Source organism: Streptomyces sp. XH2 (assembly GCF_049725035.1).
GTDB lineage: Bacteria > Actinomycetota > Actinomycetes > Streptomycetales > Streptomycetaceae > Streptomyces > Streptomyces roseoverticillatus.
Genome location: NZ_JBMMMZ010000006.1, coordinates 223109 through 338451, shown reverse-complemented (window position 1 = coordinate 338451; position 115343 = coordinate 223109). Strand labels below are relative to the sequence as shown.

The window sequence follows — 115343 nt, the reverse complement described above, 5'->3', positions numbered from 1 at the left end:
CCCGATCTTCGACTCGTGGCAGCGGAGCCGGTCGCTGGGGCTCTCCCCGGACGGCTGTGAGCTCCCCTACTTCCCGGACCTCGACCTCGACGGCCGCCTCATCCGCGCCGCCACCCCCGTCCTGGACCGCCTGCAGGCCCTGTTCACAGGCCGGAACATGAACGTGGCCCTGGCCGACGGGCGCGGGGCGGTGCTGCAGCGCCGCTTCGGCGATGCCGCCATGGTGCGGCGGCTGGCCCCGATCCAGAGCGTCCCCGGCTTCGTCTTCGCCGAGAAGTACGCCGGGACCAACGGCATCGGCCTGGCCCTCGCGGAGCGGCGGCTGGTCAACGTCTACGGCGCCGAGCACTTCGCCGAGCGCTCGCAGTCGAACGCCTGCGCGGCCATTCCGGTCCGGGACCTGCTCAACGGGCGCATCGAGGGGGTCCTGTGCTTCGGATTCCCCCGCACCGACGCGGACGCGTCGCTGGACATCGTCATCCGCAAGGCGGCCGGCGCCATCGAGCGACGGCTGCTGGGGCAGAGTTCGGCGCGCGAGCGCGCCCTTCTGCAGGCCTACCTCGACGCCAGGAGCCACGCGCCCGCCGGGGCCGCGGCCCTCAACGGGCAGCTGGGCGAGCCGCTCACGAGCGGCCTGGGCCGGCGGGACCGGATGATCCTGGAGGAGCGGGCCACCGAGCTGATCGCGTCGGCCCAGCGGGCCGCCGTCGAGGTGACGCTGCCCGGCGGCCGGCGGGTCACCCTCCTGAGCCGCCCGGTGACCACCGCCTCCGGAGTGGAGGGCGTGGTCGTCGAGGCGGTGCTCGACGCACGGGAGCCGCCCCTCACGGTGGCCCGCGAAGCCGGAACCGGGACGGCGACCGCGGCCACGGCCGCACCCGCCGCCGGAACCGCGGCCGCCGAGCCGCCCGGCCTCCTGGCCGAGCAGGCCCTCGCCCGCTTCGCCCCACCTCCCGCCGGGCCCGCTTCGGCGGCCCGCGCGCCGGGCCCGGCGGCACCCCGCGGCACCGGCGGCTCCCCCGCCGGCGCGGCCGGCGGCCTGCTGCTGGTCGGCGAGCCGGGCGTGGGCAGGCACGCCGTGGCGGCGCGGCGCCGCCTGGAGCTGCTGTCCGAGGCGAGCACCCGGATCGGCACCACCCTGGACGTGGGCCGCACCGCCCGCGAGCTCGCCGAGATGGCCGTCCCGCGCCTGGCCGACTTCGTCACCATCGACCTGCCCGAGGCGGTGCTGCGCGGCGACGAGCCGACGGACCCCGCCAAGAACCTCCACCGCACGGTCGTGCACGGCTTCCGCGGGGACTGCCCGTTCTACCCCGTCGGCGAGCGGGTCGACCTGCGCCCGACCACGCCCCAGCTCCGCTGCCTGACCAGCAGGCAGACCGTCCTGGAGCCCGACCTGCGGGACGCCCCGGGCTGGGTCTCCCAGGACCCCGTGGCCGCCCAGCGCATCCTCGCGCACAACGTCCACTCCCTGATCGCCGTCCCGCTGCTCGCGCGCGGCATCGCCCTGGGCATCGCGAGCTTCTACCGGGCGCGGGACCCCGCCCCCTTCGGGGACGACGACCGCTCGCTGGCGCAGGAGCTCGCCACGCGGGCCGCCATCTGCATCGACAACGCCCGCCGCTACACGCGCGAGCACGCGATGGTCCTCGCCCTGCAGCACAGCCTGCTGCCGCACGGCTTCCCCGAGCAGAACGCCGTGGAGGTCGCGCACCGCTACATGCCCGCCCAGTCCGGCGTAGGCGGCGACTGGTTCGACGTCATCCCCCTCTCCAGCGCCCGCGTCGCCCTCGTGGTCGGCGACGTGGTGGGCCACGGGCTGCACGCCGCCGCCACCATGGGCCGGCTGCGCACCGCCGCGCGCAACTTCGCCGAGCTGGACCTGCCCCCGGACGAGGTGCTCACCCACCTCGACAACCTCGTCGGGCGCCTCGACCGCGAGGAGGGCGGCGGCGACCCCGGCGCGGGCATCCCCGGCATCATCGGCGCCACCTGCCTGTACGTCATCTACGACCCCACCACGCAGGAGTGCACCATGGCCCGGGCCGGGCACCCGCCGCCCGCACTGGTGCGCCCCGACGGCATCGTCGGCTTCCTCGAGCTGCCCGCCGGCCCTCCGCTGGGGCTGGGCGGCCTCCCCTTCGAGACCGCGGAGTTCCTGCTGCCCGAGGGCAGCCAGCTGGTCCTCTACACCGACGGGCTGATCGAGGACCGCCGGCGCGACTTCGACACGGCCCTGGAGGACCTGCGCCGCGCGCTGTCGCACCCGAACCGCCCGCCCGAGGACACCTGCCGCGCCGTCCTGGACGCCATGGTGCCCGACCACCCCGACGACGACATCGCGCTGCTGGTCGCCCGCACCCACGCCCTGGACCCGCACCGCATCGCCGCCTGGGACCTGCCCGCCGACCCGGCGCTGGTCTCCTCCGTGCGCGCCGCCGTCACCCGCCGGCTGGCCGAGTGGGGGCTGGAGGAGACGGCCTTCGCCGCCGAGCTGCTGCTGAGCGAGCTGGTCACCAACGCGATCCGGTACGGCTCCGGCCCCATCCGGGTGCGCCTGCTCTACGACCGCGCCCTGACCTGCGAGGTCGCCGACACCAGCAGCACCTCCCCGCACCTGCGCCACGCGGCGGCCACCGACGAGGGCGGCCGCGGCCTGTTCCTCGTCGCCCAGCTCTCCCAGTCCTGGGGCACCCGCTACACACCGGAGGGCAAGGTCATCTGGGCGGAGTGCGCGCTGGAGGTGCCGGGAGGCAAGGCCGGCCCCGCCGCGCTGCACCTCGACCTCGACGACATCCCCGCCATCTGACGGTCCATCCGGGATCCGGGGCGGAAGTGGTCGTAGCATGACGAACGTGCCGAACCCTCAACCCCTCGTCCGCATCCGCGGGCTCGGCAAGCGGTTCGGCGGCACGCGCGCGCTCGACGCGGTCGACCTCGACATCAGCCGCGGCGGCGTCCTGGCCCTGCTCGGCCCCAACGGCGCGGGGAAGTCCACCCTCATCAAGGTGCTCGCGGGCGTCCACCGCGCGGATTCGGGCGAGGTGACCGTCGCCGGGCACCCGCTCGACACCGAGGCGGCCTCCCGCGCCATGTCGTTCATCCACCAGGACCTCGGGCTGGTCGGGTGGATGACCGTCGCCGAGAACATCGCGCTGGGCACCGGGTACGCCCGCCGCGCGGGGCTGGTGTCCTGGCGGCGCACCCGCCGGCAGTGCACCGAGGCCCTGGGCATCGTCGCGGCCCACCTCGACCCGGACGCCGTCGTCTCCGGCCTCACCCGCGCCGAACGCTCCCTGGTGGCCATCGCCCGCGCCCTGTGCACCCGGGCCGGGCTCATCGTCCTGGACGAGCCGACCGCCAGCCTCCCGGCCGCCGACTGCGCCCGGCTCTTCGACGTCCTGCACGCCCTGCGCGACCGCGGGCACGCCATCGTCTTCGTCACCCACCGGATCGACGAGGTGTTCAAGGTCGCCGACGCCTTCGCCGTCCTGCGCGACGGCCGCATCGTCAGCCACGGCCCGGTCGCCGACTACCCCCGGGCCCGCCTCGTGCACGACATCGTGGGCCACGAACCGCGCGGCTACGCGTTCACCGCCCCCGCCGCCGGACCGGCCGTCCTCCGCCTGGACGGCGTGCGGACAAAGAGCACCGGGCCGGTCAGCCTGGAGCTGCGCGCCGGCGAGATCCTCGGCATGGTCGGCCTCACCGGCGCCGGGCACATGGAACTGGGCTGCGCCCTCGCCGGCGCCCGCCCTCTGCTCGGCGGGAGCGCCCTGCTCGGCGGCCGGCCCTACCGGCCCGGCACGGTCACCGCAGCGGTGGACGCCGGCGTCGGCTTCGTGACGAGCAACCGGCTGGAGGAGGGCTGCGCGGCGGAGCTGACCGTACGGGAGAACTTCCTGGCCAACCCCCGGGCCGGCGGGCTGCGGAGCACCCACTGGATCAGCCCCCGGCGCGAGCGCGCCGAGGCCGCCGTCCTCATGGAGCGGTTCGCCGTGCGTCCCCCGGACAGCGAGGTGCCGATCGCCACCCTGTCCGGCGGGAACCAGCAGAAGGTCATGATCGGCCGGTGGCTCGGGCCGCACCGCAACCTCCTGATCCTGGAGGAGCCGACCGCCGGGGTGGACGTCGGCGCCAAGGCGGCGGTCTACCACCTGCTGCAGCACGCGCTGGCCGACGGCCTCGCCGTGCTGCTCATCTCCACCGACTTCGAAGAGGTCGCCGGCGTGTGCCATCGCGCCCTGGTGTTCGTCCGCGGGAAGGCGACCGCGGAACTGAGCGGCGAAGCCCTCACCGTCACCGCGCTCACCCACGCGGCCTCGGCCATGGCCCCCCTCACCGGGACGCCGTGACGATGACGCCCCCCACCCGGCACGCCCTCCGGCACCGGATCGGGCACCTCGTCGGCGCCTACGGCCTCCTCGCCCTCACCGTCCTGCTGTTCGCGGCCTTCTCCCTCGCCCTGCCGGACACCTTCCCCACCCTGGACAACATCTCCGCCGTCCTGTCCAACCACTCGATCCCCGCCCTGCTCGCGCTGGGCGCGACGATCCCCATCGCCACCGGCAAGTTCGACCTGTCCATCGGCTACGGCCTCGGGCTCGCGCACGTCGTGACGATGCAGCTCCTCGTGGCCGGCCACTGGCCGTGGCCCGCCGCCTGCCTGGTCGTGGTCCTCGGCGGGGCGGCCGTCGGCGCCGTCAACGGCGCCGTCGTGGAGTTCGCGCGGATCGACTCCTTCATCGCCACGCTCGGCACCGGCAGCATCATGTACGCCTTCACCGGCTGGATCACCGGCGGGGCCCGCGTCGTCCCCGGCCCGGGCGGCCTGCCGGCCGGCTTCACCGCGCTCTACGACTCCCGGTTCCTCGGGCTGCCGGTCTCCGCCTTCTACGTCCTCGCCCTCACCGCCGTGCTGTGGCTGCTCCTGGAGCGGCTGCCGCTGGGCCGGTACCTGTACGTCATCGGCTCCAACCCGCGCGCCGCCGAGCTGGTGGGCATCCCCTCGCGGCGCTACGTCACCGGCGCCTTCACCGCGTCCGGCCTGGTCGTCGGCGTCGCCGGGGTCCTGCTCGCCGCGCAGCAGCAGACCGGCAACCCCAGCGTCGGCATGGACTACCTGCTGCCCGCGTTCGTCGGCGCGCTGCTCGGCTCGACCGCGATCCGGCCCGGCCGCGCCAACGCCCCGGGCACGCTCGTCGCCGTCACGGTCCTCGCCATCGGTCTCGCCGGCATCGGCCAGCTCGGGGCCCGGTTCTGGGTCACGCCGATGTTCGACGGCGTCACCCTGCTCATCGCCGTCGGCCTGGCCGGCTACGCGGCGCGCCGGCAGCTGCGTCACGGAGCCGGCCCGTGAACCGCACGGCCGTGCCGGCGGGCGCGGCCGCCCTGGCCGTGGCCGTCGCCGTCCTCGCGGGCTGCGAGCGCGGTGCGTCGACCGGCCCCGCGCCGCCCCCGTCCACCCCGGCGCAAAGCGGCTGCCCCGCCGCCCTGGCCAGGGCCGGGGCGGCCGTCCGGCAGGCCGAGAAGACCGACGCGGCGTGGGACGGCCCCACCACCGGGCCCCGGGCCGTCCCCGGCAGGTCCCTCGTCCTCGTCGCGCAGTCCATGACCAACCCCGGCGTCGCGGGCGTCGCCGAGGGCGTGCAGGAGGCGGCGGGGGCCGTCGGCTGGAACGTCCGGGTGATCGACGGCCAGGGCACCCCCGCCGGGATCCAGGCGGCGTTCGGGCAGGCCGTCGCCCTGCGGCCCGCCGGCATCGTCATCGCCGGCTTCGACCCGCACCTGACGTCGCAGCAGGTCGCACAGGCCGGAGCGGAACACATCCCGCTCGTCGGCTGGCACGCGGTCGCCTCCCCCGGCCCCAGCAGGGACCCCGCGCTGTTCACCAACGTCACCACCCGGGTCGGTGACGTCGCGCGGATCAGCGCGGACTGGGTCATCGCGCACGCGCACGGCGTCGCCGGGGTCGTCGTGTTCACCGACGCCTCGATCCCGTTCGCCCGGAACAAGTCCGAGCTCATCACGAAGGAGCTCGCCACCTGCGCGGGCGTGCGGCTCCTGGCGGAGGAGAACATCCCGCTCGCGGACACGAGCAGCCGGACGCCCCAGGAGGTCTCCTCCCTCCTCTCCCGCTTCCCGGAACGCTGGACCCACTCCGTCGCCATCAACGACGTGTACTTCGCCGACGCCGCCCCCGCCCTGCGCGCGGCCCGCAGGAAGGGCGCGGGCGCGCCCTTCAACGTCGGCGCGGGCGACGGCGACCCGTCCGCCTTCCAGCGCATCAACAGCCGGCAGTTCCAGGCGGCCACCGTGCCCGAGGCGCTCTCCGAGCAGGGCTGGCAGATCGTCGACGAGTTCAACCGCGCCTTCGCGGGCGAGCCCGCCAGCGGGTACGTGGCCCCGGTGCACATCGCCACCGCCGCCAACAGCGGCGGGGCCACGTCCTGGGACCCGCCGGGCTACCGCGCGGCGTACCGGAGGATCTGGGGCGTGCCCGCGCCCGCGGGCTGACGGGCGGGCCGTCAGGGGCGCGGGATGTTGCGCAGGTTGGAGCGCGCCATCTGCACCATCCGGCCCACACCGCCCTCCAGGACCATCCGTCCCGCCGACAGGGCGAACCCGCCGACCATGTCCGCGGTGATCTTCGGCGGGATGGACAGGGCGTTGGGGTCGGTCACGATGTCCACCAGCGCCGGCCCCTTGTGCCGGAAGGCGTCCCGCAGGGCTCCCCGCACGTGCTTGGGCTTCTCCACCCGCACGCCGTACGCGCCGGCCGCGGTGGCGATGGCCGCGAAGTCGGGGTTGTGGTTGGTGGTGCCGTACGCGGGCAGGCCGCCCACCATCATCTCCAGCTCCACCATGCCCAGCGAGGAGTTGTCGAACAGCACCACCTTCACCGGCAGGCCGTACTGGACCAGCGTCAGGAAGTCGCCCATCAGCATGGCGAAACCCCCGTCGCCGGACATCGAGACGACCTGCCGGCCGCGGTCGAGGAACTGGGCCCCGATCGCCTGGGGCAGGGCGTTCGCCATCGAGCCGTGGGTGAAGGAGCCGATGACGCGGCGGCGGCCGTTGGGGGTGAGGTAGCGGGCCGCCCACACATTGTTCATGCCGGTGTCGACCGTGAAGACCGCGTCGTCGTCGGCCTCCTCGTCCAGCACCGAGGCCACGTACTCCGGATGGATCGGCGTGCGCTTCTCCACCTTCCGGGTGTACGCCTTGACGACGCCTTCGAGGGCGTCGGCGTGCTTCGCGAGCATCTTGTCGAGGAACTTCCGGCTGCTCTTGACCTGCACCCGCGGCGTCAGGCAGCGCAGCGTCTCGCGGACGTCGCCCCACACGGCGAGGTCGAGCGCGGCCCTGCGGCCCAGGTGCTCGGGCCGCACGTCCACCTGGACGGTCTTCACGTCGTCCGGCAGGAAGGCGTTGTACGGGAAGTCGGTGCCCAGCAGGATCAGCAGGTCGCACTCGTGAGTGGCCTCGTAGGCCGCGCCGTAGCCGAGCAGGCCGCTCATGCCGACGTCGTACGGGTTGTCGTACTGGATCCACTCCTTGCCGCGCAGTGCGTGCCCGACGGGGGCCTTCACCCGCTCGGCGAACCGCATCACCTCCTCGTGGGCGCCCGCCGTGCCGCTGCCGCAGAACAGCGTCACCTTGCCCGCCTCGTCGACCATCCGGGCGAGCGCGTCGATCTCGGCGTCCCCGGGCCGCACCGACGGGCGGGCGGTGACCAGGGCGTGCTCGCTCGCGCGTCCGGGGGCCGGCTCGCCCGCGACGTCGCCCGGCAGGACGACGACGCTGACGCCGCTGCGGCCGATCGCGTGCTGGATGCCCGTCCGCAGTACCCGCGGCATCTGCCGGGGGCTGGAGATCAGCTCGCAGTAGTGGCTGCACTCGCGGAAGAGCTGGTCCGGGTGGGTCTCCTGGAAGAAGCCGGTGCCGATCTCCCCGCTCGGGATGTGCGAGGCCAGCGCGAGCACGGGGGCCATGGAGCGGTGCGCGTCGTAGAGGCCGTTGATGAGGTGCAGGTTGCCCGGGCCGCAGGAGCCCGCGCAGGCGGCCAGCTTCCCCGTCAGCTGGGCCTCGGCGCCCGCGGCGAAGGCGGCGGCCTCCTCGTGGCGGACCTGCACCCAGTCGACGGCGGGGCTGCGGCGCACCGCGTCCACGACCGGGTTGAGGCTGTCCCCGACGACCCCGTAGAGCCGCCGCACCCCGGCGCGCGCCAGGATGCCGACGAACTGCTCCGCCACCGTCTCCTTCGGCATGGGACCTTCCTCCCGGATCGGCTGCCCGTGCGGACCGGCGTGCCGCCGGTCCCCCAGCCCCTTGCCCCCATCCATCCACGGAACACCCGGCGGCGCATCCCGGTGGCGGACGGCGCCGGCGCCGATGCGCCCCGGCGCTCGGGCCGGGGGCGCGGGCACGCCGGTCAGATGCGGTCGGCGGCGATGAGCAGGTAGTGGAAGCTGCCCTCCTTGTACGCGGTGAGGAACGGCTCCTCGACGCCCGTGGCCAGGGAGGACCGGGCGCGCAGCTCCCAGTACGGGATCGTGGCGGCCGTCAGGTCGACGACGTTGATGGGCACGAGGCCGTTGGCGGCCATGGCCTTGAAGTAGGCGCTGCGGGGGTGGATGTTGCAGGTGTAGTGCTCGTCGATGCGGCTGACCGCCTTGGAGCGCAGGCCCGTGACGTCGTTGGAGCAGCCGGTGATGGTGACGTAGCGGCCCCCGAAGGCCAGCTGGCGGGCGTGCTCGGCGAAGAGCTCGAACAGGTCCACGTACATGGTGGACTCGTTGTTCCAGATGCCCTGGAAGGCGCCGGTGGGCAGGCCGGTGTCCAGCATGTTGGCGAAGTGGTAGCGGACCTTGTCGTCCACGCCGCGCTTGCGGGCCTGCTCGTTGGCGAAGTCGACCTGGGACCGGGAGATGGAGACGCCGTCGGCGCGGCAGCCGAACCGGGCGTTGGCCATGATGCTGGTGCCCCCGCGGCCGCAGCCGGCGTCCAGCAGGCGGTGCTCGGGGGCGATGGGGCCCAGGTGGTCGAGGAGGACGTCGGCCTGGGCCGACTCCAGCCGGTGCAGCTCCTCGGTGATGCGCGCGTCGCGGCCGGCCTCGGGGCCCTCCAGGACGGACGGGTCGTAGTCGCCGAGCCCGTAGTGGTGGTGGTAGAGCCCGTCGACGTCGCCCAGCTGCAGGTTGACCGGGTCCTTCTCGTTGTTCCAGTACTCGGCGACGGCCTTCTGGTAGGCGGTGCGCAGCACGGGGGCGGGGGCGGTGGACATGGACGTGCTCCTTAGGACGTGCAAAAAAGGTGAGGCCGGTTCAGGCGTTGTTGTAGCGGGGGCTGCCGCTGTGCCACGCGCGGTTGCCGCCGAGCCAGGCCCACACCCCCGCGAGGAAGCGGCGCAGCTGCGGCGAGCCGGTGAGGGCGAGGGCGGCCGCCTCGGCCTCGTAGGTGCGCACCAGCTCGTCGTGGATCTCCGCACTGCGCTCGATCGCCTCGCGGGGCGAGCAGCGCTCCCGCTCGGCGATTACGGTCGGCAGGTTGAACTCCACGCCGGTGGCGTGGTGTTCCTTGGTCATGGAGTACAGGTCGTTGACGAGCGTGGCGGCGGTGGCGGCCATCGTCACGGCGCGGCGCACGCGCGGGTCGCCGTACTCGGCCGCGGGCAGCGCGTAGCCGCCCACCACGTCGGCCAGCGCGATGCAGGGCAGGAAGCTGTTGGTCTGCCGGTGCGCCAGGTACTCGGGGACGGTGGGCAGGTACTCCCGCGAGCGCCAGGAGCCCTCCTGGCCGTAGCCGACGAAGAGGACGGCGACCTCGTGGCGGAGCCGGGCCAGCTGCGACGGTTCCGCGTAGCGGGCCAGGTGCGCCAGGGCGGAGCGCAGGGCGACCCGGACGGGGTCGCCGCGCATCTCCCGCTCCCAGGCGGGCGCGTAACGGGCGGGCAGGTGGGCGGGGTCGAGGGCCGCGTAGGCGGGCCCGAGGTGCGAGCCCAGGAGTTCGGGCCCGGCCCCGTCGTCGCAGTAGTAGTCGTCGGTGGCCCACTCCGCGAGCGCGCACTTGCCCGCCGCGAGCAGCCGGTCCGGGTCGTCGGTGTCGGGGTGGGCCAGCATCATCAGGCGGCCGAAGTCGGCCGCGCGGACGCGGTCGAGCCGTCCGTCGTAGATGCCGGTCTCACCGGCCCAGGCCAGCAGGCGGTCGTTGACCTCCCGGGCGAGGGCCGGGTCGTCCCGGAGCGCGGGCGGGCAGTACAGCTCCGGGACGCCGGACGAGGAAGAGGAGGCGGCGGGCGCGGCCTCGCGCCGGGGCGCGAGGCGGGCCGCGGAGGTGCCGAGGCCGGTCGGCCCGGCGGGCGGGCGGAGCGTCCTGGGCGCGGCCGGGACGCCCTGGTGGGCGAGCAGCGCCGCCGCGAGCAGCGCCGCGTCGTGGCGGGCCGTGGGCGCGGTGATCCGGGACAGCAGTGACACGGTTCTTCTCTCTGTGCCGGGGGCGGTGCCCGTCAGGACGGGGTGTGGAAGACCTCGGCGTTCTCGAGGACGCCGAGCGCGTCGGGCACGAGGACGGCCGCCGAGTAGTAGGTGCTGACCAGGTAGGAGATGAGAGCCTGGTCGTTGATGCCCATGAACCGCACGTTCAGGCCGGGCTCGTACTCGTCGGGGATGCCGGTCTGCCGCAGGCCGACCACGCCCTCCTCGGCCTCGCCCAGGCGCACGGCGAGGATGGAGGAGGTGCCCTCTTCCGAGACGGGGATCTTGCCGCAGGGGAGGATGGGCACGCCGCGCCACGCGGGCACCGCGTGGCCGCCCACGTCGGCGCTGTCGAAGGACAGGCCCCGCTTGTTGCACTCGCGGGCGAAGGCGGAGATGGCCCGGGGGTGGGCGAAGAACGCCTTGGTCCCGCGCCGCATGCTCAGCAGCTCGTCCATGTCGTCGGGGGTGGGCGGGCCCGAGTGGGTGGAGATGCGCTGGCTGTGGTCGGCGTTGTGCAGCAGGCCGAACTCGGAGTTGTTGACGAGCTCGGACTCCTGGCGCTCGCGCAGGGCCTCGATCGTCAGCCGCAGCTGCTGCTCGATCTGGTCCATCGGCTCGTTGTAGAGGTCGGCGACCCGGCTGTGCACCCGCAGGACCGTCTGGGCCACGCTCAGCTCGTACTCGCGCGGGGAGAGCTCGTAGTCGACGAAGGTGCCGGGCAGCACGGGCGCGCCGGTGTGGCCGGAGGCGAGGGCGATGTCCGCCTCGCCCTTCTTGTTCTGCGGGCGGTGCTGCTCGGCCTCGCGCCGGCGGACGTGGGCGCGCAGCCGCTCGTTGCGGCCCGCCACCTCCTCGTACGCGGTGCGGGGCAGGGCCAGTACGGTGCACGCCGTCATCGCGCGCGCCGTGAACTCCCAGGTGCCGGGGGTCTCGGCCACGGCCCGGCCGCCGAAGAAGCCGCCGTCGGCCAGCACGCCGCGCCGATTCTCCTCGCCGTACTTGCCGGCGCCGGTCTTCTCGACCTTGCCGTGCGCGATGAGGTAGACGTGGTCGACGGTGCGGCCGCGTTCGGCGATCACCTGACCGGGCGCGTACTCCTCCTGCCGGCAGCGCTCGGCCAGCGCCCGCAGCGCCTCGGCGTCGTCGAACCCGCGCAGCAGCGGCAGTTCGCCCAGCTCGGCCGGGACGACCTTGACCGCGGCCCCTTCCTGGACGAAGGTGACCCGGCCGTCGCCGACCTCGTACACCAGGCGCCGGTTGACGCGGTACGTGCCGCCCTTCACCTCGACCCAGGGCAGGGTGCGCAGCAGCCACCGCGAGCTGACGCCCTGCATCTGCGGGGCGGTCTTGGTGGTGGTCGCGAGGTTCCGCGCAGCGGCGATCCCCAGGCTGAGCTGTGCCCGGCCCGCCTGCTGCTCGGGCTGCTCCGGCTGCTGCCGGTGCGCTGCGGTCGACATCCCGGTCCTTTCCGTCTGGGGCCGTCTGGGCGCGTGCGTCAAGAAGGAGCCCCTGGATGAACCCGTTCGGGCTATGGAGCTCCTGTGGCGCAAGTGAAGCAGCGCGTAATGATGTTGGTCGAGGCGGCCGGGACCGTACCGTCGCTTTTGCGCCACCGGGCGGCCGGGGCCTCGTACGGCCGGATCCGGTGTCATAGCAGGAAGAGGCAGAGATCGTGTCCGCTATGCCGCGGTGTGGGGCGATGGCCGAGGTGGCCGATAACGTACCGTCAGGCGGCTTTGCTCGGAGGGTTTTCTTCGGGAGGGGGGCCGGTTCAGGCGGCGCGGGAGCCGCGTCGGTAGCCGCCGGGGGCCTGGCCGTACTCGCGTTTGAACGCCTTGGCGAAGGCGTACTCGGAGCCGTACCCGGAGCGGGCCGCGACGGTCGTGAGCGGGGCGTCGGACTCGCGCAGCAGCTTGGCGGCCGTGGTCATGCGCCAGCGGGTCAGGTAAGCCATGGGCGGCTCGCCCACGAGCGCGGTGAAGCGGCGCGCGAAGGCCGCGCGGGACAGGCCCGCCCGCTCGGCCAGGGACTCGACCGTCCACGGCGCGGCCGGATCCTCGTGGACGGCGGCGAGGGCCGGCGCCACCGCGGGGTCGCCGAGCGCGGCGGCCCAGCCCCTGGCCTCCGTCGGCGGCTGGTCCTCGATCCAGGCGCGCAGGATGTAGAGGAGCAGCGAGTCGATCAGCGCGGGGACGATGCCCGCCGATCCGATGCGGGGGTTCTCCAGCTCCGAGCCGAGGAGCTGCACGGCGGCGCACAGTTCGGAGTGGCGGCCGTGCCGGGTGGACAGGTGGATGATCTCGGGGAGCTGGCGCACCAGGGGGTGCGGGCGTCCCTGGTCCAGGTGGTAGTGGCCGCACAGGAGGCTGGTGCGGGGGCCGTCGGCGCCGATGGTGACCGTGCCCAGGGGCGCGCCCGGACGGAACTCCGCGGGCTCCGCCTCCTGGGGCGGGGTGGAGGGGTGGTCGGCGAGGACGTGCCCCCGGCCGTCGCGCAGGAAGACCACGTCGCCCGGGCTGAGGGCGATCGGCTGCGGGTGCGGCGCGTCCCTCTCGGGGACGAGCCAGCAGGTGCCGTAGAGGACCACGTGGAAGCCGGCGCCGGCGACCGGGGAGAGGCGCAGGCCCCAGGGCGCGCGGCCGTGGGTGCGGACGGACCGGGGCTGGCCGGTCCGCATCGAGCTCAGCGCCTCGCTCAGGATGTCCAACGCCTCTCCTTCGTTCCTCGTCTCAGGGGCGCCCAGCCTACGACCGGCCGGTCCGGGCCGGCAGACGGTCAGTCGACGGTCAGGACGATCTTCCCCTGGGTCCGGCCCGACGCGACCTGCTCGTGGGCCTCGGGGGCCTCGGCGAGCGGGAAGGTCTCCGCGACGTGCGGGCGTATGCGGCCGGCGTCCACGAGTGCGGCGATCGCCTCCAGCGAGGCGTAGTCGGGCTCGACGCAGACGCCGGCGAAGCGGCGGCCGGCGGCCTCGATCCGTGCGGCGAGCTCCCGGTCCCCGTGCTCCATGATGCTGACGAGCGTGCCGCCGGGGCGCAGGACGGACAGGGCGCGCACGCCCTCGGACGAGGAGTCGAAGACGACGTCGGCGTCCTTGACGGCCTCGGTGTAGTCGGTGGTGCGGTAGTCGATGACCTCGTCGGCGCCCAGGCCGCGGACGAAGTCGTGCTTGGGGGCGCTCGCCAGGGCGGTCACGTGGGCGCCGCGGGCCTTGGCGATCTGGACGGCGAGGTGCCCGACGCCGCCGGCCGCGCGGTGGATCAACACCCGCTGCCCCTCACCGAGCCCGGCGGCGTCCACCAGGCCCTGCCAGGCCGTGAGCGCGGCGAGCGGGAGGGCGGCGGAGTGCACGTGGTCGAGGGTCGCGGGCTTGCGGGCCACCTGACGGGAGGGCACGGCGACGTACTCGGCGTAGGCCGTGGCGGCGCGCGGGAAGAACGGCATGCCGTACACCTCGTCCCCCGGCCGGAAACGGGCCCCGGCGCCGGCCTCCTCCACGACGCCGGAGATGTCCCAGCCGACCCCGAAGGGCGGCTCGCCGAGCAGCGGGTAGGCCCCGGACCGGACGGCCACGTCCACCGGGTTCACGGAGGCGGCGTGCACGCGCACGAGGACCTCCCCGAAGAGGGGCGTGGGACGGTCGATCTCGGCGACCTCCAGGACCTCGGGGCCTCCGAAGGACTTCTGGATGACAGCGCGCATGGTGGGTCTCTCCCTGGTGGGTTCCTGTTGTGCGCCCAACGTTAGGGAGATCGAATGAGCTGATGAATATCTCTGGATCTTCAGAAGATGTCCCAGCGTCTTCCTTGCCGGGAGGCTGGGCCATCGGTCATCGTTCGGGCCGTCGGTCCTCGCTCGTGCCGTCAGCCCTTCGCCAGGACGGCGTCGACCGTCTCCTCCAGGGTCATCCGGGAGGTGTCGAACCACGTGCCCCGGCCGCCGAGCTCGGTGCGCATCGCCTCGTCCAGGAACGACCAGTCGTCCGCCAGCACCTTGTCCCGCCCGGCCAGACGCCGGGCGACGACCTCCGCCGACGGCGCGAGGACGATCAGGCGCAGCGGGAGGTCCTTCAGGTGCTCCAGGTAGAAGTCGAGGTGCGCGCGCCGGACGACCACGTCGTCGATGACCGGGACGACGCCGGCGGCGTGGAAACTACGGGCCAGGACCGACGCGTTGCGGGCCCTCAGCAGCAGCTGGCGATCGGCTTCGAGGTCCTCCTCCGGCGAGGGCAGGCGGCCTCCCGCCACGATCAGTTCCTGGAGGTGGTCGCCCTCGATGTGCGCGCCGAGGGGGAACCGGCGGGCGAGCCCCGCCGACACCGAGCTCTTCCCCGACCCCGGAATGCCGATGACGAGATAGGCGGCGGAGGCGGGTCGTGCGGTGTCGACGGCCTGGCCCTGGAACGAGGTTTCCGGCATGCGTCCCCTACTCCTTGTCGCGTCGTGGGGCAGCGGTCCCGTCCCCGGGGCCGATCCTTCACCCGATCCGGCGGCCGGGCAAAGGAATTGCGCCTGCCGGGGCTGCCGGCGTCGCCGCTCCGGGTGCGTTCCGGCGGCCCGGCGACGACGATGGGCTCATGGCGCGGTCAGGAAAGGTGCGGATGCGGAGGGTCTACGATCCGCCCGAGGAGGCGGACGGCAGCCGGGTGCTCGTCGACCGCATCTGGCCGCGCGGGCTGACCAAGGAAGCGGCCGCGCTGGACGAGTGGTGCAAGGACGTCGCGCCCTCCACCGGGTTGCGCACCTGGTACGGGCACGACCCGGGCCGCTTCGAGGAGTTCTCCCGCCGCTACCGCACGGAACTGCGCGACGAGCCCCACGAGGCGGCCCTCCAGCACCTCAGGGAGCTGTCCCGGCGCGGCACGCTCACCCTGCTGACCGCGACCAAGGACCGCGACATCAGCGCGGCGGCCGTGCTCCGGGAAGTGCTGGCGGAGCACTGAGGCCCGCGGCCACCGTCAGGCCCGGGCCGCCGGGCCGGTCCGGGCCGCCGTCGGCAGGACGACCTCGAACCGGCAGCCGCCCCGGACGTTGCGGACCGTTGCCCGTCCCGCGTGGGCCTCGACGATGCCGCGCACGATCGCCAGGCCGAGCCCCGCGCCGGCGGGTGGCGTACGGGCCTCGGAGCCCCGCCAGCCCGTGTCGAAGACGCGGGGCAGGTCCTCCTCGGGGATGCCGCCGCAGCCGTCGGTGACGGACAGGACGACCGTGTCCGCCGCCTCCTCGTGCCGCGCGGCGATCGCGACGGTGCCGTCGGCGGGGGTGTGACGGATGGCGTTGACGAGGAGGTTGCCCAGCACCCGGGTCATCTCCCGGCCGTCGACCTCGACGGGCAGGGCCTCCGCCTCTTCGCCGATGTCCTCCCCGACCAGCCGGACGCCGTGTTCGCGGGCCAGCGGCTCGGCCCCGGCGAGTGCGTCTCCCACCAGGTCGTACACGGACATCCGGCTCGGGCTGAGGGTGAGCGTGCCCGCGTGGATGCGGGAGAGTTCGAAGAGGTCGCTCACCATCGCGTTGAGCCGGTCGGTCTCCGTACGGATCTGCCGGTGGTACCGCGCCGGGTCCTCGGCGACGCCGTCCTCCAGGGCCTCCGCCATGGCGCGCAGCCCCGCCAGCGGGGTGCGCAGGTCGTGCGAGATCCAGGCCACGAGTTCCCGGCGCGAGGCGTCGAGGGCGCGCTCCCGCTCCCGGGACCGCTCCAGCTTGGCGCCGGTGGCGGCCAGTTCCCGTCCGAGCGCGGCCAGTTCGGCGGTGGCGTTGCCGTCCGGGGCCGCGAAACTGCCGCTGCGGCCGAAGTCCCGCGCGGCCAGGGTCAGGGCGTTGCTGCGGGCGACGACCCAGCGGCCGAGCAGCAGCGCGGTGGCCAGGGAGACCACGGCGGCCATGGCGCACACCGTCGTCACGACGGTCAGGTCGTGCGAGGACAGGAACATCGCCCGCGCCACGCTCAGCGTTCCGGCCAGCATCGCCGTCACCGGCACGGCGGCCACGACCGTCAGGGACACGGCGACCGAGCGGTGCCGGAGCAGCCGCAGGGCGAGCGCGCCGAGCGCTCCGGCCGCGGTCGCTCCGGCGAGGGCGTAGAGGACGATCAGCACAATGTCACGCATCGGTCCCGGCCTCCCCGCCCCGCGCGCCGGCAGCGGCTTCGGAGCCGTCCTCGGCCGCGGCGCCGGCACCGGCACCGGCGTCGAAGCGGTAACCGACGCCCCACACCGTCCGGATGAAGCGCGGCCGGGCCGGGTCGTCCTCGATCTTGGCGCGCAGCCGGCGGACGTGCACGGTCACGGTGGACAGGTCCCCGAACTCCCAGCCCCACACCTTGTGCATCAGCTCCTCGCGCCCGCAGGCCCGCCCCGGGTGCCGCAGCAGGAAGGCGAGGAGGTCGAATTCACGGAGGGTCAGGGCGAGCGCCGCCCCGTCCTTGGTGGCCTGCCGCGCCACGGGGTCCAGCACGATCCCGGCGGCGCGCAGCGCCGGGGCGGGCGGCGGCACCTCGGCCCGGGACCGGGCGCGGCGCAGCACGGCTTCCGCGCGCAGCACCAGCTCCCGGGGGCTGAAGGGCTTGGTGACGTAGTCGTCGGCGCCGATCTCCAGCCCGAGGATGCGGTCCTCCTCGTCGCCCCGTGCCGTCAGCATGATCACGGGTACGGGTCCCTCGGCCCGCAGCCTGCGGCAGACTTCCAGGCCGTCCATGCCCGGCAGCATCAGGTCGAGCAGGACGAGGTCGGGGCGCACGGCGGCGGCGAGCTCCAGCGCCGCCGGGCCGTCGGCGGCCCGGTCGACGGCGAAGCCGGCCCTGCCGAGGTAGCCGGCCACGACCTCGGCGACGGTCGGGTCGTCGTCGACGACGAGGACGCGGGCGGGTGATTCGTTGTGCATGCCTCCAGCCTCGCACCGGCCGGGCGGTGGCGGCGCACCGGACCGGACGGCCGGGGGCGGGGGGCCGGGCCGGGGTGCCGTCCGCCGCCGCGCCGGAGGTCACGGCCGGGCTGAGGTCACGGCCGGGCTGAGGTCACAGCCGGGCGAGGTCCACGGCCTCGGCCACGGCCCGGTAGCCCGCGCTGTTGAGGTGGATGCCGTCGGTGAAGGCGAACTCCTTCCTGATCCCGGGGCCGTCGGCCACGGCACGGTCGGCGTCCACGACGCCGTCGTAGGCACCGCTGGTGCGTATCCACCGGTTGACCTCGTTGCGCACCCGCTCGCCGCGCTCGGTCCAGTGCCCGTAGCCCTGGTACGGCGGGATGGTCGCGCCGAGGACCCGGACGCCGCGTGCGCGGGCCTCGCGTATGAGCTGCCGGAGGCCTGCCGTGATGTCCTGGGCCGTGACCTGCGGGGCGGGAGCCGTGCAGCGGCCGGGATCGTCGGGCTGGACGATGTCGTTGGTGCCCTCCAGGAGGACGACCGTGCCCACGTCGGTCCGGTCGAGGGCGTCGCGCCGGAAGCGCGCCAGGGCGCTCTCGCCGAAGCAGTCGGAGCCGTTGAGGAGCTTGTTGCCGCCGATGCCCGCGTTGACGACGGTGCGCGGGCTGCCGGCCGCGGCGAGGCGCTCGGCCAGCACGTCCGGGTAGCGGTTGTCGGCGCCGAAGTCCGAGCCGTAGCCGTCGGTGAGGGAGTCCCCGAAGGCGACGACCGTGTTGCCCCGGCCGTGCGGGCGACTCGTCATGCCCCCCTTCACATCCACTCCGGCCAGGTAGTACCAGGACAGGCTCGGCGGTTCGGTGAACGCGCCCGCGGACACGTCCGCGCTGTGGTCACCGGCCGCCCGGTACGAGCCGGTCAGAGCGAGGTTGTGGAACGTGGCCGGACCGCTCGGAGCCCGGAAGTACAGGGTGACGGCGAGCTTCCCGAAGGCATCGACGGGGAGGGCGGCCGGATCGCTCACGAGCTCCCCGCCGGCCGGGACCACCGCCGTGCCCGCGCCCCCGAAGCGGAGCGTGCGCACCGTCCCGGGCCGTACGGCGGCGCCCCCGTCCGACAGGGCGACGGTGACCCCGGCCAGCCGCAGCGGGGTCTTGCCGTAGGCGTTGGAGAGCCGCACGCGCACCTCGCTTCCTGCTGCGCCTGCCCGGATCACCTGCCGCACGGTCTGGTTCTCGAAGCCCGCCTCCGACCAGTTGGGATACCAGTCGGTGTGCGCGGGGGCCTGGGGAGCAGCCGTCCAGGCGGCGGTCCACGGCCGCTGCCCGGACGGCTGCTCCCGGTCCGCGGACGGGGCGGCCGGGGCGGCCGGAGCAGCCGAGGGAGCCAGGGCGAGCAGGGCCGCCGTCAGAGGAACTGCGAGGCGTACGAGGGGCTTTCCGGTCATCGGGCGGTACCTTCCGTGTCTTCCGTCGAATGCTGTTACCTCTATGACTCGCGGCGCAGAGGAAATGTGACCGGCCTCCGCCACCGGCCTCCGCTACGGACTGCCACGGACCTCTGCACCGACCCCTGCCACCGACCACCGACCTCCGCCACCGACCTCTGCTGGGGAGAACCCCCGGCCCTGAAGTGGGGAAATCCCCCGACCGGAGGTGTCCTCAGCCGGGTTCTTCACCGCCGGTCCCGTCCGTAGCGTCGGGATCATGACCATCTCGACGAAGCCCTTACCGCTCGCGAGCCGCCGGCGCGGCGGCCTGTACGTCTACCTCGCAGTGGCCTACGCCGGCATGTGGGCGGCCATGTCCCCGCTCCTCGCCGGCGGCTTCCGGCGCGGCGACGCCCGCGAGGAGACCGGCGCGCTGGAGGAGGCGTGCATCGCGGCCGCGATGCTGGCCCCCGCCCTCGCCGCGATCCTCGTCGTCCGCGGCGTCGAGCGCAGCGGCCGGGTCCGGGACGCCCTCGCCCTGCGGTGGCCGCGGCCCCGGGGGCGCGCCGTACGGGCGTGCCTGGTCGCCTTCGCGGTCCCCGCCGGCCTCACCGCGGCCGCTCTCGCCCTCGGCGCCCTCGCGGGCAGCTACCCGTTCGGTGGCGTCCACTGGAGCGGGCTCGGCACGCGGGCGGCCGCGGCGGTGCTCTCGATGCTGGTGTCGCTTCCGCTGTTCTTCGGCGAGGAGCTGGGCTGGCAGGGCTATCTCTTCCCCCGCCTGCTGCGGGGCGGCGGCCGCGCGCGCCTGGTGCGGGCGTACGTGGGCACCGGCGCGGCCTTCGCCCTGTGGCACCTGCCCACGCTGCTGATGGGCGGGCAGTACCCGGGGCGGCCCTGGTACGTGTCCGTGCCCGCCATGGTCGTGAGCTGCCTCCTCGTGCTGCCCGTCTTCACCTGGCTGCGCCTGCGCTCCGGCTCGGTCGTGCCCGCCGTGATCGGCCACGCGTTCATCAGCTCGGTGAGTGTGACGATGGTCAAAGAGTTCGCCGACCCGGAGGCCGCGCTGGATCCCCTGCGGATGGGCATCAGCGGCTGGCCCGGCTGGGTGGTCATGGGTGCTTTTGTTGCGTTTCTGGGCCTCACCGGCAGGCTCCGCCCGACCCCCGGCGACACCACTTGAACGATCAAAACGGCATGGGGTTAGCATGTGAGCGCTGCCTAGCTCGAAAGAGAAAAGCCTGTGACTGTCAACGACGACTCGTTCACTGACTGGAAGAACCGCGAGGAGATCGCGGAGTCGATGATCCCGATCATCGGGAAGCTGCACCGCGAGCAGGACGTCACGGTCCTCCTCCACAGCCGCTCCCTGGTGAACAAGTCGGTGGTCAGCATCCTGAAGACCCACCGATTCGCCCGGCAGATAGCCGGCGAGGAGCTCTCGGTCACCGAGACGCTGCCGTTCCTGCAGGCGCTGACCACGCTCGACCTCGGCCCTTCCCAGATCGACATCGGCATGCTCGCCGCCACCTACAAGACCGACGACCGCGGTCTGACGGTGGAGGCCTTCACCGCCGAGGCCGTCGCCGGCGCCACGGGCGCCAACAAGATCGCGTGCCGCGAGGGGCGCGACGTCGTCCTCTACGGCTTCGGGCGCATCGGCCGCCTCGTGGCCCGGCTCCTCATCGAGAAGGCAGGCTCGGGCAACGGCCTGCGGCTGCGCGCCATCGTCGTCCGCCAGGGCGGCGACCAGGACATCGTCAAGCGCGCCTCGCTGCTGCGGCGCGACTCCATCCACGGCCAGTTCCAGGGCACGATCACCGTCGACGAGGCGGACAACACGATCGTCGCCAACGGCAACGCGATCAAGGTGATCTACGCCAACGACCCGTCCGAGGTCGACTACACGGCGTACGGCATCAAGGACGCCATCCTCATCGACAACACCGGCAAGTGGCGCGACCGCGAGGGCCTCTCCAAGCACCTGCGCCCCGGCATCGACAAGGTCGTCCTGACCGCGCCCGGCAAGGGCGACGTCCCCAACATCGTCCACGGCGTCAACCACGACACGATCAAGCCGGACGAGCAGATCCTGTCCTGCGCCTCCTGCACCACCAACGCGATCGTCCCGCCGCTGAAGGCGATGGACGACGAGTACGGCGTGCTGCGCGGCCACGTGGAGACCGTCCACTCGTTCACCAACGACCAGAACCTGCTGGACAACTACCACAAGGCCGACCGCCGCGGCCGCTCCGCGCCGCTCAACATGGTCATCACGGAGACCGGCGCCGCCTCGGCCGTCGCCAAGGCCCTGCCCGACCTCAAGGCGCCGATCACCGGCAGCTCGATCCGCGTCCCCGTGCCGGACGTCTCGATCGCGATCCTCAGCCTGCGGCTCGGGCGCGAGACCAGCCGCGAGGAGGTCCTCGAGTACCTCCGCGACGTCTCGCTGAACTCGCCGCTGAAGCGCCAGATCGACTTCACCACCGCCCCCGACGCCGTGTCCATGGACTTCGTCGGCTCGCGCCACGCCTCGATCGTCGACGCCGGCGCCACGAAGGTGGACGGCGACAACGCGATCCTCTACCTGTGGTACGACAACGAGTTCGGCTACTCGTGCCAGGTCATCCGCGTCGTCCAGCACGTGTCCGGCGTGGAGTACCCGACCTTCCCGGCGCCGGTGCTCTGATCCGGTCCAGGTGACCCTCGGCGCGGCCGGGCCCGGGCCGGCGCTCACGGGCGGAGTCGTGATGTGCGCGGCGGGCCGCGAACGGGTCCGCCACCCGCGGGCCGGTGCCGCCGTCAGTGCTGCGGGTGCGGGTGCCACCGGTGACCGCGGCCGCCCCGCCCTCCCCCGCCGCCCCGGTGCGCGCCGGGCGCGGAAAGCCTTCCGAGGCGCGTGCGCAACCGGATGCCGTGCCCGACCTCGATCAGTCCCATGACGATCAGCATGATGCCGACGACCATGGTGAGGACGGCGATCGACGCGAAGGGCGAGGTGATCACCACGATTCCGGCCAGGACGCTGACGATGCCGAGGAAGACCTGCCAGCCACGGGCGGGAAGCGTCGGGACGGACAAGGCCATGCCCGTCAGCATGACGCCGCGCAGCAGCCAGCCGAACCCGATCCACAGCGCGAGCAGGAGCACCGACTGCGCGGGACCGCGGAAGGCCACCAGCCCCAGCAGCACGCAGAGCCCTCCGCTGACGAATCCCAGGGCACGCATGTGCCCCGGAATGTGAGCGCCGAAGGCGCCCGCCAGCTGGAAGACGCCCAGGGCCAGCAGATAGATGCCGAACAGCACGCCGACCACCGTCAGACTCGCCTTCGGCCAGGCCAGCACGACGACACCGAGGGCGACCGAGGCGACGCCCGCGCACACCATCACCTGCCAGCCGGCGTTGGCCAGCACGGCCAGGCCGGTGGGGACTTGGGCGCGCGGTTCACCGGGCTCACCGGGCTCACCGGCGGCCGCGTAGGCCTCGTAGAACGCACGGGATTCGTCGGATCCGTTGGATCCCTTGGATTCGTTGGAGGGGTAACTCATGGCGCTTGCCTCTCGCCCCCGCGCATGGATCGCCCGACTGCTCCCCATATCAGGCTGGCACAGTTTCCGCCGGTGCGACAACGGAAGCACCTGCACGGCAAGGGAACCGACCGGTGAGCACTTGTGCGAGCTGCACCGGGCGGTACATCCGGCCCGGCGCCGCACGGCGGAATCCTCGCCATGGCCGAGGGCCACGTCCGCTGGTGAGGCGGCTGCCCGCCACGCACCGGGCGTCGCGGGCTGTCAGAGGGAGGCCTGTGCCTCCGGCTGCGAATCCGTGCAAGGCGTCGCCGAACCGGCGATCTCCGTCAGCAGCGTGGCCAGCTCCTCCGGTGCGGCGAGGAACGGCGAGTGCCCGCCGGGCAGATGGCGGACCGTCCCCGCCCGTTCGGCCATCCTCTCCTGGTCCGAGGGCGACAGGCTCCGGTCGTCGTCGCAGACGATGTAGGTGGAGGGCAGGGTGTGCCAGCCGGCCCGGGTCACCGGTTCGGTGAAGGACCGCGCGCTCTGGGGCACCAGCCTGGCCAGCGCCTCGTCCCGCACGGTCTGCGGCACGTCCCCGTAGAGCGTGTCCGAGCCGTTCTCGGGGGGCGGGTAGGCGCCCTCCACCGCGTCCGGGGCGTGCGGGATCCCGAGGACCGAAAACGTGCTCTCTCCGGCGTCGAGCTGAAACGCCGTCAAGTAGACGATGTGCACGACGTTCGTGGCACCGGCGGTCGCCTGCGTGACCGGAGTGCCACCGTAGGAATGGGCCACCACGACCACCGGGCCGTCGACGCCGTCGATCGCCTCACGGACCACGCGTGCGTCGTCGGACACGCCCGGCAGCCGCCCGCTCGCCCCCTCGGGCACGGCGCTGGGCAGATCGACGGCGCGTGTGCGCCAGCCCCGGGTCGCGAGAACGGCCTGCACCTTCTCCCAGCACCAGGACCTGTGCCAGGCCCCGTGGACCAGGAGCAGTTCGGGACGGCCGGACGCGGTGGGCTCAGAAGGCACGGAAGGCACGGAAGGCACGGAAGGCACGGAAGATATCGACATGACCATGAACCGTTTCATGCCCGGCCGTCGTTGGCCAGCAGATTTCGCCGTCACCGACGACAAGTGCCACGTTCGAGCCCGGTAGACGGGGCTGCCCGACGGGACGGTCCGGCCATGCGACCACCGAACGCGGCCCACGGCTGCGGGCCACCGCCGGGCCGGTCCCGTACGCGGATGCATATCCGCCGCGCGGCGCGGTCCTCGTCAACCGCGCGCGTGGCGCCCCGGCCGGCTGCGACGCCGGCTGCGACGCCCAACCGCTGTGCGGTTCGGGCCCGGTGGTGGAGACGCCGGAGCAGGCACGGCGGCCGGTCGCGCCGTCGCTCACCCGGGTGCGGGCCGCCGGGCCGTCCAGCCCTCTTCGAGCAGGCCGAAGATCACGTGCGCGGCCTCGTGCGGGTCGGCGTGCCGCTGGACCAGCCTGCCGGACTCCAGCGCGAACCGGGCCAGCGCGGCGCAGGCGAGGTCATCGGCCGGGGCGCCGCACTCCTCGGCGATGGCGTGCGCGAGGGCGGTCTCGTGGCGCACCCACATGCGGCGGGCGTACTCGCTCAGCGCCGGGGTCTCTTCGACCATCCGCCGCATCCCGGCCGCCCGTTCGTCCGCGACGATCTTGACCGCCCACTCCAGGACGTGGTCGCGCAGGGCGGCAGGGACCGACTGACCGGGTGCCCGGTCGCGCACCGCCGTCACCAGAGCCGCCTCAAGGTCGGCGTCGAGGTCGAAGACCAGCGCTTCCTTACTGGGGAAGTGCTTGAACAGGGTGGTGACCGCCACGTCGGCGGCGTTGGCGACGTCCTTGACGCTGACGGCGTCGTAGCCGCGTTCGAGGAAGAGCCGGAGCGCGGCGTCGGCCAGGGCCTGGCGGGTCCGGGCCTTCTTCCGCTCACGGCGTCCGATGGGTTCGTTCACCGGCCCAGCATAGGCCGATGCACATCCGCTTCAAAAGGCTAGTCATTACACTTTTGCATTGGATACGCTTTTCTGGTTCGGTTCTTCCCGTGCCACGAAAGGACCTCGTGCCATGACGTCTGCCCTCAGCCCCATCGCCGTCGTGGGAGCCGGTATCGGCGGCCTCGCCTGTGCCCGGACCCTCCAGCAGTACGGCCTCCCCGTCACCGTGTTCGAACGCGAGCCCTCCGCCCGCTCCCGCTGGCAGGGCGGCATGCTGGACCTGCACGACACCGGCCGGGCCGCCGTCCGCGCCGCGGGCCTGGCCGAGGAGTTCCGCGCCCTGGCCCGTCCCGAAGGCCAGGAACTCCGCGGTCTCGACCCCGTCACGGGCGAGCTGGTCCACCACGAGCTGCCCGCCGACGCCACGGTGGCCGCGCCCGAGATCGACCGCGGCCAACTGCGCGGTCTGCTCCTGGACTCCCTGGCTCCCGGCACCGTCCGCTGGGGGCGGCCGGCGGCCTCGGTGTCCCGGGCCGGCGACGGCACCGCCCGCCTGCACTTCGATGACGGCACGAGCGAGGCATTCGCCCTGGTCGTCGGCGCGGACGGCGCATGGTCGCGGATCCGTCCGGCGCTTTCCGAGGCGACACCCGCCTATACGGGCCGGACCCTGGTCGAGACCTCCCTCGACGACGTGGACACGCGCCACCCCGCACTGGCGCGCATGGTCGGCAACGGCACCCTGGCCGCGAAGTCCGCCCGCGCCATGCTGTCGGCCCAGCGCAACAGCGGTGGCCACGTCCGCGTCTACGCCGGCTTCGAGGCGCCGCGCGACTGGCACATCCGTGCCGGCCTGGACTTCGAGGACTCCGCAGCGGTCCGCGAACACCTGCTGGGGATGCTCGACGGCTGGCACGACGGCCTGCTCGACCTCATCCGCGACTCCGACGGCGGCTTCGTCAACAGGCCCCTGCACGTCCTGCCCGTCGGACACGCGTGGACCCATGTCCCCGGCATCACCTTGCTGGGCGACGCCGCCCACCTCATGCCGCCCTACGGCATCGGCGCGAACCTCGCCATGCTCGACGGCACCGACCTGGCCACGTCCATCGCCACCCACGACGACCTCGACCGGGCCGTCCGCGCCTACGAGAACCTGATGCTGCCCCGCGCCACAGCCGCCGCCGAGGCCTGCGGCGACCTGGCCACGGCCATGGAGTCGGACACTGTCATCAACGTGGACGCCGCACGCCGGCACCTCAACGAGAAGATGCAGCAGGCCCGGCCTGCTGGTGGAACGCCTGGCCCCGTCCTCGATGTGCGGATGCGGAGCTGACGGCCGGGCGGCCTCGGCGGTCAGGCCCTCGCGCACACGGCCATGTCGTTCGGGACGTCCACGGCGTGGTCCGCGACGGAGGAGACGACGTCCTCGCCGTCGCTGTCACCGAGTTCGAGCAGCAACGGCCACCGGACGGAGCGAGGTGGAGCTGGCCCCCGTGCCGATCGGGGGCATGCCCCAGTGATCCGGGAGCGGTCGCGCCCCTAGCGTCGACGCATGGCACACCTACGGCACCCTGAGCAGGGGCCCGCTCCCGGCGGTCCCCGGCCGACGCGGCGCACTGCGGCGTTGGCCCTCGTCTCGGCGGCCCTGGCGGTCGCCGCCGCCCCCGCCGCGGCCGCGGCCCCGCGCCCGGCACCGTCCCGGGCCCCTCTCCCCGGCGCGCCCTCCGGACCCGGCGCGGCGCGCTCCGCGCTCACCCGCGCCCTGGACACCCTCGTCACCCGGCACGGCATCCCGGGCGTGGCCGCCGAGGTGACCGATCCGCGCCACGGCCGGTGGAGCGCCGCCCGCGGCCTCGCCGACCTGACGTCCCGTCGGCCGATGCGCGCGGAGGACCGGTTCCGGATCGGCAGCGTGAGCAAGACGTTCACCGCCACCGTCGTCGTGCAGCTCGCCGCGGAGGGCCGGATCGGGCTGGACGCCCCCGTCGAGCGCTACCTGCCCGGACTGCTGCGCGGCGCCGGCCACGACGGCCGAACGGTCACCGTCCGGCAGCTCCTCCAGCACACCAGCGGGCTCCCCGACCACGTCGAGTCCGTCACCGGCCTGCCCGTCGGCGCCTGGCGGTACCGCCACTTCGAGCCCCGCGAACTGATCGCGACCGCGCTCGCGATGCCGCGGCCGGACAAGCCGTGGCACTACTCGACCACCAACGCGCTCGTCGCCGGGCTCGTCGTCGAGAAGGTCACCGGACGCGGCGTCGAGGAGGAGGTCACCCGGCGGATCATCCGGCCGCTCGGCCTGCGCGACACGTACTGGCCCGGCGACGCGACCCGCATCCGGGGCCCGCACTCGCGCAGCTACTTCACCGGCCCCGGCGCACCCGGGGGCGCGCCCCCGCGGACCGACGGCACCGAGTGGAACATGACCTTCGGCGGGGCGGGCGGGGCGCTGGTGTCCACGCCGTCCGACCTGAACCGGTTCCTCGGCGCACTGTCCGGCGGTGAACTGCTGCCCGCGCGCTTCGTCGCCGAGATGCGGCGCACCGTGCCCGCCGACCCCGAGCGGCTCTGGCCCGGCGCCCGGTACGGGCTCGGGCTGATCGCCTCCCCGCTGGAGTGCGGCGGCTGGTGGTGGGGGCACGCCGGGACGGTCCCCGGCGGACACCGGGCGCTGGTCGCCACGGGCCCCGGCGGCCGCGGCGTCGCCCTCGCCCTCACCGCCGTTCCCGCCACCGACCGGGCGGAGCAGGACTTCCGCGCAGCCGTCAGCGCTGCCCTGTGCACCGCGGACCACACCACCGGCCACCCCGAGGAGACCTCGTGAACCCCTTCGGCACCACCGCGCGCCGCGCCTCGGCCGCGGGCCTCGCCCTCACCGCCTGCCTCGCCGCCGCGGCCCCCGCCACGGCCGCGACCGCCCCGGGCGACGACGGCACCACGGCCGCCCCCGGCGCCGGGCTCGGCCGCTTCCACCACCAGCGCCTCGACTGGCGCAGCTGCGTCCTGGGCCCGGACGACGAGACGGGCCGCGCGCTGGAGAAGGCGGGCGCGCAGTGCGCGGACGTGACCGTGCCGCTCGACTACGCCGACCCCGGGGGCCGCACCATCACCGTGGCGATATCCCGGCTCAAGGCCACCGACACGCGCCACAGGATCGGTGCCATGCTGCTCAACACCGGCGGGCCCGGCGGGACGGGCATCGACTTCGCTCCGGACGCCCGCAAGGCGATGAAGGAGACCGGCGCGCGCTACGACGTCATCGGCATGGACCCGCGCTTCGTCGGCCGCAGCACCCCCCTCGACTGCGGCTGGCCCGTCGGCTCCGGCGTCCTGTCGTCCGGGACGGGACGGGCGGGCTTCGACCGGCAGGTCGCCCTCCACAAGGACCTGGCCGCCAAGTGCCGCGCCACGAACGCCGCGCTCCTCCCGCACGTCAGCACCCGCAACACGGCCCGCGACATGGACGTCATCAGAGGCGCCCTCGGCGAGCGGAAGATCTCCTACCTGGGCTACTCGTACGGCACCTACCTGGGCACCGTCTACACCCAGATGTTCCCCGGCCGCTCCGACCGCGTGGTGCTCGACGGCGCGATCGACCCGCGCCGCTACGGCCCCCGGCTGCTGCAGGGCACCGAGGAGGAGAACGAGCGGGCGCTCGGCGGCTGGGCCGCCTGGGCGGCGCGCCGCGACAGCGCCTACGGTCTCGGCCGCACGCGCGCCCAGGTGCTCGCCACGGTCGACCGCGTCGTCGCGGCGTCGGCCCGCCGGCCGCTGACCCTCCGCACCGCCCCCGACGCCTTCCGGGTCGACGACACCCGCGTACCGACCCTGATCTTCGCCGGGATCTCGGACGACACCGACGAGGCGCGGGCGGATCTCGGTGAGCTGGTGTCCGCGATGGCCAAGGCGGCGGACGGCAGGACGGCCGAGCTGCCGCCCAAGGCCGCCGACGAACTGCGGCACCTCCTCACCGGCAAGGGCTCGCCCTACGGAAGCGTGCAGATGGCGATCATCTGCGGGGACAAGAGCGCTCCGCGCGACCCCGAACGCTACTGGCGGGACATCGAGCGCAGTCGCGCCGCCCACCCGCTGTTCGGACCGCTGGCCGACAACATCGGGCCGTGCGCGTTCTGGGACCGGCCGAAGGAGGAACCCACCGAGGTCCGGCACGACGCCCCGGTCCTCATGGTCGGCGCGACCGGCGACCCGCGCACCGACTACGAGGGCACCGTCGCCCTGCACGGGCTGCTCCCCGGCTCCAAGCTCATCACCCTCAAGGGTGCCGACCGCCACGCGGTCTACGGCCTCTACGGCAACACCTGCGTGGACGACCAGGTCAACACCTACCTGGCCACGGGCCGGCTCCCGGCGACCGACCGGACCTGCGTGAAGCGGGCCGCCGGGTAGAGGGAGCAGCTGCGCCGGGCCACCGTTCACCGCGGGATAAACGGAGCCGTCGCGAGGAGCCCGCGGACCTGTTCGGCGTCCTGCTCGGCCCGGAGGCCCTCGAAGAGTTCCAGGGCGGCCCGCAGGCAGGCGTCGGCGCGGGTCTGCTGCCCCAGGTGGACGAGGCTGCGGCCCAGGGTCCTGAGCAGGCCGCCCTCCAGCATCGCGCTGACCTTGCGGGCCAGCGGCAGGAACGTCTCGGCGGTCTGCGCCGCGAGGGCGTACTCCTCCCTCTCGGCGTGGAGTTCGGCGATCAGGTTACCGGAGGCGGCTTCGAAGGAGGACACGTTCAGGGTGCGGAAGAGGACCAGGCCCGCACCGGCCCGGCGCAGGGCCTCGTCGCGGTCGCCGCACAGGCGCAGGACCCGGGCCAGGTAGTACAGCCCGATGGCCGTGGACACCGACTCCCGGCCGCCGAGCAGCTCCGCTCCGCGCTCGGCCGCCGCCCGCGCCTCGGGAAGGCGGCCCTGGCGGGCGTAGTTGAAGGCCAGCTCGCCCAGCGCGGTGCCCTCGGCGGTCGCCGCGCCCAGCGTGCGGAAGAACCGTACCGACGCCTCCCCGTGCACGACCGCGTCGTCGAAGCGGCCGCGGACCCGGGCGTGGGCGCACAGGGTGAGGTGGGCCGAGGCGCACAGGCGCAGGTCGGCCTCACGGTCGCAGAGTCCGAGGCTGCGGTGGAGCTCCGTCTCGGCCTCGGGGAAGGAGTTGGCGTGCCACAGGGCGTTCCCCCGTACGTAGCGGGCCAGGGCCTCGGAAGGGCGGTCGCCGCGCCCGGCGGCGACCTCGGCGACCTGACGGGCCAGTTCCGACACCGCCGTGAGGTGGGCGATGCCGGAGAGCACGGTGTTCAGCCGGTCGGCGAGATCGGCGGCCTGGGCGAGCGGCAGGCCGTCGTCGGCGCAGGCGCGGGCGATCAGGGCGCGTTGCAGGGCGGTTTCCTCGCGCATCCAGTCGGTGGCCTCCTGGGCGGTGGCGAAGGCGAGGCCGGGCCGGGCGGGCGCGACGTCGATGAGCGTCCGTTCGTCGGGCTCCGCCGCGTGCGCGACGGCGTCGGCGTTGCGGGCGGTGGCCAGGCAGAAGTCGAGGAGGCCGGCGACGGCACGGGAGGTCGTCGCGGGAGGGTCCTCGCGGGCGTTGGCGGCCCGGGCGAAGGCGCGGACGAGGTCGTGGAAGTGGTAGCGGTCCAGGCGGTGGGACTCCAGGAGGTTGAGTTCGACGAGGGATTCGAGGAGCTCCTCGGTCTCCTCGGTGCCGAGTCCCAGCAGGGCGGCGGCGCTCGGCAGGGCGAGGTCCGGTACGTCCGGCGCGGACAGCAGCCGGAAGGCGCGGGCCTGTTCGGTGGTGAGCGTGGCGTAGGAGAGTTCGAAGGCGGCGTCCACGGCGGCGTCGCCGGTGCGCAGTTCGTCCAGGCGGCCGCGTTCGTCGGCGAGGCGGCGGACCATGCCGGCGAGGGACCGGCCGGGCTCCGCCGCCAGGCGGGAGGCGATGATCCGCAGGGCCAGCGGCAGGTGGCCGCAGGCGGCCACGAGCGCGGTGGCCGCCTCGGGCTCGGCGTCCACGGCGCGCGGTCCGGCGGTCCGCCGCAGCAGGTCGAGGGCCTCGGCCGGCGTCATGACGTCCAGCCGCAGGTGCCGCGCCCCGGCCAGTCCGGTGAGCCAGGCGCGGCTGGTGACCAGGACGGCGCAGTCGGCGGTGCCCGGGATCAGCGGTCTGAGCTGCTCGCAGGAGGCCGCGTTGTCCAGCAGCAGGAGCATCCGGCGGCCGGCCAGCAGGGAACGGTAGAGGGCGGTGCGCTCCCCGGTGTCCTCCGGGATGTCTTCGTCCGCGGTGCCCAGCCCGCTGAGCAGGGTGGCCAGTACGGCATGCGGATCCAGGGGTGCGGCGTCGGCGCCGCGCAGGTCGACGTAGAGGCGTCCGTCGGGGAAGGCGTCGTCGCCGAGCGCGTGGGCGGTGTGGACGACGAGGGTGGTCTTGCCGACGCCCGCCATGCCGTTGACCGCCGAGACGACGACGGCCGGGGTGTCCGGGCGGGTCAGCATGCCGGTGAGCTCCCGGAGCTGCTCGTCGCGTCCGGTGAAGCCGGCGACCGGGGAGGGGAAGGAGCCGCCCGGGGCCTGCGGCCGGCGGTCCGTCCGGGGAAGGCGCAGGGTGGGGTCCGAGCGCAGGATCCGCTGGTGCAGCGCGGTGAGTTCGGCGCCGGGGACGCGTTCCGCGGGCGGCAGGTGGCCGAGTTCTGTGCCGAGGTAGCGCCGGGTGTCCTCGTACACGCCCAGGGCCTCGGCCTGGCGGCCGGCACGGTACAGCGCCAGCATCTGGACCGCGCGCAGCCGCTGGCTCGCCGGGTGCTCCATGACCAGGGCGCCCGCCTCGGCCACGAGGCGGGGCCGGTCGCCGAGCTCGGCGTCGAGTTCGAGCCGGGCCTCCAGCAGGGAACTGCGCAGCCGGGCGTAGCGGGCGCGCAGCGCTCTGGCGTGGGGGCCGTGGAGTCCGGCCAGCGGTTCGCCCCTCCACAGCTCCAGGGCTCCGGCCAGGACGTCGCGGGCCTGTCCGGCGGTGCCGCCCGAGGCCCGGATCTCCTCGGCCCGCGCCAGGGCGCGCCCGAAGGTCCAGGTGTCGACGGCATGGGCGGGCACCTGGAGCGCGTACCCGTCCCCGACGGTGACGAGCAGCGGCTCGGCGGTGTGCCGGGCGAGGGCCCGGCGCAGCCGCCACACGTGGGTGCGGATGGAGTGCTCCGCCCGGGACGGGCGGTCGCCCTCGTCCCACACCCCCTCCACGAGCAGCGGCAACGCCACGGTCCGGCCGGCGGCGGCCAGCAGGACCGCGAACACCTCGTGCGACCTGGACTGGCCGAGATCCACCGGGACACCGTCGTACCAGGCCCGCACCGGGCCGAGGAGGGCGCATCCCAGTCCCGGGGCGGGGGCGTTCACCGGGCGGAGCGGGCGCCGCAGGAGGGCTGAAGGCCGAAGGACGCCGACCAGAGCGGGATGAAGTACGGGGCCTCGCTGTCCTGCCCCGCCAGGATCGACATGTCGCCGTGGGAACGCACGGTGAGCTTGGTCCACGGCATGTGCGAGCAGTCGGCGCTGCCGGTCCGGCTCTGCCAGAGCTCGGCGCCGTCCGGGGCGGTGACGACGAGGTTTCCGTCGGCGCGCAGCTCGGCTCTGTTGCCCTCGCCGGTGGTGCCGGAGTGCCAGCGCAGCTGCCCGCCCGAGCCGTCGGCGCCGGAAGCGTAGAGGGCGAGGTCTCCGTCCCGCTGCATGACGAGGTGGGCGTCGCCGTTGTCCAGGTGGGCGCCCGGGGTCAGGGCGCCGCCGTTGGTGAGGGTGTCGGAGGTGGTGCTCCCGGCGTGTGCCGTGCCGCTGGTGGCCAGGAGTCCGGTGGCCGAGAGCATCGCGGCGGCCGCGACGGACACGGAGCGGATCATGATCGAGCGGTTCGTTGCCATCGACATTGCGAGACCTTTCCGGTGGGGTGGTGCGTCCTTTGCCGACTGGTCTCGACCATCGTGGGCATCACTGTATAAACGGTCAACAACCCTTAAACGGATGGGGACCGGGTGCGTTCCGCCGGGATGGTGCGCCTCACGGGCGTGCCAGGGCCACGCGGTCCACGGCGGGCCGCGCGGTCCGTGACGGGCCGCGCCCGGCTTCAGCCGACGGGGGCCGCGGGCAGGCGGTACTCGGCAACGGACGCCGGGATCCGAGCGCCGGTGGCCCGCAGGTGGCCGGTCCTGGTCTGGTAGGCGGCTCCGCGCATCAGGTGTTCCGCCACCACCGCCGCCTCTCGTCCGGCGGGTGCGGCCAGGGCCGTGCCGGCGGTCCAGGCGTTGAACGCCCCCATCGCCGGGCCGCACCAGACCTGCCAGTCCCCCGCGCGGTCCGGCGCTCCTGTGACGGCCCACCGGGAGGTCATGCCGAGGTACCAGCGGAACACCATGGCCATGCGGTGCTTCGGGTCGCGTTCGGCGCGGGCCAGCCAGTCCGGGTGATGCTCCTTCAGGTAGGCGGCCGTGTCCTGCCACACCCGGTCCAGGGGCCGGCGCAGCACGCGCTCCTCCAGGCGCCGCCGCTCGGTGTCCGGCAGGTCGTCGAGGCCGCCGTGCTCGTGGTAGAGGCGGTGCAGAAGGCCGGCCCGGGCGGGGAACATCGTGCCGCGCCCCAGCACCTGCACCTGGACGCCCTGCTCGAACATGTCGGCGGCCGGCGCCATGACGCAGTCGGCGATTCCCGCCCCCGCCAGCAGCCGCTTGACCGCCGCGGACGTGTCCGCCTCGACCGCGGCCTGGTTCACCGAGCCGGTGACCACGTAGTCGGCGCCCAGCGCGAACGCCCCCGCCACGGCGTGCGGCGAGCCGATGCCGCCCGCCGCCCCCAGGTGCACCGGCGGCACCGCGTCGCCGTACTCTCCCGCCACCCGCGCCCGCACCCGTGCCAGCGTGGGCAGCAGCACGGCCAGCGGCCTGCGGTCCGTGTGGCCTCCCGAGTCGGCTTCGGCCGTGACGGCGTCGGCCATCGGCACCGCACGGGCCAGCTCCGCCTGCTCGGCGGTCACCCGGCCCTGGTCCCGCAGCACCCGGACCAGCGCCTCCGGCGCAGGCCGCAGGAACATCTCCGCCGTCTCCTCCCGGGACACCTTCCCGATGACCAGGTGCTCCGCGCACACCCTGCCCGTCCGGTCGCGCCGCAGCCCGGTGAGGCGGTAGCGCACCAGCTCCGGCGTGAGCCGGACGAACGCCGACGCCTCCACGCACCGCACCCGGTGCCGCAGGCACAGGTCCACCACGATCCGTTCCAGGTGCGGCGCCACCGGGCTGTGGAGGAGGTTGCACGCGTACGGTCCGCCGCCCACGTCCCGCGCCAGCTCGCCCAGCGCCGCGTCGATCCGCGCCTCCGGGAGGCCCGCCGCGCCGAACGCCGCGAGGACGCCGGCCCGGGACAGGGCGGTCACCAGGCGCGTGCCGGCGATGCCGCCGGCCATGGCCCCCGCCATGTACGGCAGGCGCACGCCGTACCGGCGCAGGAAGCCGGAGGAGCCGAGCCGCTCGGGCGGCATCGCCCCCGCTGTGGCCAGCACCTCCGCTCCCCGCGGCGGTACGTGGCACATGCCCGCTCCGCCCCCGGCGCGCACCAGATGGCAGGGGCGTTCGAGCGACGACAGCACCCGGTACACGCCCTCCGGGTCGCTGTGCACGGCGGTCGTGCGGTCCATCAGGCACTGCCCTTCCGGCCTGCCGGCCGGTTTCCCAGGACGATGTTCCGCACGTGGTAGATCCGCAGGTCGTCGCGCCACACGCTGCCGTCCGCGCGGATCAGCAGCCGGTCCCGCTTCCGGGTCACCTTGCGGATGTGCACCTCGCCGCGGACCTGCCGGTGCTCGCGCAGGATCTGCGCGCCGTAGTTCCAGCTCAGCTCTTCGCCGGCGACCAGCCCGAGCCCCGGGTCCGGCAGGCCGTCGGTGAGCCCCGTGTGGAGGGCGAAGGCCTGCACCTGCTGGAACAGCATCTGCACGCCGGCCGAGCCGGGCATCACCGGGTCCCGGAAGAAGTGGTGGTGGAAGTACCAGTCGTCCGGGCGCACCGGTTTGGTGCACAGCACGTACCCGGCCCCGTGTTCACCGCCGCCGGGCACCAGTGCCAGGTCCTCCAGCAGTGCCAGCCGTCCGGTGCCCAGCCGCGCGTCGCCCCGCGCGTCCAGCCTGCGCAGCCCGGCCGGCGGCGTGCCCTGCCGGTCCAGCCACGGCGGTTCGCGGCGGCCGTTGTCCATGCCCTGCTGGAGGTCCAGCACTTCCTGGGTGAGGTAGCCGTGCAGAGCTTCGCCCTTGTAGAACGGCTCGCCGTCCGTGCTCAGTTCGAAGCGGTAGCGGTGCAGCGTCGCGCCGGGCAGATCGGTGACCGACAGCACGGTGATGCGCTGGGTGACGGTCCTGCCGCGGGGGTCGGCGTCGCGCAGCAGCGTCGCCTTGCCGTTGAGGTTGCGGCACACGTACGGCTCGCCGGGGTGCTGGAGCGCCACTCCGAGGGCGATGGCGCTGAGCAGCCCGGCCGGCTGGAGCGAGATCTCCATCAGGGCCAGCGCCGGCACCGTCGCCATGCCGCTCTCCCGGCAGTACCAGGGGTCGGGCGGCATGTCGTACTCGGTGGTGCCGCGCGCACCGGTCCGGTCCGGCGCCGTCCCCTCCGCCGCCTCCGCTCCGCGGTCGATCATCAGGAAGTCGCCGCGGGGCAGGCGCGGGCGCACCGGGCAGAGGGATTCGTGCGTTCCGCTCGCCGCGGCCAGCTGTGACACGTCGCCTTCGGACGCGTGCGCCATGTGGAGTTCGGTGGAGTACGCCGGGCTGCCGCCGGAGGTCAGCCGGATACCGGCGTGCTCGATGTGGAGGTGCGCGTCGGACTCGGGCCTGCCGTACAGCGCCACGGCCACGTCGTGCAGCCGGGCCACCACCTCTCCGTCCGCGGAAGTGACCTCGGCGTCGGCGGCGGCGAAGGGGCGCGGGATCCAGCCCGCGCGAGTGACCTCCACCCGCAGTGTCAGCGGCCCGTGCGCCGGGCCGAGCAGTTCCACGCGCGCCGCGGCGTCCGGCAGGGGCACCGCGTGAGCTCCGGGCAGGCACAGGTGGACGCCCCGGTGGAAGAGGTGCACCCGCAGCGTTTCCTCGACGGCACCCAGCAGGAAGGGCCAGGTGCTCTCGTCATCGGCCGGCCGGGTGGTGGCGGTCAGCAGTCCTTGCCTCCAGTGCCCGCCGTACGGCGCGATGTCGCACACCTCCTCCAGCAGCCGCTCGGGCCACGGTTCCGGCAGCAGCGCGGGAGCGACGTGCTGCTGGTCGAAGGTGTCGCCGAACACCGTCGCGGCCTCCCCGCGCGCCAGGGCGTCGAGGTCGCCGGCCGGCAGCCGGCTGACGGTGGTGCGGGCCAGTGGTTTGCCTTCCCGCGGATACGGGGGGACGGGGGGCCGGTCCACCGGGCCGTCGCTCGCCGTAGCGGCGGACACGGTCAGGAGCAAGCGCCCGTCCCCGTCGCGCACGTCGCAGTGCGCCGGGCTGCCGGTACCGCCGGAGCGGCACGGCATGTGCAGGGGCACCGGCGTGGACGGCGGCAACCCGTGCCATGTGACCTCCACGTGGCCGGGCAGCAGGGGCCCGGTCCCGCTCAGTCGCGCCGCCGCCGCGCGGACGATGACGGCCGGTCCGCCGAGGCGGGACCAGTCGGAGGCGGACGGGGTGAGGACGGCCGCGTCGGAAGGGGGTGCGGGGTCCCGGCTCCGGGCGGCTCCCGTCACTCCGGCCCTCCACTCCGCCTTCAGGTTGCTCAGAGCGCGGCCGAAATCCGTGCTGCCGGAGATTCGTGACGGTGGTGCAGGGCGCTGCGGGGCGGGCCGCGGTTCCGCCGGCGGAAGAGTGTCCCGGGGCGGTGCCGCGTGCGGTGGCGCCGCGTACGGCGCGGGGGAGGCCAAGCGCCGCACCTGCCAGGCGCTGATCGCACGATGGGCCTCCACGACGGCCGCGTGCGCCCGCTGCACCTGCTGTGTCAGGCGAACGGTCAGGGCGTGCGGGTCCGCGACATCGCCGCGGACCCGCGCGGCCGGTCCGGGCGCTACGGGCGGGAGGGACGCCGGCGCACTCGTCTGCGGGGGTGCGGCGGCGGGGGCGGCGGGCTCGGGCACGTGGCCCACAGGCGTGCCCTCGAAGCCGAGTTCGTCCATGGCGGCCGCCTCACCCGGTCCCCGTGCGACGGGACGTCGCCCCGGCCGAGACGTACGTGGTGAGCAGGCGCACCGCCTGCGCGTCGCTCACGTCGAGCATCCGCAGGCCTGTCCACCTCTGCAGGACCCGGCCACCGGTGTCGCACGCGGTGACGGTGCAGTGGGTGTCCAGGACGGATGTCCGGTCGGCCTCGGCGACGACCAGGAACGGCTCGTCGTCGGGCAGGGGCGCGTAGAAGTCGGCGCGTGCGGCGCTCACCGGGATGCCGCCGCTGCCCTTGAGCCGGTGGGTGATCAGCGCCGCTCCCTGCAGGAGGAGATCGGAGAGGGCGGGGCTGAACAGCCGCCCCGCGTACGCACCGGCGGCGAACGCCGGATCGCGCAGCCTCGCCGACAGCACGAGCCGCCTCTCGTCCTCTTCCAGGACGTCCCGTACCCCGGCCAGGGACGGGCCGTGGAAGATGGTCCGCTCCGCGTAGCAGGCGTGCGGGGTGCCGGTGGGCTCGTACGCGGGCAGGTCGAGGCGCGGCGCTTCCCCGGGCCCGTCGGCGCACACCACGAGCGCCTCGCAGTGCACCTGTTCGACTTCCCCGTCGGCGTCGTGGTGCATCCGTACCCGGAACACGTCGTCCCGCTCGTCCGGCACCACGTGGAACCGCACCGACCGCGGGTGCCGGCCGTCGAGGTACAGGCCGCGGACGATGCGCAGGTCCTCGCACCCTACTGCCGGCCGGCCCCCTCCCCGGGCCCGCTCCACGGTGTGCAGGAGCGCTCCGAGGAGAGCGGTCATCGGCACCAGGGGGTGTCCCGCCACGCTGTGGTCGCGCAGCATCGGCTCGTCCTCCAGTCCGGTGAGCGAGCGCACGGCCGTCAGCCCCTCGGCGGGCAGGTCGTCCGTCCGCCGCAGCCAGGGAGCGACGGGGCCCACCACGGTGACCTCGCCCGGCGGGTGCTCCGGCCCCATCAGACCGCGGAAGGACGCCGTACCGGCCTCGCGCGACAGCACGGGCACGCCGGCCTCCGCGAACAGCCGGTGCACGCCCTCGGCCATGCCGCCCTGCCACGGTCCCCAGACGATGGGAGTCACCCGCAGAGCGGGGTACGCCGCCTGCATCGCACAGACGTGGCGGACCATGGCCTCGTTGGCGAGGGCGTAGTCGGCCTGCCGTACGTTGCCCCACAGCCCCGCCACCGAGGAGAACACCGCCAGGTGCCGCAGCCGCTCGGGGCCGAGGGCCGCGAGCACGTTGTGGAGGCCGGAGAGCTTCGTCCCGATCACCGGTGCCGCCGATTCGGCCGTCATCTCGGCCAGTGGCCGGTCGCCCAGCACGCCGGCCGCGTGCAGCACGCCCGTGATGCGGTCCGCGTGCGGTGCCAGGGCCGCCCGCACCGCGGTCGCGTCGCGCACGTCGGCGCTGACGTAGTGCGCACGGACGCCGCGCGAGCGCAGCGCTTCCAGTGCCCGCCGGACCGCCTCGTCCGCCTCCGGCCGCCGGCCCATGAGCACGTACCCGCACCGGTGGTCCTCCGCCAGGGCCTCCAGGCACCAGGCCGTGATGCCGGTCGCGCCGCCCGTGACGAGCAGGGTGTCGTCCTCGGTGAGCCCGGGCGGGCGCCCGGGGGCGTGCGGCAGGAGGCGCTCCGGGCCGTCCGACAGGACCGGGGCGCACCGGCGTCGCCCGTCCCGGCCGACCTCCAGCACATCGGTCGCCGCATCCGCGATCTCTTCCAGCAGTGCCTCGCCCACCGCCTCCGGCGGCGTGTCCGGGGCGAGGTCGAGCGCGCGGCAGAAGACCGGGGACGCCTCCAGCGCGGCGGACTTGACCAGGCCCGCCAGGCCTCCGGCGAGCGCGGCCACGGGCTCTCCGCCGGAGCCCGCGTACCCCAGGCACCCGTCGAGTTGCGTCACCGTGACGAATGCCGCCCTGCGGCCGGACCGGGCGGCGTCCAGCAGGGCCGGCCTCGCGCGCTTGGCGAACAGCAGGCCGTGCGTCAGCCGGGCGACGGCCTCGTCGGCGGTCGCGATGCGGGTCCGGCTCAGCGGCAGCAGGCACAGGTCGATGCGGGGCACTTCGGCGAGGATCTCGGCGATGCGGCCGCGCAGCTCGCCGTCCGACCAGTTGGCCAGCGGGCGGTCGCCTTGTCCGCCGGCGGGCACGCCGGGCACGGTCAGGCGCCGTACGCTCCAGCCGCGGCCGGCCAGCGCCTGACCGAGGGCGGCGCACAGCTCGCCGCCGTCGTCGAGCACCAGGGCGCACGGCCGCTCGTGGTGGGCACCGGCCAGGACGTCCACGGGCGGCAGGGTGCGCAGCGAGACGTACGCCTGGCCGAGGGGAACGCCGCCGCTGTGCCGCAGGCCCGACCGGGAGGAGGTGAACAGCTCCTTGAGCATCGTGCTCAGGTCGCCGACCGTACGGGCCTCGCTGAAGCGGAAGAGCTCCTCGCGTTGGATCACCGGGTAGCGGCGCCACACCTCGGCACCGATCCCCACCTGTTTGAGGGAGTCGATGCCCAGGTCCTCCTGGATGCGCATGTCCGGTTCCAGCATGTCGACGTCGTAACCGGTCTTGTCGGCGACGATCCCGCGGAGGACCTGCTCCACCTCCACCGGGTCGATCTCCGAGACGTCCTTGACGGGCCCTTCGAACATGCCGTCCTGGGCCATCATCTCGGCCAGGGCCGACCGGTCGTCCCTCTCCTCCTGCGGGCCGGCGGCGGGCGTCTCGTCGACGGCGGGCACCGTTTCCCCGGCGGGTGACGGCACTATGGGGAGCGCTACGGGGACGGGTCCGGCGGGGGGAGCGGCCTGCCCGTCGGCGGCCGGTGCCGGGACCGCGCCGCCCAGCAGCCCGGCGACGACCTCGCCCGCGTGCGTGTGGGCCTCCCCCAGGCCCAGGCTGTGCTCGACGATCCCGTTCACGGCCGCGGCCAGGGCCGCGTCGGGGCCGTGCCCGTTGTCCGTCCGGGCACGCAGCAGCTCCACCAGCTCCCTCTGGGTCGCCAGTTGGCCGTCCAGGTACCGGACGTGGGCGGCCAGGTGATCCGCGGCGGCACGTGACAGCGGGTCCGGCCCGGCAGCGGGCCGCGGCAGCGCGTCCACGGACGCGCCGGGCCGGGCGGCGGGCTGCCGGTCGCCCTGCCGGAGGAGACGCTCCTGGCTCGCCAGCAGCGCGAAGTTGGGCCCCTCCAGCACCCGGGCGACGGGTGAAGGGGCCGGGCGCTCTTCCGGCGCCGGGGCGTCGTACCGGTTGATGCCGGTCACCGGCAGCCCCAGCACGGCCAGGCGCAGGGCCGCCTCCTTGAGCACGGCGGCGCCGTCGGGGCCGCCTTCGCCCCGGTCGCAGGGGACCGTCACCACCGTGCCGGCGCCGAGGGTGCGCTCCACCAGGCGGGTCAGGGTGCTGCCGGGCCCGAACTCGACGAAGACCCCGAAGCCGTCTTCCCGCATCCGCCGCAGCCGCTCCGCGAAGTCCACCGGCCGCAGCAGCTGTTCGACCAGGGTGCGCCGGTCCGCGTCCGGCCCCTGCCCGTAGCGCGCACCCGCCGCACCGGCGTACACGGGCAGCTCGGGCGCGGCGAAGCCCACCTGTGCACAGGCCTCGGCGAACGGGCGGACCGCATGCTCGACGAGAGGCGTGTGGAACGCGGCGGCCACCGGCAGCCGCTTCGCCGGGACTCCCTGTCGCATGCAGCGGGACACGAAGCGCTCGACGGCCCCGGTGGCGCCACCCACGACCTGCTCGTCGGGCGCGTTGCGGTTGCACACCGACAACTGCGGGTGTTCGGCGAGCATTTCGGCGACCGTCCCGTCCGCCGCCCGGACGACGGCCATCGCCCCCGGGTCCGCCCCCGCCTCCGGCCGCTCCTCCATCGCCCGGCCCCGGGCCCGTGCAAGGGCGGGGAACGCGTCGTCACCCAGCACGCCGGCCGCCCACAGCGCCGTCAGCTCGCCGAAGCTGTGCCCCAGCACACCGTCCGGAGCGAATCCCAGCTCCCGCAGGAACCTGTACTGGCCGGCCGCGAGGGCCCCGATCGCCGGCTGGGCGTAGGCAGTGCGGTTCAGCCGCTCGCGGGCCGCGCGGGCGGTGTCCTTGCCGCCGGGCGGCGGGAACACCGTCCGGGCCAGCGTCTCCCCGGGCGGGAAGAGGGCGTTGGCCTCGTCGAAGGCCGCCCGCAGGGGCGGGACGGCCAGCAGCGCCCGCAGCCCCATCTCCGGGTACTGGTTGCCCTGCCCCGTGAACAGCGCCGCCGCCTTCGTGCCGGCCGGCAGGCCCGTACGGCGGTAGTGCACGCCCTCGGGAAGCCGCCACGCCTCCTCTTCCGCACCGCCCGTGCGGAGCCGCTCGACCGCGACGGCCAGCAGGCGCGCCCGGTGCTCCTCGTCCGCCGCGACGAACCCCAGCCGGGCGTGCTCCGGGGGCACGCCGCCGTCCTCGGCCGGCCCGGCGCCGGCTTCGAGGAGCGACAGCAGCTCCCCCGGGCCCGGGGCGTGCCACAGGCAGGCCCGCGGCACCAGGTGCAGCACCCGCTCCTGGCAGGCACCGCCGTGGTGTTCCTCCAGCACGGCGTGGTAGTTCACGCCGCCGAACCCGAAGGCGGACACGCCCGCGCGGCGCACCGGGCGACCCGGGTCGCGCACCCACGGCCGGGCGGTGGTGTTGACGTAGACGGCACCGTCCGGGGTGACCGCCGGCGCGGGTGATTCCACGTTGACGGTGGGCGGCAGCAGCTTGTGGTGCAGGGCCAGCGCCGCCTTGATCAGCCCGGCCGCGCCCGCCGCCGCTTTCGTGTGGCCCACCTGCGACTTGATGCTGCCCAGGGCCACGTGCCGGCTGTCCCCGGGCGTGCTCATGAGTTCATTGAGCGCCATGACCTCCACCTCGTCGCCGGTGGGGGTTCCGGTGCCGTGCGCCTCCACCAGCTCCACCGAGTCCGGCGGGATCCCGGCGTCGGCGTACGCGCGCCGCAGCGCCGTCAACTGACCTTCCTTGCTGGGCGCGTAGATGCTCTTGGCCACGCCGTCGCTCGAACTTCCCAGCCCGCACAGCACCGCGTAGACGCGGTCCCCGTCGCGCTCGGCATCGGCCAGCCTCTTGAGCGCCAGCATCCCGATGCCCTCACCGATCAGCGTGCCGTCGGCGTCGGCGTCGAAGGGGCGCACCCGCCCGCTGAAGGACAGGGCGGGCGTCTTGCTGAAGCACATGAACGAGATGATGGAGTTGTCCGCGTCGCAGCCACCGGTGATCATCAGGTCGGCGCGGCGGCAGACGAGCTCGTCGACGGCGGCCCGGACGGCCGCCAGCGAACTGGCGCAGGCGGCGTCGACGGTGTGGTTGGCCGCCCGCAGGTCCAGGCGGTTGGCGACGCGCCCCGAGACGACGTTGCCCAGGATCCCGGGGAAGGAGTCCTCCGTCCACGGCGGCAGCTGCTGCAGGTACTCGCGCGTGGCCAGCCGCGCCTCCTCCTCGGCGGCGCCGCGGTCGCGCATCGCCTTGACCATGAGCGGCGCGAGTAGCCGGGCTGCGAGCGGGATGAGGGTGGTGTTGGTGCCGCACACGCCCAGCACCACGCCCGTACGCCCCGGCTCGTACCAGCCGTCGCGGCCGCGCGCACCGTCGCGCAGCACCTCGCGCGCCACCACCAGGCTCAGCAACTGAACCAGTCCGGTGGAGTCGAGGGACTTGGGCGGCATACCGAATTCCAGCGGGTCGAACCTCACCGGGGAGAGGAAGCCACCGCGCCGGCCGTAGGTCTTGTCGGGGGCGAAGGGGTCGGGGTCGTAGTAGTCCTCCAGCTCCCACCAGGCGGGGGGAACCTCCTCGGTACAGTCGCGACCGGCCACGATGTTGTCCCAGAACTCGCGGAGGTCACGGGCTTTGGGGAACATTCCGGCCAGCCCCACGACGGCCACCGGGTCCCGGGAAAGGCGCCGGTCGGGCTCCTGCGGCATCACGCGACCCCCCTCTGCCCTCGGGCAGTTGGCCGGTACTACTGTCGCAAGACTGCCCGGCCGTCGACGCGAAGACGCCATCGCCACCCGTACGGGTGAAATCCGGACTCACGCACGGTTCCGTGACGACCGTCCGACGCGTTCCCCGCCCCGAACCGGCCAACCGCACCCGGGGGCTGTTGCCGGTCGTGGATGCCGGCCGCGCGGGCGGAGTGGTCTCGATACCGCGCGGACTCGCGCTGCGGGACACACCGCCAGGGCGCCACGACTACGGAAAGCACGCTCGGGCTCCAGGGCGCGCGGCACTCGAAAGCGGCGCCCCGGAAGAGGAAACGCCAGGGCGACCGGGCCACAACGGCTACCGGTCGCCCCACCTGCTTGGCTCCTACTGCTCCTCGTCCGCCGGGATCGGGCCCTGGAACTCCAGGGTCCATGTCTCCTGGAACTCGGGCTTGGGCGGTACGAGCTCGATCTGCGCACCACGGTGTCCCGCACGCAGGGCGAGACCCTTGTCGGACAGGATCTTGACTCCGCCGATGACCCGCTCGAACGTGAACTTCGCCCATTCGGCGCGCGGAACGCTGTTCACGAAGAGCTTGTCCTCGGGGACCACGAGACCCGCGGCCGGGTGGTAGGCCAGGTGGATCACGTAGGGCGACCCCACGACCTCGTGATCGGCGACGTCGATGATCCACTCCTGCTCGATGGGCAGGGGGTTGAAGCGGTCGGTGATGACAGGGGCACCGTGCTTGACGGCGTACTCGGTGGCCGTCAGGAGGGAGGTCGGTCCGATGATGTGAGCGTGGATCTTGTACTTGCCGGGCTTGACCGGAATCGGGGCCATGCGTGGCACGTCCTCTCTCACGTTCCCGCTACCGGCGGCGGACCCGCCGGCACACGCCCTCCACCTTCGCGGCCGGTTCCCCACCTGCAAAGGGCGGTATATCGCCAAGCCCATGACGGCGAGGAACGATCGATCACAGTTGCGAAGGCGCCACCTCGGAGCGGGACTCGGGGTCGTGCGCGCGTTCAGAGCCGCAGGATGGTCACCGTGGTCGGACCGGACGCCGAGGTGAGGCCTTGGGAGGTGGTGCATGCGGTCTGCCGGGAGGCGAGCAGGGTCACCTCGGTGACCACGGTCGCGCCCTTGAACGCCCCCTCGGTGATCTTGCCCGTGCTGACGGTGACGACGTTGCCGTTGGGGCGCACCGCCGCGACGCTGCTGATGGTGGCGGTGGATGTGCGACCGGTCCCCCGGTCCTTGCCTCCCTTCCCGTGGAGGGCGGAGTTCTCGCTGCCCGCGCCCTCCTGTCCTTCGCCCTGCCCTTCTCCCCAGTGGAACGTGAGCGTCCCGGCGGCCGGGCCGAGCAGGCACGAGAGCGTGCCCGAGGAACTGCCTCCGAAGGTGGCCGAGGTGAAGGCGGGGTCCGTGGAGAGGGGGCACCCCGCGAGGGCCTGCGAGGTGATGGAGACGGCTCTGGGGAGAAGGGTCAGCCCCGGCGAGTAGGCGGCGGCGACCGTGCCGGCGCACTCCAGGAGCACCACGCCCTTGTCGTGGGCGGTGCCGCCGCCGGGAGCGTCGGCCTGTGCCGAAGGCACTGCCGGCACGAGGGCGGCGACGCCGAACGCCGCCGCCACGGCCGCTGTACGGGTCCTGCGCAGTCGACTGGGGTTCACAAGGGTCCTCCCTGCTTGTGCGCTACTGCTGATTGCCGCTGCTGTTCGCCTCTGCTTCTTTGCCGCTGCTGTTCGCCGCTTTTCAGGTCCGGTGCACGTCGACCGAGACGGTGCTCTGCTGGTGGTTCGCCACCGTGTACACGCGGCCGTCGTTGCCGAGGCCGCAGGGGGCGAGGTCCGCGGACGTGCGGGTGAGGTGGGCGCCTTCGACGCGGACGCACGCGATCTCGGGGCACGCGTCCAGCACCGCGGCGCCCAGGTGGTAAAAGGTGTGCTGGCTGGAACGGCTGGTGTGTCCGGTGAACGCTTCGGTGACGGCCCTGCCGGCCCGGAGACGGCAGCCGTGGAAGTCCGCGTCCGCTGAGACGTGTTGCCAGGTCACGTCCAGGCGGGCCGCGAAGACACGGTCGGCGGCGGCCCGGGTGGTGGTGTAGGCGTCGCGGGCGAAGCCGGTGAAGGTCGCGCCGCCCGTCACGAAGAGCTCGACGCCCTTCAGGCCGCCGCGCACGGTCGGTTCGCCGGCGTACGGGAAGGCGACGTGGGCGTGGTGGCGGGGTTGAGTCCCGGGGCCGAAGTGGTGTGGGCCCGCCGCCTGTCCACCGGTCTCCAGGGGGGCGAGCTCCGCGCAGGAGAGGGACACGTCGGCGGCCCTGGGCGGGTGGCCGGCGGTGAGGAAGTGCTCGGCCAGGGCCAGGGCGAAGGCCTCCGGCTCCGCGCCGGTGTGCCGTGCGCCGAAGGCCAGTACGGCATTGGCGATCGAACTGACCGGGAGCAACCGCGTGTTGTCGCCGTCGCGGTAGACCTCGGGGTGGTCCATGCCCAGCCGGACGTCGGCACGGAACGCGCGGACCCTGTGCCGGGAAGGGGATCGATCCACGAGCAGGAATTCGATTCCCGATTCTCCGTAGACGTGATCGCCGATGGCGTGGCCCATCGTTCTCCGTTCCGCCGTGCGGTGCGGTGCTCGGATGCCCGGACACCTTCCCAGCGGTCGGAGAATCTGGTCAATGAAACCCATGTAATTACGACAATCATATTGACGTTCCTGGGGTTGGTACGCCAAGAGGCCGTATGGACACGGTGGTTTCCCGGTGCCAGCCTTGGGGCGTCGTCGACGGGTCCCCGCGAAGGGAATGCCGTATGACCAGCCCCTCTCTTCTTCCCCGAACGGTCCAGGTGGCCGTGGTGGGCGGCGGTCCCGTGGGCCTGCGACTGGCGGCGGAGCTGTCCCTGCAGGGGACCGACTGCCTGGTCCTGGAACGGGATTCCCGCACACCCCGCGTCACACGGGCGCTGGTGCTGCATTCCCGCACACTCGAATTCCTCGACATGCGGGGAATCGCCGCGCCCTTCCTCGATCTCGGCCATCGGTACCGTCACTATCCCCTGGGATCCGCACGTGCGACGATCCCCTTCGCCGCGGTCGGCGGTCCCTTTCCCTGCGCGCTCGCCCTGGCGCAGCACCGGACGACACATCTCCTGGAACAGTCCGCCCTCAAGAACGGCGCGCTCGTCGTCCGCGGAGCGGAAGTCACCGGCTTACGCGAGGACGACACGGGAATCGAGCTGACCGTTCGGCAAGCGGGCCGGACGCGCCGGATACGAGCCGCCTATGTCGCCGGATGCGACGGCGCGCACAGCACCGTCCGCAGGCTCGCGGGGATACCGGCCCACCGCGTCGTCCACCCCTACGACGTCGTGTCGGTGGACGCACGGCTCGGCTTTCCCGGTCCGCCGCCGCAACAGCAGCCCTGGGGGCGCTGGGGACGCGACGGCATGGCGCTGTTCCTGCCGTTCGGGGACGGGCGCTGGCGCGTGATCCTCTACCCCTACCGCCCGCTTCCGGCGCGGCGGCACACCCTCGGCGGACCTGCCGGCACCGCCCCGGCCCAGGCACTGCTGCGCCGCATCACGGGGCAGGACCTCGCCCTGCGCGAAGTCGAGTGGTTCAGCCGCTACCGGTGCGAGCACCGCCACGCCGCCCGGTACCGCCACCGTCGCGTGCTGCTCGCCGGCGACGCCGCCCACGTCCACCCGCCCACCGGGGGCCAGGGCCTGAACACGGGAATCGCCGACGCCATGAGCCTCGGGTGGCGGCTGGCCGCGGCGGCCTGCGACCCCCGGTACGACAGGCTCCTCGACGCCTACGCCCGGGAACGCCGGCAGTCCGCCACCCGCGTCATGCGACTCACCGGCGCCCTGCTCCACGTCAACGCGACCCCCGCTCCCTGGGGCCACGCCCTGCGCGCCGCCGCCCTGGCAGGCGCGCGGCTGCCGCCCGTGCGGCGTCGGCTCGCCGTCGTGCTGGCCGGGCTGCAGGGCAGGAGCGAGAGCTCCGGCACACGCGTACGCAGCGGTGCGCCGGCTCCCGACGTACCGCTCGCCGGCACCGCCACGAGCCCCCACCGGCGACTCTTCGAGGCCCTCCGCACCGGCGCCCACGTCCATCTCGTACCGCCCTGCGGCACCCGGGATCCCCGTGCGGCGGCCATGACGCTGCCCCTGCTCACGGTGCGCACCGAGGCGTACCGGAAGCCGCACATCGTCCGGCCCGACGGATACTTCCTGTGAGGCGCGGGCCCGGTTCACCGTTCGTCTGCCACCTCGCCCTGCTGTGCGGGGCCCTGGCCATCGCGGCCCCCACAGCAGCAGTACCGGCCCTCGCGGACGACCTCGGAACGAGCCCGGCCCTCACTCAGTGGTGCGCCGCCGCCTACCAGCTCACCAGCGGTCCGCTGCAGCTCGGCGCGGGACACCTCGCCGACCGGTACGGGGCGCGCCACGTCCTGCCGGCCGCGCTGGCCGTGTTCACCACCACGAGCCTGCTGGCGGCCACCGCGAGCCACGGCCCCGGCCTGCTCGCCGCCCGTCTGGCCCAGGGCTCCGCCGGCTCCGTCCTCTCACCCCTCAGCCTCTCGCTCCTGATCGGGCTGAGCACGGACGAGCACGAGGAACGACGTGCCGTCGGCGGCTGGGTGGCCACCGCGGCCACCGCCTCCTGCCTGGGGCCGCTGCTCGGCGGCCTGCTCACCAGCGCGCTGGGGTGGCGCGCGGTGTTCGGCGCCCTCGCCCTCCTGGCCGTCGCCACGACGGCCTGCGCCCTGGTCCTGCTCCCCGCCCGGACGCCGCACAGCCCCCGCGTCGAAGGGCGGCTCGACGGCAGGGGCATCGCCCTGTGCACCGCAACAGCCTCGATGGCGCTGATCGCCCTGACCGCTCCGGCGGCCGGTGCCCCACCGATCGCGGCACTCGCGGCAGTCGCGGCGGCAGGAGCCCTGCTCGCCGCCCTCCTGCACCGGGCCCGGCACCACCGGGACTTCGTGCTCGACAGCGGACTCCTGCGGCGACCGGCGACGCGCCGCGCGCTGTTCGTGCTGCTGGTGCTCTTCTGCGCGAACTCGCTCTTCACGTACCTGACGTACTTCGAACTCACCCGGGCGCACGCCCTCGACGCCCTCCAGGCCGCGCTGGTCACGCTGCCCGCCGTGGCCCCCGCGGCATTCACGGGCCGCTGGGCCGCCCGGCGCACCGCAGCCCCCGGCGCCGGCCCCCGCCTCATGCGCGCCGGGCTGCTGTGCATCGCCGCCGGCCTCCTCGCGAGCGGCCTCGGCGGCGGGCCCGCACCCCTGTGGCTGCCGGCCTGCTCCTGCGCTGTCATCGGCTGCGGCCTGGGCCTGGCCAACGGCGCCGCGATGACGACGGTGGCCATGGGTGCGTCCGGCACCACAGGGGCAACGAGCGCCACCGCAACGGCCACCACGTTCGCCATGCTCGGCGGTGCGTGCGGCCCCGTCCTCGCCGGAGCGGCCACCAGCGCGGCCGCTCACCTGCCTGCGACCGCCCCGGGCACGCCACCCCACCTGGCACTCTGCACAGCAGCCCCGGCCCTCGCCCTGACCGCCGTCGCCCTCACCCGCTCGCACGGCACGAAAGACCCCGCAGGGTGGGGTCCGGTACCGCGCCGGTGGTGATCTCAGAGGTGACAGCAGGTCACGTCACCTGCGCGGCGAAGGCCTCGTACGCCCGCTCGTCGAAGAGGACGAAGCGGACCTCCTCCACCGACGTCTCCGCCTCCCGGACCGCCTCGACCGCGATGCGGGCGGCGTCCTCGACCGGCCAGCGGTAGACGCCCGTCGAAATGGCCGGGAAGGCAACCGTCTTCGCGCCCAGTTCGTCCGCGACCCGCAGGGACTCCCGGTGGCAGGACGCCAGCAGCTCCGAGCGGTCCTCCTCCCCCGCCCACACCGGACCCACCGTATGGATCACCCAGCGGGCCGGGAGGTTGCCCGCGGTCGTGGCGACGGCCTTGCCCGTGGGGAGGCCCTTGCCGTAGTGGGAGGCGCGGAGGTCGCGGCAGGCGGAGAGGATCTCGGGGCCGCCCTTGCGGTGGATGGCGCCGTCGACGCCGCCGCCCCCGAGGAGTGAGGAGTTCGCGGCGTTGACGACGGCGTCGACGTGCTGCTCGGTGATGTCGCCCCGGACGAGAGTGATCACGGTCATGAGGTCATCCTCTCTCGCCCCGGCGGCCGGGTGGTATCAGATCGGGAGCGGGTAGCGCACGCTGCGGACCGCCGGGTTGGTCAGGGAGCGGCCGGGGCCGAGGCCGCGGGCGCCCTTCGTGCAGTGGCGGTCGGTGTAGTAGAAGACGGTCCGGTTGGTGCCGTTGGTGAGCTTGCGGATCTTCGCGCGGTTCTCGGTGAGGAGGCTGAAGCACTTGCCGTCCTGCGGGTCCTTCTCGCTCCTGCTCACTTCCTCGGGGAAGCAGGCCACTCCGGTGATGCCGGTGCCCGCTTTGCAGCGCGAGTAGTCCACGCGCAGGGTGCCGTTCGCGGCGTGCGCCCCGGGTGCGGAGGCGAGGGTGGAGAGCAGGAGTACGGACAGGGCGGTGCCAAGGGCGCGGCGGATACGCACGGGATTCCTTTCGTGGTGGCGGGGCGGTGCGATGCCACCAGCTATCCACGGGCGCTGATCCATCCGGCGGAATCACTCGTCGGTGGGCGCGGCATTGCCACGTCTCCGCGACCAGGGAACGTGCGAGCGAACGGGCGGGGCGGGTCGCCCGGTTCGCCGTCGTCGTAGGATGCGTCAATATCCGGCAATGGCAGAGGAGTTCGACGGTTGAGTGAGTTCCCTGATCAGGGTCTTCCGGAGGCGGCCGTGTCGCAGCCCTCGTCCGCCCGGCGGCTCTGGACAGCCGTCGAACCCCTGCACGCCCTCGTCTACTTCGCTCCCGAAACCGCCGCCGCGGCCCGCGCGGTCGGCCTGCCGAGCTGGTGGATGGGGTACTTCGCCGGACGGGCGGCCCCGCTCGGGGCGGTCGGGCCGGCGCCCGTGGCGGCGATGTTCCACGGGTTCTCCCCGGCCATGGTGGCCCGCTCGCTGCCCGATGCCTGGGCGTACGCCTCGCCCGAAGCCGTGCTGGAGGCTCGTACCGAAGCGGTACGAGCCGCGCTGGACCGTACGCTCCCTGCGGGGTACGGCCGCTCCCTCGACCGCCTCGCCGAGCTCCTGGAGCACGCCGTGGCGGGCTGCGGTTTCGAGGGCAGGCCGCTGGCCGCGGCGTGGTCCCGGGTGCCCCGGCCCGCCGGCCCGGCCTTGCGCGTCTGGCTGGCGGCCACCGTCCTGCGCGAGCACCGCGGTGACGGCCACGTCCTCGCCGCCGTCCACGCGGGCCTCGGCGGCCTGGACACCACCCTCACGCACGTGGCCACCGGCAACGTGCCGCAGGCCGCCGTCCAGGACAACCGCGGCTGGACGGAGGCCGAGTGGGAGGAGAGCCGCCGCAGGCTCACCGAGCGCGGCGTGCTCGACGGAGACGGGCGGCTGACCGAGGCGGGCGGCGCGCTGCGCCGGCGGCTGGAGGAGGACACCGACCGGCTCGCCGCGTCGCCTCTCGCCGCGCTGGGCGCGGAAGGAACCGAGGAGGCGATCCGCCTCGCCGTCCCGCTGAGCCGTCACCTCGTCGACAGCGGCGCGCTGCCCGTGCCCAACCCCATGGGCGCGCCCCGCCCGTGACGGTTCCCGGTGAAGGACCGTTCCCCCCTACAAGTCCGAGCTCTCCATCGCCCAACTGGCCAGGATCCGAAGGGACTCGGCGGAGGGCGTGCCCGGCTCGGCGTGGTACGTGATCAGCTGCTGGTTCTGGTCGGCCGGGAGCACGAGCGTCTCGTAGGACAGGGTCAGCGGTCCCACCACCGGGTGGTGCAGCTTCTTGACGCCGAAGCCCTTGTCCTCCACGTTGTGGGCGGCCCACAGCGACCGGAACTCCGGGCTCTTGACGGACAGCTCGCCGACGAGCGCGGCGAGGTGCGGGTCCTCGGGGCAGCGGCCGGCGTCGAGCCGCAGGAAGGCGACGACGTCGGCGGCCTTCTTCTCCCACTCGGTGTACAGCCGGCGGGTGGCGGGCTCCAGGAAGAGCTGCCAGGCCAGGTTGCGCTGCCCGGCCGGCATCGCGTCGAAGTCGCCGAGGAGGGCGCAGGCCAGCCGGTTCCAGGCGAGGATGTCCAGCCGGCGCCCGACCACGTAGGCCGGGGTGTTCTCCATGCTGTCCATGAGGTGCTGCACCGAGGGGCGCACGCGCTGCGGGCGGGCCGGCCGGCACGGGCGCGCCTTCTTCACGCTCGGGCGGACGAGGTGGGTGAGGTGGTCCCGTTCGGCGCGGGTGAGCCGCAGGGCGTCGGCGATGGCCTCCAGCACCGCCGTGGAGACGTTCTGACCGTGCCCCTGTTCCAGGCGTGTGTAGTAGGCGACGCTCACGCCCGCGAGCTGTGCCAGCTCCTCGCGCCGCAGGCCGGGCACCCGGCGCCGCCCGCCGTAGGGCGTGAGGCCCACTTCGGCGGGCTGCAGCCGGGCCCGCCTGCTGCGGAGGAACTCGCTCAGTTCGGTGCGCTGGTCCATGCCCACCAGTATGCGACGGGCTCCGGGGGCCGGGGCGGGGCCAGGGTGACACTGCCAGTGGTAGGAACCGCGAGCGTACGTTCGCCCGGGTTCTGGCTGGGCTTCCGCAGCGGGCGCACGATGGCGCACATGACCCACACCACTGTTCCCGCATACGCGGCCCCTTCGGCCAAGGCTCCCCTGGAGCGGATCACCGTCCAGCGCCGGGAGCCGGGTGAGCACGACGTCCTCATCGAGATCAAGTACGCCGGCATCTGCCACTCCGACATCCACACGGTCCGCGGCGAGTGGGGCGAGGGCGGCCACTTCCCCCTCGCGCCGGGCCACGAGATAGCCGGTGTCGTGACCGCCACCGGCGCCGGCGTCACCCGCTACCGGGTCGGCGACCGCGTCGGCGTCGGTTGCTTCGTGGACTCCTGCCGCGAGTGCGACAGCTGCAAGGCCGGCCTGCAGCAGTACTGCACCGGCGAGCTCGGCATGGTCGGCACCTACGGGGCCACGGGCCGTGACGGGGAGATCACTCAGGGCGGCTACTCCACGCACGTCGTCGTGGACGAGAACTACGTCCTGCGCATCCCCGACGCCATTCCGCTGGACGCCGCGGCTCCGCTGCTGTGCGCCGGCATCACCCTCTACTCGCCGCTCGCGCACTGGCAGGCGGGGCCGGGCAAGAAGGTCGCGATCGTCGGCCTCGGCGGCCTCGGCCACATGGGCGTGAAGATCGCGCACGCGATGGGCGCGGAGGTCACCGTGCTCAGCCAGTCCCTGCGCAAGCAGGAGGACGGCCTGCGACTCGGCGCCGACCACTTCTACGCGACCTCCGACCCGGCGACCTTCGAGCGGCTGGCGGGCGGCTTCGACCTGATCGTCAACACCGTCTCGGCCGGCATCGACCTCAACGCCTACCTGGGCCTGCTGAAGACCGACGGCACGCTCGTGCAGGTCGGCGCCCCGGAGAACCCGCAGCCGGTCGCCTCGTTCGCCCTCATCACCCGGCGCCGGTCGCTGGCGGGCTCGATGATCGGCGGCATCCCGGAGACCCAGGAGATGCTCGACTTCTGCGGCGAGCACGGCATCGGCGCCGACATCGAGCTGATCCGCGCCGAGCAGATCAACGAGGCGTACGAGCGGGTGCTGGCCAGCGACGTCCGCTACCGCTTCGTCATCGACGCCGCGACGATCTGAACCGCGGGGTCCCCGCGGCGACGAGCCTGATCCGGACCGCGGGGATCCCTGCGCGACGGTCCGCTCCGGACCGTCGCGGATCCGCACCGGTGCGGGGCGCCCCGGAGGCCCGTCCTCCGGCCGCCCCGCACCGCGCCGGTAACGACTCCGCGCGCCGGTGGCCCCTCCGTCACCGCGTCGCGCGGTGCTCCGGGAGCGGTGGAAGACTGAGACGCGTCGGGGGACGCCGAGCGCCGCGCCCGCGGTGACGGGGCCTCGCGCGTATCCGTTGCCCCCGCGCGCACCCGCCGGAGGAGCACCCACCATGCTCAGCACAGATTTCGTGACCGGATCACCCAACTGGCTCGACCTCGGCAGCCCGGACACCGCGGCGTCCGCCGGGTTCTACGGAGCGGTCTTCGGCTGGGACCTGCAGTCCGCCGGGCCCGACGCCGGCGGCTACGGCTTCTTCCTCCAGGACGGCAAGAGCGTCGCGGCGCTCGGGCCGCTGACCGAGGAGGGCGCGAGCCCCGCGTGGACGGTGTACTTCCAGACGCCCGACGCCGACGCCACGGTCAAGGCGGCCGAGCAGGCCGGCGGCGCCGTGCGGGTCGCGCCGACCGACGTCAACGACGCGGGCCGCCTCGCCTGCCTCACCGACCCGGGCGGCGCGGAGTTCGCCCTCTGGCAGCCCGCCGCCGTCAAGGGTCTGGAGCGGGTCTGCGAGCCCGACACCCTGCTGTGGGTCGAGCTGCACACCGCGGACCCGGCGGCGGCCGGAGCCTTCTACCACGCCCTGTTCGGGTGGGGCACGGAGGAGAAGGAGTTCTCCGTCGGCACCTACACCCTGATCTCCCTGGCGGGCGAGAGCGGTGACGACGCTCCGTTCGGCGGCATCGCGCCCGCGCCCGGAGGGGGCGAGGCGGCCGAGCCGTCCCGCTGGATCCCGTACTTCCTGGTCACGGACACCGACGCCACCCTCGCCAGGGTGCAGGAGGCCGGCGGTTCGGTGGTCGCACCGGCCGCCGACGTGCCCGACGTGGGCCGGATCGCCTGGGCGGCCGACCAGTTCGGCGCGGTCTTCGGCGTCCTCAAGCCGCTGCCGCGCGCGGCCTGAACCGCGGCACCGGCCCGTACCTCCGCCGCCCCGGGGCGCAGCACGCGCCCCGGGGCCGGCCCGTGTCCCGGGCCCGGCCCGTGTCCGGGAGCGCGGCCCGCACCACGGATCCGTCCGGCGCCGGGCCCTGCCCCCGTCCCGCTCAGCCGCCTCCCTCGCCTTCCGGAGCGGCAGCCTCCGCCGCCGGTGCGCCCTCGGCCGCCTCCGCCGCCTCCTCCTCTTCGGCTTCCTCCTCCTCCGCCGGCTCCGTCTGGGCCGCGACGATCTGCAGGACGGCGTCCTCGCCGTCGACCGCGAGGCTGGTGCCGCGCGGCAGCGGGATGTCCCTGGCGTGGATGGTGTGGCCGGCTTCCAGGCCCTCGATGGAGATCGTGACGCCCTCCGGGATGTGCGTGGCCTCGGCCTCGACCGGGAGGGCGTTGAGGATGTACTCCAGCAGGTTGCCGCCGGGTGCGAGCTCGCCCTCGGTGTGGATCGGGATGTCGACCGTGACCTTCTCGCCCTTCTTGACGATCAGCAGGTCCACGTGGACCAGGAAGCCCCGGATGGCCTCGCGCTGGACGGCCTTGGGGATGACGAGCTCCTTCTTGCCGTCGACGTCCAGGTTGATCAGGACGTTCGGCGTCCGCAGGGCCATCAGCAGGGCGTGCCCGTCCACCGACACGTGCCGCGGGTCGGCGCCGTGGCCGTAGATGACGCAGGGGACCTTGTTCTCCTTGCGGATGCGGCGGGCGGCACCCTTGCCGAAGTCGGTGCGCGTCTCGGCGGTCAGCTTCACTTCGGCCATGCCAGAACTCCTCGCGGTTCGGTCGTCTGGAGACTGTGTTAACCGCAGGCCGGAAGGGTGCCCTCCGCGGCTACTCCGTACGGGAGCGATATCGGGCGGATTTCCTTCTGATGGCAGACGCTCCGGCATCAGAGGGCGTCGCTCCATCCGGATCTATCCGGAATCCCCCGGCCCACGCAGAGGTGATCGGGCAGACTTTGCGGGCACCGTGCAGACCCCGTCACACCGTTGTGAAACCGAGGGGACACCCATGAGCGGTATACGAAGATTCAGCCGGAGAGCCCTGTTACGGACCGGCCTGGGGGTGAGCGGCGGCGCGCTCGCCGCACAGCTCCTCCCGCGCCTGCCCGGAGCCCCCGGCGCCGAGCCCGCCTGGGCGCCGGCCGCGGCCCGGCAGGGGCTCTTCCCCGAGTGGAGCCGCTACGCCCGGCTGGCCGACGGCACGTTCGACGAGGACGCCGACCCGCAGCGCGACATGAAGCCCGTGATCACGGCGCTGAAGGCGCAGAACGTCAGCGTCATCGAGCTCGACACCGTCCTGTCGAACTGGCTGACGCCCGCCGAGTTCACCGAGCACATGGGCAAGGTGAAGAGCTTCGTGGAGCTGGCGCACGCCGCCGGGATCCGTGTGGTCATGTACTACCCGTCGCTGGAGCTCATCAGCGTCGGCGGCGAGAACGGCCGGTCGTTCTACAAGAACGGCGAGGGCAAGTCCTGGGTGCAGCGCTCCCTCGACGGCAAGCCCAACGTCTTCTACGGCAGCCTGGTCGTCTGGGTCGACCCGGGCGACGAGAGCTGCTGGCTCAGCCCCAACTCCCCCTGGCGCGACTACTACCTCGGCCGCGTCAAGGCCCTGGCCGCCACGGGCGTGGACGCCGTCTGGCCGGACGTGCCGATCTACTTCGACGGGGCGATGAGCTGGTGCGACGGTTCCACCTGGGCGGCGGACGCCTTCAAGGCCGACACCGGCCTCGCCCTCCCCGCCAAGGCCGACTTCACGAGCCTGCCCTTCCGCCGCTACGTGGAGTGGCGCCACCGCAACCTCAACCAGTGGCAGCTCGACATCGCCGCCGCCGGCCGGTCGGTCAACCCGGACCTGGTCACCTTCGTCGAGACGGTGAGCATGGACTACCAGTACGCCACGCTGGTCGGCCTCGACGGGGCCTACCTGCGCAAGGCCGAGGGCGTGAGCCACGTCTGGGAGGTGGACATCCTCGGCAACTACGACGGGATGCGCCACGCCACGGCGACGGACTGGACCTGCCTGATCTCGATGTACAAGTACGCGCGCGCCGCGAGCGGACCGAAGCCCGCGTGGGCGTTCTCGTACGGCTGGAAGGCCGACGACGCCTCGCTGGTGATGGCCGAGCTGCTGGCGGCCGGCTGCAATCCGTACGAGGTCAAGAGCCCGTTCAAGAACGAGACCACCGACAAGGCGATGCGCACCCGCATGTACGCCTTCGTCGCGGCCAACCAGCAGAAGCTCTACGACGCGGTGCCGGCGGCCGAGGTCGGCGTCTACCACTCCTCGGCCTCGCGGGACTACGTCAGCCCGTCCGCCGGCACGGGCATGTACGCCAACGCGAAGGCGCCGTCGGGGGTGAAGGACTGGTGGGCCTCGGGCAGCGCGGAGGAGAGCTGCACGTCCCAGGCGTGGCTGGGCGAGTTCCGCGGCACGGTCAAGGCGCTGGTCTACGCCCACGTCCCCTTCGCCACCGTCCCGAGCCCGCACCTGGCCGCCGCCGACCTCGCCCCGTACCGCGTCCTGATGCTGCCGAACCTGCAAGCCGTCTCCGACGCCGAGGCCGCGATCCTGCGGGAGTACGTGGCGGGCGGCGGGACGGTCGTCGTCACGGGCCCCCTGCCGACCGGCCTCGACGAGCTGGGCACGGCCCGCAGCGAGTACGCACTGGCCGACGTGCTCGGGTTCCGCAAGGGCGATCCGCTGCCGGCCACCAAGCAGAACCGTTTCGGCCAGGGGACGTGCTGGTACGTGAAGGACCTGGCCGGCCACAGCTACCTCGCGAGGACGGACCAGGCGAGCGCCGACCAGCTGCTCGCGCCCGTACGGGCGGCGGCGCCGCCGGCGGTGGAGCTCACGGGCGACCGGCGCATCCACATGGAGGTGAGCCGGCTCGGCGCCGACACGATCGTGCAGCTCGTCAACTTCACCGGCTTCGGTGACACCCCGGCGGCCTTCAGGACCACGCCGGCCGCGTGCTCGGTCGCGCTGAAGCTGCCCGCCGGCAAGCAGGTGCTGGCCGCCACGGTGAGCTCGCCGGACGGGGCCTCGCCGGCTCCGCAGCCGGTCGCCTGGCAGACGGCGGGCGGCACCGCCTCGGTGTCCCTGACGGTGTCCCAGTACTCGCTGCTGACCGTCACCACCGGCTGACGGTCACCACCGGCTGAGGGTCCCCGCAGGCGCACCGTCACCACGGGCCGGCAGTCATCACCATCCGGCCGTCACCGCCGGCCTGCCGGCCCCTCACGGCCCGTCGGTTCCGGGGGCGGGGATCCGCCACAGCGAGGCCGGCCGGTCCTCGTCCCCCGGGTGGGACTCGAAGGCGATCCACCGCCCGTCCGGCGACCAGCTCGGCGCGCCGTCGTAGTCGCCGTCGCGCGTGGTCACCCGGACGGGCCGCCCGCCGCCGGCCGGGATCACGAAGATCTGCGGCACCTCCAGGCCGCCGGCGGTGGAGGAGAAGACCACCGACCTGCCGTCGGGCGACCAGCTCGGGTCGGTGTGCTCCCCGGGGCCGTCGGTGAGCCGCCGCAGGCCGCTGCCGTCGGCGTTCATCACGTAGAGCGCCCACGTGCGCGCGCCGCGCTCGCGCCGCTGGAAGACCAGCCGGTCGCCCTTGGGCGACCAGTTGGGCTGGCGGTTGTCCGTGCCGGTGGCGGGGCCGTCCAGGAGGCGGGTGCGCCCGGTGCCGTCCCGGCGGACCTTCCAGAGGGAGCCGAGCGCGCCGCCGCCGTCCCCCGCGCCCTTCTCCCGGATCTCCTGGAAGACGATCCACGACCCGTCGGGCGAGAAGCTGGGCTCCAGGTAGCCGGAGTCGCCCCCGTGTTCGGTGACGCGGGAAGGCCGCCCGTCCCCGGGCCGCATCACCCACACCTCGTCGCGGCCGCCCTCCCGGTCCGAGGCGAAGGCCACCCCGGCCGAGGGGTGCCAGCTGGAGCCGGGCAGGTTGACCGCGGCCTTGTCGGCCTCGTCGAGAAGGGTCTTCGGGCGACCGGGGGCGCCGCCGCCCCGCAGCGGGAGGACGCGCAGCGCGGCGGCGCCCTCGTTGTAGCCGTCCTCGAAGAGCGTGAAGAGCACGGACGTGCCGTCCGGCGAGAAGGCGGGGTTCTGCGCGCTGGCCTTCCCCTTGCCCCGGTAGAGCAGCTGCGCGCCGTCGGACCGGGTGGCCGCCCGTCCGTCGGACGGGGCCGGCGGCTGCGGGGACTCCGGGCTGCTGCAGGCCGTCAGGGCGAGGGCGGCCAGGAACGCTGCGACGTACGGGCGACTGCGCACCCGGCCGACCCTAGTGGCTCCGGCGCACGCCGGACGGCGGAACGGGACAAGCCGGCGCACAGCCGTGCGGTGCTCCCGTGCGGGCGGCGGGGCGGGAACCCCGCTCGCCCGCCGCCGGCCGTGGAGCCGCGGGCCCGCTCGTCGGTCCCCTTGCGCTCCGGTCGGCCCGCACCGTCCGCATGATGGTCGGGCCCGGTGATTCCGGGGGTGATTCACCGGCCTCTCCGCGTGCCGGATTGCATGCGGCGCCGCCGTGCCGACCATGAGAACGGCTGACACGGCGTCAGCCTGCGGGCGGGCGTCCGGCCGCCGCGGTGGCGGTGCTGCCGGGAGTGCTGATGAGGGCCCCTTCCACGCCGCAGCGGCAGTTGCTGCGGTTCTTCCGCGGGTTCGGCGCGCCCTACCGCCGGCTCCTCGCCCTCGGAGTCGGGATGCGGCTCTGCGAGACGGCCGCGGACCTGGTGAAGCCCTGGCCCGTCGCCGCCGTCATCGACCACGTGCTCGGGGCGGGCACCTCGCGGAGCAACCCCCTCGGTTCCCTGCTCGACGTCCTCGGCACGGACCGGACCGCCATGCTCACCGCCGCCGCGGCCCTGGTGGTGCTGGTGGCGCTGGTGTCCGCCGCCTTCGACTACGCGGGCGACCGGCTGATGAACGGCGCGGGCGAGCGGATGAGCGCCGCGATCCGCCGCGAGACCTTCGCCCACCTGCAGCGGCTGCCGCTGAGCTATCACGACCGGCAGACCGTGGGCGGCTCCGCGAGCCGGGTGATCACCGACTGCGGCAACGTCAAGGACGCTCTGGTGGCGTTCTGTTCGGTGCTCTTCCCCGGCGTGCTCTCCGTCACCGGCTACGCGGCCGCGCTGCTCCTGCTCGACTGGCGGTTCGGCCTGATCGGCGTCGCGGCCGTCCCCGCGGTCCTGCTCCTCGGCGTCCGCAACCGGCGGCGCGGCCGGCGGGCGGCGCGGCGGCGCCGGGAGGCGGAGGGCGAGCTGACGGCCCTGGTCGCCGAGGCGCTGCAGGGCATCCGGACGGTGCACGCCTTCGGCGGGTACGGCGTGCACGACCGGGACTTCGCGGCGCGCAGCGGCGGCGTGCTGGGTGCGGGCCTGGAGGCCGTGGACGTCCAGGCCCGCCGGGCACCGCTGCTGGAGTCGGTGACGGCCGCCGCGACGGCGGCGCTGCTGTGGACGGGCGGTGTGGGGGTGCTGCGCGGGTGGTGGAGCACCGGCCACCTCGTGGTCGCGATCGGCTATCTGACGGGCATGGTGGCGCCGCTGCGGGCGTTGTCCAAACTTTCCGGCACGTTCGCGCAGGGGCAGGCGTCGGCCGAGCGCGTCGCCGCGGTCCTCGCCGAGCCGTGCCCGCTGCGGGCGCCGGTACGGGCCGGCGCGCGGGGCCTGCCGTCCCGTGCGCGGGGCCGTGTCGACTTCGCCGGGGTGTCGATGGACTACGGGGACCGCCGCGCACTGCACCACCTCGACCTCAAGATCGCCGCCGGTGAGCGGATCGCGCTCACCGGGCCGAACGGCGCGGGCAAGTCGACGGCGCTCGCGCTGGTCGCGGGCCTGTACCGGCCCACGCGCGGCACGGTGCGCATCGACGGGACGGCGACGGCCGACCTGCCGGAGGAATGGCTGCGCCGCCAGGTGGCGGCCGTGCTGCAGGAGACGTTCCTGTTCGCGGGGACGATCGCCGACAACATCCGCTACGGGCGACCGGACGCGAGCCCGCAGGAGGTGCGCGCGGCCGCGGAGGCGGCGCTGGTCACGGCGTTCGCCGACGGCTTCCCCGACGGGCTCGGCACGCGGCTCGGGGACTGCGGCGGCGGGCTGTCGGGCGGGCAGCGCCAGCGGGTGGGGATCGCCCGCGCCCTGCTCGCCGACGCGCCGATCGTGCTGCTGGACGAGCCGACGTCGGGGCTCGACGCGGAGGCGGAGCGGCTGGTGGTGGCCGCGCTGGGGCGGCTGGTGGCGCACCGGACGGTGGTCATGGTCACGCACCGTCCGGCGCTGCTGGAGACGGCGACCGGGGTGGTGGCGCTCGCCGCGGCCGGCCCGGGGCCGGCTACCGGGCGGCCAGCAGGACGTTGATGAGGGCCCCGTGCCCGTACATGCTGACGATGCCGCTCGTGCCGTCGGCGAAGTAGCGGACCAGGCACCCCGCCGGCCTGCCGGCCATGACGTACGGGCCGAGAAGGGGGGCGATGGTGGCGGGGCGGGTGCCGGACTCCGTCCCGTCGGTCACCTCGGCGGCGCAGCGGCCGGCCTCGACGTACTCCTGGGCGATGCTGTCCTCGTCCCGCAGGGCCGCCTCGACGGCGCGCCGCCACACGGCGGGGTCGGTGGCCGGGCCGAGGAGGACGCCGTCGCCGCACATGCCGACGGCCTTCTTCAGGACGAACCGCCGCTGCCGGCGCAGCAGCAGCTCGCCGAGGCCGGTGTCCCGGCCGCGCCAGGTGACGCGGCGGTCGCCGGTGACCCGGGTCCAGGGCAGGTAGCGGCGCACGAGCGCGCGTTCGCCGGCGGTCATCCAGGGGAGCCCCTCGGAGACCCAGCCGAGGACCTTCTTGTTGGAGACGAGGAAGGCGGTCTGCGGGGCCAGGAAGGTGCAGCCGGCGTCGAGGGCCCTGCGGACGGGGGCGAGGTCGATGCCGTGCCGGCGCCACTCGGTGACCGTGAAGTGGCGCAGTCCGAGGGGGTAGCGGAAGCGTCCGTCGGAGCCGTGGCCGCGGTCGAGCTCCTCGGGCTCGAAGAACTCGGCGGCGAAGCCGTGCCGGCGCAGGTGGTGGACCTCGGCGTCGAAGTAGCGGGTGGTGCGGACGCCGGGCAGGTCGCGGAGGGTACCGAGCAGGGCGACCCCGGGGGCTTGCCGCAGTTCCTCGCAGGCGGCGGCGAAGACGCGGCGGCGGGCGCCGAACAGCGAGGGCGCGTCGAAGGGCAGCCGGCCACCGTCCGCGTGCACCTGCCGCCAGGCCCGGGTCAGCATGTGCGTGTGGACGGCTCCTCCGACGGCACCGCCGACGTTGAACTCCAGGAACTGCGGGCCGTGCTCCCCGATCACGGCGTCCGGGCGGGCCATGCAGGCGCAGTAGCGCTCCTCGGTCCGGTCGTCGGTGAACAGCGGGTGCAGGGACTCGTCGGCTCCCAGTGCGGCCATGCGGTGGCGGGGCGTGGGCCCGCTCGCCAGCAGGGCCTTGCGGAGCAGGGCGAGGAGCCGGGCGGCCGCGCCGTAGAGCTCGGCGGCGCTGTGCGGGGGCACGAGCAGGGGCCGGGCGGAGACGAGGTCCCGGTGGAATCCGATGTCGTCCATCTCCCGGAGGAGGACGTCGCGGACGCCGGCCGCGCCGAGCCGGGGCGGCCGGGAGAGGGCGTACGAGCCGAACCAGGGGTGGTGCTGCGGCGCGGCGTGCGTCGTCATGGCCTGCCTCCGCGGGGTGGGCCGTCCTCCCGGGGCAGGCCCCGGGTGAAGGTGTCGAGCGGGACGTGGCGGGCGCGGCGGATGCCCGGGCAGCGCCAGGCCAGGTCGGTGCGGGGCGGCCGGTCCGCGTCGTGGAAGTAGAGGGCTTCGAGGCCGTGGCCGTCGCCGAGCGCGACGAGGGGGTTGGCCGTGAGGAAGTCCCGTACGGCCGGGGTGTCGCGCAGGACGCGCAGGACGAGCCGCTTGCCGCCGAAGTGGTCCTCCGGCAGCCGGCACTCGGGGTGGAAGCGCTGTTTGAACTGGAAGATCCCTTTGCTCAGGAAGGGTTCGCAGCCGGAGAGGCCGACGGACGCGCAGCCGTTCTCGCACGCCCACTCCAGGGCGAAGTGGGTGAGGGCGCGGACCGCGCCGCCGGTGTAGTACCGGCGGGCCCCGTCGAGGACGCCGAGGAGGCGCATCGTCAGGACGCGGCCGTCGCGCGGGCGGGCGCAGAGCACTCCGGCGACGCGGGCACCGTCCTGGACGAGGAAGAAGAGGATTCCGCGCCGGAAGAGGCACTCGTAGGCGAGGCCGGGCGGGAGGCTGCGGGCGGCGGCGCCGTGCCGGCGGCGCATGGTGGGCAGGTGCATGTGCTCGTAGAAGTGGTCGAAGGCGTGCGGGCCGGTGCCGACGTGCCAGGTCCACTGCGCCGCGGCGCGGCGGGCTGCGAAGGCGCGGCGCTCGCGGTCGGATATGCGGGCGCGCAGGGCTTCGGGGCCGTCCCCGACCGGGACGGCGAACTGGATGCGGAAGGGCAGGACGACGGTGGCGGGGCCGGGCGGTCCGGCCTGCCGGGCGGGGATGCCGGACAGCTCGATGTCCGGCGGCCGCTCCTCCGGCGCTCCGGTCCCTTCCGCCGTGGTCTCCACGCCCTGCCGGGCGAGGAACGGCAGGATGTGGCGGGCGCCGTCGCGGAGCCCGGTGTAGCGCAGGCGGACCGGGCTGCGGGGCGGCGAACAGGCGGTGAGCGGGTGCGCGGTGCGCAGCGCGGTGTCCCACCGCAGGCGCAGGGGGGCCAGGCGGGGGTCGGTGTCCCAGGCGTACCTCGCCCGCAGGGCCGCGCGGCGGGGTGCCGCCGCCCTGGCCGGGGCGCGGAGGTCGCCGGGGAGGGCGGGGGCCGTCATCCTGCCGGGTCTCCTTCGTCGGTGCGGTGGTGGTAGACGGACACGCAGCCCGGGCTGCCGGGGCGCATGGGCGTGCCCGCCCAGTCGGCCCGGCGCGCCGTCAGGGCCAGGCCCGCGGAGGCGGCCATGAGGTCCAGCTCCGCGGGCCAGACGTAGCGGATGACCGAGCGGTACGAGGTGACGCCGTCGTCCGTGACGGCCACGGTGCGCCGCTTCATGACCTGGGTGACGGGGTCGCAGTCGACGAGCGAGAAGCGGACCTGGTCGTCCGTGGCGTGGAAGTGCCGGACGGAGATCCCGGGCGCGACGTCGGCGGGCATCTGGTGGTCGACGACGAGGCGGCCGCCGGGGGCCAGGTGCCGGGCGGCGACGGCGAGGCTCGCGGCCTGCCGGGCCTGGGAGGGGACGCAGAAGAGGCTGTTGAAGACGGAGTAGACGAGGGCGAAGCGGCGGCCGAGGTCGCAGGCGTCCGGGTCGGCCATGTCCGCGAGGACGGTGCGGACCAGGTGCCCGCCGGGCTTGGCGCGCAGCCGCTCCAGCATGACCTGCGAGATGTCGACGCCGTGGACGCGGACCCCGCGCTGCGCGAGCGGGATGGCGATGCGGCCGGTGCCGACGCCCAGTTCGAGGGCCTCGCCGCGGCCCGCGTACCGGGCCAGGGCCGCGACGGCTTCCGTGCCGTGGGCGAACTCCAGGGGGTACCAGTCGTCGTACACGGCGCCGAAGGTGCTCCCGTAGGCGTCCGGTGCGTGGCCGGAGCCGGGTCGCGTGCTCTTCCCGTCCCCGGTCACAGCCGCTCGATCTCCGGGATCGCGCCGGCGACGACGTCCTCGAACGCCTCGGCGTCGCCGCCGAACACCCCTGACGGGCGGGGCCGGTGGAGGATGAGGTCGGTGAAGCCGAGGGCGGCGCACGCGCCGGCGAAACCCAGCAGGCGCCCCGGCGCGTCCGCGAGGCCGGGCACCAGCCGGGTGCCGAGCACCATGCGGCCGATGCCGCCGGGGGCCCTGCCGGCTTCTTCGCACGCCGCTTGGAAGGCGTCGGACTGGCGCTTCAGCAGGGCCAGTGCGCCGGCTTCGGTGTACGTGCCGGGCGCCGCGGCGGCCGCGCCGTGCGTCACCCATGCCTGTCCGTGGCGCGCCGCCAGGCGCATGCCGCGCGGGCCGGTGGCCGCGACGGCCAGCGGGAGGCGCGGGCGCTGTACGCAGCCGGGGATCATCCGGGCGCCGCGGGCGGTGAAGGCGGGGCCGTCGTGGTCGGTGACGTCCTGCCGGAGCAGGCGGTCGACGAGGGTGACGAACTCGGCGAAGCGCCGGTGGCGCGCGGCCGGGGCGAGCGGCGGACCGCCCAGGGTGTCCTCGTCGTGGCCGCGGGCACCCGCTCCGAGGCCCGCGACGATCCTGCCGCCCGCGATGTGGTCGAGCGTCATCAGCTCCTTGGCCAGCACCACCGGGTGCCGGAAGGCGGGGCCGGCGACGAGGGGGCCCAGCCTGATGCGGGTGGTGACGGCGGCGGCCGCGGCGAGGAGGGGGATCGCGCCGAACCAGGGGGCGTCGCGCAGGGAGCGCCAGGAGAGGTGGTCGTAGGTCCAGGCGTGGTGGAAGCCGAGCTCCTCGGCGCGCCGCCAGTGCCGGAGGGCCTCCGGCCAGGGGTGCTCGGGGAGGATGACGACGCCCGTACGCATCAGGCCGTCTCCCGGAGTGCGGCCGCGCGGAGGGCCGCGCCGACGTCGCCGGCGCTGCCGACGGGCTGCCGGGCCGCGGGCGGCAGGGGCGTGAAGTCGTCGCGCGTATAGGAGCCGGAGCCGTGCACGACGACCTCGTCGGCCTCCGCCAGGCCGCGTTCGACGGCGAGGAGCGTGCCGGTCACCACCATGACCAGCGACCACTCGCGCAGCCGCCCGGGGTCGGCCGGCAGCCGGATCCCCGCGGGCGCCACCAGGGCGCGCACCTGCTCGTACCGGCCGAGGCACTCGTGCCGGGAGACCACCAGGCCGTCGCCCCCGTGGGCCCGGATCAGCCCGCTCATGACGGGGGCCGTGGCGGGCGATCTCGTGTAGAAGGTGGGGTCGAGGACCTCTGCCGGGTCGTGGGTGACGGCCGGGAAGCGCGGGTCGCCGTCCTGGGTGTACAGGCCGGTGGCGGGGTCGTGCCGGTACGCGGGGGTGGTGCCGTGGTGGAGGTCGAGCACCATGTCGGGGGTCGCGAGGTGCTGGACGAGCAGGTAGCCGGAGGGCCCGCCGGTGCCCTCGCCCAGGAGGGTGGTGCCGAGGTGGTGGCCGAGCAGCCCGAAGGCGCTGGAGACGGCGTGGGCGTGCCATCGCGTGCCGCCGGCGGGCCGGGGCAGGTACGCGTGCTCGAAGCAGGCGCGCACGGTGTCGGCGGCCCGGTAGTTGTCGAGGTCGAGGGTGTGCCAGACACGGACCCCGGTCAGCCGCCCGGCCCCCGCCGCGTGCCGCGCGGCTCCCTCGCTCGCCAGGGCCTTCACGGCCGCGCCGGAGCCCGCGTGCACCAGGACCGGATTGCGGCGGCGCAGCTCCGGGTCCTCGGCGAGCGGGCTCCCCCACACCTTGGAGGCCGAGTCCTCGGGGACCACGCAGACGATGCGCAGCTCGTCGCGGGTGACGAGGCCGCAGTCGAGGGCGCGCCGGACGGCGTCGCGCAGGGCGGTGGCCTTGTTGGCGGAGGAGGGGGTGAGGAGCATCAGGGGCTCCCCCGTCTCGCGCACGTGGTGTGCGGCGCGCGCGACGATGACGAGGGAGGCCATGGTCTTGGTGGTCCGGGTGCCCGGGTTGCGCATGAGGTCGAGGAGGGTGAGCCGGATGCCGCGGTGTGCGCCGAGGTCCGTCGCCGCGAGGCCGGATACGGACAGAAAGGTGCGGAGCCGTTCCGTCAGGGGCGGCAGGCGGGGGCCCGGGGAGAAGCCTTCCGGAGGATCGTCGCGGGCCGCCGCCACGTGGTCGAGCGCCGCCTGGACGCGCTCGTAGTAGGCGGCGATCGCATTGTCCAGCACCACGGTGCCGCGCGCTCCCATCGGCCCCCTCCCGTACGGCCGGGCCTGGGGCGCCGGCCTTCCGGATCGTCGTTCCGCATGCGCAGTCCTCCATGCTAGAGGCCGGATGCCGCCCTCCGGCAGGTACGGACGCGTCAGTCGTGAATGGCCGGAAACCTCACCTCTGCCCCGTAATCGACGGCTCTGTTCTTCGGTGCATCGGACACTGAAAGGATGAGCCCTCCGTCCGAACGGCCGTCACCGCCGTTGCCGCCGCCGCCCGTTCCGCCCGGGCCCGTGGCCGCCCCTCCCGCGCTGCGCGACCGCAATTTCGTCCTGCTCTCCTGGGCCCGGGCGGTCTCCGTCCTGGGCAACGGCTTCGCGCGCGTGGCCCTGGCCTTCGCCGTCCTGGCCCTCCCGGGGGCCACGCCGGGGCAGTTGTCGCTGGTGCTGGCCTGCCAGATGCTCCCGCAGGTGCTGTTCGTGCTCGTGGGCGGGGTGATAGCGGACCGAATACCGCGCATACGGCTCATGGTCGCGGCGGAGCTGGCCGGCGCCGCGGCCTACGGGGGCCTCGCCGTCATGAGCCTGACCGGCCGCGCGCCGCTCGCCGCGCTGGCCGTGCTCGCCGCGGCGGCCGGCACGGCTACCGCCCTCTTCGCGCCGGCGATGACCGCCGTGGTCCCGGAGATCGTCGCCCGCGAGCGGCTCACCGAGGCGAACGCCGCACTGCGGATCGGCATGAACGTCGCCACGGTGCTCGGGCTCTCCCTGTCCGGCGTGGTCGTCGCCGGGGCCGGCGCGGGCTGGGCGCTGGCCCTCGACGCCCTCACCTTCCTGGCGAGCGCCGCGCTGATCGCGGGCATCCGGCCGGCCCGCGCGCACCGCCGCCGCGGCGGTCCGGGCCTGAGCGATCTGCGCGACGGCTGGCGGGAGTTCGCCGCCCGCCAGTGGCTGTGGGCGGTGGTCCTGCAGTACGCCTTCGTCGTGGCGGCCCAGAGCGCAGCGCTGGGCGTGCTCGGGCCCCTGGCGAGCGAGCAGAGCCCCGGCGGGGTGCGGGAGTGGTCCTACGTCGTCGCCGCGCAGGCGCTGGGGACGATCGCGGGCGCGGGGCTCGCGGCGCGGCTCCGCCCGCGGCGTCCCATCCTCGTGGCGGTGCTGGCCACCTTCCCGGCCGCGCTGCCGATGGTGCTGCTGGGGACGCACGCGCCGGTCTGGCCGACCGCGGCGGCGGCGTTCGCCGCCGGGGTCGCGGGGGACGTCTTCGGGGTGCTGTGGGCCACGGCACTGCAGCGTGACGTGCCGGCCGACGCCCTCTCCCGGGTCAGCGCCTACGACTGGTTCGGCTCGCTGGCCTGCGCCCCGCTCGGCATGCTCGCGGCCGGCCCGCTCGCCACGGCGGCCGGGCCCCGCACGGGCCTGCTGTGCTGCGCCGCAGTCGTGGTCGCCGCGACGGCGGCCGCACTGCTGTCGCCCCAGGTGCGCCACGGCCGTGCCGGCGCTTCCGGGACTCCCGGGCCGGGGTAGTCCGGCACCGGCGGTCCCGGACCGGCCGCATGCCGGAGCGCGGCGAGCTCACGCCGCGCCGCAACGGAGCACAACCACCCAGCGGGCGCGGGGCGGCCGCTACGGTCGGCGGACCAGGTCCGCCGGGTCCGTGTTAGCGCCACAGAGGACGACGGCGACCGTTTCGTCCTCCGTGGGCGCGTACGGGCCTCCCTGAACGAGCGCGGCAAGCGCCGTCGCGCCGGCGGGCTCGACCACGATGCGGTGCTCGTCCCACAGGGTCTGCCGCGCGGCAGTGATCGCCTCGTCCGGTACGAGGAGGGAGGTGACGTCCGCGTGGCGGGCCGCGGCGAGGGCCGTCTCGGAGACGCGGCGGGCGCCGAGGGCATCGGCCGCGACCGAGTCGACGGTGACGTCGACGACCTGCCCGGCCTCCAGGGCGGCGTGGAGGGCCCGGCTGCCAGTGGGCTCGACGGCGACCGTCCGTATGCCGTGATGGCGGGCGGCGGCCGCGACACCGGCGAAGAGCCCGCCGCCGCCGACCGCGACGACGACGGTGTCCAGACCGGGAACGCCGGCACGGATCTCGTCGAGGAGGGTTCCCGCGCCCGCGGCGATCAGCAGGTGGTCGTAGGCGTGGCTCGCGAGGGCGCCGGTGGTGCGCGCGAACTCCTCGCAGGCGGCGAGCGCCTCGGCGTACTCCGTGCCGGCGAGGCGGACGTCGGCGCCGTAGCCGCGCAGCCGGTCGACCTTCACCTGCGGGGCGTTCCCGGGCAGGAAGACGGTCGCGGGCAGGCCCTGCTGCCGGGCGGCCCAGGCGCAGGCCAGTCCGGCGTTGCCGCCGGAGGCGATGGTGACGCCGGCCGGGGGCAGGGTGCCGGCCTCGCGGTGGGCGGCCAGGAAGTTCCAGGCGCCACGCGCCTTGAATGACCCGGTGTGCTGCAGGAACTCCAGGGCGAGCCGCACCCGGCCGGGACCTTGGCCGGCCGGGGTGACGGTGACGGGGCGGGTGTGGCCGGCGATGCGCGCGGCAGCCCTTTCGACGTCGCCGTAGGTGAGGTCGTGCAACGGATTCTCTCCTTGGAGCGCAGAAGGGGCTGTCACCGGATGACGCCGTTTGTAACACCGTAAGATACGCTGTCACACATGCCGCGGCAATCTCCTTCCCTCACCCGGGCGACCCCGGACCGCATCGCCCGCACCGCCCTCGCGATCATCGATGAAGAGGGCCCCTCCGCCCTGAGCTTCCGGTCCCTCGCCGAGCGGCTGGGCGTGTCCCACGCGACGATCCACCGCCGCTGCACGGACCTGGGCGGCCTGATCGACCTGTGCACCGACCACCTCGCCGCCGGCCTGCCCGAGATCCCGCCGGGCACCGGCTGGGCCGAGGCCACGGAACGGCGCTTCAGGGCGCTGTACGAGCTGCTCACCGCGCACCCGGGGCTGGTCGCCCTGCGCGGCTCGCGGCCCTGGCTCAGCCCCCAGTTGCTGGCCCGTCTGGTCGAGCCCGCGCTCGCCGACAGCATCGCCGCGGGGATGACGCCGGAGCGGGCATTCCGCACCTACCGGCGGATGTACCTGCTCACGCTCGGCAGCGCCACGTTCGTCGACCACCGCGACCCCGCGCTCACCGTCAGGAACACCCGCACGGCACTGGCCGCGCTCGACCCCGCGCGATTCCCCGTCCTGACGGGCGGCATGGACGCCGTCCTGCCCGGTATGACGGACCATGAGGTCTACTACGGCGCGCTGCGGCAGCTGATCGAGGCGGCGCACCCGTGAGACCCGTGGGTCGGCTGGTGAAAACGGATGCGCCTCACCGCAAGGGTTGGGGAAGCAAATCCGGCTGTTCTACGATGGAGAACATGACGAAGCCGCGCCCCTGTTCGATCGCCGACGCGCTCGGCGTGGTCGGCGAGAAGTACTCCCTGCTGGTGCTGCGTGAGGTCTTCTTCGGAGTCCGGCGCTTCGACGCGATCGCCCGCAACACCGGGGCCCCGCGCGACATCCTGGCCTCCCGGCTGCGCCGCCTGGTGGAGGCGGGAGTGCTGGAAAAGGTTCCCTACAGCGAACGACCTGCGCGCTTCGAGTACTGCCCCACCGCGGCCGGGCACGACCTGCGTCCCGTCCTCATCATGCTGATGAGCTGGGGTGACCGGCATCTGGCGGACGTGCCGCCGACGGTGTTCGAGCACTCCTGCGGCGCCGACCTCGACCCGGCCGTCGTCTGCCGCTGCTGCGGCGAGGAGGTCGACGGATCGGCGATCACCGCGCGCTTCCAGGTGCCGGGGTGGAGCGTGGAGGGCGCGGCCTGACGGGCCCCGGGGGCCCGCTCACCACTCGGCGACGCGGTAGTCCTTGAGGTGGACGCCCGAGACCGGGTCCCCCGCCTCGCCGCGCACGATCGGGTCGTAGACCCGGGCCGCGCCGTCCACGACGTCCAGCGGGGTGCGGAAGCCGTGCGCGGCCATCCACTCCTTCTTCGGGGCCGGGTTCTCGTCGGTGATCCAGCCGGTGTCGACGCTGCACATGTGGACGCCGCGGGCGGCGAGTTCGTGGCCGCTGGTGCGGGTGAGCATGTTGAGCGCGGCCTTGGCCATGTTGGTGTGCGGGTGCCCCGCGGACTTGTTGCGCACGGCGAAGCGGCCCTCGACCGCCGTCACGTTGACGACGTAGCGGCGCGGGTGCGGCGAGGCCAGCAGGAGCGGCAGCAGCCGGTCGCACAGGAGCGCGGGGGCGAGCGCGTTGACCAGCTGCGTCTCCAGCAGCTCCGCCGGGTCCAGCTCCCCGATGCGCACGGACCAGGAGTTGGCCGCGGCGCGGTCGGGCACCAGCCCGGCCTCGTCCACCTCGGCGGCGGCCGGCAGGACGAGCCCGAGCGCCGCCGACGCGCCCGCGCCCGCCCCGGTCCCCTCCAGCGCGTACGGCGTCCGGAAGCCGGGAGCCTCCCACACGTACGCTCCCGCCGGACCCGCGGGCAGGGCGCGCGCCTCCCCCGCGATCAGCGGCGCGTAGGCCCCGGGCGGGCGGCGGATGGTCTGTGCGGCGTTGTTGACGAGGATGTCCAGCGGCCTGCCCTCGGCCCTCAGCCGCTCGCACAGCCCGAGCACCTGCCGGGGGTCGCGCAGGTCGATCCCGATCACGGTGAGCCGGTCCAGCCATTCCCCGCTGCCCCCGGCCGCGCGGAAGCGGCGGACGGTGTCGCGCGGGAAGCGGCTGGTGACCAGCAGCTCGGCGCCGTCGCGCAGCATCATCAGGGCGAGCTGGAACCCGATCTTGACCCGGCCGCCGGTGAGCAGCGCCAGGCGGCCCGTCAGGTCGGTGCGCATGCCCCGCCGGTGGGTGTTGTCGGCGGCGCAGGCCGGGCAGAGCAGGTGGTAGAAGGCGTCGGCCTCCTGGTAGTGGGACTTGCAGACGTAGCAGCGGCGGGGGCGGCCGTAGGCGCCCACGGAGCCGGATGCGGTCTGCGGCACGGCCAAGGGCGCGTCCTCGCGCCGGTCGAGGGCACCGGTCGCCGTCGCGGCGACCACCGCGGCGTCGGCGGCGGCCTGCTCCTGGCGCCGGATCCTGCGACGGCGGTGACGCCCGTCGCGGACGAAGGACGAGGCCACTCGCTCGGCGTGCAGCCGTACGGGGTCGTCCAGGGGCAGCTCTCGCAGCCTGCCGACCACTCGGCCGAACGCCGCGAGCTCCTCCTCGGTGACGTCAGTGACGTCAGTGACGTCAGTGACGTCACCGACGCCGGTGTTGCCGGCAGCGCCGGCGGTGCCGCTCACGTACGCGTGCCCCCGCCCCGTAACAGGGCAGGGCCCCGCCTCGCTGAAGTCTTGAACCTGCCCGTACGGCCGGATTCGAACCGGCGTCCTCCGTCATGCAATGACGGCGCGCCTGCCTCTGCGCTACGTACGAGCATTGGCCAGAACCTTACCCATCACCCTGGCGGCAGCCAAACGGATTCCCCCGCACAGGGATGCCGCAGGTGACCGAGGGGTCACCGGACGACGCGTGGCGACTCCCTGCCGGACCTCACGGGCTGCCGGCCCCGGCCGGTCCGAGTGATTCGCTTGCCGCAAGCACGTGACTTCCCGTCAGGTGGGGCGCTCAGGATTCCGTCACGGCAACCGTGACACTCACTCGCCCGGCCGTATCCCTCCGTTTCCCCCGGCCCCAGCGACACCACCCGCCGCTCTCGGAGCAACGCGCAAGTCGCCGATGTGACGCACGCTTTCCTTGCGCTCTCCGTGCTGCCGGAGACGCGGAACTTTCGGGCCGGGCCGGCTCGGCATGGCATGGACTTTTCCTGTCCAGAAACGCCTACGCCCTCAGCGGCGGGCGCTTGTCAGCTCATCCATCCGGTGCGAGTGTGTGACGCGCAATCGAGCGGGCGAGCGTGAAATGCGAAACCGATTTCGCTTCGATGCGACGAAAGGCACCAGCGCGGCCCGCGGCCCGCCCTCCCCACACCAGTGGTGAGCTCCCCTGCGCAATTCCTCCGGCCGGTACGGCCCGTGCAGCAAAGGAGAGAGAGTCGTGACGACGGAAGAAGAGATGCCCGAGGTATTCCCCACCCCGCAGAACTCGCAAATCATCGACGTGCTGGTCACGTTCGACGCCTACACCATCGTCAAGAACTACCCGGCCTCCACCAACCCCGACAGGCCGACCGGGATCAGCAGCAGCCTCATCTACATGACCACGCGCCAGGACCGGATCATCGGTTACCCCGGCGCCGAGCTGAACCTCAAGGCCAACCCCCTCGACGTCATCAGGTGGCGCGAGTCGACGCTGTCGCTCAACACCGAGTACAGCGCCCTGCTGTACCGGTTCGTCCCCAAGAGCGGGGAAGAACTCATATCTCCCCCGGGCCCCCTGGTCGCCGAAGTCGTCGTCCCCTACCCCATGCGGAAGCCGCCGGAGTACAGCTTCGAGACCCAGGACATCAAGGGCCACCACTGGGGCACGACAGCCCTGGCGACCGGCACGGTCGTGTACGAGTTCTACTTCCAGCTCATCGACGGGTCCGGGAAGCGGATCGGCTACTACCGGTGGGACCCGAGGATCACCATCGTGAAGCGCGGTCAGTGAATCCCTTCCGTCCCGGGCCGCCGGGACGGAGGAGCCGGTAAGCGAGCGTTACGGCACCATGGCAGAGCCCCCCATGCCGTTCGGGTGGTGATTTCACTCAGCATCCCGCCGGCCGGGGGGCTCTGCCGACGGATTGCCCTGGCGTAAAGGAGACGGAGCCGTGGCAACGGAAGCAGACCTCGAAGAAGTACCCGCCCTGCAGGACAAACACGTCATCGACGCACTGGTCATGTTCGACACCCACACCATCGTCAGGAACTACCCGGCCTCCGGCAACCCCGACGAACCGACACGGGTCAGCAGCAGCCTCATCTCCGTACTGACCCGTCAGAACGGATTCACCGGCTCCCCCGGCGCCGATCTGACCATCAAGGCAGCCTCTCTCGACATCATCAAATGGCACGAGGCGGCGCTGTCGTTCAACGACGAATACAGCGCATTGCTGTACCGGTTCGTGCCGAGGAAGGGCGAGGAACTGATATCGCCGCCGAGGGGCCTGGTCAGCGACGCCGTCGTCCCCCATCCGGCCCCGAAGGACGGTGAGGCCGGCTACGCCCTCTCAACCGTCAAAAGCCATTTCTGGTACAGCGTCATAGAAGCGTACGGCCGGTCCGGCTACGAATTCGGCTTCCAGGTCATCAGCGGCAAGGACCGCGTGGGCTTCTACCGGTGGGATCCGAACATCACCATCGTGAAGCGCGGCATCTGATCGGCGGCCGTCGGAGCCACCGGCGGGCCCGCGCGGCCCGTCCGCCCGTACCACCAGGGAAGTCGGTGCCGCTCCAGGGGCGCCCCCGGGCCGGATCCGCTCTAGAATTTCAGGCAATCCCTGTTCATGCCCATCGCGCTGGGGGCCGTCGTGAGCGAATTCGCCGAGGCCGTGCGACGGCGCGTGCGGGAGGCGCGTGAGGCCCTTGCGGAGGCCGAGACCGACGGGGACGCCTACGGGGCCGCCGTCGCGGCCGGCGAGCTCGACGACGTCCTGCGCCTCGCCCGCCTGCACGGGGTCGACCCCGACGCGTGAGGAGGCCGCTCCGGCGTCAGAGGTCGTTGCCCGCGTACGACAGGTTGAAGCTCTTGTTGGCCAGGGGGAAGTCGGGGACGATCGTGTCCGCCAGCGCCACCGGCAGGGCGGGCCAGTTGAAGAAGGACGGGTCGACGGTCTTGACGCGGGTGAGCGTCTCGCCCGCGCCGAGCTCGACCCGCGTGGTGATCGTGCCCCGCCAGCCCTCCACGATGCCGACCCCGGCCCGGCGGGTGCTGCGGGCGAACAGCGGCGGCCAGGCGAGCGAGGTCCCCGTGGTCCGGCCCGCCTCCAGCCCGGCCGCGAGCCGCTCGGCGGTCGCCAGCGAGGCCTCGGCCTCCTCGGCCCGGACGAGGAAGCGGGCCAGGACGTCACCGGAGGTGTGGACGGGGATGGTCAGCGCTCCCCCGTGGTCGTGGAAGGGGTGGCTCGCCCGAGCGTCGGCGGACAGGCCGCTGGCGCGGGCGACGTAGCCGAGGCAGCCCAGGTCGCGGGCCGCGGTCACGTCGAGGCGGGCGGTGCCGGTGAAGCGATCGCGCACGGTGGTGTGGCCGAGGGCCAGGGTGACGATGTCGCGGATCTCCCGGCCCAGTTCGCGGAGCCGGGCCGGGCCGGGCACGGCGCGCAGCACGGAGCCGCCGGGCACGACGCCGCCGCGCAGCAGCCGGTGCCCGGTGACCTCCTGGTTCAGGCGCAGCAGGCGTTCGCGGACGTGCTGGGCGCGGGCGTGCAGGATGCCGTGGCCGACGTCGTTGCAGAGCGCGCCGAGGTCGGCGACGTGGTTGTGGAGGCGTTCGAGTTCGAGGAGGAGGGCGCGGGCGCGGCGGGCGTCGAGGGGGACGTGGGCACCCGTGGCCTCCTCCACGGCGAGGCAGTAGGCCAGTGCGTGGCCGACGGCGGTGTCGCCGCTGATGCGCTCGGCGAGCGGCAGGCCCTGGTCGGGGGTGCGGCCCTCGAAGAGCTTCTCGATGCCCTTGTGGACGAACCACAGCCGGGCCTTGAGCTTGATGATCGTCTCGCCGACGACGGAGAAGCGGAAGTGGCCGGGTTCGATGATGCCGGCGTGGACGGGGCCGACCGGGATCTCGTAGACGCCCTCCCCCTCGACCTCCAGGAAGGGGTAGGGGCCCTCGGGCTCGGCGAAGGGCGGGGGCGGGCCGGCGTCGGGGTGCATCGGGTACCAGCCGCGGGGCCAGTGGAAGTGGCGCACGAGGCGGTGCGGGAGCGGGTGGCCGAGGGGGACGATGCCGTGCAGGTCGCGCATCTCGCGCTCGAAGCGGCCGGCGGGGAAGGAGAGGTGGGCGAGGGTGGGGAGTTCGGGGGCCTTCGGGTCGAGACGGACGTGGAGTTCGGTGCGGGTGTCGGGCGGGCCGGAGACGAAGAGGTAGACGACGCGGACGGCCCGGCCGCCGGGTTCCTCGGCGCTGTCGTGGTGGGCGGCGACGAGGGCGAGGCGGTGGCCGCCGACCAGGAGGTCGGCGGCTCTGCCGGGCAGTTCGGCGGGGCCGATGTCGGTGACGGTGCGGTGCGCGGTGGCCGGTTGCATGGTCAGTGGCCTCCGATGATCTCGCCGGCTTCGGACAGCAGCGCGGTCAGCGGCCCGGTGGTGACGCCGAGGGCCGCGCAGGCGGCCAGGCCGGCGACCAGGGGGGCCGCGGCGTCGGCGCCCAGCGGTACGGGCTCCTCCTCGTCGTCCTCGCCCGGCGGCGGCCCCAGGAGCATCCGGGCGGTGCGGGCGGCCACGGCGGCGAAGGCCGCGAGCACCAGGACGAGGGCCGCGGCCAGGGCCCAGCGGGGGCCGGAGAGGAACCCCGCGCGCACGATGCCCAGTTCGGAGGCGAAGAGGCCGAACGGCGGGAGGCCGAGCAGGGCCACGACGGCCGCGCCGAAGGCGGTGCCGAGGCAGGGCGAGTGGGCGAGCAGTCCGCGGATCCTGCCGATGCGGGTCGTGCCGCACAGCCGCGCGATGTGGCCGGAGGCGCAGAACGCCACGGTCTTCGCGAGCCCGTGGCCCGCGACGTGCAGCAGGACGGCGGAGAGGGCGAGCGGGCTGCCCACGGCCGTGCCGAGGGCGATCAGGCTCATGTGCTCCATGCTGGAGTACGCGAGCATGCGCTTGCAGTCGCGCTGGGCCAGCAGGAGGGCCGCGGCCAGGGCGAGGGTGAGGACGGCGACGCCCGCGAGCAGGGTGCGGGTGAAGCCCGTGCCGAGGGCCGCGTCCGCGATCACCTTGTAGCGCAGGAGGCCCGCGAAGGCGACGGAGAGCAGGACGCCGGACATCAGGGCGGAGACGGGGGCGGGTGCCTGGCTGTGGGCGTCGGGCAGCCAGGCGTGCAGGGGCGCGAGGCCGGCCTTGGCGCCGAAGCCGAGGACGACGAGGCCGGTGGCCAGGCGGGTGACGGACGGGTCGAGCCGGTCGGCGTGCGCCCTGAGGGCCTGCCAGTCCAGGGCGTCCGCCTCGGGGATGCCGGCCTGGCGGGCCGCGTAGTAGAGGAGGACGGTGCCGAGGAAGGCCAGGGCGATGCCCGCCGAGCAGATCACCACGTATTTCCAGGCGGCTTCGACCGAGGCGCGGGTGCGCCGGTGGCCGACGAGGAAGGCGGTGACGATGGTGGTGGCTTCGATGGCGACCCACAGCACGCCGAGGTTGGCGGCGAGGACCGCGGCGCTCATGGCGGCGAGGAAGGCGTGGACGAGCAGGAGGTAGCGGCGGGCCGCGGGTTCGTCGGTGCGCTCGTGGGCGAGGTGGGCGGGGTTGGCTGCGCAGGCCAGGCAGGCGACGGCGCCGACGGTGAGGAGCATCCAGACGGTCAGCGCGTCGGCGCGCAGCAGCCGCCCGTAGGCGGTGACGGGCCCGCTGTCGGGAACGGTGCAGGCGAGGGCGGCCCCGCAGGTGAGGATCGCGAACGGGGAGACGAGCCCGAGCCGGCCGGTGAGCGGGCGCGGCACGGGTCCGCTGCGCGCGGCACGGAGCGCGCCCCAGGTGCGGGGTGACGCACCCGGCCCGGCGCCGGGGCCCCGGCCGGGGCGGGCGGGCCGTTCCAGGGCGGCGCCCGCTCCCCTGCCGGGGACGGCTCCGTCCGGGCCGGCACCAAGTCCCCTGCGGGTGCGCGCGGCTCCGTCCGGGCCGGCGGGGGTGGCGCCGGGGTGCTGCGGCCCGGCCGGTTCGCTGCCGAAGCGGGCGGACCCGCCGGGTTCGGTGCCGGCCCCGGCCGACCGGGCGGGACCCCCGTCGCCGAAGCCGTCGGCCGTCCCCGGCCTCGTACCGGGCCGGGCGGGCCCGCCGGGGCGCATACCCGGCGCGCCCGGTCCACGCGGCATGCCCTGTTCGCCGGGCGCGCCGTCGTAACGACCGGGCCCGGCGGGGAGGCAGTCGTTCCCACCCTGGGAACGGGCGGGGGCGGACGGGCCGGTGGCGGCGATGCCGGCGGAGCCCGCGACGCCTCCACCGGCACCGGCGCCGGAGCCCGTGACGGTCCGGCCGCGGTACGGCGGGCCGTCGGGGGCCGTGGCCGGTGCCGTGCCGTAGGTCGCGGGGCCGCGGCCCGGGCGGAGGACGAGGGTGGCCACGGGCGCCGCGGCGCCGCGCTGGCGCGGCGTGCGGTGCGCGAGCGCGGCGGCCCCGGCGCGTGCCTTCGCGTCGCGCAGGCCGGACGCGGCGTACGCGGCGGACGTGGCGAGCGGCACCACGATGGGCGCGGTCAGCAGCAGGGCGGTGGTGGCGTGCGTCATCAGTCGCGTAGCTCCCGCAGGTCGTCGATGCCGGTGCCGCCGAAGGCGGCCCGCATCCGGGTGGTGAGGATCTGCAGGACGAGAACGGCGAGGAGGACGTCGAAGGACACGCCGAGTTCGACGATCAGGGGGACTCCGGAGGCGGCGAGGAAGGCGGTGACGGTGATGCCGTTGTCCAGCAGCAGGAAGCCGACCACCTGGGCCAGCGCGCGGCGCCGGGTGACCAGGGTGAAGAAGCCGATGAGGACGACGGCGAGCCCGACGGGCAGGGCGCGCGTCGCGGGCGTGGGGTGCAGTTCGACCAGCGGCCGGGACACGGCGTAGGCGAGGAGGGTGAGGAGGGCCGCGCTCAGCAGGGACGCGGCGACGTTGACGAGGGGCCGCGTCTCGCGGCTCTCGCTGACGTCCTCCTCGTAGTGGGGATGGGAGCGGTGCGGCGCGCCGGCGGTCAGGGCGCGCAGCATGAGGCGCGGCAGGGCGCCGGCCCGCAGCAGGCCGATGCCGGCGGCCACGGCGAGCAGGCCGAGGCGGTCCTCGTGCAGGCCCAGGAGGGCGGCGACGGCGGCCAGGGCGACGCCCTGGAGGGCGAACACCTGGACGATCGAGGACAGTTGCCGCAGCCACAGGACGACGACGGCCGCGAGCAGGAACGCGCCGCACGCCAGGTCGAGCAGCTGGGTGTAGACGCTGTCGGTCATGTGTCCCTCACTCACTCTCCCGTGAGGAAGTAGGAGGCGGTCACCGCGAGGAGCGCCAGCAGGAAGGAGCCGGCCAGCAGCTCGGGCACGCGGAAGAGCCGCAGTTTGGCCCAGAACACCTCGGCCGCGGCGAGTGCCGCGCCGAGCAGGGCGACCTTCAGCGCGAGCAGGACGAGGGCGAGGACGAGGGCCGCCGGGGAGGCGGTCGTGGCGATGCCCCAGGGGGCGGACAGCGAGGCGAGCAGGCCGAGCAGGACGGTCAGCCGCATCTGGGAGCCGAGTTCGACGAGGGCGAGGTCGGGGCCGGCGTACTCCAGCACCATCGCCTCGTGGACCATCGTCAGTTCCAAGTGGGTGGCCGGGTTGTCCACCGGCAGCCGGCCGGTCTCGGCGAGGACGGCGACGGCCAGGGCGGCGGTGGACAGCAGCCCCGCCGGGGAGGCGAGGCGGACCGGGTCGTGGATGCCGCCGGAGACGATGGCCGACAGGTTCGTCGACCCCGCCGGTATCGACAGGGCGAACACCGCGAGGAGGATCGTCGGTTCGACGAGCGCGGCCACGGTCATCTCGCGCGAGGCCCCCATGCCGCCGAAGGCGGTTCCGGTGTCCAGGCCGGCCAGGGCGAGGGCGACCGTGCCGAGGGCGAGCAGCGCCACGACGAGGATGAGGTCGGCGCTGGCGCTGACGGGCGTGGCGGTCGAGGCCAGCGGGACGAGCGCCGCGACGACGGCCGTGGTGGCGACCAGCACCAGCGGCCCGAGCCGGAAGGCGGAACCGGTGCCGGCCGGGGTCACGGCCTCCTTGCGCAGCAGTTTGCGCAGGTCGCGCCAGGGCTGGGTGACGCCCGGCCCGACCCGGCCCTCCAGCAGCGCCCGTACCTGCCGCATCAGTCCGGCGAGCAGGGGTGCACCGGCGGCGACCAGGGCGACCTGGAGGGTCACCGCGGCCGTGCCGGTGGCGGTCATGGTGCCGTTCACGGCGTCTCCTCGTGCGCGGTGGCGCTCACCAGCCGACCGCCAGGGCCAGCAGGAGAGCGACGAGACCGAAGAACCCGTAGCCGAGATAGCGGTGCACGCTGCCGGGGGCCAGCCGGCGGGCGGCCCGGCCGAGGGCCTCGACGGCGGCCAGGACGGGCCGGTAGAGGCGGTGCTCGATCCGGTCGGGGACGCTGCGCCGGAAGCGCACGCGCTCCACGAGGTAGGCGGAGTCGCGCACCGGGGTGACGTCGACGTCCTGTTCGGGTTCCAGGACGTCGTCGAAGACGCGTTGCAGGGGCTCGGCGAAGGAGGTCGCCGTGTACGACATGCGGGGCGTGGGGGCGCCGCCGCCGCAGTCCCACAGCCGGGCGTTCGTGCGGCGCCCGCGGCGGGTGGTGAGGCGGATGAGGCCCGACGCGGCGACGACGCCCGCGACCAGGGCCGCCGTCACCCACAGGGGGGAGAGCGAGGCGGCGACCTGATCCAGCTTCAGTTCCAGGCCGCCGCCCGCCAGGGGCCGGCCGCCGTGGAGCCCGGCCGCGGCGACCGCTCGCGACAGGCTGTTGCCCAGGGTGCCGGGCACGAGCGCGAGGGCCGTGCAGCCGATGGCCAGCAGGCCCATGCCGACGTGCATCAGCGGCGGGCTCTCCTCCGCGGACGCGGCCCGCGCGCTGCGGGGCCGGGCGAAGAAGCCGACGCCGAGGGCCTTGACGAAGACGGCCGCCGCGAGCCCGGCCGACAGGGCGATGACGGCGACCGCGAGCGGCAGCACGATGGCCGTGGACACGCCGGGCACGGTCATGCCGTGGATCAGGGACTGCAGCAGCAGCCACTCGCTGAGGAAGCCGTTGCCCGGCGGGAGGGCGACCGCGGCCAGCGACGACACCGCGAAGAAGCCGGCCGTGGCCGGCATCCGCGCGCGCAGCCCGCCCATGCGGTCGAGGTCGCGCACGCCCGTGGCGCGCACCACGGAGCCGGCCGCGCAGAACAGCAGGGCCTTGAAGACGGCGTGGTTGGTGACGTGCAGCAGGGCCGCGGCCAGGGCGAGGGCGGCGGGGACGGGGTAGCCGGAGGAGGCGAACAGGCCCGCCGCGCCGACCCCGATGAGGACCAGGCCGAGGTTCTCCGACGTCGAGTACGCGAGCAGGCGCTTGATGTCCGACGCCATGGCCGCCTGCAGGATGCCGTAGACGGCGGACAGGGCGCCCGTCGCCAGGACGAGCAGCCATCCCCAGCGGGGCCCGCCGCCCAGCAGTTCGAAGTTCACGCGGATGATCCCGTACGCGCCCAGGTTCACCATCGCGGCACTCATCAGCGCCGAGACGTTGCTGGGCGCCTCGGGGTGGGCGCGCGGCAGCCACGGGTGCAGCGGCACCATGCCCGCCTTCGACGCGAACGCCGCCGCGACGAGGACGAAGACCGCGCCGCGCGCGCCCGGGGACATGCCGCTCGCCCCGGCCCGCAGCTGGGCGAAGGTCTCGCCGCCCGCGCCGGCCGCGAACAGGGACAGGCCCGCCAGCAGGAGGACGAGCCCGAAGTGCGTCATCACCGCGTACCAGACGCCGGCCTCGCGGACGGTGGAGCGCTCGCGCTGGTCCGCCAGGACGAGGACGAGCGACGTGACCGCCATCGCCTCCCACAGCAGCAGGAACGACGAAACGGAGGCGGCCGCCGGGACCAGGACCAGCGTCAGCGCGAACACCGGCAGGGCCGACTGGACGCCGCGCGAGGCGGGGCCGCGCGGCCCTCGCCCCGACGCGTAGCCGATGCCGTACACGGCGACCGCGAGCACCACGGCGCCGGCGACGGCCATGAACAGCCCCGACAGGGCGTCGACGGCCAAGTGCAGGCCGGCCGGCGGCAGCAGGCCGGGCAGGTACGCGGACCAGCGGGTGCCGCCCAGGGCCGCGACGCCGCCCGCGAGGCCCGCGCCGCCCAGCCCCGCCGTGCACAGGCCCACCGCGACGACCCGGACCCGGCCCGGCAGGAGCATGCCCGCCAGCACTCCCGCGCCGGCGAGGCCCGCGGCCACGACCGTCGCGGACTCGGCCGAGCTCATGCGGCCTGCCCCGCGGGGGTACGGCTACGGGTACGAGTACGGGTGCGGGTGCCTATCGAACGGCTCCCGGACGCGGGTCTTCCGCCACCCGCCCCCACAGCCGGCTCCCGGAGCGTCCCGTACGGGCTCACCGGCCGGTCACGACGCGCAGCGCCGCCACGATCCGCTCCGGCTCCGGCGGGCAGCCCGGCACCTGCAGGTCGACGGGGACGACGTCGCCGACCGCGCCCTCCACGCCGTGGCCGCCGGCGAACTCCCCGCAGCCGATCGCGCAGTCGCCCACGGCGACCACCAGGCGGGGGCGGGGCATGGCGGCGACGGTACGGCGCAGCGGCTCGGCCATGTTGCGGGTGACGGCGCCGGTCACGAGGGCCACGTCGGCGTGGCGGGGCGAGGCCACCAGGCGGGCCCCGTAGCGCTCGGCGTCGTACACCGGCCCGAAGGCCGCCGCGATCTCGATCTCGCAGCCGTTGCAGGAGCCGGCGTCGATGCAGCGCACGTGGGCCGATCCGGCCAGTTCCGCGGCGCCGGGCGGCGGGTCGCCGGCCGGGCGGGGCGGGGCGTCCTCGGCCACCCGGCCGGTCTCACGGATCTTGCGGAGCAGGCTCATGCGGGTTCCCTCACCTCGGCGTCGGCGTCCCTCACGAAGGTGTGGCGGCCGTCTCCCGCCGTCACAGCGCGGATTCGCGCCGAGAGACGGCCGCCGGTCGGAAGGGCCGCGACGGCCCGCGCGGACGGCGGTCGGTAGCCCGGTCTCCGGCGCCGCGCGGATTCCGCCGGCGCGGGGTCCGGGCCCGCCGGCGCTCCGGGTGGGATCGTCGTACGGCCTTCGGCAGCCCCGTTTTGCATGAGGACTGATCTGGCCGGGTCAACGGCTGCGGGGCCCGGGGGTCACGGGCGGGTCGCCCCGGGGCCGCGGTCTGTGACAGGGCGGACAACTGGGGCGGATGAGTCGAATCCCCTTGTCCCGTACGGGCGGGGGTTCGCGCGGGGCGCGCCTCTATGAAACCCGCCGCCACGGCGCTCAACCACCACCGGCCGGACCGGCGGTGCCGTCCACGCCTCAGGCCCGGCAGGCACCGCCGGACACCACGCCGGGCGGTTACTCGCCATCGCGGCGGAAGAAAGACGGCCAGCCCCCGCGGCGAGGAAAATCAGCCCGCCCACCGAACAACGCCGAGCCGCGCCCGCATACCCGCCGCCGCGGCGCTCAGCCCCCACCGGCCGGACCGGCGGTGCCGTCCACGCCTCAGGCCCGGCAGGCACCGCCGGACACCACGCCGGGCGGTCACTCGCCATCGCGGCGGGAGAAAGACGGCCTGCCGTCACGTAACCGGGGCCGGCGCCCACGGCGACGGAAGTCGGCCCGCTGCCGGACGGCGAGGGCCCGCGCCCTCGAAACCGGCCCCGCGCCGCGAAGTCAGCTCACCGGCTGGGCCGGGGCCAGTACGCGGGGGCGGTGCGCGCCCTCCGCCGTGCTCAGTGTCAAAGTCGCCAGCGCCTCCGGCGCGCCGTACTGGCCGCGGATGCCCGGGAAGGCGTTGACGTCCACGATGAGCGGCGCTCCGCCGACGTCGAGGAGGTCGACGCCGTACACGTCCAGGGCGAAGACCTCGCCGACGCGCCGGACGACGTCGAGCCAGCCCGCAGGCAGCCGGTCGGTGGGCAGGGACTCGGTGCCCGTGCCGGCAGGGGGCGCGAGTTCGGAGCGGCGGAGGCCGGCGAAGACGTGGTCGCCGACGACCCACAGCTTGTGGTCCCAGCCGTCGTTGGGGGTGAAGCGCTGCACGACGACGGGTTCGTCGCCCCACTCGGCCGCGAGCACGGCGAGCCGTACGGGGTCGTCGACGCGGGCCACCAGGTCGTGACGGCGGCTGTGCCGGCTTTTGATCACGACGGGGTAGGAGAGGTCGCCGCGGGCGGCCAGCCCCGCGAGGGAGGGCTCGGTGGCGGTGCCGACGAAGGGGAGGCCGGCCCGCAGGGCGACGTCGGCCATGGCGGTCCGGTCCTGGCACCGCGCGGTCGAGCCGGCCGAGTTCAGCACGGGCGCACCGCGCTCTTCGAGGCGGCGGGCGAAGGCGAGGGCACGGGGGGTGCGGGTCTTGAGCAGGTAGACGTCGGCGAGGTCGCCGGCCGCGGGGTCGGGGGCGGTCGCGGGGTCCAGCGCGACGACGTGGTGGCGGGGCGTCAGCAGGGCCGTGGCGGCGGCGAGCAGCGGGTGGTCGGGGGACGGCGTGAGCAGGCCTATCCTCATGCGTCGCCGCCCGTGGCACCGCCGAGGGGCAGCGCGGCGGAGGCGCCCGCCGCGGGCAGGTGCCGTTCGCCTCCCGCGTCGGCGAGCCGCAGGATCGCCCAGGCCACGCGGGCGACCGCGTCGGGGACCTGACGGAAGCTGGGGAAGTCGTTGACGTCGACGACGACGGGGCCGTCGGGCCCGAGGACGACGTCCACGCCGTACAGGTCGAGGCCGAAGACCTCGCCGACGCGGGCGGCGATCGCGGCCACCTCCGCGCCGAGCGGCACCTGCCGTTCGACGGCGGGCTGGTCGGGGTGGAGGGGGGAGCAGCGCTCGGTGGCGTAGAGCCGGCCGTCGACGCAGTACACCTTGAGGTCGGTGCCGGAGTTGGGTACGTAGGGCTGGGCGATGAGCATGCCGCCGTGGGGCGCCTCGTCGCGGGACGCCGGGTCCGTGAGCCGGTCCGGGGAGGGCACGAGGCGCACGGCGCGCCCGGAGCTGCCGTCGGCGGGCTTGACCACGAGCGGGTAGGCGGCCTCGGGGACCTCCGCGAACTCCTCGATGCGCAGGGCGGCGTAGGTGACGGGTACGGGCAGGCCGTGGCGCTCGGCGGTCACGGCGGCGAGCACCTTGTCGCGCACGCCGCGGATGGCGCGAGCGTCATTGATGGTGGTGAGGCCGGCGCCGGCCGCGGCTTCCAGCAGGGTGAGGCCGGGTCCGCCGGAGACGGTCTTGAGGACCCAGGCGTCGTGCCGGCCGGCGGCCACCGCGTCGGAGAGCCTGAGGAGCGAGCCGCCGGGCCTGAGCACGTCCACCCGGTGACCCCAGGACCTGAGTTGGCGGATGACGTCCACCGGCATGCCGTCGTGCCGGTACTGCTCCTCCACCAGGAAGCAGAGTCTCATTGGTGCATCCTCGTAATCCCCGGACATCCGCCGATCCCGTCCGGCAGAACTCATGACGGCTCAGGATGTCATGCGGGCAGGGCAGGGCATGACCTGGCCTGTCTCAATTCCGTAGCAGCCCGGCCGCACCGCGACCGTTTTTCTCCGGATACGACCGACTGATACCCCATCGGATACGGGCCGACCCCCGCAGAACGACGGACGGGGGCGGCTGCAGCAGGGCTACGCACCCCGGGACTTCATTGGCCGATACACCGGCTTCGCCCGTGACCGGGATCCTCCCGGGGACCTCCCGGGATCCCTGAGGAACTGCAATGGTTCAGGCAGAGATGGATGCTTCAGTGCCGGTTAGGGCGGGAAAGATAGCTACAGCCTGAATTATGCGGGCGGCGGGCGGACCTGCCGCGCGCCGCCCGCCGAACGGGATGACCGCCGATGCACGCGAACGCCGATCGCCTCTCCCCCACCGCGACGGTCCCGATGGCCGCCGTCGATGCGGAAGGAACCGTCACCCTGTGGAGCCCCGCGGCCCGGCACCTGCTCGGCCACGCGCCCGGCGAGGTCATCGGGCGCCCCGCCGCCGGGCTCCTCGCCGCGCCGCTGCCCGGCCCGGCCCTGCGGGCCCTCACCCGCTCGGCCCCCTGGAGCGGCGTGCTCACAGCGCGCCACCGTGACGGCGGCACGGTGCGGGTGACCGTACGGGCACACCCCTGTCCGGAGGGCGACGGCCGCGTGCAGTGGGTGCTCCTCGGGGCGGCGCCGGAGGAGGCGGGCGCCGCCGGGCCGCACGCCGAGCCCGACGCCGTGCTCGCGGACGCGGCCCGCAAGGACGCGGCGCTCAAGGAGTGGGCGTACGTCCAGTCCCCCGTCGCCACCGCCGTCTACGACCGCGACCTGCGGCTGACCGGCGCCAACGGCGAGATGCTGCGCCTGTCCGGCCGCCCCGAGGAGGCCATGCTGGGCCTGCAGCTGACCGATATCTTCCCGGGCTCCCCCTTCGACGAGTTCGGCCGGCTCATGGCCGAGGTGCTGCGCACCGGGGAGGCGCTGCGCACGGACACCTTCTTCCGGGCGCCCGGGCAGGCCCGGGAGCGGGCCTGGGCGACGTTCTTCACTCCGCTCAAGGACGGCTGCGGCCGCGTCCAGGGCGTGTCGATAGCGGCCATCGACCGCACCGAGCCGCACCGCGCCCGCGAGCGGCTGGCCTGGGTCAACGATGCGGGCGCCCGCATCGGGACCACCCTGGACGTCGGGCGCACCGCCGAGGAACTCGCAGGCGTCACCGCCGGCGGCTTCGCCGACCTCGTCACCGTCGACCTGCTCGACGCCGTCCTGCACAGCGGCGACCCGGCCGGTGCGGCCCCCGACGGCGGTGGGCAGCCGGAGGGGGCCGTCCTGCGCCGGGCCGCCACCGGTGGCCACGACGGCCTCCCCGCGGGCCCCCCGGGCACGTTCTCGTACGCGCGGCGCTCCCCGCCCGCCGAGGCCCTCGCCTCCGGCCGCGCCTCAGTACACCGGGCGGACGCGCCGACGATCGCCGCGTGGTCGTACGGCACCGGCACCGCCCCTCCCGGCGGAACGGTCACCGGTGGCGATCAGGCCCACCACGACGGCCCCGGCCTCCGGGGCAGCCCGGAACACTCCGCCGGGCCAGGGGCACGCAACGGCCCGGGCCCCGCCGGCGGACCGGTCGCCGGCGACGGGCCGGCCCACCACGACGGCCCCGGCCTACCGGGCGGCCCGGGTCACTGCGGTGAGCCGGGTCCCGGCGGAGCGCACTCCGTGCTCGTCGTCCCGCTCCGCGCCCGCGGCACGACGCTCGGCGTCGCCCTGTTCGTCCGACACCCGGGCACCGAGCCGTTCGACGCCGACGATCTGCTGCTCGCCGAGGAGATCACGGCCCGTGCGGGCGTGTGCGTCGACAACGCCCGCCGGTACGCCGCGGAGCGCTCGGTCGCCCTGACGCTGCAGCGCAGCCTGCTGCCGGGGCGGCTGCCCGAGCAGACGGCGGTGGAGGTCACCTCGCGCTATCTGCCCGCGGGCGCCCAGGCGGGCGTCGGCGGTGACTGGTTCGACGTCATCCCGCTGTCCGGCGCCCGCGTGGCGCTCGTCGTCGGCGACGTCGTCGGCCACGGGCTGCAGGCGTCGGCGGTCATGGGCCGGCTGCGGGCGGCCGTGCGCACCCTCGCCGACCTCGACCTGCCGCCCGACGAGCTGCTCACCCACCTCGACGACCTGGTGGTCCAGCTGGCCCAGGACGAGGCCGCGGAGGGGACGCCGGGCACCGTCCGGGAGACGGGCGCGACCTGTCTGTACGTCGTCTACGACCCGGTGTCGCGCTCCTGCGTCCTCGCCCGGGCGGGCCATCCGGCACCGGTGCTCGTGACGCCGGGCGGCACGGCCCGCTTCCTCGACATCCCGGGCGGGCCGCCGCTCGGTCTGGGCGGGCTGCCCTTCGAGTCCGCCGAGCTGCAGCTGCCGGAGGGCAGCCTCCTCGCGCTGTACACCGACGGGCTGGTCGAGGGCCACGACCACGACATCGGCGCGGGCCTGGACGGGCTGCGCGCGGCGCTGTCGGGGCCGGCCGCGCCCCTGGAGCAGACCTGCGACGCCGTCCTGGACGCGCTCCTGCCGCGCAGGCCCGAGCGGCCCACGGACGACATCGCCCTGCTCCTGGCCCGGACGCGGGCGCTGGACGCCTCGCAGGTGCGCAGCTGGGACCTGCCGGCCGAGCGGTCGACGGTCGCCGACGCGCGGAAGTTCGCGTCGGAGCAGCTGGCGGCCTGGGGGCTGGAGGAGCTGGGGTTCACCACCGAACTGGTCGTCAGCGAGCTCGTGACCAACGCCGTCCGGCACGCTTACGCGCCCATCCGGCTGCGGCTCATCCGCGAGCGGTCCTCGCTGATCTGCGAGGTGTCGGACGCGAGCAGCACGTCGCCGCGGATGCGCCGGGCCCGGGTGACGGACGAGGGCGGCCGGGGCCTGCTGCTGGTGGCGCAGCTGACGGAGCGGTGGGGAACGCGGTTCACCGCGGACGGCAAGACGATCTGGGCCGAGCAGCCGCTGGCCGCGGCCGGCTGAGCGCCGGGGCGGCCCGCGGCCGGCGGCCCGTCAGCGTCCCTCAGCGTTCCTTCTGACAGACCTGCACTTTCGCCAGGTGGTCGGCGATGACGGGTCTCGCCATGCGGGCCGCCTCGCGCACCTCGGCGTTCTTCCCCTTGGCGATCTCGTCGTCGAGGAGTTCGAGCGCCTGGACGTGCCCGGCTTCGGCGGCCTTGAGCCAGAGCGTGTCGTACTCCCGTTTGTGCGCCTTCTTGCGCATGTCCCGCAGCGACCTGCGCTGCTCGGTCGTCTCCTTGCCGGGCAGGGTCACCTTCAGGCGGCGGGCCAGGTCCCTGAGCTCCTTGTCCATCTTGGCGTGGTCCTTGACGAGCGTCTCGGCCGTCTTCTTGACGCACGGCATGACGGCGTTCTTCGCGGCGTCCCGGCTCATGGCGATCTCCGCCAGGCCTGCCTGGTGGGCCGTCTTCAGGAAGGCTCCGTCGGTCTCCGCCCGCGTCGCCGTCTTCTTCGCGTGCTGCTTCGCCGGCTTCTTCCCGGGCTTCGTCTCGGGCTTCTTCTCCGCCGTGTACGCCGCCGTGTACTCCGTCTTCTTGTCCATCTCCTCGTCCTTGTCGCAGGCGAGCGCGGCGCCTGCCGGCGCCGTCGCCAGGACGAGGGCTGCCGCTGCGGCCGTGAACCGGTGTCCCATACGCATCCTGCACACTCCATTCGTTCGGTGACGCCCCTACGGGCTGATGCCTGCCCGGGTGCCGGGCGTGCCGCATCCGCCCGGCCGTCACTCCCCCTCCAATGGAGCACCGGAAAGCTGTCGGTGCGTCAGGTGCAGCGGGTCCGGTCGGCCGGCAGCCTCCCGTCCAGGAGGAACGCGTCGACCTTCTCGTTGACGCAGTCGGCGTCCGAGGAGCCGTAGACGCCATGCCCGCCGCCCGTGTCCGTCATGGTCACCGCCGACGGGCCGAGGGCCCGCGCCATGCGGCGCAGCCACGCCACGGGGGTCGCGGGGTCGAACTCGGGGGTGTGCAGGAGGATCTTCGGGGCGCGGGGGGCGGCGACGTCGTGGGCGCCGTCGTCCCCGGCCTGCGGCCATCCGGTGCACGCGGCCATGCCGGCGGCCAGGGCGGGGCCGAAGACGGGGGACGCCTCGGTGAAGTCGTCGTAGGCGGCCGCGACCTGGTCGGCGGTGTAACGGCTCCTGGTGTCGGCGCAGTTGACGGCCGCCGTCACGGAACCGGCGCCGGCGCGGTCGCCGGCGTCCTTGCCCCCGGCGCGGGCGACGGCTTCCCGGGCCATGTGCGCGGCCTCCCCGGGCCGCAGCCGGTGGACGATGGCCGCGAGGAGGTTGGGGGCCTCGGGGAGGCCCTCGCGGGACCGCAGGAGGCCCATGGTCTGCGTGACCGCGGCGTCCCGGTCGAGGGTGGTGCCGTTCACCCAGGGCAGCGGGTGCTCGTCGAGGCGGTTGAAGGCCGCGGTGACGGTCTCCATGGCGCGGTCGGTGTCGGAGCCGAGGATGCAGTCCTCGTCGCCGCGCCGGGTGCAGATCTCCACCGCGTGGCGCAGGGCCTTCTGGTAGGAGGCGGTGCGGGCGAGGGCGTTCCTGCGCAGGTCGGGCGCCGGGTCGTCGACGCTGTCCATGACCATGCGGCCGACCTTGTGCGGGTAGCGGTGGGCGTAGGCGGCGCCGAGCCGGGTGCCTTGCGCGTAGCCGAGGTAGTTCAGCCTGTCCTCGCCGAGGGCGGCGCGCAGCACGTCCAGGTCCTTGGCGGCGTGGACGGTGCCGAGGTAGGGCAGGACGGGCCCGGTGCGCTTGGCGCAGTCGTGCAGGGCCTTGGCCCGGTCGTCGATGCGGTCGGCGAGTTCGGCGGTCTCGCCTGCGCCGTCCGCGTCGTCGTCCCGGCCGCGGGCGGCGTCCGGGAGGCCGTCGCCGGTGCCGCAGCGGACCGGGGAGCTGGCGCCGGTGCCGCGCGGGTCGAAGGCGACGAGGTCGTAGCGGGCGGCGGCCTTGGCGAAGCCGTCGGGGCCGCGGGCGCCGAGCTGCCCGAGCCCGGACGCGCCCGTCCCGCCGAAGCCGACGACGAGGGAGCCGAGGCGGTGGTCCCGGTCCGCGGCGCGGTAGCGCATCAGGGCGAGCCGCAGCTCGCCCTTGGCGGGGTCGTCGTAGCTGTGGGGGACGGTGAGGCGGGCGCACTCGGCCGTGCGGCCGGCGTTGCGCGTCTCGTCCCTGACCGTCCTGTCCTGTTCCCGGGAGCAGGGTTCCCAGGAGATCTCCTGGTCGTAATAGCGGGTCAGATCCGGCCGGCCTGCCGCCTCGTCACGGCTCGCGCAGCCGGTGAGACCGCATGCCAGCAGGGTGGCGGCGAGGGGGAGGGAGAGGGAGGGTGCGAGTACGGACCTCATGCCGCGGACGGTACTTGTCCCGCTAACGTCCGGCGCCTCGTGCGGGTCGTCCGGGTGATGTTCGGCTCCGGTCACGGCGTGTCGGCGGGCCGAGGGCCGCGGCGACGGCGACGAGGAGCGCGACGCCCAGCAGGACGGCGACGGCCCGGTGCGGTCCGGCCGCCCCGGAGAGGTGGAGGGCGAGGGTGACCAGGGCGATGCCGAGGGCGGTCCCGAGGCCGCGGACCATGTTGACCAGACCGCCCCCGGTGCCGGAGGCGGAGGCCGGCACCGCCCCCATGACCAGGGCGTTGTTGGCGGGCGTGAAGGTGCCGAGGCCCAGGCCGAGGAGCGCGAGGAGCGGCACCAGCGGTCCGGCGGTCAGCGGCAGGACGAGCATCGCGGCCAGGGCGGCGGCCGCGACGGCCGCGCCCAGCAGGCAGCGGGCCCGGTCGCCGAGCGCCACCGGCAGGACGCGGTCCGCGCAGGTCGCCGCGAGTGCGAAGCCGGCCGGAAGGGCCGTCAGGACCAGTCCGGCGTGCAGCTCGGAGGAGCCGGCGCCGGTCAGCACGACCGGCACGAGCACGAGCGGGCCGAAGAGGACGAGGTAGGCGCCCAGCGCCCCGGCGAGGCCCGTGGCGACGGCCCGGCGCCGCAGCAGGGCCGGGTCGACCAGCGGGACGGCGGCCCGCCGCTCGCGCAGGGCGAAGCCCCGGGCGGCGGCCGCGGCGACGGCGAACAGGAGGACGACGGCCCAGACGGGCACGGACAGGCCGGACAACATGGACAGGCCCAGCAACAGGGCGGTGGTCGAGATGGCCAGGAGCACCGGGCCGAGCCGGTCGGCACCGGCCACGGGGCTGCGCGTACGGGTGCGGGGCAGCAGGTACTGGCCGGCGACGAGGGCGACGACGCCGACGGGCACGTTGACCGCGAAGACCCAGCGCCAGCCGAGCCCGGCCACCAGGGCGCCGCCGACGGTCGGGCCGAGGGCGAGCCCCAGGGCCTGCGCCGCGGCCTGCACGCCGAGGGCGGCGCGCATCTTGCCGCGCGGGGCGCTGGTGGTCACCAGGGCCACGCTGTTGGCCTGCATCATCGCGGCCCCGGCGGCCTGCAGCACCCGGAAGGCGACGAGGACGCCGAGGGACGGGGCGAGGGCGCAGGCGGCGGAGGCGAGGGTGAAGATCAGGAACCCGTAGAGGTAGAACAGCTTGCGGCCGTGGGCGTCCGCGAGCCGGCCCACGGGCACCAGCAGGGCGACGAGCGTGAGGAGGTAGGCCAGCGAGACCCACTCGACGGCGGCCAGCGAGGCGTGGAATTCGCTGCGCAACCCGCCGTAGGCGAGGGTGACGATGCTCGCGTCGAGCTGGCCCATGAAGGCGCCGAAGCAGACCGTGGCCACTGCGAGCCGCCAGCCGCCGGCGCGGGTGCGTATGCGCTCCGGGCGGGGCCGTTCCTCGACGAGGGCCGCGGTCCACGGCCGGGGGCGGCGGGGGTGCGGTGGCATGCGGCAGAGGCTACAGCGTCAGGGGGTCCCGGGCCCGAGGACCGGACCGTCGAGCGCCCGCAGCGCCGCCTCCAGGGCGTCGAACGTGGTGCCGATGAGCGTGCGGTGGCCGGGGGCGGCGTCGGCGGCGCGTTCGCCCGCGAGCAGCCGGGCCATGGTGGTGGCGACGACGGTGCGGTAGGCGGTGACGGTGAGGGCCGCGGTCAGCCGGGGCACCGGGTCGCCCGGGCGGGCCCCGGTCGTCTCGGCGACGGCCTGCGCGAGGGCGTCCTCCAGCTCCTCGACGGCCTCGCGGACGCGGGCGCGCAGGGCGGGAGAGTCCAGGATGACGCGCCAGAACGCCGGGAAGGTGTCGCCCAGGCCGCCGAGGGGGTGGCCCGCGTCGGCGAGTTCGAGGAAGAGGCGGCGGACGGGCGCGGCGGCGGTCTCGCCGGGGCGCCGTTCGCGCACGGCCCGGCTGAAGAGGGCGAGCGCTTCCGGGATCCGGTCGAGGTAGAGGTCCTCCTTGCGCGCGAAGTGGTTGAAGACCGTCATCGTCGAGACTCCGGCGGCCTCGGCGACCTCCGCGACGGTCACCTTGTCGAAGCCGCGGGCGGCGAAGAGCGGTGTGGCCACGTCGGAGATCCGCTGCCTCGTCTGCCGCTTCTTCCGTTCGCGCAGGGAGAGTCCGTCGTCGGGGCGGCCGGGAGCCGGGTGGGAATCCATGGAGAAAACTATACCCAGCATAAACTTTTAGTCGCTATAGTCACTGCCATGGACTACGACGTTGTTGTGGCAGGAGCAGGACCGGTCGGGCTGACGCTGGCGTGCGAGCTGCGGCTGGCGGGGGTGGACGTCCTCGTCGTCGAGCGGCTGACCGAGGTCGACACGACCATCAAGGCGGGGGCCATCAACACGCCCTCCGCGGAGGCCTTCTACCGGCGCGGCCTGCTGCCCGCCCTGGCCGCGATCCAGCAGGAGAACCTCGACCGCATCAGCGGCTTCATGGCGCAGCAGCAGGGCGGCCGGGGCGGCCCGGTGAAGATGCCGCCCAAGTTCGCCGGGCACTTCGCCGGCATCCCGCTCAGCGGCGCCCTGCTGGACACCGACGACCCCGACTTCGCCGGCGCCGGCCCGGCCGGGGACGTGGGCTTCGTCCCCCAGGAACCCCTGGAGCGCCTGCTCGGCGCGCGGGCCGCGGAGCTGGGCGTGGAGGTGCGCCGCGGCGTGGAGCTGACGGGCTTCGACGCGGACGACGGGGGCGTCACCGTGCGCGTGGGCGGCGCCGCGGTCCGGGCCGGCTGGCTGGTGGGCTGCGACGGCGGCCGCAGCACGGTCCGCAAGCTCGGCGGCTTCGCCTTCCCCGGCACCGACCCGTCCATCACCGGGCATCAGGCCATGGTGACGATGGAGGGCGCCGAGGCCCTCGGCAAGGGCTGGAACCGGACGCCCACGGGCACCTACGCGCACGGGCCGTTCCCCGGGCGCATCCTCACCGTCGAGTTCGACGGCCCGCCCGCCGACCGCGACGCCCCCATCACCGCCGAGGAGCTGCAGGCCGCCCTGCGCCACGTCTCCGGCGCCGACGTCACCATCACCGCCGTGCACACCGCCACCCGCTTCACCGACAACGCCCGCCAGGCCGCGGACTACCGCTCCGGCCGGGTGCTGCTGGCCGGGGACGCCGCGCACGTGCACTCGCCGTTCGGCGGCCAGGGCCTGAACCTCGGCATCGGCGACGCCATGAACCTCGGCTGGAAGCTCGCCGCCACCGTGCGCGGCTGGGCGCCCGAGGGCCTGCTCGACACGTACACCGCCGAGCGGCACCCCATCGGCGCGTGGGTGCTGGAGTGGACCCGGGCCCAGGTCGCGCTGATGCGGCCCGAGTCCCACGCGATGGCGCTGCGCGAGGTGGTCGCGGAGTACGCGAACACCGTCGCCGGCACGACGTTCTTCACCAAGAAGATCTCCGGAGTGTGGCAGCGCTACGGCGCCATGGCCGCGCCCGGGGACCACCCGCTCGTCGGCGGCAGCGCCCCGGATCTCGAACTCGCCGGCGGCGGCAGGCTCGCCGACCACCTCCACGACGGCCGCGCCCTCCTCCTGGACCTCGCGGACGCGCCCGCGATACGGGCCGCCGCCGAGGGGTACGGCGACCGGGTGTCGGTGGTGACCGCCACGGCGCCGGGCCGCCCGGAGCTGGCGGGGCTGCTGGTCCGCCCGGACGGTTTCACGGCGTGGGCCGCGGACGCGGCTTCCCTGCCGGATGCGACCGGCGCGCTCGGCGGCGCGCTGTCCCGGTGGTTCGGCACCCGGGCCGCGGTCCCCGCCGGGGCCCGAGCGGCCTGAGTCACGGATCTCCGGAGTCCGCCGGGCCCCCGCCGACGTGGGGACGCGCCGTTGCGGCGGGCGCTTCCACCGGCGCGGCGGGGAGGCTGCGGTCCGGCGAGCAGGTCCGCCGGGCGCCCGCGGCTCGGGCCGCCGGCAGGGCCCCGGCCCGCTGCGGCGGAATCCGGCCGGGCGCCGGAGGCCCACCGCTGCCTGAGCCGGCCCCGGGTTACTCCGCCTCTTCCGCCCGCGCGGCGTACTCGTCGTACTCGGGCAGCGTCAGGGTGGTCAGCGCGCCGCCGCCGGGGGCGTTGGCGAACGTGAGCTCCGCGTGGATGGTGCGGGCCTGGCCGATGGCGATGGTCAGGCCCAGCCCGTGCCCCTTGCCCCCGGTGCGCGTCGGCTCGGTGCGGAAGCGCTGCGGGCCGCCTTCGAGGAGGTAGTCCGGGTAGCCCTCGCCGTGGTCGCGGATGGAGACGACCGGGCCGTCGACGGTGACGACGACGGGCGGGCGGCCGTGCCGGTGGGCGTTGGCGAGCAGGTTGCTCAGCACCCGCTCCAGGCGGCGCCGGTCGGTCTCCACGCAGGCGTCCCGTACGACGTGGACCTCGGCCTCCAGCCCGGAGGCGCGGACGGCCCGCTCGGTGAGCTGCCCCAGGAAGTGGGCGTCCAGGTCGGCCTTCTCCGTCAGCGAGTCGAGCCGGGAGATCTCCAGCAGGTCCTCGGTCAGGCGGCGCAGGGTCTGCACCCGGTCGCGCACGAGCTCGGTGGGGCGGCCCGGCGGCAGCAGGTCCGCGGCGGCCTGCAGGCCGGCGAGCGGGGTGCGCAGCTCGTGGGCGACGTCGGCGGTGAAGCGCTGCTCGCTCTGCAGCCGGGCCTGCAGGGTGCCCGCCATCGCGTCGAGCGCCGCGGCGACGGCGGCGACCTCGTCCTGCTCGCGGGCGGGGCGCGTGGTGCGCGGGTCGGCGACGCGGGCGTCGAGGTCGCCCGCGCTGATGCGGCGGGCCACGTCGGCGGTGCGGTGCAGGCGGCGGGTGACCCGCGAGACGGCGAAGACGCCGATGAGCAGGGTGCCGCCGATGGCCAGCGTGGCGGAGCCGGCGATGGCCCGGTCGAGGCCGTCGATGGTGTCCTTGCTGTGCCGGTAGTCGAAGCGGGCGGTGATGACGCCGGCGTCGGCGGGCCCGGCGGCCCACATGGTGGGGGTGCCGTCGTGGTCGCCGAGGGCGGTGCCGCGCTCGCCGCGCAGCGCCATCTCCTGGAGCCGCCGCGGGAGGTCGGGCGGGTTCAGGGCGGCGGGGTGGTGCATCGGGTCGCCGGACGCGTAGGCCTTGGTGGCCGAGTCGAGCCGCGCGAGGGCCTCGGACCGGGCCTGGTGGACGGTCTGGCGGGTGACGATGACGTGCACGAGGACGCCGAGCACGGTCGCCACGACGCAGCACACGACGGCGAGGAAGAGCGTGAACTTCCCGTAGAGCGAGCCGAGGCGGGAGAGTCTGCGGAGCCGGGCCCGCAGGTCCAGCGGCCGGGCGGCGGTCACGAGCGCCCCTCGCCGTCGCGCTGGGTGCCGGAGGAGGCGGGGTTCTCGGCGCGGCGGATCTCGTACCGCCGGAAGTCCATGTAGTGGGTCTGGGCGTTCCAGGTGTAGACGGAGCGCAGGGCGTAGTGCGGCGTCGTCCAGGGCTCCCAGACGATGAGGTCGCGGCCGGCGACCTCGATGGACGAGGGCTGGGCGATGGTCGACAGGACGCGCGTGGGCTCGCCGTTGACCAGGGTGTAGGCGCGCAGCGAGAGGAAGTGGTCCTCCATCTCGATGCCGACGACGAGGTCGTCGCGGCCGTCGCCGGTGAGGTCGCTGTAGACGGGCTTGCGCATGGGGCAGTTCCGCTGCTGCCGCGCGGCGGAGCACGACGAGGCCAGCTTCGCGGCGGTGGCGTCGTCGAGGGCGTCCGCCCCGCTGGCCTTGCGGTTGGCCGCGACCTCGGCCTTGACGAGGGCGTACGCATCGAGCTTGTGGATGTCCCCGGAGGGGACGGGAGCGACGCCGGGAACCTTCTCGGCCGTCTCGCCGTCGTGCTGCGGCCCGCTCGGCGAGGGCGCGGGCGTCGCCTGCGGCCAGAGCCTGGAGGGCGCCGAGGCGGGGGCCGTGCGTCCGGCGCCGACCGGCTCGCCGGCGCTCGCGCACCCCGTCACCGCGGTCACCGCCGCCGCGAGCGCGGCCAGCGCCCCGAGCGCCCGCACGGGGCGCCCGCGGGGCGCGGTGCGCGGGCGTGGCACGGCTGTCCCGGCGGAGGGGCGGGTGGATCGGGGCACTCGGGGGTTCCATCGTCGGCTGGCGGCGGCCCCCTGTGCGGGGCCGGGATACAGCCCGATGTTATGCGAGCCGCCCGGTGCGCCCGCCGGGTCCGCCGCGGGGAGCCGCCGGCCGCCCCCGGTGCCGGGACCGGCCGCCGCCCGGCGGGACGGCCGCGGCGGTGCGGCGGCCGTCCCGCGGGCCGGGCGGTCTACCGCTTCCTTCCCCGGCGCTTGGCGATGGCGGTCATGACGACGGGCAGGAGCAGTTCGAGCGCCCGGGCGACCTGGGCGACCGGCAGGCCGGTGCGTTTGGCGACGGTCTCGGCGACGGGTTTGGTGATCCTGCCGAGGACGCCGGACATCAGCCCGCCGCCCAGGCCGCTGCCGCCCAGCCCCTGTGCGAGGCCGCCGAATCCGCCGAGGCCGGCCGCTCCGGCCGGCGCCGCTCCGTTGCCGTTCTCGCGGGTGAGCTCCTCGGGGAGGGCCGCGACGGTCTCCCGCACCATCCGCGTCGCCCCGTCGGCGTCGGTGCCGAGCTCCCCCGCGAGCTCCTGGATGCGGTCCTCGCCCAGTTCGTCCAGTACGTCCTTCTGCAGCGCTTCATCGCCCATGGGGCCGACATTACGCGGGCCGAACAGATCTCGGTACGCAAGGTAGTACGGCGGTCACCGTGCGGCACGGCGCGCGCCCGTGCGCCGCCCCGTCCGGAAGCGGCGGCACCGATTTCAAGATCCTTAAGCGCCCAGCCCCGGCTTTCACCCCATTGAGGGGAAATATGACCTTCCGATCTACCTGGCAGGGGCACGCAAACTAGCGTGGGCGGCCATGTCACACCCTTTCGAACTCCCCTCCTTCTACATGCCGTACCCCGCGCGCCTGAACCCCCATCTGGAAGGCGCCCGTGAGCACTCCAAGGCCTGGGCCCGCGAGATGAACATGCTGGAGGGCTCCGGCATCTGGGACGAGGCGGATCTGGAGGCGCACGACTACGCCCTGCTCTGCTCGTACACCCACCCGGAGGCCTCCGGGCCGGTGCTCGACCTCGTCACCGACTGGTACGTCTGGGTGTTCTTCTTCGACGACCACTTCCTCGACGTCTTCAAGCGCACCGGCGACATGGCCGGCGCGAAGGCCTACCTCGACCGGCTTCCGGCCTTCATGCCCCTCGACTGCGGCGAGACCCCCGAGCCCACCAACCAGGTGGAGGCGGGCCTGGCCGACCTGTGGGCCCGCACGGCCCCGGCGATGTCGGAGGACTGGCGCCGCCGCTTCACCGAGAGCACGCGGCACCTGCTCAACGAGTCCGTCTGGGAGCTGTCCAACATCAACGAGGGCCGGGTCGCCAACCCGGTCGAGTACATCGAGATGCGCCGCAAGGTGGGCGGCGCCCCCTGGTCGGCGGGGCTCGTCGAGTTCGCGGCGGGCGCCGAGGTCCCCGAAGCCGTCGCCGCGAGCCGGCCGATGCGCGTGCTCAAGGACACCTTCGCGGACAGCGTGCACCTGCGCAACGACCTCTTCTCGTACGAGCGGGAGACCGAGAGCGAGGGCGAGCTGGCCAACGCCGTCCTCGTGCTGGAGAGGTTCCTGGACTGCGGCACCCAGCAGGCCGCCGACACCGTCAACGACTGGCTCACCTCACGGCTCCAGCAGTTCGAGCACACCGCCCTGACCGAACTGGCGCCGCTCTTCGAGCTGCACGGCCTGGACCCGCAGGCCCGGCACGACGTCTTCGCCTACGTCAAGGGGCTCCAGGACTGGCAGTCCGGCGGCCACGAATGGCACATGCGCTCCAGCCGCTACATGAACGACGCCACGCCGGACGCCGTCAACGCCCCCGGGGCGCTGCTCGGCGGGCCGCTCGGGCTGGGCACCTCCGCGGCGCGGCAGTTCGCCTCGGTCGTGGCGGCGACTCCGGCGCGGCTGCGCAAGCACACGCACGTGCCCTTCCAGGCGGTGGGCCACCTGCCGCTGCCGGACTTCCCCATGCCGTACAAGCTGCGCCTCAACCCCCACCTGGACGCCTCACGGCGCAACAATCTCGACTGGGGGCACCGCATGGGGCTGCTGGCCCCCGACCCGGCCCTCCCCGGATCCGGTCTGTGGACCGAGGAGAAGCTCGCGGACTACGACTTCGCCCTGTGCGCCGCGGGGCTCCACCCGGAAGGCACCGCCGAAGAGCTCGACCTGGCGACGGACTGGCTGACCTGGGGCACGTACGGCGACGATTACTACCCCGCGGTCTTCGGCGGGCAGAGCGGGGCGGCCGGCATGGCCGCGGCGCAGGCCTGCACGGACCGTCTGCTGCTGTTCATGCCGGTGGACTCCCCCGTCACCCCGCACCCGGAGCACGTCCTGGAGCTCGGCCTGGCCGACCTGTGGGCGCGCACCACCGGAGCCATGAGCAGGGAGGAGCGCACCGGACTCCGCACGGCCGTCAGGACGATGCTCGACGCCTGGCTCTGGGAGCTGTGGAACCAGAAGCAGCACCGCGTCCCCGAGCCGGTGGACTACATCGAGATGCGCCGCCACACCTTCGGCTCCGAGATGACCCTGACGCTCTGCCGCAACGGCCTCGGCGCGGCGGTGCCGCCGGAGATCTACCGCACCCAGCCGGTCCAGGCCATGGAGAACGCGGCCATGGACTACGCCATCCTGATGAACGATCTCTTCTCGTACCAGAAGGAGATCCAGTTCGAGGGCGAGATCCACAACGCCGTCCTGGTCATCGGGAACTTCTTCGACTGCGGGCGCGAGGAGGCGCGGGGCATCGTCAGCGACCTCCTGGCCTCGCGGATGAGGGAGTTCCAGTACGTGGTCGACCATCAGCTGCCGGTCCTCTTCGAGGACTTCGGCCTCGACGAGGAGGCCCGCGCGGGGCTCAGGCAGTACGCCCGGGAGCTGCAGGACTGGATGGCCGGGATCCTCAACTGGCACCGGAAGTGCCGCCGCTACGGCGAAGAGGACCTCATCCGCCACAAGGGCACCACCCCGGCGGTCTCGGCACCACCGGTGGGCGCCCCGACGGGCCTGGGCACGTCGGGCACCCGGCTGGCAACGCTGCTGCGCGCGCCGGTGCGGGTCCCCGACGGCCAACCGGTCGGCTGACGAAACGGCCGATCACCCTCGCGGCGGGGTGAAGGGTGAAGGGTGCCCGCCGGCACCCTTCACCGGAAGACTCGTGCCTCACGCCCCCGTACGGCGGCGTTCGCGATGGGCCCTGACTCGGCCCCGGCTCGCGCAGGATGGTGAAGGGCACCAGCGGCGGCGGCCGGTGGGGTTGGTGAAGACGCCTCGGCAGTCGTGTTCGGGGCAGACGGCGAGGGCGTGGCGCTCGGGGCCGGTGAGGTGGTCGGCGGCCTGCCGGGCGATGCGGGCCAGGGCCGCTCCGGTGGTGGCCGGCGGTTCGCGCAGCAGCCGGTCCGACGCGACGAGTCGTACGGGGTCGCGCTCCTCGCCGAGGAAGCGGGTGAGCTCGGTGACGGCCTCGGGCGGTGGCGGCTGTTCCTCCGCGACGGACAGGGCGAGGGGGCGCAGGGTCTCCCGCAGGGCGTGGGCGCGGCGGAGGTCCTCGGCGACCGGCGGGCGGGCAGGCGGCAGTTCGCTGCGGTCGAGCCACTCCGCCAGCCGCTCCGGGGTGGCCAGGCGCTCGACCGGGTGCGCGCTGAAGTGCCGGCCGCGGGTGGCGAGCAGGTTGAGCCAGGTGGCCCCGCAGTCGAAGCGGAAGGCCAGGTGGTTGTCGTCGGTCACCTCCGCATCGTAACGGTTCAACCGTTACAGTGATCACGTCGATCATGTAACGGCTCAGCCGTTACGCGTCTGGACCGGAGGAAACACCATGGGGCCTGTCGTGCGGACCGTTCTGGGAGACGTTCCCGCATCCGAGCTGGGCGTGTGCGACGCGCACGACCATCTGTTCATACGCTCGCCCCGCCTGCCCGGCCAGGAGCTGGACGATGCCGAGGCGGCCGGAGCCGAGCTGCGGGCCTTCCGCCGGCTCGGCGGGCGGGCCGTCGTGCAGTGGACGCCCCGCGGGATGGGGCGGAGGCGGGCCGACCTCGCGGCGCTGGCCTCGGCGACGGGGGCGCACGTGATCGCCGCGACGGGACTGCACCAGGCGGTGCACTACGCACCGGAGTACCTGGAACGCGACCGGGACCGGCTCGCGGAGCTGTTCGTCCGGGACCTGACGGAGGGGCCGGTCCGGGCCGGGCTGGTGAAGGTCGCCGGCGGCTTCCACGGCCTCGACGAGCACGCGCGGCACGTCATGACCGCCGCCGCGCAGGCGCACCACGCGACGGGCGCGGCCGTCGCCGTCCACCTCGAACTCGGCACGGGGGCGGACGAGGTGCTTGACCTGCTGTGCGGGGAGCTGGACGTCCCGCCCGGCCGGGTCGTGCTCGGCCACCTCAACCGCTTCCCGGACCTGCGCGTGCACCTCCGGGCGGCGCGCGCGGGAGCGTTCCTGGCCTTCGACGGCCCGTCGCGTGCCCACCACGCCACGGACTGGCGGCTGTTCGACGCCCTGACGGCCCTCGCCGAGGCGGGCCACGCCGACCGGGTCCTGCTGGGCGGGGACACGACCACGGCCGCCGCCCGCTCCTCCGCGGACGGCCCGGGCATGCCGTATCTGCTGCGTGCGCTCCGGCCCGCGCTGGCGAAGGAGCTCGGTGAGGACTTCACCCACCAGGTGTTCGTCACGAACCCGGCCCGCGCCTTTGTGATCGGCAGCCAGGAGAGCGGCTCCTGATGCGGGAACCGGCCGGCCCCGTCAGCGCGTTCGGTAATCATGCTGAGTCTGCTGACGGGGCCGGCCCTCGTCCTGATCATCGTCGTTCCGCTGTTCCTCCTGGCCGCGGGGCGAAAGATCCTCGGCCGTGCGGCCGGCCTGCCGCGCGGCGGGCGCGGCGTGGGGGCCACGGCGACCGAGGAGTTGCACGCGCTGGTCTATCCGAGCAAGCGCGTCCAGCTCGAACAGCGGCGCATCGAGCTGGTCCTGCGGGACGACGAACAGGACGGTGCCCCGCGGCGGACGGGCGTCGACCTCGACGCGGGCACCGCCCGCATAGGCCGGCCCGCCTGACCGCCGCGGCCGTCCCTTACCGGTTGTCCACCACCGTGCGCAGCTTGCCGCTGGCCGGGGTGCGGTCCAGGGACGCGCCGTCGACGGTTTCGACGGTGAGGGCCAGCAGTTTCTCGTCGACGGCCGTGCGCAGTTCGGGGTAGCCGGCGAGGAAGGCCTCGCGGGCGGCGTCCGCGTCCGTGGTGGCCGTGCGCTCCATGCGGACGGTGAGGCTCTCCCGCGGGCCGTCGTTGCCGAGGAGGATCTGCAGCTCGCCGACGAACCGCAGGCTCTCCTCCGCGATCGCCACGAAGCGGCGGTAGTTGAGGAAGTACGTCGCGACGCGCATCACGTCGCCGAGCCGGCCGAGGAGTTCGAACCGGGGGGCGTGGCTGCCGCAGGGGCAGCGGCCGGGCAGGGCGCGGCCGAGGTCGCCGATGACGTAGCGGTCGAGGTGCTGGCCGCGGCGGGCGCGGGTGGTGAAGACCAGCCGCCCGGTCTCCCCCGGCTCGGCGGGCCGGTCCTCGGCGACGTCGAGGATCTCCAGCGTGTGCAGGTCGGCGTGGAGGTGGTGGACGCTGCCGGTGCTCTCGGCGCACTGGTAGCCGAGGGGGCCGAGGTCGGTGCTGCCGTAGGTGATGGAGCGGATGACCTCGACGCCGAAGGTTTCGGCGAGGGTGCGGCGCTGTTCCTCGGTGAAGTGCTCGCCACCGTAGAAGATCTTGCGGATGCCGCCGTACGAACGCAGCGCGTCCTGCTGTTCGTGGAGGAGCTGCCAGAGGTAGGAGGGCATGCCGAAGAGGGTGTCGACCTCGTGGGCGACGATCGCCTCCGCGGTGGCGCGGTGGTCGGGGCCCGCGGCCATGGGTATCTGGACGCCGCCCAGCCGCTCCAGGATGGAGAAGAAGCTGATGAAGCTGCCGTACATGCCGCCGCAGTAGAAGAGGTTGGCGGTGCGGTCGCGCGCCGGGTCGTAGCCGGCGGCGAGCAGGCCGCGGGCGGCGGCGTGCATCTGGGTGTCGTAGTCGTCCCAGCTGAAGAGGGACAGGGCGGGGGAGCCGGTGCTGCCGCCGCTGCGGAAGTACAGCTCGGCGTCGCCGCGGGCGACGTCGCGGTTGAGGTCCTGGACGGCCGCCTTGTCCAGCAGCGGCCCGGTGGGCGCCGGGAAGTCGGCGGCGCGGGCCAGGTCGTCGAGGCAGGCGGTCGTGGCGAAGCGGTCGTCGGCCTGGACGGCGACGCGGCGGCTGTAGCGCTGGAGGGCGTAGACGCCGTCGTGGGGTTCGCCGGAGTAGCCGGCGGTCATGGCGCCGACGGGGGTGACGCGGGTGGCGCCGGCGGCGAGGACCGTGGCGGACAGCTCCGCTGTGTCCGTGCGGCTGCCGGCGATGCCGGCGGTCTGCAGGTAGCGGCGCATGGGGCGCAGGGCGCCGATCAGGCCCTTGCGCGGCAGGGGCTTGACCCACACGCTGCGGTGCAGCGGGGAGGCGGTGAGCGCCGGGCGGGTGTCGGCCATGACGCGCCAGGAGCCGTCGGGCGCGGCGATGACCCGGGTCAGGCCGAGGTGCTCCTCCAGGCGGGCGATGAGCTCGGTGGTGGTGAGCTCGGCCTCCTCCGCCGGGTCGAGGGGCTCCCCTTCCGCGGGAGGCATGCCGGCGAGCACGGCGGCGAAGCGCTCCGCGAAGGCGAAGACCTCGTCGGCGTCCTCGGTGTCGAGGTAGACGACCTGGGGGCTGGAGCAGGCCTGCTGTTCGAAGAGGCACACGTCGGCGGCGAGGGCGGCGAGGGTCTCCTCGTCGGCCCACGCGTCGCGCGTGAGGTAGGCGAAGGAGATCTTGTGGCCCCACTCGACGAGGCGCGCGCCCGGCGGGACGTGGGCGGCGACGCCCTCGACGGCGGCCTCGCCGCCCCAGACGGCGACGGCGTCGGCCGGGGCGCACATGAGCTTCAGCCAGTCCTGGCGGCTCGACGAGAAGCGCAGCACGATGACGCGCTCGGCGATGGCGCCCGTCACGTCCAGGGCGGCGAGCTCGGCGAGGAGGTGCTGGGCGAGGAGGGTGTCGGCGCTGCTCGTCTTGAGGACGTTGACGTTGCCGGCGAGGAGGCCCTCGATCAGGCTGAGGGGGGCGACGGTGGCGGCGTTGCCGGGGGCGATGTGGGCGACGAGGCCGACGGGGGCCCACGCCTCGTAGACGGTCTCCTTGGCGTCGGGGCGGGTCAGGCGCTGCGGCGCGGTGCCGCCCAGTTCGCGGCGGAGCTTGCGGCTGAGGGCGCCGCGGTCCAGGAAGGCGGCGAGCTCGCCGAGGAGCGCGCCGGCGTCCTCGCCGGCGGGCACGTGGGGGGCGAGCCGGGCGCGGACCGGGTGGGCCGGGTCGAGCAGGGCCTTCGCCAGGGTGTCGCAGGCGGCGAGGACGGTCTCGGTGTCGAGCGGCGCGGCGAGCGCCTGTTCGACGGCGGCGGGCAGGGTCTCCAGGCGGCGTGCGGCCTCGTCGTCGCCGATGAAGGCGCCCTGCCAGTAGTGGTGGTGCATCGAATCCATCGAATCCGTCGAGAAATCTGCCTCGGTCACGACATTCCCTTCATCAGCTCGGCGGCGGCCACCGCACAGCTCTTGTTGCGGCTCACTCCGGCGCGGCCGTGAATGGTGAACCACGGCGTCTCCAGCTCGCAGCCGCACTCCTCGCCGGGGTGGAGGGAGGCGAGGTCGCCCATGACGACGCTCTGGGCGGGCACGGAGGTGATGTACGGGGAGACGAGGTGCAGATAGCCCTTCTCGCCGTACGGCAGCGGTTCGAGGGTGCGGGTGGAGCGGATGAACACCCGGGACCACACCGGCGCGTGCAGGTTGTGGTGGGAGCACTCGATGTACGGGATGCAGTGCTCGACGGAGCCGAACGTGTCGCGGATCCGCTCGGAGGGGATGCCGAGCTGTTCGGTGACGCGGGCGTAGAGCTCGTGCTTGCCGATCTGCTGGTCGGTGTGGCCCTTCCAGCCGCCGCCGAGGATGATCAGCGAGTCCTCGGGCAGCCGCAGGGGCGGCAGGCCCATGGCGCGCATGCGCTCCAGGGTGAACCAGAGGAAGGCGGGGAAGCCGAGGATGCGGACGGGGGCGTCGTCCTCGGCGAAGCGGCGCAGGGCGGCGATGCAGCCGAAGGGGTCGAACTCGTGGCCGCCGCCGGTGTTGCGCAGGGCGTACTCGACCCGGCGGGCCGGGGCGAAGTCGCACAGGTAGTTGTCCGTGAAGGACGTGCCGAGCTTGAGGTCGCGGGCGGGCTCGTAGCTGTAGAGCAGGTAGTTGACGGGCTGGTCAGGGGTGATCCAGCCGTTGCGCTCGAAGATGCGGGCGACCATGCGCTGGGCGGAGCGGATGGTCCACTCGTCGAAGAACATCTGCGACTTCTGCCCGGTGGTGCCGGAGGACGTCAGGTGCAGGTGGACGTCCTCGCGGGGGATGGACAGCACTTCGTGGCGCTTGAAGAAGTTGGCGTGGACCAGGGGCGCGCCGTAGGGCGCGGCCGGATCGCCGGAGGCCGTGGCCGTGTGGAGGTCGCGGAAGAACGGGGAGCGCTCGCGGTGCCAGGCGTGGCTCTCGGCCATGGCTGCGGCGAACAGCTCCTCTTCGGCGGGGCCGGAGGTGTAGGGGTCGGTCAGGTCGCACAGGCGCTGGACGTGTGCGAGCGCGTCCGGGTCGGGGACGGTGACCGGGGCGAGATGGGGGTTGAGGGGTGCGGTGAGTGTCATGAGGCAACCTCGCGTGAGGGCAGATACGTCGACGCCCAGGCCGACACGTAGGAATCCAGGAAGGGCTGCAGGGCCGCGTCGGCTACCAGGCCGCGGAAGTCGATCTGCTCGGTGGTCCGGGACATCACGACGTAGTCGTGGAAGCCGTCGCCCTCCCGGCGCATGGCCGGGTAGAGGGCGCTGGGGATGAAGCCCTGGGCGAGGCCGGCGGAGAGCAGGTCGTGCCGGTCCAGCGGGAGCAGCGCTTCGACGTAGCCGGCGCCGGCGCGGGTCAGGGCGCGGGTGACCGCTTCGAGGTGGGCGGCCGCGGCGGCCGGGCCGGGGTGGGCCGCGACGAGGGCGCAGTAGCCGCCAGCCCGGTTGAGGCAGCCGTAGACCTCGAAGCTCCCGTCGCCGGGCACGAGCAGCACGTTGGGGGTGTGCAGGGGGTAGAACCAGTTCGCGGCGTCGGGGAAGCGGTCGCGGAAGCGGCGGCGGACGAACGCCGGTGCCTCGATCATCTCCAGCTCCGCGGCGGCGGGCGCCGCGGGGGCCGGGGCCGGGGCGGTGGCGCGGGTGTGCGCGTAGCTGATGCCCAGGGTCCGCTCCGCGGTGCGCAGCAGGGGCAGGAGCGGGCGGGGCACTTCGGCGACGGGGGCGCGCCGCTCCAGCACGCCGGGTGAGTAACGCGCGTAGAGCGCGAGGCTCTCGCGGCTGTCGAGGTCCACGGCGTTGGGCAGGACGCCCATGGGGCGGAAGCCGCTGCGGCTGACGACGCGCTGCGGTCCGGCGCTGACGGTGCGGACCGTGGCGTAGACCGAGTCGAGGCGGCCGGCGTCCAGGGTGCGCCGGCACAGGGCGTCGGTGAGCAGGCCGGCGATCCCGGAGCCGCGCCGGCCGGGGTGGACGGCGAGCCCTTCGAGGCGGCCGAGGCGGCTGCCGGGCTCGCCGTGCACCGCGCACGAGCCGGTGAGGGCTCCGGTGCGCGGGCAGCGGGTGACGAGCCAGAGGGTGTGCGGATCCTCGATGAGCCGGGCCATCACGGCGGGGTCGGTGCCCAGCGCCGTGGGGTAGTGCGGTCCGTAGACGGCGTAGTAGAGCTGGCGGAGCTCGGCGATGTCACCGGGCGCGGCCTGCTCGACGGCTGGGACGGTGGGGGCGCTCACCTCGCGCCTCCCGCGGTACCGGCTGCCGCCGTGGGACGGGGGGATTCCTCGGCGGGCTCCTGCGCCGAGAGCTGCGCGCCGGCTCCCGCAGGCACCTCCGGCTGTCGGTCCGTGGACGACGCGGCGGGCTCGCCCGGGGCGGGCGCGGAGGGCACAGCGGTGGCCTCCGCGGGCTGTCCCGCGGGTTTCCCGGCGGACGCCGTCGGCGCACCGTCCGTGAGCGGTTCCGCGGGCTCCCCCGTGGTCGTTCGTGCGGGCTCCTCCGCGATCCCGTCCGCGATCCCGCCCGCGGCCGCTTCCTCCGGGCCGTCCGCAGGACCTCCGCGCAGCAGCGCCAGCGCGAGCGCCGCGGGGACGAGGCCTGCCGCCTGGATCAGGCACAGGGTCTGGGCGGACAGGTGGTCGCCCAGGAGGCCGAAGAGCAGCGAGGCCACGGGGAAGGTGGCGCCGAGCACGGCCTGCATGACGGCGAAGAAGGCGGGCTTGTCGGCGGTGGGCACGAGGCGCTGGAAGAGCGCCACGAAGCGGACGCCGATGACGCCGACGCACCAGCCGGTCACGGCGAGGGCGCCCGCGATGACGGGGCGTTCGCCGACGAGGCCGGGGACGGCGAGGGCGAGGGCCATCGCGCCGAGGCAGGCGGAGCCGACGGCGGTGGGCCGGCCCGGGACGCGCGCGCCGGTGAAGGAGCCGATGAGGGTGCCGGTGCCGAGCGAGGCCTCCAGCAGGGCGACCGTGGCGCCGTCGCCGTGCAGCACGGACTTGGTGTACAGCGGCATGACGACGAACACGGCGGTGGTGAAGAGGTTGGCCGCGGTGAAGCAGATCAGGATGGCGCGGACGAAGGGGAGTCCGGCCAGGACCTGGCGCAGCGTGCGCGGGCCGGCCTCGTCGCCCGACTCCCCCTCGCCTTCGCCCGCGGCCGGCGTACGGAAGCGGACGGTGGCGATCAGGACGGCGGCGGCCGCGTAGGCGGTGGCGCATCCGGCGGCGAGGCCGGGGATGCCGGCGCGGTCGACGATGAGCGCGCCGAGGAGGGCGCCGCCGAGGCTCGCGAGGGACTGGGTGGACAGCTCGAAGCCGGTCGCGGCCTCGATGTCCTCGTCGTCGACGAGTTCGGGGACGGAGGTGGTCAGGCAGGGGTCGAAGAAGGCCTGGCAGGTGGCGAGCGCGAGGGTCGCGGCGTAGGCCGCGGCGATCGGCAGGTCGCTCGCGTACGCCCAGGCGGCGAGGGCCGTCGCGGCCACGGCGGCGCCGCCGGCCGCGGTGCGCAGCACCGAGCGGTGGGCGAAGCGGCCGATCGCCCGGGCGACGACGGGGGCGAGGGCCACGGCGGGCAGGGTGCTGACGGCCATGAAGAGGCCGGAGGCGAGGCCGTTGCCGCCGGAGACGGCGTAGGCGACGAGCCACCAGGAGACGCCGACCTGGAACATGCGGACCGCGGCCTGCGTGAACACCTGGCCGAGCCACACGGCGCCGAAGGCGCGGTTGCGCAGGACGAGCGGCAGCCGGCGGCCGGCCGCGGGGGCGGCGGTCATGCCGTGGGCCTTTCGTCGATGACGCGGACCAGCTTGCCGGAGCGCGGGTTGACGACGAGGTCGCGGTGGCGCACCCACTCGACGGAGAGGGGGTGGACGAAGCCCGTGGCGACGGCGTCGGGGTAGAAGGGGCGGGCCTCTTCGAGCTCCGTCACGACGGACTTGGCGAGGGCGTCCAGCCCGGCCGGGTCGTCGGAGCCGGAGGCGTCGGGCGATGCGGCGAGGCGCAGGACGAGGCCGTCGCGGCCGTCCCAGCGGCGCACGACGAGCTGCATGCCGACCACGCGGCCGTCGGTGTCGGCGGCGGCGACGGCGGCCTGGGCGTCCTGCGAGTAGAGCGAGACGGGGCCGACGCGCACGCCTTCCTCGGCACGGCCGAGGATGCGGAAGACGCCCGCCTCGGGGTCGGTCCACTCGGCGCGGTCGCCCGCGGGGTAGCGGATGACGGGCATGAGGCGGCGGAAGAGCTGGGTGACGACGACGCGGCCGGGGCGGCCCGCCTCGCGGATGGGCTCGTCCGTGGCGTCGTCGAGGATCTCGACGACGGTGTGCGGGGTGAAGGCGCGGTGCGTGCGGGCGTCCGCCGCGCCGGGCACGGGGCGGCCGAGGAGGCCGGCGTCGACGCTGGCGTAGCCGAGCGTGCGGGGCTCGGCGTTGGGGAAGGCGCGGGCCAGCAGGCGGCGCTGGTCGTCGAAGAGGGCTTCGCCGCCGAAGAACAGCAGCTCGACGGAGGGCAGCTGCTCGCCGTCGGCGATCAGGTGCTCGGCGAGGCGGCACAGGGTGGTCGGGGTGCCGGCGACGACCTGGGCGGCGAAGTCGCGCAGGGTGGGGACGGTCGTCTCGAGCGGGGCGCCGCCGCCGATGGGCAGGCGGACGCTGCTCACGGGCGCGTGGGAGAGGGAGTCGAGGATGAAGAGGAAGCTGGCGTAGAGCTCCCCGGCGTAGAAGAGGTCCGCCACGCGGTGGCCGGGGCGGAGCCCGGCGTCGACGAGTCCGTGGCCGAAGGCGGTCACGAACTCCTGCCATTCCTCGCGGGTGTAGCAGGAGAATTTCGGGGCGCCGGTGGTTCCGCCGGTCTTGAAGACCGAGGCCTCGTCGAGGGGGGCGGTCAGGACGCGATTGCCGTGGAGGGTGTTGGCCGCCCAGAAATCGTTCTGCCCGACCACCGGAAGATCGGTGAGGCAGTCCACGTCCGGCGGGAGGTCCGCGTAGAGGTCCGCGTAGAACGGGGAGTTGTGACGGACATAACGTATGAGGTCCGATAGCTGATGGACGGGCATGCTGCCTTTGCCTGCTCAGAGAATAGGGATGGGTTTCCGGCCGGGCGGAGCCGGTGCTCGCCGCCCTCCGGTTGACTGTTCAACGAGAACGCATGCACCACGCACTCGTGAAGCGCCGGCATCCGCCTGACGCGCGGTCACAATCATGGGACACGGCCGAACGGACTGCAAAATCGGCCGCGTACCGGCCGCTTTTACTGGCCTGAAACAGCGTGTGACCGCGAGTAACACCCCTCTTCCCACGGGGTCGTGACGCTCCCACAGCAGACGTTGCACGCGCCGAGTTGACAACGTCCGCCGTCCTGTATGGACCGGCCATACACAGCGTGTGAACGTTGTACAAGAACCGCATAAGGCGTCAAGAAGCCATCAAGAATTCACTCGTGCGTAAGTCCAGTCACGCATCCGCGCCCGCAGCGACGAACGGAATTGACACGCATGCCCATTCAAGAATCAGTGGCTCTCGTCGGCATCGGCTGCCGTTTCCCCGGCGGCATCGACTCACCCGAATCCTTCTGGGACTTCCTGGCCGGCGGGAAGGTCTCGGTGGAATCCACTCCGGAGGACCGCTGGCGCGCCTACACCCGGATCAGCCCCGAGTTCACCGAGGCCCTGCGCAGGGCCGAGCGGCCGGGGAACTTCATCGGCGACGTCGACGGGTTCGACGCCGAGTTCTTCGGCATCGCCCCGCGCGAGGTCGAGCTGATGGACCCCCAGCAGCGGCTGGTGCTGGAGGTCGCCTGGGAGGCGCTGGAGAACGCCGGGATGGCGCCCCGCTCGGTGGCCGGGTCCGACGCGGGGGTCTACATCGGCACCTGCTCGGACGACTACGGGCGCCGGCTGCTGGAGGACCTGCCCCGGATCGAGCCCTGGACGGGCATCGGCGCCCAGCTGACCGGCATCGCCAACCGCGTCTCGCACGTGCTCGACCTGCACGGGCCGAGCTTCGTGCTCGACTCGGCCTGCTCCGCCTCCCTGGTGGCCGTCCACCTGGCCTGCCAGTCCCTGCTGACGGGCGAGACCTCGCTCGCCCTCGCGGGCGGCGTGAACATCATCCTCTCCCCCGCCTACACCCTCACCCTGGAGGCGGCGGGCGCGCTCTCCCCGGACGGGCGCAGCAAGCCGTTCGACGCCGAGGGCGACGGCTACGGGCGCGCCGAGGGGTGCGGCGTGCTCGTCCTCAAGCGGCTGTCCGACGCGACGCGCGACGGCGACCGCGTCCTCGCCGTGATCAAGGGGACGGCCGTCGCGCAGGACGGCCGGACCAGCGGCATCATGGCCCCCAACCCCGACGCGCAGCGCGACCTGCTCCGGCTGGCCTGGCAGCGGGCGGGCCTGGACCCGGCGACCGCGGGCTACATCGAGGCGCACGGCACGGGCACCCGGCTCGGCGACCCGGTGGAGGCGTCCGGGCTGCACGCGGTCTTCGGCGCGGGCCGGCCCGCCGACAAGCCCTGCTGGATCGGCTCGGTGAAGTCGAACATCGGGCACGCCGAGCCGGCCTCGGGCGTCGCGGGCATCATCAAGGCCACGCTGATGCTGCAGCACGCCGAGATGGCGGCGACGGTCCTCACGAGCGAGCCCAGCCCGGACATCCCGTGGGAGGAGTGGGGGCTGCGGCTGGTCACCGAGCACCAGGTCTGGCCCAAGGGCGAAGCGCCGCGCCGCGCGGGCGTCTCGGGGTACGGCTACGGCGGCACGATCGGCCACGTCGTCCTGGAGGAGGCTCCCGGGCCGGCCGAGGGCACCGGCCAGGAGCCGCTGCCCGGCGGACCGCGGCTGTACCCGCTGTCCTACCGGAACCGGGCGGGCGCCGCGGAGTACGCGTGCCGGCTCGCCGACTGGCTGGAGCGGCACCCCGACACCCCGCTGGACTCGGTCGGCCACACGCTGGCCGCCCGGCGCTCCCACCTGGAGCACCGGGTCACCGTCGTGGCGGACGGCCGGGCGGAGCTCGTGGCCGCCCTCCGGGCCGTGGCCGCGGACGGGGCGGAGGAACAGGACCTCGACAACGTCGCGGAGGGCACGGCCCGCCCGGGCTCCGGCGACGGAGCGGTCTGGGTCTTCTCCGGGCACGGCTCGCACTGGTCCGGGATGGCCCGCGAACTCCTCGCGGACAGCGCCGTGTTCGCCGGCGTCATCGACCGCCTGGAGCCGGTGTTCCGCACCGAGCTGGGCTTCTCCGCACGGCAGGCCATCGTCTCCGGGGACTTCGAGGCCGTCGACCGCGCCCAGTCGATGATCTTCGCGGTGCAGGTCGCGCTCGCCGAGGTGTGGCGCTCGTACGGGCACCGGCCCGCCGCCGTCATCGGCCACTCGGTGGGCGAGATCGCCGCAGCCGTCACCGCGGGCGCGCTGTCCCTGGAGGACGGCGCGCGCCTCAGCGGGCGCCGGTCCGCGCTCCTGCGCCGGGTCGCCGGCAAGGGCGCGATGGCCATGGCCGCGCTGCCCTTCGACGACGCGGCCGCCCGGCTCGCCGGGAACCCCGCGGTCTGCGCCGCGATCGCCTCCTCCCCCGGCTCCACCGTGGTCTCCGGCGACGCGGAGGCGGTGGCCGCCCTCGTCCGGGACTGGGGCGCCGAGGGCATACCCGTACGCCCCGTCAACTCCGACGTCGCCTTCCACAGCGCCCACATGGAGCCGCTGACGGAAGCGCTGCGCGAGGCCCTCGCCGGCCTCGCGCCCCGTACGCCCGAGGTGCCGCTGTACAGCACCGCCCTCGACGACCCCCGGGCGCGGACCCCGCACGACGCCGGCTACTGGGTGGCCAACCTGCGCCACCCCGTGCGCCTCGCCCAGGCCGTCACCGCCGCCGCCGAGGACGGGCACCGCCGCTTCCTGGAGGTCTCGCCCCACCCGGTCGTCGCCCACTCCATCGGCGAGACCCTGGCCCACCTGGACGTGGCGGGCGGCCACGTCGCCCACACCCTGCGCCGCAACCAGCCGGAGGTGCGCACGCTGCTGCTGAACCTGGCCGCGCTGCACAGCCACGGCGCCGCGGTCGACTGGAGCGCGCACTACCCGGCCGCCCCGGTCTCGGAACTGCCCCCGATCGCCTGGCAGCACCGCCGCTACTGGACCGACGCGGTGCTGCCCGCGGGCGCCGTCGTCGCCCACGGGCACGACGTCACCGGGCACACGCTGCTCGGCCCGCCGGTGGACGTGGCCGGCACGACGCCCCTGCGCATCTGGAACACGTACCTGGACGACTCCGTGCGGCCGTTCCCCGGCGGCCACGCGCTGCACGGCACGTCGATCGTCCCCGCCTCCTCGATCATCCACACGTTCCTGGAGGCCGCGCCCGGGCAGGGCGGCAGCAAGGCGCTGTTCGACGTCTCCTTGAAGTTCCCGGTGGCCCTGGCGACGCCGCGCGAGGTGCAGGTCGTGCAGGAGGGGCTGACGCTGCGGCTGAGCACACGGCCCACGGGCCCGTCCGGGGCGACCGGGCCGGGCAACTGGCTGACCCACACCACCTCCTCCACGATGGCCGCGGACGCCCCGCCGTTCCCGGCGGGCATGCTCTCCGTGGCCGTTCCCGCGGGCCTCGCCGCCGCGGACCCGTCGGTGGTGATCGGCCGTCTGGACGCCATCGGTGTGGAGGGCATCGCCTGGCCGTGGACGGTCGAGGAGCTGCACACCGGCGAGGGCGTCATCCGCGCCCGGGTGCACGCGCCCGCCGTGCCCGGCGACCAGGTCACGTGGGCGCCGCTGCTGGACGCCGCGCTCGGCATCGTCCCCGTCATCTACGGCGGCCCGCCCACGGTCCGCATGCCCGCGCACATCCGCGAGGTCCGGGTGGTGGGCGAGGCCCCGGAGACCGGCTGGGTCGACATCCGCCTCGTGGACCCGGCGACGGACACCGTGGACATCGTCATCAGCGACGAGCAGGGGCAGTTGCGGGCCTGGCTGCCCGGGACGCGCTTCGGCGCGCTGCACGAGAACGGAGCGGCGGCGGACGACACCGCGGCGGCGTCCGGCCCGGAGGCGCAGGCCGCGCAGGGCGCGCAGGCGGCGGACGAGCCTGCGCGGTGGCGCGAGCTGCCGCCGGAGGAGCTCGCCGCCCGTGTCCACGACGAGATCACCGGACGGCTGGCGCGCGAGATGAAGATGCCGGCCGGCGAACTGGACCCTGAGCGGCCGCTGACCGACCTCGGGCTCGACTCGGTGATGTCGATGCGGGTCTGCGCCCAGCTGGAGAAGCTGCTCGGCGTGCGGCTGCCGGTGACGGTCCTGTGGAACTACCCGACGGCCAAGGGCCTGGCGGGCCACGTCACTTCGCTCCTCGCCCCGGAGGGCGAGCCGGTGGCGGCCTCCGCCGCGTAGCAGCGGGGAGGACGGCGGCAGGAAGATCGCACGGGCGGCCCGTGCACGCGCCCCGGCGGGGCCGTGCACGGGCCGCCGCGCGCCTCGGCAGCCCTTGCGGGGACGGCTAGACCAGCGGGGTAAGGAACCGTTCCGGCTGGCAGGCCTCGCAGGGGAGGGCGTGGCGGGCGAGGAGCTCCTCGCGGGCCTGCGCCGTGGTCATCGTCTCCTCTCCGCCCTTCGGTACCCAGCATCCCGCGTGGTGCAGTTCGTGCATGTTGCGGCCGGAGCCGCGGTGCGTGGTGACCGGCCAGACGGCGTGCTCCATGTCCGGCCGGTACGGCGGGCGGCCGTCCCCCCGGCCGTGGCCGTCGCCGGCCGGCGGATCGTCCTCCAAGTAGGCGTCGTCGGTGAGGAGTTGCAGGACCACGGCACGGACCCAGTCGCGCGGGTCCATCCCCGACTCCTGCGCGGCCTCCGTGATGAGGGCGAGTTCGTCGTCGCTGAAGAGCTGCTCCATGCCGCGCGACGGTAGCAGCGCGGGGACCGCCGCGGGGGGCGGTTGCGCAGGTCGCGGTACGGGCACGAGGGGTACCCGCGCGGGGCCCGGCGCCGGTTCCCGCCGGACGTGGGATTAGCCCGAAAGAGTAATGACGGAAGCCCCCGGCTTCGACGACGATCGTCCGTGCGGCCCACGTCACCGGGCATGTCGTGCCTACGGTCCCACCGAACCGGAAGACGGTACCGGATGGCCGGTTTTCCAGCGGTGCAACTCTGACCGAAGATCCCGAAGTGTCCGGTTTCCCGGGGGGAGAACTGACGCGTCGAAAGCTTCGGTCTTCCCAATCAACAGACCGGATGGTTCGGTACCGCCATCAAATGATCTCGGTACCCGTACCGGTACGGACCGTGCTGTCCGCGCTGCCCTCCGCATCCATGCTGGAACCGCGCCCCGGGGGTTCGGGGCGTGCTCGTTCTACGGGAGGAAGCAGTGCCCAAAACACTCAATGGGGAGGACACCCCGTTGCACGGGGCGTCGGTGGAACCGCCGGAGGGGTCCGTGGGCATCAGAGCCCGCGTCGAGATCCCCGTACAGCGCGCCGACGGGGCCTGGACGCCCGGCCAGATGGTGACGTTCACCGGGCTCGGCGACGGGCTCGAGCACGTGGCGGTGCAGTTCGGACCGATAGCGGACGTCCCGCTGGTCCGGCTGCACTCCGAGTGCCTGACCGGTGACGTCTTCGGCTCCGCGCGGTGCGACTGCGGTCCGCAGCTGACCGAGTCGATGCAGCTGCTCGCCGCGTCCGGCGGCGTCCTGCTCTACCTGCGCCAGGAGGGCCGGGGCATCGGCCTGTACAACAAGCTCGACGCCTACCGCCTGCAGGACCAGGGCCTCGACACGTTCGCCGCCAACCGCGAGCTGAACTTCTCGGACGACCTGCGGGACTACCGCTCGGCCGCGCAGATGCTGCAGGCGCTCGGCGTGACGCGGATCCGGCTGCACACCAACAACCCCGACAAGGCCGCGCAGCTCGCCTCGTACGGCATCGAGGTCGTGGAGCAGGTCCGCACCGGAATCTTCCGTAACGAGAACAACGACCACTACCTGCGCGCCAAGGCCGAGTACGGCGGCCACTCGATCGAACTCGTGGAAGGAACAGCGTGATCCAGCACCGGGGACCCATCAGCGGCATCGCGGCGTGGCAGGGCGCCTACGTCGCCACCGCCGGCTACGACAACCAGGTCATCTGCTGGGACCAGCAGACCGGAACGGCCCTCGCCCGCTCCTTCCACGACCACCTGGCCAACCAGTGCGCCTTCTCGCCGGACGGCCGCCACCTGGTCACCTCCTCCAGCGACTACACCGCCCGCCTGTGGACGGTGCCGGACCTGCGGCTGGTCGCGGTCCTCGCCGACCAGGAGGACGACGTGGAGATGTCGGTCTTCCACCCGTCCAAGGAGCTCATAGCCACCGCCTCCCGCGACCACCGGGTGCGGGTCTACGACTTCACGGGCGCCCTCGTCGCCCGCTTCGCCGGCCACACCGCCGACGTCATCTCGGTGGAGTGGGCCCGCGACAGCGACGAGCTGATCTCCTCCAGCGACGACGGCACCATCAAGCGCTGGTCGCTGGAGACCGGCGGCCTGATCGCCGACCTCGACATGGACGGCATCGAGACCGACACCATCGCCATCTCCTCCGGCGGCACCATCTTCGCGGGCAACGACGAGGGCCAGATCATCGTCGTCGGCCCCACCGAGCGCACCGTGCTGCCGGCCCACGAGGCGGGCATCAAGCGCCTGGTCCTCGACGACGCCCGCAACCTGCTCGTCAGCCTCAGCTACGACCGCACCATGCAGCTGTGGGACGTCGCCTCCGGCACCCCCGAGCGGCGCGACACCACCGCCCTGCCCGACGACGTCTGGCCCCGCTCCTGCGCCTTCGCCGGCGGCTCCCGGCTGGTCTTCGCGACCTTCGGCGCCGGCTACCGCGGCTACGACTACGAGGGCCGCACCTGGGACACCGCCGAGGTGCCGCCCACCCAGGGCGTCAACGCCGTGCTGCCCACCGCCTCCGGCGCGCTCACCATCGGCGACGCGGGCATCGTGCACCGCGAGGGCGAGGTCGTGGCGGAGACCGGCAGCCTGTGCAACTTCCTCACCCCGCTGGGCGGCCTGGTGCTCTCCGGCGGCCAGCTCGGCAAGGTCTTCGACGCCCTGACGGGCCGTGAGCTCCACCAGCACCGCTCCCCGCTCAACTGCGGTGCCGCCTTCGAGCGCGACGGCGCCTCCTACGCGGTCGTCGGCGCCTACACCGGCGAGGGCCTGCTGCTGCGCCTGACCGGCGCCGGCGAGGCCGAGCACGTCGAGGACCTGCCGCTGCACACCAACGCCGTCAAGGGCGTCGCGGTCTCCGGCGACCTCATCTTCTCCGTGGCCGCCGACGCCTCCGCGACCTGGTACCGCATCTCCGACCTCACCAAGGTCACCACGATCGAGGACGCGCACGACCGGATCGCCAACGGCTGCGCGGGCCTGGGCGACGGCTGGTTCGCCAGCGTCAGCCGCGACCTGAAGCTGCGCATCTGGGACCCGGAGCAGCGTGCCGAGGTCCTCGACACCCCGCACACCCACTCGATCAAGTGCGTCGCCGCCTCCGGCGACGGCCGCGTGGTCGCCTCCGGCGCCTACAACGGCCGCATCGCGCTCTACGACCGCACCACCGGTGAGTGGACCGCCGTCGTCCGCCCGACCACCGCGGGCATCTCCTCCCTGACCTGGGACGAGGAGCGCAAGGCCTTCGCCGCGTCGTCCTACGACGGCCGGGTGTACTACACGCCCTCCGTCTAGCACGGGGGCGAGCGAGACCGGTCGCGGGGGGGGGGGGGGGGGGGGGGGCGGGGCCCCCGGGCCCCCGGCCCCCCCCCCCGGCA

The 115343-nt window shown here is 74.3% G+C and carries 86 protein-coding genes and 1 tRNA gene (1 of these 87 cut by a window edge); 31 read left to right on the top strand and 56 right to left on the bottom strand.

Annotated features, from left to right (window positions below; translation table 11 throughout):
- The 4 genes in view from ACOTKD_RS14720 to ACOTKD_RS14705 are tightly spaced (at most 37 nt apart) and all read left to right on the top strand, a layout consistent with a single transcriptional unit that may run on beyond the window.
- A protein-coding gene (locus ACOTKD_RS14720; RefSeq protein ID WP_424889382.1) for a SpoIIE family protein phosphatase crosses the window boundary here: on the top strand, nucleotides 1-2809 show its 3' portion. Its footprint begins 86 nt before the window's first position; only the last 2809 of its 2895 coding nucleotides appear in the window; the start codon falls outside the window, past its left edge; it ends in the stop codon at nucleotides 2807-2809.
- 37 nt (nucleotides 2810-2846) lie between these two features.
- The gene (locus tag ACOTKD_RS14715; RefSeq protein ID WP_424889381.1) at nucleotides 2847-4355 is read left to right on the top strand and encodes a sugar ABC transporter ATP-binding protein; all 1509 of its coding nucleotides are present in this window, start codon (nucleotides 2847-2849) and stop codon (nucleotides 4353-4355) included.
- 2 nt (nucleotides 4356-4357) lie between these two features.
- A complete protein-coding gene (locus ACOTKD_RS14710; RefSeq protein WP_424889380.1) occupies nucleotides 4358-5359 on the top strand; it encodes an ABC transporter permease in 1002 nt (333 codons plus the stop codon).
- Nucleotides 5356-6516: a substrate-binding domain-containing protein gene (locus ACOTKD_RS14705; RefSeq protein ID WP_424889379.1), complete on the top strand. Its 1161-nt coding sequence runs from the start codon at nucleotides 5356-5358 to the stop codon at nucleotides 6514-6516. The genes ACOTKD_RS14710 and ACOTKD_RS14705 overlap by 4 nt, the downstream gene beginning before the upstream one ends.
- 11 nt (nucleotides 6517-6527) lie before the next feature.
- On the opposite strand, the gene ACOTKD_RS14700 is transcribed toward ACOTKD_RS14705, so the two are convergent.
- The 7 genes from ACOTKD_RS14700 to ACOTKD_RS14670 all read right to left on the bottom strand — a co-directional run bounded on the left by ACOTKD_RS14700 (nucleotide 6528) and on the right by ACOTKD_RS14670 (nucleotide 14896).
- Nucleotides 6528-8270, bottom strand: a complete 1743-nt coding sequence (locus tag ACOTKD_RS14700; RefSeq protein ID WP_424889378.1) for a pyruvate dehydrogenase — start codon at nucleotides 8268-8270, stop codon at nucleotides 6528-6530.
- 164 nt (nucleotides 8271-8434) lie between these two features.
- The gene (locus ACOTKD_RS14695; protein ID WP_424889377.1) at nucleotides 8435-9286 is read right to left on the bottom strand and encodes a geranyl diphosphate 2-C-methyltransferase; all 852 of its coding nucleotides are present in this window, start codon (nucleotides 9284-9286) and stop codon (nucleotides 8435-8437) included.
- Between the two features lie 40 nt (nucleotides 9287-9326).
- Nucleotides 9327-10475, bottom strand: a complete 1149-nt coding sequence (locus ACOTKD_RS14690; RefSeq protein WP_424889376.1) for a family 2 encapsulin nanocompartment cargo protein terpene cyclase — start codon at nucleotides 10473-10475, stop codon at nucleotides 9327-9329.
- Nucleotides 10476-10507: 32 nt separating this feature from the next.
- Complete coding sequence (locus tag ACOTKD_RS14685; protein ID WP_424889375.1) at nucleotides 10508-11935, bottom strand: family 2B encapsulin nanocompartment shell protein; 1428 nt, start codon at nucleotides 11933-11935, stop codon at nucleotides 10508-10510.
- Between the two features lie 314 nt (nucleotides 11936-12249).
- On the bottom strand, nucleotides 12250-13185 hold the full coding sequence (locus ACOTKD_RS14680) for an AraC family transcriptional regulator (RefSeq protein WP_424889374.1): 936 nt from the start codon (nucleotides 13183-13185) through the stop codon (nucleotides 12250-12252).
- 68 nt (nucleotides 13186-13253) lie between these two features.
- Entirely contained in the window at nucleotides 13254-14180 is a 927-nt protein-coding gene (locus ACOTKD_RS14675; protein ID WP_424889373.1) for an NADP-dependent oxidoreductase, read from the bottom strand.
- Nucleotides 14181-14341: 161 nt separating this feature from the next.
- On the bottom strand, nucleotides 14342-14896 hold the full coding sequence (locus tag ACOTKD_RS14670; protein ID WP_424889372.1) for an AAA family ATPase: 555 nt from the start codon (nucleotides 14894-14896) through the stop codon (nucleotides 14342-14344).
- Nucleotides 14897-15054: 158 nt separating this feature from the next.
- On the opposite strand from ACOTKD_RS14670, the gene ACOTKD_RS14665 reads away from it, so the two are divergent.
- Nucleotides 15055-15420 (top strand): DUF488 domain-containing protein, encoded by a 366-nt coding sequence (locus ACOTKD_RS14665; protein ID WP_424889371.1) that lies wholly within the window; start codon nucleotides 15055-15057, stop codon nucleotides 15418-15420.
- Between the two features lie 15 nt (nucleotides 15421-15435).
- Here ACOTKD_RS14665 and ACOTKD_RS14660 read toward each other — a convergent pair whose 3' ends face one another.
- The 3 genes from ACOTKD_RS14660 to ACOTKD_RS14650 all read right to left on the bottom strand — a co-directional run bounded on the left by ACOTKD_RS14660 (nucleotide 15436) and on the right by ACOTKD_RS14650 (nucleotide 18785).
- Nucleotides 15436-16587 carry a sensor histidine kinase gene (locus ACOTKD_RS14660; protein WP_424889370.1) on the bottom strand — a complete coding sequence of 384 codons (1152 nt, stop codon included), beginning with the start codon at nucleotides 16585-16587 and terminating at the stop codon, nucleotides 15436-15438.
- Nucleotides 16580-17359, bottom strand: a complete 780-nt coding sequence (locus ACOTKD_RS14655; protein WP_424889369.1) for a response regulator transcription factor — start codon at nucleotides 17357-17359, stop codon at nucleotides 16580-16582. Before ACOTKD_RS14655 ends, ACOTKD_RS14660 begins: the two co-directional genes overlap by 8 nt.
- A gap of 133 nt (nucleotides 17360-17492) precedes the next feature.
- The gene (locus tag ACOTKD_RS14650) at nucleotides 17493-18785 is read right to left on the bottom strand and encodes an SGNH/GDSL hydrolase family protein (RefSeq protein WP_424889368.1); all 1293 of its coding nucleotides are present in this window, start codon (nucleotides 18783-18785) and stop codon (nucleotides 17493-17495) included.
- A gap of 259 nt (nucleotides 18786-19044) precedes the next feature.
- Here ACOTKD_RS14650 and ACOTKD_RS14645 point away from each other — a divergent pair, with 259 nt between their 5' ends.
- Both ACOTKD_RS14645 and ACOTKD_RS14640 read left to right on the top strand, forming a co-directional pair.
- Nucleotides 19045-19947, top strand: a complete 903-nt coding sequence (locus tag ACOTKD_RS14645) for a CPBP family intramembrane glutamic endopeptidase (protein WP_424889367.1) — start codon at nucleotides 19045-19047, stop codon at nucleotides 19945-19947.
- Between the two features lie 60 nt (nucleotides 19948-20007).
- A complete protein-coding gene (locus ACOTKD_RS14640) occupies nucleotides 20008-21453 on the top strand; it encodes a glyceraldehyde-3-phosphate dehydrogenase (RefSeq protein ID WP_424889366.1) in 1446 nt (481 codons plus the stop codon).
- A gap of 113 nt (nucleotides 21454-21566) precedes the next feature.
- Here the strand turns inward: ACOTKD_RS14640 and ACOTKD_RS14635 are convergent, their stop codons facing one another.
- The 3 genes from ACOTKD_RS14635 to ACOTKD_RS14625 form a co-directional block, all read right to left on the bottom strand.
- Nucleotides 21567-22313 carry an HdeD family acid-resistance protein gene (locus ACOTKD_RS14635; protein WP_424889365.1) on the bottom strand — a complete coding sequence of 249 codons (747 nt, stop codon included), beginning with the start codon at nucleotides 22311-22313 and terminating at the stop codon, nucleotides 21567-21569.
- Nucleotides 22314-22556: 243 nt separating this feature from the next.
- The gene (locus ACOTKD_RS14630) at nucleotides 22557-23309 is read right to left on the bottom strand and encodes an alpha/beta hydrolase (RefSeq protein WP_424889364.1); all 753 of its coding nucleotides are present in this window, start codon (nucleotides 23307-23309) and stop codon (nucleotides 22557-22559) included.
- A 366-nt stretch (nucleotides 23310-23675) separates the two neighbouring features.
- Nucleotides 23676-24263, bottom strand: a complete 588-nt coding sequence (locus ACOTKD_RS14625) for a TetR/AcrR family transcriptional regulator (RefSeq protein WP_424889363.1) — start codon at nucleotides 24261-24263, stop codon at nucleotides 23676-23678.
- Nucleotides 24264-24375: 112 nt separating this feature from the next.
- Here ACOTKD_RS14625 and ACOTKD_RS14620 point away from each other — a divergent pair, with 112 nt between their 5' ends.
- The 3 genes from ACOTKD_RS14620 to ACOTKD_RS14610 all read left to right on the top strand — a co-directional run bounded on the left by ACOTKD_RS14620 (nucleotide 24376) and on the right by ACOTKD_RS14610 (nucleotide 28655).
- Nucleotides 24376-25581 carry an FAD-dependent oxidoreductase gene (locus ACOTKD_RS14620; RefSeq protein ID WP_424889362.1) on the top strand — a complete coding sequence of 402 codons (1206 nt, stop codon included), beginning with the start codon at nucleotides 24376-24378 and terminating at the stop codon, nucleotides 25579-25581.
- Nucleotides 25582-25800: 219 nt separating this feature from the next.
- Nucleotides 25801-27072, top strand: a complete 1272-nt coding sequence (locus ACOTKD_RS14615; RefSeq protein ID WP_424889361.1) for a serine hydrolase domain-containing protein — start codon at nucleotides 25801-25803, stop codon at nucleotides 27070-27072.
- Entirely contained in the window at nucleotides 27069-28655 is a 1587-nt protein-coding gene (locus tag ACOTKD_RS14610; RefSeq protein ID WP_424889360.1) for an alpha/beta hydrolase, read from the top strand. Before ACOTKD_RS14615 ends, ACOTKD_RS14610 begins: the two co-directional genes overlap by 4 nt.
- 26 nt (nucleotides 28656-28681) lie before the next feature.
- Here ACOTKD_RS14610 and ACOTKD_RS14605 read toward each other — a convergent pair whose 3' ends face one another.
- The 8 genes from ACOTKD_RS14605 to ACOTKD_RS14570 form a co-directional block, all read right to left on the bottom strand.
- Entirely contained in the window at nucleotides 28682-31627 is a 2946-nt protein-coding gene (locus ACOTKD_RS14605) for a BTAD domain-containing putative transcriptional regulator (RefSeq protein WP_424889359.1), read from the bottom strand.
- A complete protein-coding gene (locus ACOTKD_RS14600; protein ID WP_424889358.1) occupies nucleotides 31624-32151 on the bottom strand; it encodes a hypothetical protein in 528 nt (175 codons plus the stop codon). The genes ACOTKD_RS14605 and ACOTKD_RS14600 overlap by 4 nt, the downstream gene beginning before the upstream one ends.
- A gap of 197 nt (nucleotides 32152-32348) precedes the next feature.
- On the bottom strand, nucleotides 32349-33908 hold the full coding sequence (locus ACOTKD_RS14595) for a PfaD family polyunsaturated fatty acid/polyketide biosynthesis protein (RefSeq protein ID WP_424889357.1): 1560 nt from the start codon (nucleotides 33906-33908) through the stop codon (nucleotides 32349-32351).
- Nucleotides 33908-36400, bottom strand: a complete 2493-nt coding sequence (locus ACOTKD_RS14590; RefSeq protein ID WP_424889356.1) for a 3-hydroxyacyl-ACP dehydratase — start codon at nucleotides 36398-36400, stop codon at nucleotides 33908-33910. Before ACOTKD_RS14590 ends, ACOTKD_RS14595 begins: the two co-directional genes overlap by 1 nt.
- A gap of 10 nt (nucleotides 36401-36410) precedes the next feature.
- Nucleotides 36411-42350, bottom strand: a complete 5940-nt coding sequence (locus ACOTKD_RS14585) for an SDR family NAD(P)-dependent oxidoreductase (protein ID WP_424889355.1) — start codon at nucleotides 42348-42350, stop codon at nucleotides 36411-36413.
- Nucleotides 42351-42735: 385 nt separating this feature from the next.
- On the bottom strand, nucleotides 42736-43194 hold the full coding sequence (locus tag ACOTKD_RS14580) for a hypothetical protein (RefSeq protein WP_424889354.1): 459 nt from the start codon (nucleotides 43192-43194) through the stop codon (nucleotides 42736-42738).
- 185 nt (nucleotides 43195-43379) lie between these two features.
- Nucleotides 43380-44027: a hypothetical protein gene (locus ACOTKD_RS14575; protein ID WP_424889353.1), complete on the bottom strand. Its 648-nt coding sequence runs from the start codon at nucleotides 44025-44027 to the stop codon at nucleotides 43380-43382.
- Between the two features lie 82 nt (nucleotides 44028-44109).
- A complete protein-coding gene (locus ACOTKD_RS14570) occupies nucleotides 44110-44961 on the bottom strand; it encodes a hypothetical protein (RefSeq protein ID WP_424889352.1) in 852 nt (283 codons plus the stop codon).
- Between the two features lie 206 nt (nucleotides 44962-45167).
- Between ACOTKD_RS14570 and ACOTKD_RS14565 the strand changes: the two genes are divergently transcribed.
- Nucleotides 45168-46598, top strand: a complete 1431-nt coding sequence (locus ACOTKD_RS14565) for an FAD-dependent monooxygenase (RefSeq protein WP_424889351.1) — start codon at nucleotides 45168-45170, stop codon at nucleotides 46596-46598.
- Nucleotides 46595-47998, top strand: coding sequence for an MFS transporter (locus ACOTKD_RS14560; protein ID WP_424889350.1), 1404 nt, complete (start codon nucleotides 46595-46597; stop codon nucleotides 47996-47998). The genes ACOTKD_RS14565 and ACOTKD_RS14560 overlap by 4 nt, the downstream gene beginning before the upstream one ends.
- Before the next feature lie 19 nt (nucleotides 47999-48017).
- On the opposite strand, the gene ACOTKD_RS14555 is transcribed toward ACOTKD_RS14560, so the two are convergent.
- Both ACOTKD_RS14555 and ACOTKD_RS14550 read right to left on the bottom strand, forming a co-directional pair.
- Nucleotides 48018-48527: an O-acetyl-ADP-ribose deacetylase gene (locus ACOTKD_RS14555; protein ID WP_424889349.1), complete on the bottom strand. Its 510-nt coding sequence runs from the start codon at nucleotides 48525-48527 to the stop codon at nucleotides 48018-48020.
- Nucleotides 48528-48563: 36 nt separating this feature from the next.
- Nucleotides 48564-48938 (bottom strand): hypothetical protein, encoded by a 375-nt coding sequence (locus tag ACOTKD_RS14550; protein ID WP_424889348.1) that lies wholly within the window; start codon nucleotides 48936-48938, stop codon nucleotides 48564-48566.
- Between the two features lie 207 nt (nucleotides 48939-49145).
- On the opposite strand from ACOTKD_RS14550, the gene ACOTKD_RS14545 reads away from it, so the two are divergent.
- Entirely contained in the window at nucleotides 49146-50042 is an 897-nt protein-coding gene (locus ACOTKD_RS14545; protein ID WP_424889347.1) for an SCO6745 family protein, read from the top strand.
- A 27-nt stretch (nucleotides 50043-50069) separates the two neighbouring features.
- On the opposite strand, the gene ACOTKD_RS14540 is transcribed toward ACOTKD_RS14545, so the two are convergent.
- Nucleotides 50070-50924, bottom strand: coding sequence for a helix-turn-helix transcriptional regulator (locus tag ACOTKD_RS14540; RefSeq protein ID WP_424889346.1), 855 nt, complete (start codon nucleotides 50922-50924; stop codon nucleotides 50070-50072).
- A gap of 129 nt (nucleotides 50925-51053) precedes the next feature.
- Here ACOTKD_RS14540 and ACOTKD_RS14535 point away from each other — a divergent pair, with 129 nt between their 5' ends.
- Nucleotides 51054-52109: an NAD(P)-dependent alcohol dehydrogenase gene (locus ACOTKD_RS14535; RefSeq protein WP_424889345.1), complete on the top strand. Its 1056-nt coding sequence runs from the start codon at nucleotides 51054-51056 to the stop codon at nucleotides 52107-52109.
- A 304-nt stretch (nucleotides 52110-52413) separates the two neighbouring features.
- Entirely contained in the window at nucleotides 52414-53205 is a 792-nt protein-coding gene (locus tag ACOTKD_RS14530; RefSeq protein ID WP_424889344.1) for a VOC family protein, read from the top strand.
- A gap of 142 nt (nucleotides 53206-53347) precedes the next feature.
- Here the strand turns inward: ACOTKD_RS14530 and ACOTKD_RS14525 are convergent, their stop codons facing one another.
- Nucleotides 53348-53992, bottom strand: a complete 645-nt coding sequence (locus tag ACOTKD_RS14525; RefSeq protein WP_424889343.1) for a 50S ribosomal protein L25/general stress protein Ctc — start codon at nucleotides 53990-53992, stop codon at nucleotides 53348-53350.
- 250 nt (nucleotides 53993-54242) lie between these two features.
- Here ACOTKD_RS14525 and ACOTKD_RS14520 point away from each other — a divergent pair, with 250 nt between their 5' ends.
- On the top strand, nucleotides 54243-56384 hold the full coding sequence (locus ACOTKD_RS14520) for a hypothetical protein (RefSeq protein WP_424889342.1): 2142 nt from the start codon (nucleotides 54243-54245) through the stop codon (nucleotides 56382-56384).
- A gap of 93 nt (nucleotides 56385-56477) precedes the next feature.
- On the opposite strand, the gene ACOTKD_RS14515 is transcribed toward ACOTKD_RS14520, so the two are convergent.
- On the bottom strand, nucleotides 56478-57506 hold the full coding sequence (locus tag ACOTKD_RS14515) for a hypothetical protein (RefSeq protein WP_424889341.1): 1029 nt from the start codon (nucleotides 57504-57506) through the stop codon (nucleotides 56478-56480).
- 338 nt (nucleotides 57507-57844) lie between these two features.
- Here ACOTKD_RS14515 and ACOTKD_RS14510 point away from each other — a divergent pair, with 338 nt between their 5' ends.
- On the top strand, nucleotides 57845-59599 hold the full coding sequence (locus ACOTKD_RS14510; RefSeq protein ID WP_424889340.1) for an ABC transporter ATP-binding protein: 1755 nt from the start codon (nucleotides 57845-57847) through the stop codon (nucleotides 59597-59599).
- Here ACOTKD_RS14510 and ACOTKD_RS14505 read toward each other — a convergent pair.
- From ACOTKD_RS14505 to ACOTKD_RS14485, 5 genes are read right to left on the bottom strand one after another with little or no spacing between them, the layout of a single operon-like run.
- On the bottom strand, nucleotides 59574-60926 hold the full coding sequence (locus ACOTKD_RS14505; RefSeq protein WP_424889339.1) for a hypothetical protein: 1353 nt from the start codon (nucleotides 60924-60926) through the stop codon (nucleotides 59574-59576). The genes ACOTKD_RS14510 and ACOTKD_RS14505 overlap by 26 nt on opposite strands.
- On the bottom strand, nucleotides 60923-62089 hold the full coding sequence (locus tag ACOTKD_RS14500) for a hypothetical protein (RefSeq protein WP_424889338.1): 1167 nt from the start codon (nucleotides 62087-62089) through the stop codon (nucleotides 60923-60925). The genes ACOTKD_RS14505 and ACOTKD_RS14500 overlap by 4 nt, the downstream gene beginning before the upstream one ends.
- Nucleotides 62086-62880 (bottom strand): class I SAM-dependent DNA methyltransferase, encoded by a 795-nt coding sequence (locus tag ACOTKD_RS14495; RefSeq protein WP_424889337.1) that lies wholly within the window; start codon nucleotides 62878-62880, stop codon nucleotides 62086-62088. Before ACOTKD_RS14495 ends, ACOTKD_RS14500 begins: the two co-directional genes overlap by 4 nt.
- Nucleotides 62877-63773: an LLM class flavin-dependent oxidoreductase gene (locus tag ACOTKD_RS14490; protein WP_424889336.1), complete on the bottom strand. Its 897-nt coding sequence runs from the start codon at nucleotides 63771-63773 to the stop codon at nucleotides 62877-62879. Before ACOTKD_RS14490 ends, ACOTKD_RS14495 begins: the two co-directional genes overlap by 4 nt.
- Entirely contained in the window at nucleotides 63773-65122 is a 1350-nt protein-coding gene (locus ACOTKD_RS14485; protein ID WP_424889335.1) for a DUF6002 family protein, read from the bottom strand. The genes ACOTKD_RS14490 and ACOTKD_RS14485 overlap by 1 nt, the downstream gene beginning before the upstream one ends.
- Before the next feature lie 192 nt (nucleotides 65123-65314).
- Between ACOTKD_RS14485 and ACOTKD_RS14480 the strand changes: the two genes are divergently transcribed.
- The gene (locus tag ACOTKD_RS14480) at nucleotides 65315-66607 is read left to right on the top strand and encodes an MFS transporter (protein ID WP_424889334.1); all 1293 of its coding nucleotides are present in this window, start codon (nucleotides 65315-65317) and stop codon (nucleotides 66605-66607) included.
- A 99-nt stretch (nucleotides 66608-66706) separates the two neighbouring features.
- On the opposite strand, the gene ACOTKD_RS14475 is transcribed toward ACOTKD_RS14480, so the two are convergent.
- Nucleotides 66707-67654, bottom strand: coding sequence for a threonine/serine dehydratase (locus tag ACOTKD_RS14475; protein ID WP_424889333.1), 948 nt, complete (start codon nucleotides 67652-67654; stop codon nucleotides 66707-66709).
- Between the two features lie 78 nt (nucleotides 67655-67732).
- Here ACOTKD_RS14475 and ACOTKD_RS14470 point away from each other — a divergent pair, with 78 nt between their 5' ends.
- Together ACOTKD_RS14470 and ACOTKD_RS14465 are read left to right on the top strand one after the other, a co-directional pair.
- Nucleotides 67733-68368, top strand: a complete 636-nt coding sequence (locus ACOTKD_RS14470) for a TetR/AcrR family transcriptional regulator (RefSeq protein ID WP_424889332.1) — start codon at nucleotides 67733-67735, stop codon at nucleotides 68366-68368.
- Nucleotides 68369-68451: 83 nt separating this feature from the next.
- Complete coding sequence (locus ACOTKD_RS14465; RefSeq protein WP_107043012.1) at nucleotides 68452-68901, top strand: winged helix-turn-helix transcriptional regulator; 450 nt, start codon at nucleotides 68452-68454, stop codon at nucleotides 68899-68901.
- 18 nt (nucleotides 68902-68919) lie between these two features.
- Here the strand turns inward: ACOTKD_RS14465 and ACOTKD_RS14460 are convergent, their stop codons facing one another.
- Nucleotides 68920-70257 (bottom strand): SDR family NAD(P)-dependent oxidoreductase, encoded by a 1338-nt coding sequence (locus tag ACOTKD_RS14460; protein WP_424889473.1) that lies wholly within the window; start codon nucleotides 70255-70257, stop codon nucleotides 68920-68922.
- Nucleotides 70258-70422: 165 nt separating this feature from the next.
- Nucleotides 70423-70495 (bottom strand) — tRNA-Ala (locus ACOTKD_RS14455).
- A gap of 621 nt (nucleotides 70496-71116) precedes the next feature.
- On the opposite strand from ACOTKD_RS14455, the gene ACOTKD_RS14450 reads away from it, so the two are divergent.
- The 3 genes from ACOTKD_RS14450 to ACOTKD_RS14440 all read left to right on the top strand — a co-directional run bounded on the left by ACOTKD_RS14450 (nucleotide 71117) and on the right by ACOTKD_RS14440 (nucleotide 72695).
- Nucleotides 71117-71671 (top strand): inclusion body family protein, encoded by a 555-nt coding sequence (locus tag ACOTKD_RS14450; RefSeq protein WP_424889331.1) that lies wholly within the window; start codon nucleotides 71117-71119, stop codon nucleotides 71669-71671.
- Nucleotides 71672-71831: 160 nt separating this feature from the next.
- The gene (locus ACOTKD_RS14445) at nucleotides 71832-72380 is read left to right on the top strand and encodes an AidA/PixA family protein (RefSeq protein WP_424889330.1); all 549 of its coding nucleotides are present in this window, start codon (nucleotides 71832-71834) and stop codon (nucleotides 72378-72380) included.
- Between the two features lie 126 nt (nucleotides 72381-72506).
- Nucleotides 72507-72695, top strand: coding sequence for a hypothetical protein (locus tag ACOTKD_RS14440; RefSeq protein WP_424889329.1), 189 nt, complete (start codon nucleotides 72507-72509; stop codon nucleotides 72693-72695).
- 16 nt (nucleotides 72696-72711) lie between these two features.
- On the opposite strand, the gene ACOTKD_RS14435 is transcribed toward ACOTKD_RS14440, so the two are convergent.
- From ACOTKD_RS14435 to ACOTKD_RS14400, 8 genes are all read right to left on the bottom strand, one after another.
- Complete coding sequence (locus ACOTKD_RS14435) at nucleotides 72712-74241, bottom strand: NADH-quinone oxidoreductase subunit C (RefSeq protein WP_424889328.1); 1530 nt, start codon at nucleotides 74239-74241, stop codon at nucleotides 72712-72714.
- 2 nt (nucleotides 74242-74243) lie between these two features.
- Complete coding sequence (locus ACOTKD_RS14430) at nucleotides 74244-76427, bottom strand: proton-conducting transporter membrane subunit (protein ID WP_424889327.1); 2184 nt, start codon at nucleotides 76425-76427, stop codon at nucleotides 74244-74246.
- Nucleotides 76427-77125 (bottom strand): hypothetical protein, encoded by a 699-nt coding sequence (locus tag ACOTKD_RS14425; RefSeq protein ID WP_424889326.1) that lies wholly within the window; start codon nucleotides 77123-77125, stop codon nucleotides 76427-76429. The genes ACOTKD_RS14430 and ACOTKD_RS14425 overlap by 1 nt, the downstream gene beginning before the upstream one ends.
- Nucleotides 77126-77136: 11 nt before the next feature.
- Complete coding sequence (locus tag ACOTKD_RS14420) at nucleotides 77137-78102, bottom strand: respiratory chain complex I subunit 1 family protein (protein WP_424889325.1); 966 nt, start codon at nucleotides 78100-78102, stop codon at nucleotides 77137-77139.
- A gap of 25 nt (nucleotides 78103-78127) precedes the next feature.
- A complete protein-coding gene (locus tag ACOTKD_RS14415) occupies nucleotides 78128-80161 on the bottom strand; it encodes a proton-conducting transporter membrane subunit (protein ID WP_424889324.1) in 2034 nt (677 codons plus the stop codon).
- A gap of 127 nt (nucleotides 80162-80288) precedes the next feature.
- Nucleotides 80289-80771 (bottom strand): NADH-quinone oxidoreductase subunit B family protein, encoded by a 483-nt coding sequence (locus tag ACOTKD_RS14410; RefSeq protein ID WP_424889323.1) that lies wholly within the window; start codon nucleotides 80769-80771, stop codon nucleotides 80289-80291.
- A gap of 810 nt (nucleotides 80772-81581) precedes the next feature.
- Nucleotides 81582-82415, bottom strand: a complete 834-nt coding sequence (locus tag ACOTKD_RS14405; RefSeq protein WP_424889322.1) for an ATP-grasp domain-containing protein — start codon at nucleotides 82413-82415, stop codon at nucleotides 81582-81584.
- Nucleotides 82412-83302, bottom strand: coding sequence for an ATP-grasp domain-containing protein (locus tag ACOTKD_RS14400; protein ID WP_424889321.1), 891 nt, complete (start codon nucleotides 83300-83302; stop codon nucleotides 82412-82414). The genes ACOTKD_RS14405 and ACOTKD_RS14400 overlap by 4 nt, the downstream gene beginning before the upstream one ends.
- A gap of 435 nt (nucleotides 83303-83737) precedes the next feature.
- Here ACOTKD_RS14400 and ACOTKD_RS14395 point away from each other — a divergent pair, with 435 nt between their 5' ends.
- Nucleotides 83738-86383, top strand: a complete 2646-nt coding sequence (locus ACOTKD_RS14395) for a SpoIIE family protein phosphatase (protein WP_424889320.1) — start codon at nucleotides 83738-83740, stop codon at nucleotides 86381-86383.
- A gap of 40 nt (nucleotides 86384-86423) precedes the next feature.
- On the opposite strand, the gene ACOTKD_RS14390 is transcribed toward ACOTKD_RS14395, so the two are convergent.
- From ACOTKD_RS14390 to ACOTKD_RS14375, 4 genes are all read right to left on the bottom strand, one after another.
- Nucleotides 86424-87059, bottom strand: a complete 636-nt coding sequence (locus ACOTKD_RS14390; RefSeq protein WP_424889319.1) for a DUF4142 domain-containing protein — start codon at nucleotides 87057-87059, stop codon at nucleotides 86424-86426.
- Between the two features lie 122 nt (nucleotides 87060-87181).
- The gene (locus ACOTKD_RS14385; RefSeq protein ID WP_424889318.1) at nucleotides 87182-88759 is read right to left on the bottom strand and encodes an alpha/beta hydrolase; all 1578 of its coding nucleotides are present in this window, start codon (nucleotides 88757-88759) and stop codon (nucleotides 87182-87184) included.
- Between the two features lie 22 nt (nucleotides 88760-88781).
- Entirely contained in the window at nucleotides 88782-90245 is a 1464-nt protein-coding gene (locus ACOTKD_RS14380; RefSeq protein ID WP_424889317.1) for an MFS transporter, read from the bottom strand.
- Nucleotides 90246-90263: 18 nt separating this feature from the next.
- A complete protein-coding gene (locus tag ACOTKD_RS14375; RefSeq protein ID WP_424889316.1) occupies nucleotides 90264-90950 on the bottom strand; it encodes a TetR/AcrR family transcriptional regulator in 687 nt (228 codons plus the stop codon).
- A 48-nt stretch (nucleotides 90951-90998) separates the two neighbouring features.
- Between ACOTKD_RS14375 and ACOTKD_RS14370 the strand changes: the two genes are divergently transcribed.
- Nucleotides 90999-92573, top strand: coding sequence for an FAD-dependent oxidoreductase (locus ACOTKD_RS14370; protein ID WP_424889315.1), 1575 nt, complete (start codon nucleotides 90999-91001; stop codon nucleotides 92571-92573).
- A gap of 208 nt (nucleotides 92574-92781) precedes the next feature.
- Here ACOTKD_RS14370 and ACOTKD_RS14365 read toward each other — a convergent pair whose 3' ends face one another.
- The 3 genes from ACOTKD_RS14365 to ACOTKD_RS14355 form a co-directional block, all read right to left on the bottom strand.
- On the bottom strand, nucleotides 92782-94092 hold the full coding sequence (locus tag ACOTKD_RS14365; RefSeq protein WP_424889314.1) for a sensor histidine kinase: 1311 nt from the start codon (nucleotides 94090-94092) through the stop codon (nucleotides 92782-92784).
- Nucleotides 94089-94865, bottom strand: a complete 777-nt coding sequence (locus ACOTKD_RS14360; RefSeq protein ID WP_424889313.1) for a hypothetical protein — start codon at nucleotides 94863-94865, stop codon at nucleotides 94089-94091. The genes ACOTKD_RS14365 and ACOTKD_RS14360 overlap by 4 nt, the downstream gene beginning before the upstream one ends.
- 191 nt (nucleotides 94866-95056) lie before the next feature.
- On the bottom strand, nucleotides 95057-95458 hold the full coding sequence (locus ACOTKD_RS14355; RefSeq protein ID WP_424889312.1) for a DUF937 domain-containing protein: 402 nt from the start codon (nucleotides 95456-95458) through the stop codon (nucleotides 95057-95059).
- A gap of 214 nt (nucleotides 95459-95672) precedes the next feature.
- Between ACOTKD_RS14355 and ACOTKD_RS14350 the strand changes: the two genes are divergently transcribed.
- A complete protein-coding gene (locus ACOTKD_RS14350; RefSeq protein ID WP_424889311.1) occupies nucleotides 95673-97952 on the top strand; it encodes a terpene synthase family protein in 2280 nt (759 codons plus the stop codon).
- Nucleotides 97953-98030: 78 nt separating this feature from the next.
- Here ACOTKD_RS14350 and ACOTKD_RS14345 read toward each other — a convergent pair whose 3' ends face one another.
- Nucleotides 98031-98594, bottom strand: coding sequence for a CGNR zinc finger domain-containing protein (locus tag ACOTKD_RS14345; RefSeq protein ID WP_424889310.1), 564 nt, complete (start codon nucleotides 98592-98594; stop codon nucleotides 98031-98033).
- A gap of 88 nt (nucleotides 98595-98682) precedes the next feature.
- Between ACOTKD_RS14345 and ACOTKD_RS14340 the strand changes: the two genes are divergently transcribed.
- Both ACOTKD_RS14340 and ACOTKD_RS14335 read left to right on the top strand, forming a co-directional pair.
- Nucleotides 98683-99594, top strand: coding sequence for a phosphotriesterase family protein (locus ACOTKD_RS14340; RefSeq protein ID WP_424889309.1), 912 nt, complete (start codon nucleotides 98683-98685; stop codon nucleotides 99592-99594).
- A 39-nt stretch (nucleotides 99595-99633) separates the two neighbouring features.
- Nucleotides 99634-99927, top strand: a complete 294-nt coding sequence (locus ACOTKD_RS14335; RefSeq protein ID WP_424889308.1) for a DUF6191 domain-containing protein — start codon at nucleotides 99634-99636, stop codon at nucleotides 99925-99927.
- A gap of 16 nt (nucleotides 99928-99943) precedes the next feature.
- Here the strand turns inward: ACOTKD_RS14335 and ACOTKD_RS14330 are convergent, their stop codons facing one another.
- The 5 genes from ACOTKD_RS14330 to ACOTKD_RS14310 are packed head-to-tail and all read right to left on the bottom strand — an operon-like array spanning nucleotide 99944 to nucleotide 107607.
- Complete coding sequence (locus ACOTKD_RS14330) at nucleotides 99944-102472, bottom strand: aldehyde dehydrogenase family protein (RefSeq protein WP_424889307.1); 2529 nt, start codon at nucleotides 102470-102472, stop codon at nucleotides 99944-99946.
- Nucleotides 102469-103644, bottom strand: coding sequence for an acyl-protein synthase (locus ACOTKD_RS14325; RefSeq protein ID WP_424889306.1), 1176 nt, complete (start codon nucleotides 103642-103644; stop codon nucleotides 102469-102471). Before ACOTKD_RS14325 ends, ACOTKD_RS14330 begins: the two co-directional genes overlap by 4 nt.
- Nucleotides 103641-104789, bottom strand: a complete 1149-nt coding sequence (locus ACOTKD_RS14320) for a GNAT family N-acetyltransferase (RefSeq protein WP_424889305.1) — start codon at nucleotides 104787-104789, stop codon at nucleotides 103641-103643. The genes ACOTKD_RS14325 and ACOTKD_RS14320 overlap by 4 nt, the downstream gene beginning before the upstream one ends.
- Nucleotides 104786-106327, bottom strand: coding sequence for an MFS transporter (locus ACOTKD_RS14315; RefSeq protein ID WP_424889304.1), 1542 nt, complete (start codon nucleotides 106325-106327; stop codon nucleotides 104786-104788). Before ACOTKD_RS14315 ends, ACOTKD_RS14320 begins: the two co-directional genes overlap by 4 nt.
- Nucleotides 106324-107607 (bottom strand): phenylacetate--CoA ligase family protein, encoded by a 1284-nt coding sequence (locus ACOTKD_RS14310; RefSeq protein ID WP_424889303.1) that lies wholly within the window; start codon nucleotides 107605-107607, stop codon nucleotides 106324-106326. Before ACOTKD_RS14310 ends, ACOTKD_RS14315 begins: the two co-directional genes overlap by 4 nt.
- Nucleotides 107608-108045: 438 nt before the next feature.
- Between ACOTKD_RS14310 and ACOTKD_RS14305 the strand changes: the two genes are divergently transcribed.
- Entirely contained in the window at nucleotides 108046-111930 is a 3885-nt protein-coding gene (locus ACOTKD_RS14305; protein ID WP_424889302.1) for an acyltransferase domain-containing protein, read from the top strand.
- 106 nt (nucleotides 111931-112036) lie between these two features.
- Here ACOTKD_RS14305 and ACOTKD_RS14300 read toward each other — a convergent pair whose 3' ends face one another.
- Nucleotides 112037-112429 carry a DUF6233 domain-containing protein gene (locus ACOTKD_RS14300; RefSeq protein WP_424889301.1) on the bottom strand — a complete coding sequence of 131 codons (393 nt, stop codon included), beginning with the start codon at nucleotides 112427-112429 and terminating at the stop codon, nucleotides 112037-112039.
- Nucleotides 112430-113035: 606 nt separating this feature from the next.
- Here ACOTKD_RS14300 and ACOTKD_RS14295 point away from each other — a divergent pair.
- Together ACOTKD_RS14295 and ACOTKD_RS14290 are read left to right on the top strand one after the other, a co-directional pair.
- The gene (locus ACOTKD_RS14295) at nucleotides 113036-113575 is read left to right on the top strand and encodes a GTP cyclohydrolase II (protein WP_106679329.1); all 540 of its coding nucleotides are present in this window, start codon (nucleotides 113036-113038) and stop codon (nucleotides 113573-113575) included.
- Complete coding sequence (locus ACOTKD_RS14290) at nucleotides 113572-115260, top strand: WD40 repeat domain-containing protein (RefSeq protein WP_424889300.1); 1689 nt, start codon at nucleotides 113572-113574, stop codon at nucleotides 115258-115260. Before ACOTKD_RS14295 ends, ACOTKD_RS14290 begins: the two co-directional genes overlap by 4 nt.
- Nucleotides 115261-115343: the final 83 nt, after the last annotated feature.

Excerpts from the sequence above, each read along its gene's own strand:
- ACOTKD_RS14385 (WP_424889318.1), bottom strand. The coding sequence starts at position 88,759 with ATGAGGTCCGTACTCGCACCCTCCCTCTCCCTCCCCCTCGCCGCCACC.
- ACOTKD_RS14300 (WP_424889301.1), bottom strand. The coding sequence starts at position 112,429 with ATGGAGCAGCTCTTCAGCGACGACGAACTCGCCCTCATCACGGAGGCC.
- ACOTKD_RS14655 (WP_424889369.1), bottom strand. The coding sequence starts at position 17,359 with ATGCACAACGAATCACCCGCCCGCGTCCTCGTCGTCGACGACGACCCG.
- ACOTKD_RS14340 (WP_424889309.1), top strand. The coding sequence starts at position 98,683 with ATGGGGCCTGTCGTGCGGACCGTTCTGGGAGACGTTCCCGCATCCGAG.
- ACOTKD_RS14620 (WP_424889362.1), top strand. The coding sequence starts at position 24,376 with ATGACGTCTGCCCTCAGCCCCATCGCCGTCGTGGGAGCCGGTATCGGC.
- ACOTKD_RS14305 (WP_424889302.1), top strand. The coding sequence starts at position 108,046 with ATGCCCATTCAAGAATCAGTGGCTCTCGTCGGCATCGGCTGCCGTTTC.
- ACOTKD_RS14430 (WP_424889327.1), bottom strand. The coding sequence starts at position 76,427 with ATGACGCACGCCACCACCGCCCTGCTGCTGACCGCGCCCATCGTGGTG.
- ACOTKD_RS14505 (WP_424889339.1), bottom strand. The coding sequence starts at position 60,926 with ATGACGACGCACGCCGCGCCGCAGCACCACCCCTGGTTCGGCTCGTAC.
- ACOTKD_RS14395 (WP_424889320.1), top strand. The coding sequence starts at position 83,738 with ATGCACGCGAACGCCGATCGCCTCTCCCCCACCGCGACGGTCCCGATG.
- ACOTKD_RS14695 (WP_424889377.1), bottom strand. The coding sequence starts at position 9,286 with ATGTCCACCGCCCCCGCCCCCGTGCTGCGCACCGCCTACCAGAAGGCC.
- ACOTKD_RS14325 (WP_424889306.1), bottom strand. The coding sequence starts at position 103,644 with ATGACACTCACCGCACCCCTCAACCCCCATCTCGCCCCGGTCACCGTC.
- ACOTKD_RS14710 (WP_424889380.1), top strand. The coding sequence starts at position 4,358 with ATGACGCCCCCCACCCGGCACGCCCTCCGGCACCGGATCGGGCACCTC.
- ACOTKD_RS14520 (WP_424889342.1), top strand. The coding sequence starts at position 54,243 with ATGAGCGGTATACGAAGATTCAGCCGGAGAGCCCTGTTACGGACCGGC.
- ACOTKD_RS14595 (WP_424889357.1), bottom strand. The coding sequence starts at position 33,908 with ATGGACCGCACGACCGCCGTGCACAGCGACCCGGAGGGCGTGTACCGG.
- ACOTKD_RS14530 (WP_424889344.1), top strand. The coding sequence starts at position 52,414 with ATGCTCAGCACAGATTTCGTGACCGGATCACCCAACTGGCTCGACCTC.
- ACOTKD_RS14670 (WP_424889372.1), bottom strand. The coding sequence starts at position 14,896 with ATGCCGGAAACCTCGTTCCAGGGCCAGGCCGTCGACACCGCACGACCC.
- ACOTKD_RS14650 (WP_424889368.1), bottom strand. The coding sequence starts at position 18,785 with ATGACCGGAAAGCCCCTCGTACGCCTCGCAGTTCCTCTGACGGCGGCC.
- ACOTKD_RS14525 (WP_424889343.1), bottom strand. The coding sequence starts at position 53,992 with ATGGCCGAAGTGAAGCTGACCGCCGAGACGCGCACCGACTTCGGCAAG.
- ACOTKD_RS14555 (WP_424889349.1), bottom strand. The coding sequence starts at position 48,527 with ATGACCGTGATCACTCTCGTCCGGGGCGACATCACCGAGCAGCACGTC.
- ACOTKD_RS14435 (WP_424889328.1), bottom strand. The coding sequence starts at position 74,241 with ATGCAACCGGCCACCGCGCACCGCACCGTCACCGACATCGGCCCCGCC.
- ACOTKD_RS14600 (WP_424889358.1), bottom strand. The coding sequence starts at position 32,151 with ATGTCGATGGCAACGAACCGCTCGATCATGATCCGCTCCGTGTCCGTC.
- ACOTKD_RS14700 (WP_424889378.1), bottom strand. The coding sequence starts at position 8,270 with ATGCCGAAGGAGACGGTGGCGGAGCAGTTCGTCGGCATCCTGGCGCGC.
- ACOTKD_RS14565 (WP_424889351.1), top strand. The coding sequence starts at position 45,168 with ATGACCAGCCCCTCTCTTCTTCCCCGAACGGTCCAGGTGGCCGTGGTG.
- ACOTKD_RS14660 (WP_424889370.1), bottom strand. The coding sequence starts at position 16,587 with ATGCGTGACATTGTGCTGATCGTCCTCTACGCCCTCGCCGGAGCGACC.
- ACOTKD_RS14485 (WP_424889335.1), bottom strand. The coding sequence starts at position 65,122 with ATGGGAGCGCGCGGCACCGTGGTGCTGGACAATGCGATCGCCGCCTAC.
- ACOTKD_RS14510 (WP_424889340.1), top strand. The coding sequence starts at position 57,845 with ATGAGGGCCCCTTCCACGCCGCAGCGGCAGTTGCTGCGGTTCTTCCGC.
- ACOTKD_RS14470 (WP_424889332.1), top strand. The coding sequence starts at position 67,733 with ATGCCGCGGCAATCTCCTTCCCTCACCCGGGCGACCCCGGACCGCATC.
- ACOTKD_RS14380 (WP_424889317.1), bottom strand. The coding sequence starts at position 90,245 with ATGCCACCGCACCCCCGCCGCCCCCGGCCGTGGACCGCGGCCCTCGTC.
- ACOTKD_RS14490 (WP_424889336.1), bottom strand. The coding sequence starts at position 63,773 with ATGCGTACGGGCGTCGTCATCCTCCCCGAGCACCCCTGGCCGGAGGCC.
- ACOTKD_RS14480 (WP_424889334.1), top strand. The coding sequence starts at position 65,315 with ATGAGCCCTCCGTCCGAACGGCCGTCACCGCCGTTGCCGCCGCCGCCC.
- ACOTKD_RS14585 (WP_424889355.1), bottom strand. The coding sequence starts at position 42,350 with ATGCCGCAGGAGCCCGACCGGCGCCTTTCCCGGGACCCGGTGGCCGTC.
- ACOTKD_RS14465 (WP_107043012.1), top strand. The coding sequence starts at position 68,452 with ATGACGAAGCCGCGCCCCTGTTCGATCGCCGACGCGCTCGGCGTGGTC.
- ACOTKD_RS14715 (WP_424889381.1), top strand. The coding sequence starts at position 2,847 with ATGACGAACGTGCCGAACCCTCAACCCCTCGTCCGCATCCGCGGGCTC.
- ACOTKD_RS14535 (WP_424889345.1), top strand. The coding sequence starts at position 51,054 with ATGACCCACACCACTGTTCCCGCATACGCGGCCCCTTCGGCCAAGGCT.
- ACOTKD_RS14310 (WP_424889303.1), bottom strand. The coding sequence starts at position 107,607 with ATGCCCGTCCATCAGCTATCGGACCTCATACGTTATGTCCGTCACAAC.
- ACOTKD_RS14645 (WP_424889367.1), top strand. The coding sequence starts at position 19,045 with ATGACCATCTCGACGAAGCCCTTACCGCTCGCGAGCCGCCGGCGCGGC.
- ACOTKD_RS14635 (WP_424889365.1), bottom strand. The coding sequence starts at position 22,313 with ATGAGTTACCCCTCCAACGAATCCAAGGGATCCAACGGATCCGACGAA.
- ACOTKD_RS14615 (WP_424889361.1), top strand. The coding sequence starts at position 25,801 with ATGGCACACCTACGGCACCCTGAGCAGGGGCCCGCTCCCGGCGGTCCC.
- ACOTKD_RS14440 (WP_424889329.1), top strand. The coding sequence starts at position 72,507 with ATGCCCATCGCGCTGGGGGCCGTCGTGAGCGAATTCGCCGAGGCCGTG.
- ACOTKD_RS14350 (WP_424889311.1), top strand. The coding sequence starts at position 95,673 with ATGTCACACCCTTTCGAACTCCCCTCCTTCTACATGCCGTACCCCGCG.
- ACOTKD_RS14685 (WP_424889375.1), bottom strand. The coding sequence starts at position 11,935 with ATGTCGACCGCAGCGCACCGGCAGCAGCCGGAGCAGCCCGAGCAGCAG.
- ACOTKD_RS14315 (WP_424889304.1), bottom strand. The coding sequence starts at position 106,327 with ATGACCGCCGCCCCCGCGGCCGGCCGCCGGCTGCCGCTCGTCCTGCGC.
- ACOTKD_RS14405 (WP_424889322.1), bottom strand. The coding sequence starts at position 82,415 with ATGAGGATAGGCCTGCTCACGCCGTCCCCCGACCACCCGCTGCTCGCC.
- ACOTKD_RS14355 (WP_424889312.1), bottom strand. The coding sequence starts at position 95,458 with ATGGGCGATGAAGCGCTGCAGAAGGACGTACTGGACGAACTGGGCGAG.
- ACOTKD_RS14500 (WP_424889338.1), bottom strand. The coding sequence starts at position 62,089 with ATGACGGCCCCCGCCCTCCCCGGCGACCTCCGCGCCCCGGCCAGGGCG.
- ACOTKD_RS14295 (WP_106679329.1), top strand. The coding sequence starts at position 113,036 with ATGGTGACGTTCACCGGGCTCGGCGACGGGCTCGAGCACGTGGCGGTG.
- ACOTKD_RS14335 (WP_424889308.1), top strand. The coding sequence starts at position 99,634 with ATGCTGAGTCTGCTGACGGGGCCGGCCCTCGTCCTGATCATCGTCGTT.
- ACOTKD_RS14540 (WP_424889346.1), bottom strand. The coding sequence starts at position 50,924 with ATGGACCAGCGCACCGAACTGAGCGAGTTCCTCCGCAGCAGGCGGGCC.
- ACOTKD_RS14370 (WP_424889315.1), top strand. The coding sequence starts at position 90,999 with ATGGACTACGACGTTGTTGTGGCAGGAGCAGGACCGGTCGGGCTGACG.
- ACOTKD_RS14590 (WP_424889356.1), bottom strand. The coding sequence starts at position 36,400 with ATGGACGAACTCGGCTTCGAGGGCACGCCTGTGGGCCACGTGCCCGAG.
- ACOTKD_RS14665 (WP_424889371.1), top strand. The coding sequence starts at position 15,055 with ATGGCGCGGTCAGGAAAGGTGCGGATGCGGAGGGTCTACGATCCGCCC.
- ACOTKD_RS14580 (WP_424889354.1), bottom strand. The coding sequence starts at position 43,194 with ATGGCCCCGATTCCGGTCAAGCCCGGCAAGTACAAGATCCACGCTCAC.
- ACOTKD_RS14390 (WP_424889319.1), bottom strand. The coding sequence starts at position 87,059 with ATGCGTATGGGACACCGGTTCACGGCCGCAGCGGCAGCCCTCGTCCTG.
- ACOTKD_RS14375 (WP_424889316.1), bottom strand. The coding sequence starts at position 90,950 with ATGGATTCCCACCCGGCTCCCGGCCGCCCCGACGACGGACTCTCCCTG.
- ACOTKD_RS14675 (WP_424889373.1), bottom strand. The coding sequence starts at position 14,180 with ATGCGCGCTGTCATCCAGAAGTCCTTCGGAGGCCCCGAGGTCCTGGAG.
- ACOTKD_RS14410 (WP_424889323.1), bottom strand. The coding sequence starts at position 80,771 with ATGAGCCTGCTCCGCAAGATCCGTGAGACCGGCCGGGTGGCCGAGGAC.
- ACOTKD_RS14425 (WP_424889326.1), bottom strand. The coding sequence starts at position 77,125 with ATGACCGACAGCGTCTACACCCAGCTGCTCGACCTGGCGTGCGGCGCG.
- ACOTKD_RS14415 (WP_424889324.1), bottom strand. The coding sequence starts at position 80,161 with ATGAGCTCGGCCGAGTCCGCGACGGTCGTGGCCGCGGGCCTCGCCGGC.
- ACOTKD_RS14570 (WP_424889352.1), bottom strand. The coding sequence starts at position 44,961 with ATGGGCCACGCCATCGGCGATCACGTCTACGGAGAATCGGGAATCGAA.
- ACOTKD_RS14400 (WP_424889321.1), bottom strand. The coding sequence starts at position 83,302 with ATGAGACTCTGCTTCCTGGTGGAGGAGCAGTACCGGCACGACGGCATG.